Source organism: Pseudomonas sp. Soil_N_39, assembly GCF_057655955.1.
This window is the reverse complement of sequence record NZ_JBDGLI010000007.1, coordinates 55,982-149,730: the sequence shown is the minus strand read 5'-3', so window position 1 is coordinate 149,730 and position 93,749 is coordinate 55,982. Positions and strand designations below refer to the sequence as shown.

Below are 93,749 nucleotides of genomic sequence, written 5' to 3'. Positions count from 1 at the left end.
GCAAGACACAACCCTGTGGGAGCAAGGCTTGCCCGCGATGGCGTCCTACCAGTCAATATCGCTGTTGACCATCACACCGCCATCGCGGGCAAGCCTTGCTCCCACAGATTTCAGAGGTTGGCCTGCAATTGCGATCAGCGCTGCGCGGTCTTGCTCGCCGCGGCACTGTTGTCGTGGATCAGCCGCGTGATCATCGCGTCGGCATCGGCCAACTGCCGGTCATAGACCTGGGTGCTGAACGAGGCTTTCTGCGGCGGCTGCTGGGCCAGCACCGGACCGCTCTGGTCGTGCAGGTTGACGCTGACCTGGGTCGACAGGCCGACCCGCAACGGATGCTTGGCCAACTCCTGGGCATTGATGTGAATGCGCACCGGCACCCGCTGGACGATCTTGATCCAGTTCCCCGTGGCGTTCTGCGCCGGCAGCAAGGCAAACGCACTGCCGGTCCCGGCGCCCAGGCTGTCGATGGTGCCGCTGTACTTCACATCGCTGCCGTACAGGTCGGCTTCGATGTCCACCGGCTGGCCAATGCGCATGTCACGCAGTTGGGTTTCCTTGAAGTTGGCGTCGATCCACAGCTGATCCAGCGGGATCACCGCCATCAAGGCCGTGCCCGGCTGCACCCGTTGGCCCAATTGCACGGTGCGCTTGGCGACATAACCGGTGACCGGCGCGATCAAGGTGCTGCGGGCGTTGGTCAGGAAGGCCTGGCGCAATTGCGCGGCGGCGGCTTGCACGTCGGGATGGGACGACACCACGGTATCGTCCACCAAGGCGCTGCTGGTCTTGAGCTGTTGCCGGGTATTGGCCAAGGCGTTCTGCGCCGAGGTCAGGTCATCCCGGGCGTGGGACAGCTCTTCCTGGGAAATCGCCCCGCCGGCCGCCAGGTTCTTGCGTCGGCTGTAGTTTTCCTGGGCTTTTTGCACCTCGGCCTCTTGGGCATTGACCTGCGCCCGCATGCCGTCGACGTTGCTGTACAAGCCCCGCACTTGGCGCACCGTGCGGGCCAGATTGGCCTGGGCACTTTGCAGCCCGACTTCGGCGTCGTTCGGGTCGAACTGCACCAGCACCTGGCCTTCACGCACCAAATCACCATCGTCGGCACCGATGCTCACTACGGTCCCGGTGACCTGCGGGGTGATCTCCACCACGTTGCCGTTCACATAGGCATCGTCGGTGCTTTCGCTCCAGCGGCCATACAGTTCATGCCAGCCCCATACACCCAGGCCCGCGAGAATGACGATCAGCGCCAGTGCCAATAGCATGACCTTGCGCTTGCGTGGGTTGCCGCTGTCTTGCGTTTGTTCGGATTGAGTCGTTTCGGCAGTCGCCATGACAAGTCCCTCGAATCAGTGGGTCGGCGTGGCAGCGGTCGGCGTGGCCGCCGCCAGGCTCTGGGCTTCGAAACCACCGCCCAGGGCCTGCATCAGTTGGATCGACAAATCGATCTGTTCGGCATTCAGGTTCGCCAGTTGGCGCTGGGCCTGGAGCAGTTGCTGCTCGATGCTCAACACGTCCAGGTAATTACCGATGCCCGAGCCGTAGCGCTGGACCACGGTGTCGTAGGAGTTCTGTGCGATGTCGGTGGCATGTTGCTGGGCACCGATCTGACGAGCGATGTCGCGCAACTGGTTGATGGTGTCGCTGACATCGCCAAGGGCCGTGACCAGGCTCTTGTTGTACTGCGCCACCGCCAGGTCGTAATCGGCGTCCCGGGCATCCAGGTCCGCCCGCAAACGGCCGCCATCGAAGATCGGCAGCGACACGGTCGGCGCCACGTTGAAGAAGCGGCTGGCCGAACCGAACATCGCATCGCCGAGCAATGACTGCACCCCCGCCGCCGCACTCAGATTGAGGTTGGGGTAGAAATTGGTCTTGCCGGCTTCGATGTTCTTGCTGGCCGCCTCGACCCGCCAGCGCGCCGCGACCAAGTCCGGACGGCGACCCAGCAACTCGGCCGGCAGGTTCGACGGCAAGGCGACCGCGCTGGCTTGCAGCACATTGGGCCGGGCGATTTCATTGCCGCGATCCGGGCCCTTGCCCAGCAATACCGCCAGGGCGATCTTGGCGCTTTGCAGGCGTTTCTCGGCGTCGATCAGAGTCGCATCGGCGCTGGCTTCCAGGCTTTCGGTCTGCTGGAACTGGTACTCGCTGTCGATCCCGGCGCTGAGGCGGCGCTTGCCCAGGTCGAGCATCTGCCGGGTGCGCTTGAGGTCTTCGGCGGCCAGATCATGAATGATGTGGGCCTGGCCCAGGTCGCTGTAGGCCCGGGCCACGTCGGCGGCCAGGGTCAGTTGCGCGGCCTGGCGATCGATCTCGGCGGCGCGGGCCTGGCCCAGGGCGGCTTCCCAGGCGGCACGCTGGCCACCCCAGAGGTCGAAGTTGTAGTTGAAGTCCACACTCAGCGAACGCAGGGTGCTGTACGCCCCGCCCTGCCCTTGCGGATCCTGGTCACGGGCCAGGCGCGAACGGCTGACGCTGCCACTGGCATCCAGGGTCGGCAGGCGCGCCGCGTTGGCGGCATAGGCCGCGGCACTGGCCTGGTGGACCCGGGCGCTGGCGACCTGCATGTCCGGGCTGTCGCGCAGGGCTTCACGGATCAGGCCGTCGAGTTGCGGGTCACCGAGGCTTTTCCACCAGTCGTTTTTCGGCCACGCGGCCGGCGACAGCGTGACCCCGGTCAGGGACTGTCCAGCCTGGAGGCTCTTGGCCTCGAGGCTGACGCCTTCGGTCTTCAGGCCGCTGTAGCTGGCACAACCGGCGAGGCTCATGGCCAACAGCACCAGGCTCAAGCGGGCACGCAAGGTTTGACGTTTCATTTCTCCCCCAATCGCAACACAGTGATGGGATCACCGGCGGCGAGCAGTATTTTCTTGAGGATGTCTTCGAGGGTTTGCAGCTCCTCGCGGCTGATGGCGCCGGCCAGCTGGTTCATGGCGTCGGCACCAATGAACGGCAGGCGATCGGCGAGGGCCTGGCCGGCTTCGGTCAGTACCAATTGCACCTGGCGCCGGTCCTCTGCCGAGCGTTGGCGGACCAGGAAACCTTTCTGCTCCAGGCGATCGAGCATCCGCGTCATCGAGCCGCTGTCCAGGGACAGGTAGCGACACAGCTCGACCGACGTGTCGATGCCGTGCTGGGCCATGATGATCAACACCTTGAACTGCGCGGCGGTGATGCCGACGGGCTCCATGTGGGTGTCGATGATCCGGTCCTTGAGCAGCGCGGCGCGGCCGAGCAGCATGCCGAGGTGGCAATTGTGAAAGTCGTCTGGGGTGAAATGCTTCATCTGAGCACCGTTTGCTGCCTAGGCAGTGAATGTATGTCGAAATATTACTGCTTAGGCAGCAAATGTCAAACAAATAGTTAGCTTGCTACTAACCAGCAGACGAAATGCCGACAAACCTGTGGGAAAAACCAATGTGGGAGCGAGCTTGCTCGCGATAGCGGTGGATCAGCCAACATGACTGTCAACTGACATACCGCTATCGCGAGCAAGCTCGCTCCCACAGGGGGATTGGGGAAGGGTTTAGAAATCGCGCTTGTAGAAGATATCCAGCGAACTGGCGACGCCGCTGGCGGCTTCGAGGTAGACCTTCTTGCTGAGCTTGTAGCGCAGGGCGATGGTGTTGGCCGGTTCGAACACGCCGACGCCGTAGCGCAGGCTGAGTTTTTCCGAGAGGTTGCCGCTGGCGACCACGCTGGTGGTGTTGCCGCTGCCTTGGGTGTCGAGTTGGAAATCATCGATACCCAGGTTACTGGCCAGGCTGCTGGTCACGCCCGAACTGCCCATCAGCCCCAGGCCCAGCGCAGCCTGGGCAAGCATGTTGTTGTCCTCGCCCGTGGTGCTCAGCGGCCGGCCCAGTACCAGGTAGGACAACGCCTGCTCCTGGCTCATGGCCGGCTCGGAGAAGATCTGCGTGGTCGGTTGCTCGGCGCTGCCGCTCAAGCGGATGCCGGCGATCACGTCGTCGGTCTGGCGAATCGCTTCGATGTCCAGGTAGGGCTGGTCGATGGGGCCGGCGAACAGCAGCCGTGCCCGGCGCACCGTCAGCCGTTGCCCGTAGGCCCGATAGCGGCCGTCGTTGAGCCACAGTTCACCGCGGGTGTCCATGTTGTCGCCGATGTGCACCTGGCCTTGCACGTTGGCCGTCAGGCCGAAACCCGAGAACGCGAGCTTGTCCTGGCCGACGATCACGTCGATGTCCATCGCCATGGCTATCGGCGCCTTGCCCTCCTCGGTCTGGTGGCCGACGATCACCGTATCATCCGACACCTTGACGGTGGACGGCGGCAGTTCGCGGACGGTGATCTCGCCTTTGGGCACCAGGACCTTGCCGGCAATGGAAAGCTGCTCGCCCTGCATCGTGATGTTCAGGTCCGGGGCGACATCGAGCACCGCGTACGGTTCGACGGTGACCGGCAACTGCGAGCCCTTGAGGGCCAGGTTCAGGGTCAGGGCCTCGCCCCAGCCGATGTTTCCCGTCAGGCTGCCCCGCCCACTCTTGCCGCTTTTCCAGTTGCCGTCGAGCCGTACCGTTTCGCCGGCAATCATCGCCCGCACCTGCAGGGCTTCGAGGCTGACCGGCAGTTCCGGCCCGGAGACTTCGCCGTCGCTGAGCACCAGGTTGCCGTTGACCTGGGGCGCGAGCAAGCCACCGGACAACGTCCCGCTGCCGTTCAGGTGCCCCGTGAGGGTTTCCACCATCGGCATGAACGGCCGGGCCACGGACAGGTCCACACCGGTCAGGCGGAACGAGCCGCTCAAGGGCTTGCTCGCCGGCAGCGGGTTGATCTGCGCCTGGAGCATCAGTTCGCCGAGCTTGGCGCCGACGAAATTCAGGTCGGTATCGATGCGCTTGGGGGTCAGACGACTGTTGAGCGTCAGGGTCTGATAAGGGAAGTCCAGCCATTGCGGCTTATCGCTCTCCTTATCCCGAATCCGCAAAGTACCGCCGCTGGCGTCCACCTGGATCCGGCCATTCGGGCCGCTGGCCGGCAAGTCCAGTTGCAGGTCCGCGTTGAGCCGGCCCTGCCAGGCAAAATCCTTGGGCATCCACTGGGCCAGGCTTTCGATGGGGAATTGTTTGAGGTGGTAGCGCAGCTTCGGCTCCGGCATCAGCCGTTGGTCTTCACCGCACAGGCTGGCATCAAAGGAACGCCAGCAATGGGCGCCGACGTTGAGCGTGCCATCGGCCAGGCGCTCCAGTTTCGCCGGGGCTTGCAGGCGCCAGGCTTGACCGCCGGCCTGCACCGCGCCGCTGGCCAGGCGTCCGCGCCAATTGCCCTGGTCGAGGGCGCCGTCGAGCGCCAGGGTCGTGTCGAGCTGCGGCCCCTGCAAGTCCAGGTTGAGTGTTTGCCGTTTGATGTCGCCCTGCCCGCTGACGGTCAGCACGCCCAACGAAGTTTCACCGGCGCGGATACCGCTGGCCTTGAGGTCGAGCTTGCCGCGCTGGGCACTGTCGAGGGTCGCGTCCAGGTTCAGGCTTTGCAGGCGATTGTCCTGAAATGCCAGTTGCGTGCCTTGCAGGCCGAGCTTGCCTTGGGGCGCCTTGAGTGTGCCGGCGACATCGACCCGGCCGACCACTTGGCCGCGCAGTTGCGGCCAGAGCTGGGCCAGGCGGGCGAGCTTGATGTCGATCTGGCCGGTGAGCTTCTGTTGCAGGCTGCCGCTGCCGTTGATGCGGTTGTCCCCCAGGCGGATGTCCAGCGCGCTGAGGTTCCACTGCTCGCCGGCGCCGCTGGCCTTGGCCTGGAACAGCGCCGGTTGGCCACGCAGCTGGCCCTTGAGATCCAGCTCTGCGTCGAGGTCGAGGCGCTCGTTCTTCATTGCCCCTTTGCTGCGCAACGGCCCGGCCAGGGTCCCGGGCAGTTCACCGAGCCAGTACGCCGGGTTGATGGCCGACAGTTGCAGCGCCGTGTCCCAGGCGATGCCGTCGGCAAATTGCAGGCTCAGATGCCCTTCGGCCTTACCCTGCCCCGCGGCGAGCTTGAGCTGCGGCAGGTGGATTTGCGTCAGGTCGCCGCTGAACGGGCTGTCCAGGCTAAAGGCCCCGGCGGGTCCGTCCAGCGCAGCCTGGAAATTGCCCAGGTAGTTGCCATCGGTGTACGAGACTTCGCCATTGAAGCTGCGCAACGTCACCTGCGGCTCGTCGATCAGCGGATACAGGCGATGCCAGGGGAAATCCAACCAGGCGACTTTCGCCTCGGCACTCAGGCCTTCGCGCCAGTCCACTTGACCGCTGAGTTTCAGGCTTTGCTGATTGCCGGCATCCAGATCCAGGCCGGCGATCCGGGCGCCATTGGCGTCCACAGTGCCTTGCAGCAGCAACGCGACCGGCCCTTGTTCGGCGGGCAATGTCGCCTTGCCGAGCAATTGATAACCCTTCTTCAGATCGCCTTCGCCGGTCAATTCCAGCTGATTGAGCAACAAGGTGTCCGGCAGATCGGCGCTGGCCTTGAAGCCATCGCCGGTGATGCGCACCTTGGCGGGCAGGTTGTCCGCCAGCGGTTGCAGCTCACCGGTCAACTGGCCTTGCAGGTAACCGCTGCTGTCGGCCTTGAGGTGGAGGGTCTTGAGCAGGTTGCCGTCGACTTTCAGGTCCAGGGTCCAGGGCGTGGCCCCCGGCGCCGGCAAGGTCAACCGGCCTTCGGCATTCAATGGCCAGTCGCCGCCGGGCTTGAGCAAGCCGGACAGCGTCAGGCCCAGTTCGTCGCGCTGCAATTGCACCGAGTCGATCTGCAGACCCTCGGCAGTCCAGTGGGCAACCAATTGCAGGCCCTTGAGCTGCTCGCTGCCGTTGAACGACAGACTGCCGACCTGCACATCGCCCAGTTCGATGGCGAGCGGCAAGTCCAGGTCCGGCAAGCTGATCGGACCGCTGCTCGGCTCATCGGCCGAGGCTGGCAACTGCAAGGCGACCTGGTCGGCCTTGAGCTGTTCGATGCACAGGGTCATGCGCGCCAGGCACAGCGGTGACCAGGCGAATATCAGCCGATCCACCTCCACCCGACTGTCGCCTTGCTGCCACAGCAGGTGATCGGCGCTCCACTGCCCGCCCAGCCGCCCCTGGAAATTCTCCACGTTCAGCCCCGGCACCAGGCCAAGGGCCCAGCGGCTGCCAAAGGCCGTGCCCAGCACCACGCTCAAGGCCAGCACGACTGCCACCAGCACCCCGGCGAGCGCTAACAGCGTCCTCTTCACACCACGCGTCACAACTCAGGCCCCATGGAAAAGTGCAATCGAATGCCGCCTTCATCGTCCATCGCATGGGCCAGGTCGAGGCGGATCGGCCCCACCGGCGACACCCAGCGCACGCCGACACCTACGCCGGTCTTCAAGCTCGGCAGCTCAAGGCTGTTAAAGGAGTTGCCCTGGTCGACGAACGTCGCCACCCGCCATTTTTCCGCGACGGAATATTGGTACTCAAGGCTGCCGGCGACCATGTAACGTCCGCCGATACGGTCGCCCTCGGCGTTTTCCGGCGACAGGCTCTGGTAGTCGTAACCCCGCACACTCTGGTCGCCACCGGCGAAAAAACGCAGGGACGGCGGGATGGATTTGTAGCCATTGGTGGCGCTGCCGCCGATCTGCGCCCGAGCCAGCAGGCGATGTTTGTCGAACACCGTGGTCAGGCCCTTGACCATGGCGGTGCCGTATACCAGGTTGTTGTCCGAGCCCAGCCCTTCCTTGGCGACCTTGGTGTCGAACTGCAAACGGTAGCCGTTGTGCGGGTCGATGCGGTTGTCGCTGCGCAGGTAGGAATAGCTCACGCCCGGCATCAACAGCGTGCTCAGCCCCGCATCGTCGCCGAGGCGATACTCCTCGCGCTGCCACTTGAGCGACACCACCCGCTGCCAGCCACTGGGCAACTTGCTGTGCCATTCCGGGCCCACGGTGAGCAGTTTGCTGAGGCTGTCGGTGCCGGCCAGTTCTTCATATTGATAGCCGCCGGCGTAGCGCATCTTGTCGGTCAGCGGCGGGTCCAGCGGCACGTCGTACCACAGGCCGACGTTCTGCCGGGGCGCCGACACTTCCGCTTCCCAGCCATAGCTGTGGCCCTGGGGGTTGACCCAGTGGCGCGTCCAGTTGGCTTTGGCCCGGGGGCCGACGTCGGTGGAAAAACCCAGGCCCAGGCCCATGGTGCGCGGCTTGCGCGTATCGAGCTTGACCGCCACCGGAATGACATTGTTGGTGGCTGCGGTGGGGGCCGCATCCACCCGAACACCTTCAAAATAGCCGCTCGATTGCAAGGCCTGGTTGAGTTCGGCAATCAGCTCGGAGTCGTAGGGCGCACCCGCCTTGAACGGCACCATGCGTCGCAGCAGGTCTTCGTCGAACGGCGTGTCGCCCTCGAAGCTCACCGGGCCCAAGGCATAGCGCGGGCCACTGTCGTAGACCAGTTCGATGTCGGCGATGCCCGCCTGGGGGTCCACCAGGAGTTTCTGCTGGGTGAAGCGCCCGCTGAAAAAACCATAGCGCGAGGCTTGGTTCTGGATCACCCGCTTGGCGTCTTCATAGCGACCATGGTTGAGCACTGCGCCGGGTTTCAGGGCGGCGTTGCTGGGTACGCGAAAGGCCTTGAGCGCCGCCGCCGGGCCATCGATGCGCACGGTGACGTTGCGCAGGTGCACCGGCTCGCCGGGGTCGATGGTGAGCACCAGGCGTGGGTCCTTGCCGCCCTTGACCTCACTGTCGATCTGCGGCTGGTAGTAGCCCAGCGCCTGGGCGGCCTTGCGCGCCTGCTCCTCGGCGCCGCGACTGAAGCGCAGCAAGGCCTCCTCATCACGATCACCCAAGCCACCGATGTAACCTTCTACGTTGGCCTTGAGTTCGTCGTTGGACGGCTGGACGCGTACTTCCAATTCACTGTTTGCCAGCGCCGCGCAGCTGAGGGACAGCAAAAGCGCGCCACGGGTCATTCTTCCTGAGAGGTTCATGGCGCGGATGCTATCACGAGCGTAGGTGCCTGATAGAGCCGGACATTTCGCAAAAGTTCGACCGATTAACCCGTTGCGCTTTGCAGAACCTGTGGGTTGGCGTGGAAGAACACATGCTCGCGGATCGGTCCTACCGCAACCTCACCGATTTCCTCGTAACCCTGGCGTTTATAAAACTCAAGATAACGCGGGTTGCCAGTGTCCAGCACCACCCCTCGGGAATGCTCGTCCACCGCACACCAGTTATGGACCGCCTCGAGCAACTGCTCGCCGAAATGCTTGCCCTGGAACTGCGGATGAATCCCCAGCAGCGGCAATACATGGACCGCATCCGACGGCAGGCAGGCCAGCACCGCCGCGTGGTACTCCAGATAGCGCCGGGTGCAACGGAAACCAGTGCTCAAGACCATGCGCAGGCGCCAGGCCCAACTTTCGGTGATGCCCAAGCGCCGCTGTGGCGGGGCGATCAGGGCGATGCCGATCAGGCGGTCGTTGACCAGAAGGCCAATGGCCGGCAGGTCCTGGAGAAAATGCTGCTTGACCAGCTCACGCACCGTAGCCCGCACCCGCTGTTCATAACCGGGACGCTCGGATTCGAACAGGTAGCTGAAGGTCGGCTCATGGCGATAGGCCTGGTACAGCAACGAACGGGCTTCACGGGAATAACCACTGTCGAGCATATGGACGTCGGCGATGGCGGTTGCAGTTTCAGGCATGGTGTTGGATCTCCTGGGGCGAGGCTCGGTGAGGCCCTGCTCTTATTGAGTACGAACCCGAGAGGGTCGTGATCGTTCCTACATGCAAAGGACATTAGCAGCGCATTTGTCCTACTGCCACGCTGGCTCCCTTCCCACATGTCAGCTAGCATCGCAGTTTTGCCAGGACAGCCGACCATGAAGATCGTCTCCTTCAACATCAATGGGCTGCGCGCCCGCCCCCATCAGCTGGCGGCGCTGATCGAGAAGCACCAGCCGGATGTGATCGGGCTGCAGGAAACCAAGGTTCACGACGAGCAATTCCCCCTGGCCGAGGTGCAGGCCCTGGGTTATCACGTGCATTACCACGGGCAAAAAGGCCACTACGGCGTCGCCCTGCTCTCCCGCCAGGCGCCGCTGAGCCTGTACAAAGGCTTCGACAGTGACGACGAGGACGCCCAGCGGCGCTTCATCTGGGGCACCTTCGCCGATGCCAACGGCGTGCCGGTGACCATCATGAACGGTTACTTCCCCCAGGGTGAAAGCCGCGACCACCCGACCAAATTCCCGGCCAAGGAGCGTTTCTATAGCGATTTGCAGCAACTGCTGGAAAGCCGCTTCAGCAACGACCAGCCAGTGGTGGTGATGGGCGACGTGAACATTTCCCCGGAAGACTGCGACATCGGCATTGGCCCGGACAACATGAAGCGCTGGCTGAAGACCGGCAAGTGCAGCTTCCTGCCGGAAGAGCGCGAATGGATGGTCCGCCTGAAGAACTGGGGCCTGGTGGACAGCTTCCGCCACCTGAACCCGGACGTCACCGACCGTTTCAGCTGGTTCGACTACCGCAGCCGCGGTTTCGAGGACGAGCCCAAACGCGGCCTGCGCATCGACCTGATCCTCACTTCCCACGGCCTGCTGCCACGGGTCAAGGACGCTGGCGTGGACTATGAGCTGCGGGGCATGGAAAAACCATCGGACCATGCGCCGATCTGGTTGCAACTGAGCTGATCGCGTCACATCAAACCCTGTGGGAGCGAGCCTGTGGGAGCAAAGCTTGCTCGCGATGAACGATGACACGGTCCCGCCGTTAAATCGGGTCGCCTGTATCGCGAGCAAGCTTTGCTCCCACAACACACCGCTCCCGCACCACTCTGCTACACCTGACAAGTCGCACCCCTGTCACCTTTCAGTAACCTGACTGACTTAATCTTCCGGCACTTCCTCGGGTTCAGAAGGTGCCGGCATGCGGCTGTGTGTTGTGGTTTTCATGGGCCTCTGGCTGCCGTTCGTGGCATGGGCCGGCAAGTTGCCCATTCCCGAACAGGGCCCAGCCTTGCGCCTCCAGGGCTCCAATACCATCGGCGCGGCGCTGGGGCCGGCCCTGGTCAGAGGCTTGATGGAGGATCAGGGCCTGCGCAGGGTCAGCAGTGAAATCACCGGGCGTGACAACGAGCAACGCATCGTCGGCCAGACTGCCGATGGCCGGCGGGTGGAAGTCGACATCGCGGCCCACGGCTCCAGCACCGGTTTCGCCGCCCTCAAGCAGGCCAGCGCCGACCTGGCCGCCTCTTCCCGGCCGATCAAGGACAGTGAACTGAAGGAATTGTCGTCCCTGGGCGACCTGAAAAGTCCTGCCGCCGAGCAGGTCATCGCCATCGATGGCTTGGCGATCATCCTTCATCCCCACAACCCGCTGCAGCAACTCGATACCGTGCAACTGGCGCGGATATTCAGCGGCGAGGCGAAAACCTGGGAGGCCGTCGGCGGGACGGGCGGGCCGATTCATTTGTATGCCCGGGATGAACAGTCCGGCACCTACGACACCTTCAAGGAGCTGGTGCTCAGCCGACAGGGCAAACGCCTGGATCCTAGCGCCCGGCGCTTCGAGTCCAGCGAACAGTTGTCCGACGCTGTCAGCCAGGACCCACAAGGCATCGGTTTCATCGGTTTGCCCTACGTGCGCCAGGCCAAGGCGCTGGCCATTGTCGACGGCGCTTCCCAACCCATGCTGCCGCTCAACCACCTGATCGCCACCGAGGACTACCCACTCTCCCGGCGCCTGTTCTTCTATTTGCCCCCCTGGGGCACCAACCCGTGGGCCGAGGCCTTGGTGGCGTTCGCCCAAAGCGACAAGGGCCAGGCCATCGTCGCGGCCAACGGGTTCATCGCCCAGACCGTCCAGGCCATGGCCGTCACGCCGAATGCACTGATGCCCGAGGGCTACCAGGCCCTGAGCCGCCACGCCCAACGCTTGAACGTGAATTTCCGCTTCGAAGAAGGCAGCGCCAGCCTGGACAACAAGGCCCACCAGGACCTGGGCCGTGTGCTCGACTATATAAAGCAGCACGGCAAAACCGATCGACGCGTAACGCTGGTGGGTTTTGGCGACGCCAAGGACGACCCGGCGCGGGCCGACCTGTTGTCCAAGCTGCGGGCCATGGCGGTGCGGCGGGAGCTGGTCAAATACGGTGTGGCGCTACGGGAAGTGCGAGGGTTCGGCGCCTTGATGCCGGTGGCGGCCAACAGCGAGGATGAGGGTCGGGTTCGGAATCGGCGGGTGGAGGTTTGGGTTTACTGAACCCGCCAAGCGGCGCAACAAAAATCCCGGTGGGAGCAAAGCTTGCTCGCGATGCAGGCACCTCGGTTCGCCAGGAGACCGCGTCATCTTCATCGCGGGCAAGCCTTGCTCCCACAGCGGGGCGGTGCGACGTTTCGCTAAATTCCCTCACCACAAACGCCTGGATGTTTACCTCATTACTCTTGATGTAAGACCGAACGACCTCACCTTGCGCCATTGCCTACAACTGCGCCAGAATCCGCCGGCTTGTGCGCCTTGGGGCCAGGGCTTTATCGTTTTCGGGTCGCTGACGAATCAGCGATCGGGTTTGGTAGCCCGGGTAAAACTAAGGCGCACAGCTCCGGCATATTCATTATGGCGGCTGTGCGCGGGGCGCCCTTGTGGCGCGCTGGGTTTGCCTTGGTACCCGGTCTACCAACCTGCGTATAGCCGCCACCTAATGTTTGGTAGCAAAAGGTTGCGGCTCCAATTACCAAGGAGTTTCGTCCATTTTCAAGCCAACACCGAACCCACCGGATACCGATCCATCATCAAAAGCGTTCGACAAAGCCGCCGACCGCATCCTCGACCACTACCTCAAGCCCAAACCCAGCAAACCCGAGGCTGATCCCGGCCAACTCTTCACGGTCATCAACGGTGTCGACACCGAATCCCTGCTCGCCAACCTCAGCGAAACCCTCGCCTCGGCCACCGCCATGCTCAGCGACCTGGCCTTCGACCTGGAAGGCTCAAGGCGCCACATTGCCCTGGGCATCCACCAATTGATCGAGTTGAGTGGACAGCTGGCAAACCGAGCACTGGACAACGTCGAAGCGCGCCCTTCGACATAGCGCATCCCCCTGTGGCGAGGGAGCTTGCTCCCGCTGGGTCGCGAAGCGGCCCCAAGCATTTTGTGCTGAATCAAAAAACTTGGGCCTGCTGCGCAGTCCAGCGGGAGCAAGCTCCCTCGCCACAAAAGCCTTGTGTTTATCGTATTAGCATCGGTATAGGAGCGAACCACCGAGTCTTGCAGCACATCTCCCCTGTGGGAGCGAGCTTGCTCGCGAAGGCGGTGAATCAGTCGACATCATCATTAACTGACACGCCGCTATCGCGAGCAAGCTCGCTCCCACAGGGTTTAACCGTTCACCCTATACCCTGCCAGCGCTACGAACGGCATAGCGCGTTACCGCCCCGCCAACTCCATGATCATCCGCGACAACAGATAAATCCGTGGCACCACGCTCTCGACTTCGGCATATTCCTGCGGCGTATGAATGTTGCCGCCGACAATGCCAAACCCATCCAGCGTAGGCGTGCCGACGCCGGCCGAGAGGCTGGCGTCCGCCGCGCCGCCGCTGCCCTCTTCAGTGAGCTTGCGCCCCAGCTCGCCATAGATGCCTTGGGCCATGGCCATCAACCGGTCCGATTCCGCCGTCTGTGGCATCGGCGGCAAACCGCGCTTGAGGCTGGTGGTGACCTCGGTGTCGGCGATTAGCTTGTCCTGGGACACCCGGGCCAGGTCTTTTTCGATGCGGTCGAACTCTTCCGGCACCACCGCCCGCACATCGGCCTTGGCGCTCGCCTGATCGGGAATGACGTTGGTCCGGTCGCCAGCCTTGAGCACCGTGAAGTTGATGGTGGTTTTCTTATCCGCATCGCCGAGCTTGCCCAATTGCAGAATCTGGTGCGCGGCTTCCATCGCCGCATTGCGCCCCAGTTCCGGCGCGACACCGGCGTGGGATGCCTTGCCCTTGACCTCCACCAGCGCCGTGGCACTGCCCTTGCGCCACACCACCAGACCGTCGGCCGGGCGACCCGGCTCGAGGTTGAGGGTCACGTCATGGGCCTTGGCGGTTTTCTTGATCAGGTCGGTGGCCACATCCGAACCGGTTTCTTCACTGGCGTCGAGCAGGAAGGTGATTTGCGCGTAGTTCTTGAAATCGAGGTTCTTGAGAACTTTCAAGGCGTAGATCCCGGCGACGATGCCACCCTTGTCGTCCATCACCCCCGGCCCGTAGGCGCGGCCATCCTTGATGTGGAACGGACGCTCGGCGGCCGAACCTTCCTTGAACACCGTGTCCATATGGGCCATCAGCAGAATTTTCGCTTTACCGGTGCCCTTGAGAGTCGCCAGGATGTGCTGGCTACCATCCGAGTTCGGCACCTGCTCGATGGTCGCGCCCAACCTTTTCAGTTCGTCGATGGCAATGTCGCCGACCTGGGTCAACCCCGGCACATACCCGGAGCCGGAGTCGATATTCACCAGCCGCTCCAGTAGCTTCAGGGCTTCGTCCTTGTACTGCTGCGCATCGGTCAGGATTTGTTGATGGGGTTGCGCCAAAGCTATGGGGGTGAAGGCGCACAGGGCCAGGCTCAGGCCGAGACTGACGGCCAGACGGGAGCGAACAGCGGTCATCGTCATGATTTCATCCTTGTTCCGTATCGAGGGAGTGCCCTGGGCACCCTACCCGACAATCGAACAAGGCTCTAGACAGCAGGTGGCCATCTCAAAGGGAAACGACCGATTCCTCCAACACCTGCCGATTCCGGTAACAGGTGACCCGGTTGCGCCCGCCGGTCTTGGCGTCGTAAAGCGCCTGGTCGGCATCATTGAGCCAATGGGTCGCATCGCCATAGGCCGGGTTGAAGGCCGCCAGGCCAATACTCAGGCTCGCCTTCAACGTCGGGTTCTGTTCGTAGCCGAGCATCGCGAAGCGCTCACGCAAACCATCCATGGCCCGTACGGCATTGGCCAGCGTCAGGTCCGGCAGAATCACACAGAACTCATCGCCGCCATAACGCCCGACCACGTCGGCAGCCCGCAGGTTCTGATTGAGGATCTTGCCAAGCTGGCGCAGCACGATGTCGCCAGCCACATGGCCATAGGTGTCATTGATGGCTTTGAAATGATCGATGTCGATCAGCGCAAGTACGCCGCGCCCTGGCCCGTCATTTGGGTGACGCAGGCAGCGCTGGAACTCCTCGTTGAGGCGATCTTTCCAGGCGCCATGGTTAAGCAACCCGGTCAAGCTGTCGGTACGGCTCAGGGCCAGTAACTCGCGCTTTTGCCGGCCCAGGATGTAGGCCTGGCGATAGCAGAACCAACCCAGCGCCATCGGATACAGGCACAGCAGCGGCAGACAGGCGTAGATCTGCGCCGGGCTGGTCATGGGCACGCTGGTCAGCGGGAAGATCAGCACACCCACGACAATACCGGCCACTTGGGCCAGCGCCCCGATCAGCAGGAAACGCAGGCCGCCGATGGCAACGTTATTCATCGCCATCATCGCCAGCGTAACGGCCGTGGGCAATGGGTTGAACTGCATCGCCGCGACCCAGAAGCCGCCGAGCGCCGCATCGATCAATAAATTGAGGTGTTCTGTGCGGTACGGCCTCGAGCAATGTCGGCCCCACCAGTAGGCCACGTGTGGCCAGAGCAGGCCGTTGAACAGCATGAAACCCCAGACCCACGGTGCCGGTTCAAGGGGAAAGACGGCAGCACTCACCAACAGCAACCCCAGCGTCAGGCCCAGAAAGCGCGATATATAGAGCCTCCTGGCCAACGTCCGTCCCTTTTTTCCCGTTTTTTGCATAGAAGCCTCTGCACCGCGGGTTTTCCAAGTCACTGGAACGGGGGGTTACCTGGAGTCTATCAGGGCAGAATCAAATAGCCACTACTGAATGCAGGGGTATTTATTCTCCTTCAAATGCAGCGCCCTGCCGCAGATTTTGGCTATACATGACTCATCCGGCGGCTGTCATAGTTGGTATCAAAGCAAAAACGGCCATGTCATCGCGATGTGCTCGGGTTTCAGCTTCACTTAACACTGTCTGACCCGTCGGCTCAGACTGGCCGATCACATTCTGTCCTGACCCATGGAGGGCAAAACATGCTGGTGTTGTGGGTAGTCCTTGCTGTGTTTATCGCCTGGAGCTGGTTGACGTATCCCGGCATCGGCCATGTGCTGTACGACATGGGCATGGCGCTGGAGGCACGTCTCTACAGGTTGCACAAGATCACCGTCCCCATCAGCGAGATGACCGTGTCAACCTGGCAAGGCGGGCCCTATGAAGCGTCCGGCAGCATCCTGATGCTGCATGGCTACAGCGCTGACAAGAATCTCTGGCTACGCTTTGCCCGGCACTTTGTCAGCGACTACCGGGTGGTGGTGCCCGACCTGGCCGGCCATGGCGAAACCGGCTTCAAGGCTGGCGGCGGCTATGACATCCCGACCCAGGCCCGGCGGGTGATCGAGCTGCTCGACGCCTGTGGCCTGGACAAGGTCCATGTGATCGGCAACTCCATGGGCGGTTACCTCGCTGCGTGGCTGGCGGCCACGTCGCCCGAGCGCGTACTGACCCTGGCGCTGATCGACCCGGCCGGTGTCACCGCCCCCCAGGCCAGCGATATGGAACGCCACCTGGCTGCCGGGCATAACCCGTTCCTCGTCGACTCGCGGGCTGATTTCGCGCCGTTCTACGCAATGACCATGGCCTCCCCGCCCTGGGTGCCCAGCGTGGTGCTGGCGGCAATGGCCGAACGTTACGAACGGCGCCGCGATGAACTGGCGGAGATCTTCGTCGACTTTCGCGCCAGCCCGCCGATGGAGCCGCGCCTGGCCGACATCCGCGCGCCGTCGCTGCTACTCTGGGGCCGCAAGGACAGGCTGATCGACGTCAGCAGCGTGCCGGTGTGGAGCAAGGGCATCGCCGACTTGCGGGTGGAAATCTGGGACGGTATCGGCCACATGCCCATGGTTGAACGACCGGGGAAAACCGCGGCGCTGTACCGGGAGTTTCTCAAGGGGTTGGGGCAGTGAGCGCGATGTATAAAACAACATGAACCCAGTGTAGGAGCGAGCTTGCTCGCGATAGCGGCGACACATTCAACACTGATGCAAGCTGACCCGCCGCCATCGCGAGCAAGCTCGCTCCCACAAGAATTCGTGGCGACTGAGGGGTATCGACTCCATGAACATCCTCTACGACGAACACCTCGACGGCCCCTTGCCGAAGGTGGAGAAACAGGCTCTGCTGCAAGCCCTGCAGGCACAGGTGCCAGACCTGGACATCCTGCACCGCGAGGAAGACCTCAAGCCCTACGAATGCGATGGCTTGTCGGCCTATCGCACCACGCCCCTGCTGGTGGTCTTGCCCAAACGGGTCGAGCAGGTGCAAGCGCTGCTCAAACTCTGCCATGAACAGCACGTCCCGGTGGTCGCCAGGGGCGCCGGGACCGGTCTGTCCGGCGGCGCCCTGCCCCTGGCCAGCGGCGTGTTGCTGGTGATGGCGCGGTTCAACCAGATCCTGCACATCGACCCCGACGCCCGCACCGCAAGGCTTCAGCCGGGCGTGCGCAACCTGGCGATCTCCCAGGCAGCGGCGCCGTTCGGGCTGTATTACGCGCCGGACCCGTCGTCGCAGATCGCTTGTTCCATTGGTGGTAATGTCGCGGAGAATGCCGGCGGCGTGCACTGCCTCAAGTACGGCCTGACGGTGCACAACCTGTTGAAGCTGGAAATCCTCACCGTCGAAGGCGAACGCCTGACCCTGGGCAGCGAAGCCCTGGATTCGCCGGGCCTGGACCTGCTGGCGCTGTTCACCGGTTCCGAAGGCCTGCTCGGGGTCATCACCGAAGTGACGGTCAAGCTGTTGCCCCGGCCCCAGGTCGCCAAGGTGCTGCTGGCCAGTTTCGACTCGGTGGACAAGGCCGGGCGGGCGGTGGCCGACATCATTGCCGCCGGCATCATTCCCGGTGGCCTGGAAATGATGGACAACCTGGCGATCCGCGCCGCCGAGGACTTCATCCACGCCGGCTATCCGGTGGACGCCGAAGCGATCCTGCTGTGCGAGTTGGACGGGGTCGAGGCCGATGTCCATGACGACTGCGACCGGGTCCGCCAGGTGTTGGAGCAGGCCGGAGCCACCGAGGTGCGCCAGGCGCGGGACGAGGCCGAGCGGCTGCGGTTCTGGGCCGGGCGCAAGAACGCCTTCCCGGCGGTTGGCCGCCTGGCGCCGGATTATTACTGCATGGACGGCACCATCCCCCGTCGCGCCCTGCCCGAGGTGCTGCAGCGCATTGCCAGCCTTGGCGCCGAACATGGCCTGCGGGTCGCCAATGTGTTTCACGCCGGCGACGGCAACATGCACCCACTGATCCTGTTCGATGCCAACCAGCCTGGCGAACTGGAGCGCGCCGAAACCCTGGGCGGGAAAATCCTCGAATTGTGTGTCCAGGTGGGCGGCAGCATCACCGGCGAGCACGGGGTTGGCCGGGAAAAAATCAATCAGATGTGCACACAGTTCAACAGCGACGAACTGAACCTGTTCCACGCGGTAAAAGCGGCGTTCGATCCCCAAGGCCTGCTCAACCCCGGCAAGAATATTCCTACCCTGCACCGCTGCGCCGAGTTCGGTGCCATGCACATCCATGGCGGGCAGTTGCCGTTTCCCGAACTGGAGCGTTTCTGATGAGTGGCGAAGCCGACCAGGACGCCAGCGACCTGTTGCTCGATCAGGTCAATCGCGCACGGGCCAACACCACGCCGCTGCGCATCCAGGGTTCGAACAGCAAAGCCTTCCTGGGGCGGGAAGTGGCCGGCGAAGTGCTGGACACCCGCGTGCACCGTGGCATCGTCCATTACGACCCCACCGAGCTGGTCATCACGGCCCGGGCCGGCACCCCGCTGCGGGAACTGCTCGCCGCCCTGGAGGCCGCCGGGCAAAGGCTGCCCTGCGAACCACCGGCGTTCGGCGACGACGCCACGGTCGGCGGCATGGTCGCCTCCGGGCTGTCGGGACCGCGTCGCCCGTGGGCCGGTTCGGTGCGCGACTTTGTCCTGGGCACGCGCCTGATCAGTGGCCACGGCACCTTGCTACGCTTCGGCGGCGAGGTGATGAAAAATGTCGCCGGCTATGATCTCTCGCGCCTGCTGGCCGGCAGTTTCGGTTGCCTGGGGGTGATCACCGAAGTGTCGTTGAAGGTCCTGCCCAAGCCCCGTCACAGCCTGAGCATCCGCCTGGAACTGGACAGCAGCGAAGCCTTGGAAAAACTCGCCGAATGGGGCCGCCAGCCCCTGCCCATCAGCGCCGCCAGCCATGACGGCGACTGCCTGCACCTGCGCCTGGAAGGGGGCGAAGGCTCGGTCAGCGCCGCTCATCAGCGTTTTGGTGGCGAGGTGATCGACGATCAATACTGGACCGCACTGAATGAACATCGGCTGGCCTTCTTCGACGAAGGCTTGCCGCTGTGGCGCCTGTCGTTGCCCAACCATACCGGACCACTCGCCCTGCCCGGCGCGCAGTTGATCGACTGGGGCGGCGCGCAACGCTGGCTGAAAACCGATGCCGACACAGTGCAAGCCCTGGCCCATGAAGTGGGCGGTCATGCCACCTGCTATCGTCAGGGGGCCAGCGATACACCGTTCCAGCCGCTGGTACCGGCGCTGCTGCGCTATCACCGGCAGTTGAAGGCCCAGCTCGACCCGCTCGGGCTGTTCAACCCTGGCCGGATGTACCCGGAGATCTAGCATGCAGACTCGGTTCAGTGAGGAAAGCAAAAATCTGCCCCGCGCCGAAGAAGCCGAACGGATCCTGCGCAGTTGCGTGCATTGCGGTTTCTGCAATGCCACCTGCCCCACCTACCAATTGCTCGGCGATGAACTGGACGGCCCGCGAGGCCGCATCTACCTGATCAAGCAGGTGCTTGAAGGCCAACCGGCGACAGCCAGCACCCAACTGCACCTGGATCGCTGCCTGTCGTGTCGCAACTGCGAGACCACCTGCCCGTCCGGCGTGGATTACCACAACCTGCTGGACATCGGCCGGGCGGTGGTCGATCGCGCCGTGCCGCGCCCCGCCGGCCAACGTGCATTACGCCTGGGGTTGCGCAGCCTGGCCGCCAGCCCTGAACGGTTCAAGGCCTTGCTGCGCCTTGGCGCGGTCTTCCATCCGTTGCTGCCGCCGAACCTGAGTGCCAAGTTGCCCCACCTCGCCCCGTCCCACACCGAGCGCCCACCGCTGCGGCATGGGCGTAGGGTGTTGATGCTCGAAGGCTGCGTGCAACCAGGCCTGTCGCCCAACACCAATGCCTCGGCCGCGCGGGTGCTGGATCGACTCGGCATCAGCGTGATCCCCTGTGGGCAGGCCGGCTGCTGCGGTGCACTGGATTATCACCTCGACGCCCAGGCCACCGGGCTGGACCGCGCCCGACAGAACATCGACGCCTGGTGGCCGCACCTGGAAAACGGCGCCGAAGCCATCGTCCAGACGGCCAGCGGTTGCGGCGCCTTCATCAAGGACTACGGGCACCTCCTGGAACATGACCCCGCCTATGCCGCCAAGGCCAGACAGGTCAGCGAACGGGCGCTGGACCTGGTGCAAGTGCTCGGCAAGGAACCGCTGGAACAGATTTGCGCGGCCAGGAACCAGCGCATCGCCGTCCATTGCCCGTGCACCTTGCAGCACGCGCAGAAACTCGGCGGCAGCATCGAAGCGCTGCTGACGCGGTTGGGTTTCAACCTCACTGCGGTGCCCGACGACCATTTGTGTTGCGGTTCGGCCGGCACCTATTCGCTGACCCAGCCGGCCTTGGCGCGGCAGTTGCGCGACAACCGCCTCAATGCCCTGGAAAGTGGCCAGCCGGAGATGATCGTCACGGCCAACGTCGGCTGCCAGAACCACCTCGACGGCGCCGGTCGCACGCCCGTGCGGCACTGGATCGAGCTGGTGGATCAGTCCTTGGCAGAATGAAGTCCTGAAGATTCTTCGTTTGCCGGGACCGGCGAAGGCTGCGATCTTTCGTTCAACTTTCCCACAGCCCCCGCCAGGAATTCTCACGATGAACTTCGTCAGCCCCGACCTGATCCGCCAACGCTTCTCCAGAGCGATGTCCGACATGTACCGCGACGAGGTGCCGCTGTATGGCGCGCTGATGAAGTTGGTGGAACACACCAACGCCCAGGTGCTGGCCGAACAGCCGCCACTGGCCGCCCACCTGCGCAGCACCGGCGAACTCGAGCGCCTGGACCTGGAACGCCACGGCGCGATCCGCGTCGGCACCGCCGCCGAGCTGGCGACCCTGGGGCGGCTGTTCGCGGTCATGGGCATGCAGCCGGTGGGCTATTACGACCTCACGCCGGCTGGGGTGCCGGTGCATTCCACAGCGTTTCGCGCCGTGCATGAAAGCGCGTTGCAGGTCAGCCCGTTCCGGGTGTTTACCTCGCTGCTGCGCCTGGAACTGATCGAGCATGCCGAGCTGCGGGCCTTTGCCGAGTCGGTGTTGGCCAAACGGCAGATCTTCACCCCCGGCGCCCTGGAGCTCATTGACCTGGCCGAGCGCCAGGGTGGCCTGACGCAAGCCCAGGCCGAGGACTTCGTCCTACAGGCCCTGGAAACCTTTCGCTGGCACCACAGCGCCACCGTCACCGCCGAACAGTACCGGCAACTGAGCGCCCAGCATCGCCTGATCGCCGACGTGGTGGCGTTCAAGGGCCCGCACATCAATCACCTGACGCCGCGCACTCTGGACATCGACATCGTCCAGGCGCGGATGCCCGAGCATGGCATCACCCCCAAGGCCGTGATTGAAGGTCCACCCCGTCGCCGGTGCCCGATCCTGCTGCGCCAGACCAGTTTCAAGGCACTGGACGAGCCCGTCGCCTTCACCGACCAGCCCCAAGGCAGCCACAGCGCCCGCTTCGGCGAAATCGAACAACGCGGCGCCGCGCTCACGCCCAAGGGCCGCGCGCTCTACGACCAATTGTTGAACGCCGCACGCGATGCGCTCGGGGCGTTTCCCAACGAAGCCAACGCTGAACGCTACAACGCGCTGATGGCCGAACACTTTGTCGCATTCCCGGATAACCACGATGAGCTGCGCCAACAGGCATTGGCGTATTTCCGTTATTTCCCGACGCCCAAGGGCCTCGCCGCCAAGGGCACCCTCGGGCAAGCAGCGTCCCTGGAACACTTGCTCGAACAGCAATACCTACGTGCCGAGCCCTTGGTGTACGAGGACTTCCTGCCGGTCAGCGCCGCCGGCATCTTCCAATCGAACCTCGGCGATGCCGCCCAGAGCCATTACGCCGGTCAATCCAACCGCCAGGCCTTCGAAACGGCGCTGGGGCGAGCGACCATTGATGAGCTGGGACTGTATGCCCAGACGCAACAGCGTTCCATCGATGAGTGCAAGACTGCGTTGGGCGTGTAGGAACGAGCTGAAAGATAAGACGGCAAGAAGTTGCCTGACAGGCGCGCAGCGCGGCGCGCCTTTCTCGGTGATTCTGCTCGGGTAACGCGGTGTCCGGGTAGGTCGCGAATATCTGCAATGGGCTAGGCAAGGATTTGTGCGTTTTGTTGTCCTTCTTGAGGAAATAGCCGCCCACTTTTAAATCAACTTATTGATATATAAAGTTTTTTTGAAAATGGCATAACACTTGATAACCACCAGGCCACCTCGGGGCGATTCCCGTCCCAGGCCCTTAGTTATCCAGGAAGGAGAGCACCCCTTGGCTACCCCCGCATACATGTCCATCGTCGGCACCAAACAAGGTCTGATTACCGCTGGCGCGTTTACCGCAGACTCGGTGGGCAATACCTATCAGGAAGGTCACGAAGACCAAATCCTGGTACAGGGCTTCCAGCACCAGATAATCATCCCGCGCGACCCCCAATCCGGCCAGCCAACCGGCCAGCGCCTACACAAACCCTTGGTTATCACTAAGGTGTTCGACAAAGCCTCACCCTTGTTGCTGGCGGCCCTGACCAGCGGTGAGCTCATGGAAGAGGTTTCAATCCAATGGTTCCGCACTTCGAAGCTAGGCGCTCAGGAACACTACTTCACGACCACGTTGTTCGACGCGATCATCGTGGAAATCCAGGATTACATGTTCAATTGCCAAGACCCCGCGAACGCTCACTTCACCCATCTGGAAGACGTGCATTTCACGTATCGCAAAATCACTTGGACCCACGAAGTCAGCGGCACCTCGGGCTCCGATGACTGGCGTTCACCCGTCGTCGACTGACACTGGAGAGCAGCCGCTCACGCATCGGCCAACGCTGTTGGTCGATGTGCCTTCAAATAATTGACAGTTATTGATTCAGGACGGTGTTCGCCCAGTGCGACGGCCTCGGCAATCCATGCACTGGTAAAGAGCCTGACACTGGGCGAACGGGGACAATAATAATGGAACTTTCAGAATATGTCCGCGAGACCGTTTAAATAATTGTTTATGTTTATTGTAACTGCCCACGACTGATCATGACTCACGCGTTCGTACAGTCACATTTGAGGACTGGCCCTGACCCGTGGCGAGGGAGCCTGCTCCCGCTCGGGCGCGCAGCGGCCGCTTTTGGGGGCTGCTTCGCATCCCAGCGGGAGCAAGCTCCCTCGCCACAGTATTTGGATGACAACTCATACGCTCGCTGTACAAACACTTATACAGAACATGGACAAATACAAAAAAGTTATCCATGTAGGAAAATTAAACAGTCATTAAAAACTCTTTTTAATACCAGCCGACGTGACGTACTTCAGCCACGCCGCCCGTTTTTTTGCGCATCGGTGTCCCCCGCTTCAGGGTCACCCTGTTGCTGTTTGCGCTTGGCCGGATCATTGGGCCGCAAGGCATCGTTATCGCGCTCCACTTCACCAGGCAACGCCGGCTCGTCCGGGTTCTGCGACGGTTGATCGGGGCTGTGTTTCATGGCGAACTCCTTGGGTCTTTCGGGATTCAGGCATCGGGGTCGGCGACTTCTTCAGCGACATTGGCATCCGGAGAGCGCTGGTGCAGTTGCTCGGCCTGGTTCTTCAAATCCTGCCAACGCGCCAGATCGATGGCGCCCCGGCCGAACAGGTCATTGGCCACTTGCATCAGCTCGGTGAAGTGGGCATCGGGGGACTGCTGCCAATAGGCCTTGTCGTCGAACAACTGCTGCCAGTCGGCCAACGATGCAAGTTTGAGGTCATCGCTCATGGCGGGCTCCTGCGAGGCATTCATCAGTTATGAGGGTCGACATTCGCCGGGAGTTCCGGCGATTCTCAGTAGCCGGTCATTTCCAGGTAACCCGTGCCGCCCTGGTTGCCACTGAGGCGTACCGGGCCCTCCCAATAGGGAATGCGCAGGTCCATCCAGGCCTTGGGATTGAGTGCCTGGGTGGTGATGTCGAGTTGCTTGCCGGGGATCTTGATGGCCCAACGCACCGGCATCGAGCGCCCGGCGACCTTGGCGGAGTCCAACGGCACGAGGCTGATCTCCCCGGCCTGCAGGGTTTGCGCCTGGCCCTGGGCGTCGATCCAGGTGCCCGTCAGGTAAGGCGCGCCGTCCTTGTGGCGCATGCGATAGAGCATCACGTGCTCGCCGTTGTCCAGGTGCAGGGAGAACCAGTCCCAGCCGGTCTGGTTGGCGGTCAGGGGCTGGCTGCTCCATTCGCGGTCGAGCCAGGCCGGGCCGCTGACCATGTAACGCTGGCCGTCGATTTCCAATTCACCGCTGGCCTGGAAAAACGGCTGGCTGTAGTAGTACGACGCCTGCCCCTGTTCGGACTTCTGGCTGAAACCTTGATCGCCCTGCAACACCAACGGGCGGCTCGACGTCAGCCGCAAGGCATAGCTGAAGCGTCGGTCGCGAGCCTTCAATTGCATGTCCGCCAACGGCTCGGCCGCAGCAGCCTGACTGGTAAACTGCCAGTCGTCGATCCAGGCATCGAAGGGCTCCGCCCGCACCCCAGCCTGCCCCACCCCGCCCCGGGCATAACGCTCGGCGGCATGGTGCGCGGTGGCGGAAGTGACCGCCGCGTGGCCGAGCCAGATTGTCTGGTTGCGCCACCCGCTGGCTTGGGGCGCGGCGTTCAAAGCGCTGCGAAACAGCGTCCATTGCACGCCGAATTCCCGGCCCTGGGCGTCCTTGAGATTGGCGGTGACGTACCACCACTCGATGCGGAAACCGTCATGAAGGCCATGGTCGGCCGGGAAACTGAACACCCGCCCAGGCACCACCGGCGTGAACGCGACAGCCTGGTCGCCGAGACCAGCAAAGCCCTTTTGCGTCGGCGCCGAGTCATCACAACCGCTGAGCAAGGCCAGCAGCAACACGCCGATTTTAATCTTCATGGGCAAAGGTCCTCAGCAAATCCGCCGGCTGCGTGCGGTACAACGCATACAGCGGCCAGGCCGATGCCAGCAGCGTGGCGAGCATCGCCAGGGCCAGCAACTGCACCAATTGCAACGGGAACACCCGCAACGGCAGCCGCCAGCCGAAGGCCTGCACATTGATCACCGCGTCCAGACACCAGGCCAGGGCAATGCCCAGCGGCAAGGCCAGGACCAAGGTCAGCAGCGCCAGCAACCAGGTTTGGCCGAGGTTGAGCAACATCAATTGTCGGCGCGTCACCCCCAGCGCCCACAGCGGCGCCAACTGGCCGAGGCGACTCTGGCTCTGGGTCAGCAGGCTGATGAACAACGCCACCCCGGCCACCGCCAGGGTCAAGCTGTTAAGGGCCGCGGTGGCGGCGAAGGTGCGTTCGAACACCTGGGTCGACCAGCCCTTGAGCCGGGCCTGGTCGACGATGCGGCTGTCATCCAGGTTGAACCGGCCTTGCAACGCAGTCAGCAGCGCCGGGATCGCGGGCGGTTCGATGCGCAGGTTGAAACGGTTCGGCGTCAGCTGCGGCCAGTGCGCCAGCAAGTGATCGGCGTTGACCAGCACATGGCCCTTGGGATTGCCGTAGTCAGCGTAGATACCGATGATGCGCAATGCCCACGGGCCCTGTGGTGTCGGCAGGGTCAACTGATCGCCGATCCTCACCTTGAGGCGCCGGGCCAGTTGTTCGCTGAGCATAAGGGTGTCGGCGCCGGCCAGTTGCTCCCACGGCTTGTCGCCGGACGATTCCAGCAGCGGCCAATGCTGGCGATAGTGAGGGTGATCGATGATGCCATGGATGTCCGTCGGCCAGCCCTGCAACGGGATCGAGACTTGCCAGAGGGGCACGACGGCCGTGATCGCCGGTTGCTGCTTGAGCCAGGTGTGCAGTTGTTCCGCCTGCGCCGGGGTTTGCGGGTTGATGTACAACTCGGCGCTCAGCCGTTGTTCGAGCCAGTTGCTGAACGTCTGGCGGAAACCGGCGGTCATGCTGCCGGCGCCGATGTTCGCCGCCAAGGCCAACAGCAAAGCCATCAGCGCCAGGCTCAACGTCGGCAATTGCTGGCGACAATCGGCGAGAAACCATTGCCCGAGCACCGAGCGGTTGCGGCGCAGCAGCTGCTTCAGTGCACTGTTGAGCAATACCGGCAAGGCCAGCGCCGCACCTAGCAACAAAGCGGTCATCAGGACAAAACCGCTGGCCAGGCTGTCACCCCAGATCAACGCCGAGGTGGCAATCAATGCCGCCCCTGTCGCCACCCAACCCTGGCGACGCAGCCAGCGCCCATGGGCCTGATGCCAGGCCTGGGGATTGGCCAGCGCCAGCAAGGGCAGGCGCGCCGCCCGCAACAGGCTGTCGGCGCCGGCCAGCAGCGCGCCGAGCAGGCTCAGGCCGACACCGCTGAGCCACCACCCCGGGCTGAGGTTCAAGTGCCCGGCCACTTCGGCACCGTACAAACCCCGCAGGCTCGCCGCGACATCGGGCAACAACAGGCCCGCCAGCCAATAGCCGCTGAGCACCCCGGCGATCCCCCCCAGCAAGGCCAGCGCGCCCAATTCGATGGCCAGACTGGTGACCAGCACCCGCGCACTGACGCCACAGGCCCGTAGGGTTCGCAGCAGGCTGCGGCGCTGTTCGAGGGCCAGGCCGATGGCCGCGTGAACGATGAACAACCCCACCACGAACGATAAAAACCCCAGGGCGTCGAGGTTCAGGTGAAAACTTTCGGTCAGGCGCGACAGGTTGTTTTCTTCATCGGCACGCTTGAATTGCAGCCGATCGCTGAAGGCCTCCGGCAACGCGGCGTTGAAGGTGGCGGGCAATAACAGCCGCGACAGCTGTTCCGGCAAGCCGAGTACCGCTTGGGCAAAACCGATGTCCATCAACAGCACGCCGGGCGCCATGTCCACCTGGACGTGCAACGGCGGCAGGGCTCGCCCATCGACTGTACGAGGCCGGTCGCCCTCCCCCAGCCCCAAGGCCTGCAAGGTCTGCGGGGCGATCCAGGTGCGACCGGGGTCGGTAAAGAATTCCACCACCTCGCTCATCTCCCGCGCCTGCCCCGCCAGTGCCGCACCGGGCGGCAACGATATCGGGTCGATGCCCATCAGTTGCAGGCGCTGATCCTCGTGCCCCTTGAGCTGCACCCGAGCTTGCAACACTGGCGACACCGGCCAGCCCTGGCGCCGCAAATCGACAAACCATTGCTGAGCAAAGGTGCCGCCACCGGGTGCATTGAGGCTGGCCTGGGGTTCGCCACCGATCAGTTGGCTGGCCCGAGCGTAGCTGTCCCGGGCCTGACTGTTCAGCGCTTGCACGCCAGTGAGCAGGCTGGTGGCGAGCCAGAGGCCGGTCAGCACACTGAAGAATTGCACCGGGTGTTGGCGCCAATGGCTGAACAGGGCCTTGAGGGTCTGGCGAAAGATCATCACCCCTGGGCCACCTGCGCCAACCGTCCGCTGTGCAACACCACGCGCTGGGCCAGGCGCGCCGCCACCCGTGGACTGTGGGTCACCATCAGCAGGCTGGTGTGGCTGCCCTCCAGCAGTTCCAGCAACAGTTGCAGCACTTCGTCGCTGGTGGCTTCGTCAAGGCTGCCGGTGGGTTCGTCGGCCAGCAACAAGGGCGGTCGCGAGGCCAGCGCCCGCCCCAGCGCCACCCGTTGCTGCTGGCCGCCGGAAAGCTGCTCGGGATAACGCCGCAACAGCGCTGCAAGCCCGAGCCGCTGTACCAGATGGGCTTGCCAGGCCGCGTCATAGCGGCCGCACAGGCGCGCCTGAAACGCCAGGTTGTCCTCCACCGACAAGCTGCTGATGAGGTTGAACTGCTGGAACACCAGGCCGATTTCCGTGCGTCGCCAGTTCGCCAACTGACTTTCGCTCATGCCGTCGAGCCAATAGTCGCCACTGCGGATGCTGCCGCGATCGACTCTGTCCAGCCCGGCGACCAAGTGTAGCAAGGTGCTTTTGCCACTGCCCGACTCCCCCATCAGCGCCAGGCTGCTGCCGGGCATCAGGGTCAGGTCGACACCCTGCAACACCGGCAACGGGCCTTGGGGCGTGGGGTAGCTTTTAAAGACATCGCGGACTTCAAGCATGAAAAGGCTCGATGGATGAACGTGAGGCTCAGGATAGCGGAGTTGAGGGGCGGTCCCACTCACGGGTTTTCTCATCGCTCGTCGGGTTGGGGGTGTATATCCGTTTCTGCGGTAACGGCTGCTGGCGGTTCCGCTCTTACAGCGGGTCACTTTTGAAGAGCCCGGAAGCCGGCCCAGTCAAAAGTAACCAAAACGCTTTTGCCCCACCACTCGGTGCCTCGCCTAGGCTCGGCATGCCAGAACGAAGGCATTGTCCACCGCGAGGCGGCCTGATAGCCGACCTGGCTCTGGGTGATCGCGTTTCTCCTGTGGGAGCGGGCTTGCTCGCGAAGGCGGTGTATCAGGTTGCAGTGATGTTGGATGTGCCGGCGTCATCGCGAGCGAGCTCGCTCCCACAGGGGGCTGGGTGCACATGGATTTTGTGTCTGCTGAAGATCCAATGTGGGAGCGGGCTTGCTCGCGAAGGCGGTCTATCAGGTTGCAGTGATGTTGGATGTGCCGGCGTCATCGCGAGCGAGCTCGCTCCCACAGGGGGGCTGGGTGTACATAAAATTTGTGGCCGCTGAAGATCCAATGTGGGAGCGAGCTTGCTCGCGAGGCGGTGTCACAGTCGATGAAGATGTTGGATGTGCGGGCGTCATCGCGAGCAAGCTCGCTCCCACAAAGAGCCCAGTGCATAGGGGGTCTCCAGTCAATGCCCCACCGCCATTTCAACCTGGCCAACAGACGGCGTCACAATATGGTCCAGATCAATATGTTTCCAAGCCGGTTTCGCCCCCAACCGCGCATTGAAGCGATAGTTGAAGGTGAAATCATCATCGGTCGCTTGGCTCAGGGATTTCCCATAGACCGATTCAACCCCAACCGGGTCATACCCCATCAACTGCAACAGGGTCGGGAAGATGTTGTAGTGGCTGGAGCGATCCTTGTTCCGGGCCCAGGCGTCGCGCCAATCGAGGCTGTGCAATGAGCTGCCCTGGATCACCACCAACGGAACCAACCCTTCCTCGGCCACCGGTTCACCGCCGCAATGGGTGTTGAGCCCAGGGTTGCCACGCTCGTGCAGGTCCTGTCCATGGTCGGAGGTGTAGATCAACACAGCATGGCTCAAATCGGCCTGCTGAAAGATTCGCTTGAAGAACTCGCCGACATTCCACAGCAAGGTGTTCTGGTAGGCGTTGCGGTACAACAGCCAATCATCTTTCTGCCCATTGAAGCCGTCGCGGCTGCCGGTATCGGACACTTCCTGGAACTGCCCCCGAGGCAAGGCCGGCCGGTAGTTCATGAAGTCGTCGGGGTATTTGTCGTGTACCGGAAAATGCGCCCCCACCTTGTTGATCACCACCAGTTCGGCCTGATTGTCGCCCAGCAGTTCGATCAACTTCGCCGCCGCCGCCATGTCGCGGTCGCGCACGCTGGTTTGGTCGAATTGGACGAACTCATCGATGTCCTGTTTTTCCAGTTTGGTCATCAGGTTCTGCAGGTTGCCGCCGGTGCGTTGAGCGTCGATGTAGACGGTGCGCAAGCCGGCCTGCTTGGCGTACTGCCAGATCGACGGCCGGGTGCTGTTGATGCGCACGTAGTCGGCGCGTGTACCACCGTAACGCAAGGTGACATTGGTGTCGGCGCTGCAATTGGCGATGGATGCCGCGTAGCCGAAATTGAAAATATCCACGCCCTCGGGCGGGGTCTTCAAGCCGCTGTGCACGCCAAACGGCGTGTTGATATCCAGGTAGTTGCCACCAACGCTTTCATCGATGATCAGCACGATGTCCTGCTCGATCAAAGACGATCGCCGCGTCAGGGTGACCGGCTCCCGGGGGCCAATGGTGTTGTGCAAGGACTCATAGGCAAAGAGATTCAAATAGGCCAGCGGCGTGTACATCACCGGCAGGCCGCGCGCGCCCTCGCCCGCCCGCACGAACAGCACGCCACTGAGCAACACCACGCCCAGCACGGGTGCTAGCACCGGCAGATAACCGGGCACTCGCAGCGCCCGCCGAGGCTTGAGGGCGATGCCGAACAACAGCAACAAGCCGCCAATCACCGCATTGATGATCACCTCACGATACTGGTAGGCCGCCTCCTGGATGAACCCACCCGAGTACACCAGCGAGACGAACTGGCTGTAGGTCAGGTAACTGTCCGTGACCTGGGTGTACACCTCGAAAAACACCGCTGAAACAAACAGCGCCAAGGCAAACACATGCCTCACCAACGTCTGGCGTATGTAGGCGCTCATCCACAGCGCCACCACCAACAGCACGAACATGGCGCCGAACAACAAGGTTGCCAAGCCCAGGCCCAACGCGTCGAGACGGTCGAGGTAATAGGCGTACCCCTTGAACAGGTACGAAAACAGCAGCAACTCCTTGAGGTAGCGGGCCATGTTTTCCTCGACCGGATCGCAATATCGAAAGTGCTTCGTTCCTGCACGTTAGCAGCCGATTTTCAAAGCGCAAGAAATGCCTCCACCAGCTTAGCGTCAAAAAAAAGTTACCCCAAAAACGACACGAAAACCCGTCACAAAATGTAAAAACCTATGGATAACGACCGTTTATCGCTTTGTTAAATGCCAACTATCCCCAGTAAAACAGCCACTTTGCTAGACCAGTCAATGACTTGATATCAAAAGGCCCGATTTCACATGAATTGCCAACACTGACAACTGTCATTTTGCTGACACGCTTTTCTGAAGCTGCGCTATACCCCTCTAAACAGTTTCATCCGAGTTACATCATTCGGTCTGCGAGGCGCGCCAAAAATGGACGTGAGCGTATTTGGTACGGGGTATGTCGGGTTGATCCAGGCGGCCGCAATGGCCGATGTCGGACACCGCGTTTTGTGCATCGACATCGACCCGAACAAGATCCGGCAACTGCAACAGGCCGTACCGACCATCAGCGAGCCGGGGCTGTCCAGTCTGCTCGAAGACAACATCAAGGCCGGCCGCCTGTCGTTCAGTTCCCAGGCCAGCGACGCGGTCAATCACGGCGAGCTGATTTTCATCGCCGTCGGCACCCCCGCCGATGAAGACGGCTCGGCCGACCTGAGCCATGTGCTGGCCGTCACCCGGCAGATCGCCGATTTCATGGACAGCGACCGCACCCTGATCATCAAGTCCACGGTGCCGGTGGGCACCGCCGACAAGGTGACCGAATGCGCTCGTCAGGCGCTGGCCCGGCGGGGTCTGAAACAGCTGAACGTACGCGTGGTGTCCAATCCCGAATTTCTCAAGGAAGGCAGCGCCCTGGCCGATTGCATGCGTCCGGACCGGATCATCGTCGGCACCGCCGACCCGGTGGCCCGCGACCAGATGACGGAGCTCTACGCGCCCTTCTGCCGTAACCACGAAAAACTGATGTTCATGGACAACCGCAGCGCCGAACTGACCAAGTACGCCGCCAACGCCATGCTCGCCACCCGCATCAGCTTCATGAACGAACTGGCCAACCTCACCGAACGGCTGGGCGCCGACATCGAGGCGGTGCGCAAGGGCATCGGCTCGGACCCGCGCATCGGTTATCACTTCATCTACCCCGGCTGCGGTTTCGGCGGTTCGTGCTTTCCCAAGGACCTGCGGGCCCTGCTGCACACCGCCGAACAAAGCGGCATGCCGCTGCGCCTGCTGCGCAGCGTCACCGACGTCAACGACAGCCAGCGGCACATCCTCTTCGAGAAACTGGCGAAGCAATTCCCGGATGGCCTGGCTGGCAAATCGATTGCCATCTGGGGCCTGGCGTTCAAGCCCAATACCGATGACATGCGCGAAGCCCCCAGCCGCTACCTGATGGAAGCGCTGTGGCGCGAAGGCGCCCGGGTCCAGGCCTATGACCCGGAAGCCATGTCCGAATGCCGTCGTCTCTACGGCTATCGCAAGGACCTGAACCTCTGCGCGACCCGCGATGACACCCTCGAAGACGCCGACGCCCTGGTGATCTGCACCGAGTGGAAGAACTTTCGCGTGGTGGATTTCGACCTGTTGGCCAGCAAGTTGCGCGCCCGGGTGATCATCGATGGCCGCAACCTGTACAACCCAGAACACCTGGCCGCCGCCGGGTTGTTGTATCGCGGTATCGGGCTGCGCCACACCGTGCCTGGCACTCCTGCACCAGGGCTGCAAGCGTGAACATCCTGGTCACCGGCGCAGCCGGTTTCATCGGCGCCCATGTCGTGCTGCGGCTGCTGCGCGACGGTCATCGGGTGTGCGGACTGGACAATTTCAATGGCTACTACGACCCGCAACTCAAGCACGACCGCGTGACCTGGGTGCACGAACAGGCCGGCGAATTCCCCTTGGCGCGGATCGACCTGGCCGACGCGCCGGCCGTCGACGAACTGTTCCAGGCCAGGCGCCCGGACGTAGTGATTCACCTCGCGGCCCAGGCCGGCGTGCGTTACTCCCTGGAAAACCCGCAGGCCTATGTCGACAGCAACATCACTGGGTTCCTGAACATCCTGGAAAACTGCCGCCGGTATCCGGTCAAGCACCTGATCTACGCCTCATCGAGCTCGGTATACGGTGCCAACTCGCGCACCCCTTATTCGGTGCAGGACAACGTCGACCACCCACTGTCGTTGTACGCGGCCAGCAAAAAAGCCAACGAATTGATGGCCCACAGCTACAGCCACCTGTTCGGTATTCCCTGCACTGGCCTGCGGTTCTTTACGGTGTACGGCCCTTGGGGCCGGCCGGACATGTCGCCGATCCAGTTTGCCCGCGCCATCGTCGAAGACCGTGTGCTGCAGCTGTTCAACCACGGTGAGCACCAACGGGATTTCACCTACATCGACGACATCGTCGAAAGCATCGCCCGCCTGATCGAACGTGCGCCCCAGGTCACGCCCCTGCTGGATCACGAACAACCGGATCCGGCCACCAGCCGCGCGCCCTGGCGGATCTACAACATCGGCGGACAGCACCCGGTGGCGCTGCGCACCTATGTCGCGCTGCTGGAAAAACACCTGGGACGCACCGCCCGCGTCGAGCTGCGGCCCCTGCAAGCGGGCGATGTGCTCAACACCTGCGCCGATGCCAGCGACCTGGCACGGGCCACTGGCTTCCAGCCGGGCATAGAACTGGACGACGGTCTGGGCCGCTTCATCCAGTGGTTCCTCGAGTATTACCCACTGCCTGCCCACGCGCCGCTTGCGGCCCAACCTCAGCGGAGGAGTCTATGACCCGACATGAGCAAATCATTGCGATCAACGCCCCCGGACGCGACAAGCGTGTCGATCCCGACCACCGCAGGCGCCTGGACGCGGCCATCCACCGTCAGGGCCGTGGTTGGTTGACCGGTCGCGACGGCGGCCGACCCTGGACGGTCTCGCGCACCAACCGCGTAGTGGCTTGCCTCGGCGCACTGGCGATCCTGCTGGTGTTCTGTCCGCTGCTGCTGGGCCTGGCGCTGCTGGTCAAGTTCTCCAGCCCCGGTCCCGTGCTGTTCATACAGAAACGCACCGGTTATCGCGGCAGGGTCTTCGGCATGTACAAGTTCCGCACCATGGTCGCCGACGCCGAAGCCCTCAAGGAGTCGCTGCGCCACCTCAACAAACACGGCGCCGATGCCATCGATTTCAAGATCGATAACGACCCGCGCATCACGCCCATCGGCCGGTTCCTGCGTCGCAGCAGCCTCGACGAACTGCCGAACCTGATCAACGTAGTGACCGGCGACATGCGCCTGGTGGGCCCGCGGCCGACCTCGTTCAACGCCTATCGCTACAAGGACAATCATCTTGTGCGCCTGAGCATCTACCCCGGCATGACCGGCCTGTGGCAGATCTCCGGGCGTAGCAATATCGACTTCGACCAGCGCGTGGAATTGGACCTCAGCTACATCGCTGAACAAAGCCTGTGGCTGGACTTGAAGATCCTGATGCTTACCCCCTTCAAAGTTTTCAGCGGCCACGGAGCGAGTTAAATGGACGGTTCGACGAATATCCTCACCATAGCCAGCCCGAGCGAGACCAACCTGACCTCGACCGTGCTCGACCCGGATCTGCGGATCCTTCTCATGACAGCCGCCAACATTGGCACCGGCACGAGCACCAGCGCCATGGCGCTCGCCGCTCAACTGGCGCAGATGAGCACCGGACGGGTGTTGCTGGTGGATGCGAGCCAGTCGCCGCGCAACCTCAGCCAGCAACTGTCGCTGCACAAAGAGCGCGGCTTCAGCGACCTGTTGTTCAACACCCTCGCCCCACCGCTGTTGCAGGACTGCGTGGTGCAGGTTTCCAGCCTGCCCTTCGACGTGCTGCCCCATGGTCGCCTGGGACATAACGCCGAACGCCTGAGCCCCGAGCGACTGCGCCCATTGTTCAGGCAACTGGGGGCGCAGTACCGCTTCGTGGTGATCGACGCCGACGCGGTGTATTCGGCCACCGACACACTGGTCATCAGCACCCAGGTGGACGGCGTGGTGCTGGTGGTTCGCGGAGAGGACACCCGCTGGGAAGTGGCCCAAGCCGCCCGGCAACGCTTGGTCCAGGCGGGCGCGAAGGTGGTCGGCAGCGTGTTCAATCGCCGCAAGTACTACATGCCCAAATGGCTCTACAACAACCTGTAAGCCCGCAAAAGGATGACGAGATGAACGCCAGAATGCTTGTCCTGCTGTTGCTGCCGCTTGCCGGTTGCTCCAGCACCACCGATACCCGTTCGATGCCGGTGCAGATCCTCACGGCCGCGCCGGCCAACGCCCAAGCCACCGACATGCCCAGGGTCGAACAGACCCTGAGGCCCCAGGATGTACTGGATGTGATTTTTCACATCGACACCACTTCTTCCCAGGCTTACCGCGTGCAGCCGGGCGACCAGGTTGCCCTGAGCTTCACCGCCGCCAGCCAACTCAACGGCACGCAACAGGTGATGCCCGACGGCAGTATCGAACTGCCGGGCGCCAACACCTCGGTGAAAGTCTCCGGCCTGACCACCGACGAGGCGCGCCTGGCAGTGCAACGTGCCTACAACCAGAAGATGCTGTTCCAGCCCAATCGCAACCAATTGACCGTAATGGTGACCAGCCCGCTGTCCGGCGAGACGAACCTGCGCAACACCTTGACCCACCCAGCCACCGGCATGAGCCGGGAAATCATCGTGGGCCGGGATGGCTACGCCAGCTTCCCGGAAATCGGCTCGGTGCCGTTGCAAGGCATGACCGTCACCCAGTTGGAGACTTTCCTCAACGAGCGCTACGCCCAACTGCCCGGCCACATGACGGTGGATGTGCTGCTCAAGTCCACCGCCGGTAACGAGATCTATGTCCTCGGTGAAGTGGCCCAGCCTGGCTCCTACCCGATCCGCCGGCCGATCTCCGTTCTCGAGGCGCTGACCCTGGCCCGGGGCACGAACGTCAAGGCAAGGCTCGACTCGGTGGTGATCATGCGTCGCAACGGCAATCAGGTTGAAGCCCGCCACTACGACGTCGAGAAGGCTCTGAGCGGCGACGCCTCGCAGATCGCCTACCTGCAACCGGAAGACATGTTGTACGTGCCCAAGACCGGCCTGGCCAAAGCCGGTGAAATGGCTCGGCAACTGGCCGACGTGGTGCTCTTCCAAGGCGTTGGCGTCAGCTTCGGCTACGACCTCGACAAAAGCAGCGACAGCAACTGACTCAGGTGATCGATCATGAACCCCAAGGAAAACTATCTGCACGAGTTCTTCAGGATCTTCTTCGCCAACAAGCAGTGGGTGAAGCGCGTCTTCCTGATTTTCGCCGTGATCGCCCTGGTGCTGCCGTTGATGCTCAAGCAGAGCTTCGATATCACCGCCCAAGTGATCGTCCAGTCGAAAAAGCTCTCCCAAGGCGACGCCACGACTTCGCTGAACCAGGAAAACGCGACGTTCGTTCCACCGTCCCTGGCGGACATGGAAACCGAGAGCAACATCCTGCGCTCGCCGGCGTTGATTCGCGAAACCATCAAGACCCTGCGCGACCAGGGCGAGTACACCCCAAGCCCAGGCGTCCTCAACAAGTGGGTGAGCGAACCACTCAAGCGCTACGTCACCCAGCCATTGCGTGAGTACGTCATCAATCCGCTGCGCGACGGCTTGGGGCTCGAGGTCGATCCGGTACGCGACACCGTGCTCGATACGCTGACCGACGAGGCCATTGAGAACCTGAAGATCGAGACATTGCCCGGCTCCAACGTCATCTCCATCGTCTACAGCTTCGGCGACCCGGCCCAGGGCACCCGGTTCGTGGCGCAACTGCTGGAAAACTACCTCACCGGTCGCCAGGACCTGCAATCGATAGAGTTGCCCCAGACGTTCTACGAGCAGAAAAAAGTCCAGTACCAGGCTCGGCTTGACGGCTTGGAGGGCAACCGCCTGACGCTGCTTGAAGGCGTCGGTTCTTCCGATCCCAAGGAAGAAATCACTTTTCGCTTGAATGCGATCAACACCGAGGAGCAGGCCCTGAACCTGTACCAGGACCGTCTGCTGCAAGGCCAACGCTGGCTGGATTACCTCAAGACCAGCCTGGCGGCGGCGAACAGCTCGCGATTCAACGACTACACCTTCCCGTTCACCTTCACCACCACCGTGGACAACGTCGCCTTCGACGATCGGGAAATCAGGCAAATGGGCGAGCAATTGACCAGCCAGGTCAGCCGCTACATGAACGACCTGGCGATCTTCCAACCCAGCAGCGAACCGATGTTGCTGGCTCGCGAGCAGATCATGCGCACCCGCCAGCAATTCCTCAAAGTGGTGAACAACCGCATCCAGGAACGCACCACCGACCTGGCGGTGGTCAACTCGGTGATCAATCAGAAAGTCGAACGTATCGCCGCCTTCAAGGAACGTATCCACCAACTTCAGGAAACCCAGAGCAAGCTGCGGCAGATGGACACCGAGATCAACGCCCTGCATGCGGCGTTCTCCACCTATGCCCAGCGGTTCGCCGAAGCCAGCTCTACTCGTTCGCTGGATAACGACCTGTCCAACGCCCGAGTCTTGAGCCCACCATTCGAACCCACCGCTGCGGCGTTTCCCAAGCCGGTGCTGATCATCGCGTTCGGCTTGTTCAGCGGCCTGCTATTGGCGATCGCCCTGGTCTATGTACGGGAGTTCTTCGACCATCGCTTCAAGCATCCGGCGCAAATTGGCCACCAATTGGATCTACCGGTGCTGCTGGTGATCAACGAGCAGTCGCCCGAGCAGGTCAACCCGCACCGCAACTGGAGCGTGCCCAGCCTTGTCCATTGGGTGAAAAATTGAACGCGCCATTCAGCCAGTCCCACCGCAGCCTCCCCCTGTCGATCATTCATCTGCTCGGCAGCGGTGGCTTCTATGGGGCCGAGCGGATGCTGCTCGATCATTGCGTGGCGACACCCGGCCAGCATCAGGTGCTGTTCCTGGGGGCGCCGCCGACTTTGATCACGCGGTTCCGCCAGGCCGGGATCGACTGCCACCACTGCGCCAGTTGGCCCGAACTGTTGCAGCATTTGAGGCAACGGCGCGCCGAGCGCCCGCTGATCAATACGCACAACTTCAAGGGCCTGGTGTTCGGCTGGGCCGCGGCGACCCTGTTGCGCCTGCCGCTGGTGATCACCCAGCACGGCTTCACGCCACGCAGCCCCAAACAACGCTTCTATACGTGGTTGAGCCTGCAACTGTGCCGCACCGCGCCGGTCAAGCGAGTGGTGTGCGTGGCTGAAAGCATCGCGGCACTGCACCGCCAGGCCAGCGTGAACGCGGAAAAACTCGACGTGATCCCCAACGGCCTGCCGGCCGTCACGACGCCGCTGCCTCATCGTGACGACAGGCAACGCTGGCGGGTCGGCTACGTCGGCCGCTTGAGCAGCGAGAAAGGCCCGGACCTGTTCCTCGACGCGATGATCCCTTTGTGCCAGCGCCATGCGTCGCTGCACGCGGTCATGCTCGGCGACGGCCCGGAACGCCAGCCCTTGCTCAAGCGCATCGTTGACGCGGAGCTGCCCACGCGCATCGAATTGCCCGGTTATCAGACGGACATGAACGACTGGTGGAGCCGCCTCGATGCACTGGTGATCAGTTCACGCACCGAAGGCACGCCGATGATCCTGCTCGAAGCCATGCAGGCCGGCGTGCCGGTGGTGGCGTTCGGCGTCGGTGGCATTCCCGATGTATTGCAGGACCGCCACAACGGCCTGCTTGCCACGCCGGCCGACAGCGAGGAGCTGGCACGCCAGATCGAAACGCTGTTCAGCGAACCGCCCCTGGCGCGGATCCTCGCCGACAACGCGCGCCGCACCCAACGCGACCGTTACGACCTGCGCACGCTGGCCGAACGCTGGTCGCAACTCTATATCCGCACGGCGCGGGAGGCTCAGCCATGATTGTCCCGCTCTCGATCGTCAGTCTGCTGGGGCTGGTGTGCCTGGCATTGCTGGCCAGTCCTTATCCGTTTCTCGCACCGGGTGCTGTGCTTGGGCTGGTGGGCGTCGCCATGCTGTACCGCAAGCCCGGCTGGGGTTTGCTGGGCATTGCCGCGCTGCTGCCGCTCGAAGGCCTGTTCAAGGACAACGCGTTTTCCGGCAGCAAATTCCTCGGCGTGGCGCTGATCCTGATCCTGATGCTGCAGTTGGCCTTGCATCAGATCCCTGCGACGCGCTTGCGTAGCAACATCTGGAAGCCGTTGCTCGGCTTCATGGTGTTGTATGGCCTGAGCCTGTTGATCTCGGAAAACATGGACCTTTCCCTGATGCATCTGCGTGAACTCGCAGTAGGGCTGATTCTGTTCGTGATCACGTTGTTGATCGGTCGCGAGCTGAACCTGGAGATGTTCGCCCGGCTGATGACAGTGAGCGTCGCCACGACCTGCGTGCTCGCAATGTTTTCAGCCAAATACCAGGATCAGGGTCGCGCCTCCGGTTTGCTGGAGGACCCGAACGCCTTTGCGCTGTTGATTGCGTTTACCGTACCGCTGGCATTGTTGTTGACCATACGCAGCCAGAACCTGCTGCAACGGTTGTTCTGGGCTGGCGGTTGCATTCTGTTGTTGGGTGGAATGACCAAGACCGAATCGCGTTCAGGACTGGTCGTGCTGCTGCTCACTCTGATGATCGGGTTGTATCACTATCGGGCGCAGCTACCACGCGTGCGTCCCCGGCACCTGGGGTTCGCGATGCTCGGCCTGGCACTCATGGTCCCGGCGACAATCGCCTTGATGCCTGCCGGCTACGTGGCACGCATCCAGACATTGAGCATTCTCAGCTCCGGCACCAACGACCACAAGGACGGGTCCTTGGGTCGCCGCGCCTCGTACATTGTGGTGGGCAGCCAGATGATCCGCGAGAAGCCGATACTCGGTTCGGGGCCTGGGACGTTTCCGGAGCACTACGCCCCCACCGGCTACGCCAAGGCATTCTCGGCCAATCGCAAACGAGGGGATCTGTACCGCCAGGCCCATAACACCTACCTGGAAATCTTCAGCGAAATCGGCGTGCCAGCCGGCTTGATGTTTGTCGGCACGATTGGGCTGGGCCTCTACAACCTGATGCGCACGCGCCAACTCTGGCTCCAGCGTCGGGACTGGGCCCAGGCGGACCTGTTGACGCACCTGGGCATGAGTTTCCTGTCGCTGGCGTTGTTCCTGATGTTCCTCAGCGCGCCGAACCACAAGTTACTGTGGATCATGCTCGCCTTGACCAGCATATTGCGCTACGACGCCGAACAGTCCACGCCGCGGGAGGCCCGTTCATGAGCCGCATCAGTATCGTCATACCGATGTACAACGAGGCCCGGCATATCGCCCGCACGCTGCTCGCCGCACAACGCGCCGCCAATGCCGCCAGTCTTGCATGCGAGTTGATCGTGGTCGACAACGGCTCGCAGGATCAGGGCCCGGAGATTGCCCGGCAGTTCGGTGCGCAGGTCCTGGTGATTCCAGACGTGCTGATCGGTGCCCTGCGCAATCGCGGAGCGCAGGTTGCCACTGGTGAATGGCTGGCCTTCATCGACGCCGACATCGAAATGCCCGAGGACTGGCTGACGCATCTACTGGCGCTGGAGAACGCAGACATCGCCGACGTCTTCGGCCTGGACCTGTACACCCCCGCGCAGGCACCCTGGTACGCCACGGCCTGGCATCGGCGGACCTCGCTCCCCTCGCGACATACCGTGCAACGCGTGGATTGGCTGCCCACCGCCAACCTGCTGATGCGCCGCCAATGGTTCGACAGGGCCGGCGGGTTCAACGAGACGCTGCGCACCGGCGAAGACAAGGACTTGACCCTGCGCCAGACGGCCAAGGGCGCACGGTTACTGTCGGTCAATGAATACACCGCCCTGCATTGGGGCTACGAAATGAACTGGCGCGAGTGGATGGGCAAGGAATTGTGGCGCCAGGGCAGTCTGGTGCAGTTGCTGCGTACCAATGGCTTGAGCCTGCGTCTGTTGCGCTTCCCGATGTTGGCCGTGCTCGTCTGGCTGCTGGACTTCCTGGCGCTCTGCGCGCTGGTCACTGGCGCTCCTCAACATGCACTCATGATGGGGCTGTTGACGACCGTGCCGGGGTTGGCGCTGAGCTTGCACCAGAGCCACAAGCACCGTAACCCATGCCTGACCCTGCAGCTTTGGGGCCTGCACTGGGTGCGCCTGCACCTGGCCGGCGTCGCGCTCATCCTCAGCCTTTGTCATTGGAAAGCAAGGAGGCCTGCCCGTGGCTGAGTTCATTTTCTGGTTGTGCCTGTTACTGCCGGTATACGCCTACCTGGGTTACCCATTGCTGCTGACGCTCGCCGGGCCATTTTTTCCCAGACTCAGGCCTGAGCCTCTGCCTGCGCAACGGGTCAGTGTGATCGTTGCCGCGCACAACGAACAACGCAATATCGAGAGCAAACTGCGCAATCTGCTGGCCCAGGACTATCAGGCCGCCAGCCTGCAGATCGTTGTCGCCAGCGATGGCTCCACCGATCAGACCGTGGCCCTGGCGCGCAGCTTCGAAGATCCGCGCATCGAGGTGCTCGACCTGCCGCGCCAAGGCAAGAACAGCGTGCTCAACGCTGCGGTCAGTCATTGCACGGGCGATATCCTGGTGTTTACCGATGCTGATGTTCACTGGCTCGACGGCACGTTTGAGCGTCTGCTGGCGCCATTTTCCGATCCTCGGGTCGGCGGTACTGTCGGCAATATGAACATCCCCGTCCCAGGTTCAGGCCTGAGCGTGGGCGAAAGCCTGTACCGTCACTACGAAGCCTGGCTGCGCCGAGTGGAAAGTCGCGTCGGTTGCACGGTCTCGGCCGATGGTGCGCTGCAGGCGTTGCGTCGCGAGCTGTACCAACCGATTCCAGCCATGGTCAACGACGATTTTTTTATCAACACCTGCGCACCGATCACTGGCAAACGCGTCGTCTACGTCGACGACGCCAAGGTGCTCGATCAAGGCGTGGACGAAGCCGGCCGACAATTCAGCCGCCGCCAGCGCGTCACCGTCGGCGGCCTGATCAGTCTGGCGGCCCGGCGTGAGCTACTCAACCCGCTGTGCCATGGCCTATACGCCATCGCATTGATTAGCCACAAGCTGATCCGCCGGCTGGCGCCAGTGCTGTTGCTGCCCCTGCTGGTGGCTAACCTCTGGCTGCTAAATGAGCATGGCTTCTACCGCCTGGCCTTGTCTGCCCAACTGCTCGGCTACGCCTTCGCCGTGGCCGGCCTGCTGGATGTGCGTCATCGCTTGCCTAGACCGTTTCGCCTCGCCGCGTTCGTGCTGGTGACCCTGGCCGGCATGGTCGCCGGCCTGTGGCAGTTCGTGCGCGGACACAGCTACAACCAATGGAACCCCGATCAGACTCGATGAGTGCCTGACATGCCGATCAATACTCACATCAAGACCACCATCAAGCGCACCGGCGGCTGGTTGTACCTGAACACGTCCCTGGGTCGCCATGCATTACGCGGCGCCGGCGTCATTCTGATGTTGCACCGGGTACTGAACAACGACCGCGCCGCCGAATTGCCTCATCGCAACGAGCTGTGCGTGGGGCCCGAAGCGTTCGAACACTTGTTGATCTGGCTGCAGCAACATTTTGAATGCGTGCCGTTGATGACCTTGTTGCTGGCCGACCCTGAAAGCGTCCCGAACCGTCCCCGGGTGGCCCTGACCTTCGACGACGGCTGGCGCGACAACGCCATGAACGCCTTTCCTCTGCTGCGCCAGTACCAAATGCCGGCGAGCATTTTCCTCTCCACCGACTTCGTCGGCAGTCGCCAGCATTTCTGGTGGGAGAGCATCGGCGAAACCTTGTGGGGCAGCCATGGGCAGCTGGCGCGGCGCTCGTTGATCGAGCATTTGCAGCACGCCGGCCGGCCGTTGCCGGTGCTGCTCGACGATATCGACGACGAGCGCCGCAGCCTGGCGCTGACGCATTACCTGCAAAGCCTCAAGAGCCTCGATCCACGCACCTTGAGCGACCTCACCGAAGCCTGCCCCCAGGGTTCCCAACCCCAAGCCCTGGACTGGTCCCAGGTGCGCATGCTCGAAGATTCCGGACTGGTGCGCTTCGGTCCCCACGGCGCCAGCCACGCGATCCTGACCGGGCTGGACGACCAGCGCCTGCATGAAGAACTGTCCCGCAGTTGGACCGCGTTGGAAAATGGCTGTGCCCAACCCTTGCCAGTGTATTGCTACCCCAACGGTGACAATGACGCCCGTGTGCGCGAGCAGGTGGCGGCCCACGGTTTTTCGTTCGCACTGGGCACCGAGGCCGGACTGTATCGCCATGACGGCGACCCTCTGAACCTGCCACGTTTCGGCGTCAGCCAACGCAACGCCTGTCACCCTGAGTTATTGGCCTGGCGTATTCGCCGAGGAGTCCGTTCATGAACCGTGCACGTTACCTCAGGCTCTTGGTAATGAGCATGGGCACTAGCCTGGCGATGATCGGCCTGCGCCTGCTGCGCAACGTGTTGCTGGCACGGATCCTGGGGCCCAGCGAACGCGGGCTGTTGGCGCTGCTCAGCACCCTACCGGACCTGATCAGCGCCACCACCAGTGGGGGCCTGAATTCCGCCGTCGGTTATCAGGCGGCGCAGCATCGCTCAATGAGCCTGTTGCTCAGCCACGTGCTGGTCTTCGGTTGTCTGCTGGCGGGGTTGCTGACGCTGCTGGTGGTGGCGCTGGTGCGTGAGTTCGGCGCCGAACTGGACATCACCACGCAACTGGGACTGCTGGCCTGGCTGCTGTTGCTGGCCGTGCCGCTGGCGGCGCTCAAGACCGGCCTGCTGACCCTGCACAATGCCTCCGGCGGCGTCGGCGTGTTCAACGCCTTGCGGCTGATGGAATCTTTGGTCCCGCTGTTGCTGTTCGTGGCGCTGTTCTGGATGTGGAAAGACACGGCGCTGGAAGCGGCGCTGATCAGTTGGCTGGCGGGCCTGAGTCTGGTGGTGCTGGCGGGTTGGATGTGGTTGCGTCGCGATCACGCGGTCACCCTGCGCTGGGATCGCGCCGGCCAGACCGAACTGTTGCGTTACGGTGCCCGCAGTCATCCGGACCTTTTGTTCCAGCAACTGATGACGCGCTCGGATTACCTGTTCATCGGCGCGCTGTTGGGCAGCACGGCGCTAGGGCACTACGCCATGGCCAGCGCGGCGGCCGAACTGCTGCATATCGTGCCGGAAGCAGTCACCACGCCGCTGATGAAACGCCTGCTGCAGCAGGACAGCGACATGAAGCGCCTGACCCCGCTGGCCTTGCGCTTGACCGCCACGGCCATGCTGGGCGCCTGCCTGGGCATGGTACTGGTGGGCGAATGGCTGATCGTTACCCTGTTCGGCATCGCCTATCAACCGGCGTACCCGGCCCTGCTGGCGCTGCTGCCAGGGGTGTTCGGGTTGTGCTATGCGAGCATCCTGCGCCTGGACCTGCTGGGCAAGAACCGCCCCGGCACCGTTTCGCTGCTGATGGGCGGGGGGGCGCTGTTGAACCTGGCGCTGAACCTGATTTTAATCCCGCGCTACGGCATCGTCGGTGCTGCCGCCGCGTCCTCGATCGCCTACTTGGGTGTCACCTTGGCCATGCTTGTCATGTATTGCCGCCTCAGCGGCGTGGCGTTGTGGCGGACACTGATCATCCTGCCCAGCGATTTGCTGCCGATGCGTCAGATGCTGTTGGGGAAATCCGCGTGAACACCGTCGTCAGCAAAACCGCCATCGCGAGCAAGCTCGCTCCCACAGGGTCCGGTGTAGGACGTGGCATCTGCACCCACCGCAGATCCACTGTGGGAGCGAGCTTGCTCGTGATGGCGGTGGGTCAGTTGGCGATGATGCTGCGGATGAAGACCTCTTCGCGAGCAGGCTCGCTCCCACAGTGGAAGATCGGCGCGTGCCTATGTTTTCTCGCGCTGGCAACCTCGGTCCATGGCGCGTCCATGCAATGGACCGGCATCCGTGACGGCAGCCTGTACCTGCAAACTGACCGTCAGGACGCTGTCACCGTGCGCTGGGTGCCCGCCTGGCAAGCCGAGGCCAATGCCGAACATCTGTATCTGCTCGATGGCCAGGGACGATTGGCGGGTGAGCGCCTGGTCAAGGCGGATCAGCCCCGCGGCGAACAGCAGTGGCCGCTGCCGCCGGGGGCCGCCAGTTATCGCCTGGAAATCCCCGGCTACAGCTTCCGTCGCTACACCGTTGAGCACGACGCGCGCACCCGCGCCCTATTTGCCCCGGCAAAGGTGCATTTCAATGCCGAAACCCACGACGGCGACGAGCTGTATTTCAAGGTAGCGGCTGGCGAACAGGCGGTGCTGGCAGGCAAGTTTCACGGCGGCGTACGTGCGCTGCAAGCCCGACGCGTCGGCGACGGCAAGCAGTTGCAACTGAACCTCAAGCCATACCGGGCTTATTGGCAGTTCGATCAGGTCGCCCTGCCGATAGCTGACGTCGAACAAATCTGGCGCTTGCGTCTGCTGGGCAACGGCAAGGCCGCGTTCTGGCTGGACGGCACCGCCAACCTGTTCGCCCAGGACCCGGCACACCTGCTGCCACTGCGCGAAGATCCAGGTCAGACTCACCTGAAACTGTATGACGAGGCGCTCGGCACCACCCCCAAGCTGGGCACAGCGCTGCCCTACGAGTTATTGCCGCCGTCCACCTACGCCGTGCTCGATGCGCTCAAACCCCAGGCGGCGACCCTTTACAGCTTCGTCGATATCACGGCGGCCAGGGGCACTTATGAAGATGCCTTCCGACGCTTGTACCAGGACCGCTTCGCCATCAGCCAAAACATCACCCTGTTGGCCCGCAGCCAGCGCCAGGTAGAGCTAAAGGACGACCGGACCAGTCACAGCGGCTTGCAAGCCTGGCTCACGGCGACCCGTGCTTTGGGCGGCAATGGCCTCCATTACCTCAGTTTTGCCGATGAGCCGAACCTCAATTACCCCGACTTCGCCAGTTTCCAGCAACTGTTCCAGAGCATGGCTGCCCAAGTCCGCGCCGATCCCGCCAACGCACGTGCCGGTGTCCGCATCGCCATGCCGGCCAGCTCCCAGTTCACCAACGGCCCCTTCATTGAAAATGCCGCTGACAAGCGCGGGATCGACTGGGCACGGCGCCTGCTGGCGACGTCCGACGACCAGATCGACGCCCTGGCCTGGCATGAATGGATGATCCGCGACCTGCTGGCGACCCGGGTCTACCGCGACAGTGTCCGTCAGGCCGCCAACCTGGTGGGACTGGACAGCCAAGGTCGGCCGCGCAAAGCCTTGCTGTTGGACCAGACCAACATGTCCGCCGGTTCGAGCCTGAGCCCTTACGACCAGGAAACCCACTACGCCGCCCTCTGGTGGACGTCGGTGGTCATTAACGCCTCGGCCGACGGCTGGCTGGACATGCTCAACTGGTTCATGGCCGCCGACGAACCGGAGTATCCCAAAGGCATGGTGCGGGTGCTGGACGATCAGCGCTTCGAGCTCAAGCCCGTGGGCCTGGCCCAGCAGTTCATTCAACAGCACTGGCTCGACCAGGTGCTGCGCCTGGACAACGACGCGTTTGAAGTCGATGTGCTGGCCATGGCCACCGGCAAGCAACGCAATCTGCTGGGCGTGAACAAAAGCACACGAGCCCATCAAGTCAGCCTCGACGGCACAGCCTGCCCTCAGCCAGCCATGACCCTGCTGTATTTCGGCCCGGACAACCGCAGCCACAACGTTGCGTTTGACTGCAAGGGCGGCCAGGTCAGGTTTCTCCTGCCAGGGGAAACCGTGTTCGCCCTCAGTTGGACAGCTCCCCTTTCCCCCCAACCTGCCACCCGTCAGGAGGCACCATGAACGCTCTGCAAACATTGCGTGATCGCATTCAGAAAAAAGGTCTGCGCGCTGTCCTAAAACAGCTATGCAGACGCTACGTATTTTCCCACACCCGACTGGTGTGGCTGGAGCATGATATACGGACCCCGCTCCCCCCCCATAACCTCAAGCCCTACCCACCGATGCGCCTGGAGTCCATCACGGTCAGCAACGCCGATGCTTTTGCCCGGCACTTCGGCAACCGCGTCGAAACCATGCGCGAGTTGGCGGCCGAAGGCTACACAGGCTTGATGTACCTGGATGATCAGGGTGACACCGTGGGCTTCGCCTGGGCCAGTACACGGGACTATTTCGACCGCCATTTCTATCGCTGCAACTTCCCGATCAAGCCTGGCGAGTACTTTCAGTTCGGCGGCGAGGCGATTCGTGAATACTGGGGTACCCGTATCTCGGCGGACATGCAGTTGGAAGTGTGGAAAGTCATGGCGGACCACGGTTGCAACACAATGGTCGATGTCTGCGATTTGCAAAACATCCAGGCGATCAAGATGCATATCCGCATGGGCTTCCAAGAGCGCGGGCAGATCACACACATATACCGTTTGCTCGGTCATTGGCGTTTTTTGCGCAATACGTCTTACACCGGCACGGCACTGGACGCCTTTCGTAAACCGGCGCAGCCGGCTGCCTCGACTTCGGCGGCCTGATCCCCATGGCGATCCGGTTCCAATGGTGTCGCTCCCTGGGCGCGGCGGACTTTCCTGCACCAGCTTATGAACAGCTGCGAACCCAGGTGGCCGACGCAACACCGTTCAACACCCTGGCCTGGCTGCAAGCGGCGGAATTCGCCCTGTTGCCCGAGCAGCAATTGCATGTGCTGCTGGGCTGGCAGGACCAGACCTTGTGCCTTTGCCTGCCCCTGGTATCAGGACTTGAACGTATCGGCGGGCTGCGGTTCCGGGTGTTGCATCACTTGGGTTTTCCAATGACCGACCGCATCGCCCTGCTGGCGCGCCTGGACACCGAAGACATGGGCCAGGCGCTGATGCAGATCCGTCAGCACTTGCCTCACACGTTGCTGCAATTGAATGAAGTGATCGAGCCGGTCGGTGAGCAAAGCGTCCTCAGCGCCTGGATGGCGCTGAGTTCAACCGGGGAACGGCGGCTCAGTTGCCGGGTTCCGGTGCACTTGATCGATGACAGTGACCGTCAAGAGATATCCGGTGATCCACGCTACAAATTGCGCCGGGCGCGCAAGCGAATTGCCGCTTGCGGTGCCGAAATCCACCGAGTGACGCCAGACGCCATCAGCATGGGACAGCTGTTGCGGGCACTTGCCAGTGTCGAGGCTGCTAGCTGGAAAGGTGATGAAGGTGTCGGCATCTTCGCCGACCCCAGACGCCAGCAATGGATGAACCACGCCTTCACCGCCCTCGCCGCCCAAGGCCTGGTGCGGGTGGTGCTGTTGGAACTGAACGGCGAATGCATCAGCTATCGCCTCGGCCTGCTGGACCAGGGGCGGCTGTATGACTACAACCTGGCGTTCCTGCCGCAGCATGCCGACCTGGGCAGCGGCCGGGTACTGCTCGAAGAGTGGATTCACTGGGGACTGGACGAGAACTGGCGCTGGATCGATGCATCACGGGTCAGCCTGGAGAACTCCAGCCATCAGTTACACGAACGCATGACGGGCCAACTGGAACACTGGCGCTGGAGTTTTTATTCATGGCAGCCCGGTGGCTTGTTCCTGGGATTTGCCTTGAGGCTCTGGAAAAGCTTGAAGCCATGGCTTGGCAAACGCCGGACCAAACCGACCGCGACGACGGCATCGTCCTCCCCAAAGAACCAGGAGAATACGAATGCCTCGTCAAGTGACCGTCAACGCTGACGACTTCGGACTCAGCCTCAGCGATAACGCACTGATCCTGCGGGCCTTCGAGACCGGCGTGATCAGTTCCGCCACGGCCATGGCCAACATGCCGGGTTTCGAGCCAGCCTGTGAACTGGCCCGGCAACCGCTGCTCAATGGCCACGTTGGTTGCACTTCAGTCTCAGCTATAGCCCGCCGCTGGGCCAGGTGATCGCATCGCGCCCGGTTTTTTGCGATGCCAATGGCCAGTTCGACCTGAACCTGTCGCGCTATTGCCTGCGCCTGGGCTCAAAGGACTTGGCGGCGGTGAAGGATGAACTGCAGGCGCAATGGCAACACTGACTGGACCGCGGCCTGCGTCCCAGCCACCTCGACGCCCATCAACATGTGCATAACATCTGGCCCATCGGCGAACTGGTGGACCGCTTCGCCGCCCGGCAAGGTGTGCCCATGCGCCTGGCGGGCGTGCCCAAGGTCGCGCATGACCGAACCATGGGGATGCGCATTGACGGGGACGCAGGAGGTTGTTTGTGGCGAGGGAGCTTGCGCCCGCTCGGCTGCGCAACAGTCGCAAAACGGTGGAGGAATCTGCTACAAGGCATCTTCGGTTTCGAGTAGCGAATGGCATCGATGGCTTCACTCTTGTTTTCTGGCCTGAAACGCCGCTGGTTGGCCTGGCTGTGCATGAGCGCATTGGTCGTCGGCCTGCCAGTGGGCTGCGCCGTGTTGCAGCATAAAGAGCGGGAACTGGTCTTTCGCATCGAGCCGGGGACAGCGAGCTGGTTCAGTGGGCTGCCCAGCAGTGTGCAGGAGTTCGACCTCAAGCCAAACAGCTTCAAGGCCGGGGAAAATATCCACGGCTGGTGGTGGCCGGCCGAACGCAAGAACGCGCCGGCCATCCTGTATTTGCACGGTGTGCGCTGGAATTTGACCGGCCAATTGTTTCGTATCCAGCAACTGCGGGCGCTGGGCTATTCGGTACTGGCCATCGATTACCGGGGCTTTGGCAAAAGTCATGGGGATCTGCCCTCGGAAGCCAGCGTCTATGAAGATGCGCGCATCGCCTGGGAGCGTCTCGAAGTGCTGCAACCGGACCCAAGCCTGCGGCTGATCTATGGTCATTCCCTGGGCGGCGCCGTCGCGGTGGACCTCGCTGCGCAGCTCGGTCAGCAGGCGGCGAAGGATGGCAAAGCCCAGGTCCGAGGCCTGGTGATCGAATCCACGTTCACCTCCCTGGGCGATGTCGCCACCGCGATGGCGAATACATCCCTGCCAGTGCGCTGGTTGCTGTCGCAGAAGTTCGACTCCATCGACAAGATCGGCGAGATCAACATGCCGCTGCTGATTGTCCATGGCGCCGCCGACCGCTACGTGCCGCCACGCTTCAGCGAGCAACTGTTCAACGCCGCCCGGGAACCCAAGCGCCTGCTGCTGGTGCCCGGGGCGACGCATAACAACAGCATGAGCCTGGCAGGCAAGCACTACCGGCAGGCCTTGGATACCCTGATGAAAAGCGCCCCCACCCCCGTGGCCGGAAACGCCCCCGCCGGCCCGGCCAAAGCGGGCTGATCCACAGAACTATCCACGCCCCTCCTGTGGGAAGCGGTGGGTCAGTTATGGAGATGTTGGCTGTGCTGCCGCCATCGCGAGCAAGCTCGCTCCCACAGGGGTTCCGAGGTGTTCTCAGGTATCGCATGCACCACAGTTTTTTTCGAGGTGTTCTCAGGTAGCAAATGCACCACAGATCCCTTGTGGGAGCGAGCTTGCTCGCGATGGCGGTGGGTCAGGCGACGATGAACCGTCAGGCCCCCGCGCCAAACCGGTCACGGCTGTTGGTCAGGTGCAGCCACATGGCGGCGCGGGCGGCGTCCGGGTCCTGGCGTTTGATGGCGTTGAAGATCGCCTCGTGCTCAAGGTTGGCCCATTGTGCCAGCTTGCTCAGATCGGCCTGGCCACGCTCGACCACGTTCACTCGGGTCCTGGGGATCATCGCACTGCCCAGGTGCTGCATGATTTCGACAAAACAGGCATTGTTCGTAGCTTCGGCGATGAGCAGATGGAAACGCCGGTCGGCTTCGACACAGCTGTCGTTGTTGTTGGACAACCGCTGATAGTCGTCCAGCGCCTGGCGCATCTGCTGCAGCTGGTGTTCGCTGCGGCGCTGGGCCGCCAAGGCGACGGCCTGGGTTTCCAGGCCCAGGCGCAGTTCCAGGATCGCCCGCACCCCTGCCGCAGTGTCGACATTAAGGCGCAACCCTGGCTCGCCGGTTTGCGCCAGCACGAAGGTGCCGATGCCGTGCCGGGTCTCTACCAGCCCCGAAGCCTGCAATTTGGAAATCGCCTCGCGCACCACCGTCCGGCTGACGCCATGGGCCTGCACAATGGCCCCCTCCGATGGCAGCTTCTCGCCCGGCTTCAACTGCCCCAGCAAGATGCTCTGGCTCAGCTTCGTCACCAGGTCATGGGCCAGGTTGTGGGTACGCTTGCGCAGGGGCGCGTCGGTGTCTTGCGGCATCGCCGGGGTTCCTTGAAAACAGGCTGTCTGATCGTATCACCAGCGAGCGCGGTAAATCTCACCGCCGATCCATCAACTTGTATGACAACACTCAAGATCAGCTCATTTCAGCCTGAGATCATCTTTTAAAAAACGGCTTCGCACGGGCGATGAAAACGCTGAATAAAATCATAATCGCCGGAAAAACCCAGCAAACACGGCATAAAACCCCGATTCACCCAATCCAATGATGCTGAAAAACAGCTTGTTATTCGAAAAAATCAAGTTGTATGATGTCCATCAACATCAGCACCTGTGCGATGCCCCGCATAAAAATAACGAGTGGGAGAAAAACCAGTGAACACATCCAGCTTCAACGCGAATACCGAAGCAGGTCCGGTGGCGAGCCTTTCAGAAACCAGCAAAGCCCCGATCATCACCAGCATGCAGGTCGTGCCGGTGGCCGGCCATGACGGCATGCTGCTGAACCTCAGCGGCGCCCATGGCCCGTTCTTCACCCGCAACATTGTCATTCTCAAGGACAACGCCGGCCACACCGGCGTGGGCGAGGTGCCCGGCGGCGAGCGCATTCGCCAGACCCTCGAAGACGCCCGCTCGCTGGTGGTCGGCAGCCCCATCGGCACGTACCAGAAGATCCTCAACACGGTGCGCCAGGCCTTCGCCGACCGCGATGCCGGCGGCCGTGGCTTGCAGACCTTCGACCTGCGCATCACCATCCACGCGGTCACCGGCCTGGAAGCGGCGCTGCTGGATCTACTCGGCCAACATCTGGACGTACCGGTCGCCGCCCTGCTCGGCGAAGGCCAGCAACGCGACGAAGTGAAAATGCTCGGCTACCTGTTTTACGTCGGCGATCGCCAGCAGACCGACCTGGCCTATCGCAGCGAACCGGACGCCGACAACGACTGGTTCCGCGTCCGTCACGAGAAGGCCCTGGACGCCGCCGCCGTGGTCCGCCTGGCCGAAGCGGCCCAGGCTCGCTATGGCTTCCAGGACTTCAAGCTCAAGGGCGGCGTGCTCCAAGGCGACGCAGAAATCGAAGCGGTCACGGCACTGGCCGAGCGCTTTCCCCAGGCACGCATCACCCTGGACCCGAACGGCGCCTGGTCACTCAAGGAAGCGATCCGTTTGTGCCGCGACCAACATAAGGTGCTGGCCTATGCCGAGGACCCTTGTGGTGCCGAGAACGGCTATTCGGGGCGCGAGGTCATGGCCGAGTTCCGCCGCGCCACGGGCCTCAAGACCGCGACCAACATGATCGCCACCGACTGGCGCGAGATGGGCCACGCCATCACCTTGCAGTCCGTGGACATTCCCCTGGCCGATCCGCATTTCTGGACCATGCAGGGTTCCGTGCGAGTGGCGCAGATGTGCAACGAATGGGGCCTGACCTGGGGCTCGCACTCCAACAACCACTTCGACATTTCCCTGGCGATGTTCACCCACGTGGCCGCCGCCGCACCGGGCGACATCACCGCCATCGACACTCACTGGATCTGGCAGGACGGCCAGCGGCTGACCAAGGCGCCCTTGCAGATCCAGGGCGGCTGCGTGCAGGTGCCGAAAAAACCGGGGCTAGGGATCGAGCTGGACACCGACCAACTGGCCAAGGCCCATGAGCTGTACAAAGGCATGGGCCTGGGGGCGCGGGACGATGCGGTAGCGATGCAGTTCCTGATTCCGGGCTGGACGTTCAACAACAAGCAACCGTGCCTGGTTCGTTAAAGCGACCAATACCCCTTGCTTGAAGTCACCCACGACTTCTTGTGGGAGCGAGCTTGCTCGCGATGACGGTGGGTCAGCCACATTGATGTCGACTGACACTTCGCTATCGCGAGCAAGCTCGCTCCCACATTGGGTCTATGGAGCCCATGAGCTGGAAGTCACCCACGACTTCTTGTGGGAACGAGCTTGCTCGCGATGACAGTGGGTCAGCCACATTGATGTCGACTGACACTCCGCTATCGCGAGCAAGCTCGCTCCCACATTGGGTCTATGGAGCCCATGAGCTGGAAGTCACCCATGACTCCCTGTGGGAGCGAGCTTGCTCGCGATGACGGCGGCACATCCAACATCGCCTTCTCAGGCAGACCGCATCGCGAGCAGGCTCGCTCCCACAGGGGACTGTGTAATCAGATCTAGCCCTCCGGCCGCAGGATCAACACCGCCAACGGCGGCAGGTTGAGTTCCAGGGACAAGGCCTGGCCGTGGCTGGGCACTTCTTCGGTGGAGGCACCACCGCCGTTGCCGTAGTTGGAACCGGCGTAGGTGTCGGCATCGCTGTTGAGCAATTCGACCCAGCGCCCGGCGAACGGCACGCCGACCCGGTAGGCCTCGCGCGGCACCGGGGTGAAGTTGGCGACCACCAGCACCGGCCGGCCCTCCTTGCTCCAGCGCAGCCAGGCGTAAACGCTGTTGAGCGCATCGTCGCCAATCAACCATTGAAACCCCTGCGGCGCGTCATCCTGGTCATGCAGCGCCGGCTCTTCCCGATAGAGCCGGTTCAGATCGCTCACCAGCTTCTGCACGCCCCGGTGCTCAGGATATTGCAGCAGGTACCAGTCCAACTGCTGATCGTGGTTCCACTCGCGCCATTGGCCGAACTCACAGCCCATGAACAACAGTTTCTTGCCGGGATGGCCCCACATGAAACTGAGGTAGGCCCTGAGGTTGGCGAATTTCTGCCAGCGGTCACCGGGCATCTTGTCGATCAGCGAGCGTTTGCCATGGACCACTTCGTCGTGGGAAATCGGCAGCACGAAACGCTCGGACCAGGCATATACCAGACCGAAGCTCAGTTCGTTGTGGTGATGGGCGCGGTACACCGGGTCTTGCTGGATGTAATGCAGCGAATCGTGCATCCAGCCCATGTTCCACTTGTAGGCGAAACCCAGGCCACCTTGCTGGGTGCTCTGGCTGACCCCCGGCCACGCCGTGGACTCTTCGGCGATGACCAGCGCGCCAGGAGTTTCCAGCGCCACCACATCGTTGAGGTGCCGCAAAAAATCGATGGCTTCAAGGTTTTCCCGGCCGCCGTGGCGGTTGGGTACCCACTCGCCAGCCTTGCGCGAATAGTCGCGGTACAACATCGAGGCCACGGCATCCACCCGCAGGCCATCGACGTGGAAATGCTTGAGCCAGTGCAGCGCCGACGCCAGCATGAAACCGTGCACTTCGGTGCGGCCCAGGTTGTAGATCAGCGTATCCCAATCCTGGTGGAAACCCTCCAGCGGGTTGCCGTATTCGTACAGTGCGGTGCCGTCGAACTGGGCCAGGCCGTGGGTATCGGTGGGAAAATGCGCCGGCACCCAGTCGAGGATGACCCCGATATTGGCCTGGTGGCAGGCGTTGATGAACGCGGCGAAATCGTCGGGCGAACCGAAGCGTGCCGTTGGCGCGAATTGCGACAGCGGCTGATAGCCCCAGGAGCCACCAAATGGGTGTTCCATGATCGGCATCAGCTCAATGTGAGTGAAGCCCAGATCCTTGACGTACGGAATCAGCCGCTCGGCCATTTCATGCCAGTTGTATTGCCGGGCCACCTCCCCCGCTTCGTCGATTTCGCACTGCCAGGAGCCGGCGTGCAATTCATAGATCGACAATGGCGCGCCCGGTAGCTGGCGTTCGCGACGGTTTTGCATCCACTCGTCGTCCTGCCACTCGATCTTCAAAGGTGCAGCGACTTTCGACGCCGTATCCGGCGGCATTTGCGTGGCCAACGCCACCGGGTCGGCCTTGAGGGGCAGAATGCCGTGGGCCCCAAGGATTTCATACTTGTAGCCTTCGCCGGAGCCAAGCCTCGGGATGAAGATCTCCCACACGCCGGATGGATAGCGGATACGCATCGGATGCCGGCGCCCATCCCAGACGTTGAAATCCCCGACCACCGAGACACGCCGGGCATTCGGCGCCCAGACCGCGAAACGCACGCCGTCGATACCGTCGACGGTGGTCAGTTGCGCGCCGAGGCAGGAGCTGAGGTCGCGGTGATTACCCTCGGCAAACAGGTAAAGGTCCATCTCCCCCAGCAGCGGCCCGAAGCTGTACGGGTCCTCCGCCACTTGCTCGCCGCCGGCCCAGCGAGTGCGCAGCAAGTACGCCTGGGCGCGATCGAAATGGCCGACGAACAACCCCGGGGTTTCGGTCTGTTGCAGGTCACCGAGCTCTTCACCGCCGTCGCGAGCGAGCACCTGCACGCTCAACGCGCCGGGCAGGTAAGCCCGGATGAATTGCCCGCCCGCACCGTCGCCATGGGGGCCAAGGATGGAAAACGGGTCATGGTGTTCGGCGCGCACCAGCGCGTCGATGTCATGGGGGGCCGGCAGCAATGACTCTTTGGCCTGCCCCTGGGGTTCTTTGTTCGAGACACTCATGATTCTCTCCACTAAATCGGTCCGGCTAAGTCGGAAAAGGGTTTCAGCCCACTCAATAACCCGTACAGACCGTGCAAAGGCACGGGCAGCCAGGCGGGGCGATTCTCGGCTTCATAGGCCACTTCATAGGCCGCCTTCTCCAGGCCGAACAACGCCAGCGCAGCGTCTTCGCCTTCAGCATCCTTCCATTCATGAGCAAGACTAGCTGCCGCCAGTCGATATGCTTGGACAAATGCCTCGCGGGCCTCTTTTAAATAACGATCTGCCACCCGTTGCCGCGCCGCATCGGCATCGGCGGTGCTGTCGACAGTGTTCAAATGGATCGCCATGGCGGCGGCGTAATCGAAGGAACGCAATACGCCACTGACGTCCTTGTACGGGCTGTGCTTGCCCCGACGTTCATGCAGCGGCCGTGCGGGCTCGCCTTCGAAGTCGATCAGGTAGGCGTCGCCCTTGATCACCAGCACCTGCCCCAAGTGCAGGTCGCCGTGGACGCGGATACGCAAGCCACCGACAGCCTTGCCGGCCAACGCCTGGATATGGGCCAGGACGGTTTTCTTGTGCTCCATCAAACGTGCGACCATGGCCTGGTCCGCCGGGTTCAATTGGCCCTGGTTCTGCTTGAGCAGACGCAAGGCGTTTTCCACTTGCGCGGTCACGTCCTTGCCGATGGCCTGGGCTTCCTTGGCATTGGTGGCCTGGGGAGCGAAGTCCGGATCGTCGGTGGCTTGGGCCAGCACCTGGTGCATTTCCCCCAGGCGTTGACCGAGCATGCCGGCAAAATCCTTCAGCTCGCCCAAGGCATTGTAGTGTTGCTCCTGTTCGGACACGGCATCGGCCAACTCATCACGCAACGCACGTTCGAGGTTGTTCTGGGTCCATTCCCACGCATCGCCCTGGTTGCTCAAATAGCCCTGGGCAATCATCAACAGCGCATCCTCGCCCTGGGCATCGCGGCGGATCACCGACCCCAGCAGCGGTGAGATATTGCTGAAGCCCGCAGCCGTCAGATAGGCACTCATCTCCAGTTCCGGATGCACGCCCGAGGCGACTTTGCGGATCAGCTTGAGCACCAGGCTGCCGCCGACCACCACCGAACTGTTGGACTGCTCGGCGGACAGGTAACGCACTTCCGGCTCAGCCCCCAGGTTCAACGCGCTCAGGCCTTCGGTGGGCTCGAACCGCAATTCACCTTCGGTGCAGGGCAGCACCGTACCGGCCTGCATGCCTTGCAGCACGGCCCGTATGAAATGTTCCAAGCTGAACGCATCGGTGATCAAACCGACTTGGCGAACCCTGCGCACGCGGGACAATGCCAATTGCTGTGGCAACGCCGCGCCCACCTGATCTTCAGGTAGCAGGCCGAACGGCAGTTGATAGCGCAAGGTCTGGCCAGCACTGGTGACGTCGATTTCGCTGAGCAGCACCGGATGCTGCGGATCGCCGAAGCGCACGCCATAGACAATATTGACCTTCTCGATCGCACTGTCCTTGCCAGCGAACCAGCGGCGGTTCTGCAACCAGCTCGGCAGGATGGTCTGCTCCAGGGTGGTGCGCGACGGCGCTTCGAGCAACTCTTCCAGGCGTTTTTTCAACACAAGGGTGGTGAAGTCCGGCAGGCTTTGGGCCGGTTCCACATGCCAGCTCGGCATCTGGTTTTCGGCGGCCAGGGCGAACCAGTAGAAGCCGTACGGTGGCAGGGTCAGCAGGAAATTCAGCTGGCCGATGGGTGGGAAGGCATTGCCGCCCAACATTTCCACCGGAACCATGCCGGCGTAGGCCGACAGGTCCAGCTCGGCAGCCTGCGCACTGCGGGACACGTTGGCCACGCACAGGATGATTTCGTGCTTGCCATCGGGCCCGGTGTATTCGCGGGTATACGCCAGGATCCGACGATTGCTCGGCGAGAGCATCTTCAACGTGCCCCGGCCAAAGGCCTTGGATTGCTTGCGTACCGCCAGCATTCGCCGGGTCCAGTTGAGCAGCGAGTGCGGGTCGCCGGCCTGGGTTTCGACGTTGACCGACTGGTAGCCGTATTGCGGATCCATGATCGGCGGCAGCACCAGGCTGGCCGGGTCGGCCCGGGAGAAACCGCCGTTGCGGTCAATGGACCACTGCATCGGTGTGCGCACGCCATCGCGGTCGCCCAGGTAGATGTTGTCGCCCATGCCGATTTCATCGCCGTAATACAACGTCGGCGTGCCGGGCATCGACAGCAGCAGGCTGTTGAGCAATTCCACGCGGCGACGATCACGCTCCATCAACGGTGCCAGGCGTCGGCGAATCCCCAGGTTGATCCGCGCCCGACGATCGGCCGCGTAGTAGTTCCACAGGTAATCGCGCTCCTTGTCGGTGACCATCTCCAGGGTCAGCTCATCGTGGTTGCGCAGGAAAATCGCCCACTGGCAGTTGGCGGGGATCTCCGGAGTCTGGCGCAGGATGTCGGTGATGGGGAAACGGTCTTCCTGGGCCAGCGCCATGTACATGCGCGGCATCAACGGGAAGTGGAACGCCATGTGGCACTCGTCACCATTCATTCCCTCGGCATCCACATCGCCGAAGTACAGTTGGGTATCTTCCGGCCACTGGTTGGCTTCGGCCAGCAGCATGCGGTCGGGGTAGTTGGCGTCGATCTCGGCACGGATCTGCTTGAGGACGTCGTGGGTCTCAGGCAGGTTTTCGTTGTTGGTGCCGTCGCGCTCGATCAGGTATGGAATGGCGTCCAGGCGCAGGCCGTCGATGCCCATGTCCAGCCAGTAGCGCATCACCGACAACACGGCCTTGATCACCTGTGGATTATCGAAGTTGAGGTCGGGCTGGTGGGAGTAGAAACGGTGCCAGAAGTACTGGCCGGCCACCGGGTCCCAGGTCCAGTTGGATTTCTCGGTGTCGAGGAAAATGATCCGCGTACCGTCGTACTTGTGATCGTCGTCGGACCAGACGTAGAAATCCCGCGCTGCCGAACCCGGCTTGGCCTTGCGCGCGCGCTGGAACCACGGATGCTGATCCGAGGTGTGGTTGATGACCAGCTCGGTAATGACCCGCAGGTTGCGCTTGTGGGCTTCGGCAATGAACCGCCGCGCATCGGCCATGGTGCCGTAGTCGGGGCTGACGCCACGGTATTCGGCAATGTCATAACCGTCGTCGCGCCGCGGCGAAGGATAGAAAGGCAACAGCCAGATGGTGTTGACGCCCAGGTCGGCGATGTAGTCGAGCTTCTCGATCAGGCCGGGAAAGTCGCCGATCCCGTCGTTGTTGGAGTCGAAATAGGATTTTACGTGGACCTGGTAAATCACCGCGTCCTTGTACCAGAGCGGGTCTTTGATAAAGGTGGCAGACCGGGGTTTCTTCGCCATTTGCAACTCCTGATAATTCATTAAAGCCGCGGGATACAGGCTTGTGAGATCTTTTTGTGGCGAGGGGATTCAGCGAAACCGTACCGCTTTGTGGGAGCAAAGCTTGCTCGCGATACAGGGCGCCTCCGTTCCTCAGGAGACCGCGTCATCTTCATCGCGGGCAAGCCTTGCTCCCACAGCGTCACGCCACACTGATCCGCCAGATCCCGAACGGCTGGTTCGCCGGGTCAATGCGCATGAACTGATACTTGCCATACCAGGTCCAGCGGTGCCCGCTCATCAAATCCTCGCCCTGGGTCTGGGCATCGTCCGGCAAGCCCATCTCCCACAGCGGCAATTCGAAATTGGCTTCCTGCGGGTTGTGCGGATCAAGGCTCACCGCCACCAGGATGAAATTGCTGCCATCGGCTGTGCGCTTGCCGAAATAGAGAATGTTGTCGTTCCAGGCGTTATAGATTTTCAGGCCCAGGTGGCTATGCAGCGCTGGGTTCTGTCGGCGGATGCGGTTGAGCTGGGCGATCTCGGCAACGATGTTGCCCGGCGCGGTGAAGTCGCGAGGACGAATCTCGTACTTCTCCGAATCGAGGTATTCCTCCTTGCCCGGTACCGGGGCCGATTCGCACAGTTCGAAGCCCGAATACATGCCCCACAGGCCTGAGCCCATCGTTGCCAAGGCCGCACGGATCAAGAAGCCCGGGCGCCCCGACTCATGGAGAAAGGCCGGGTTGATGTCTGGCGTGTTGACGAAAAAATTCGGTCGGTAGCATTCGCGCCAAGGCGATTCATTGAGTTCGCTGAAGTAAGTCGCCAGTTCGGCCTTGCTGTTGCGCCAGGTGAAATAGGTGTAGCTCTGGGAATAACCGACCTTGCCCAGGCGCGCCATCATCGCCGGGGTGGTGAACGCTTCAGCCAGGAAGATCACTTCGGGGTATTGAGCCCGGACATCGGCGATCAGCCATTGCCAGAACGGCAGCGGCTTGGTGTGCGGGTTGTCGACGCGGAATATCTTCACGCCTTCATTGACCCAACCCACCACGATGTCCCGCAGCTCCAGCCATAGGCTAGGAATCGCATCCGCCGCATAGAAGTCGACGTTGACGATGTCCTGGTATTTCTTCGGCGGGTTTTCCGCGTATTTGATCGTGCCGTCCGGCCGCCAGCTGAACCAGCCCGGGTGTTGCTTGAGCCACGGGTGATCCTGGGAACACTGGATCGCAAAGTCGAGGGCGATTTCCAGGCCGTGGTCCGCAGCTGCCGCCACCAGACGCCGGAAGTCCTCGCGGCTGCCCAATTGCGGGTGAATGGCCTCGTGCCCGCCCTCCTCGCTGCCGATGGCATAAGGGCTGCCCGGGTCGTCGGGGCCGGCGGTGAGGGAGTTGTTCGGACCTTTGCGGAAACTGCGACCGATGGGGTGGATCGGCGGGAAGTACAGCACGTCGAAGCCCATATCCTGGATCACCGCCAGGCGCGAATGCACGTCGTTGAAGGTGCCGTGGCGAGCGGGACTATCAGTGATCGAGCGCGGAAACAACTCGTACCAACTGGCAAATTCGGCCAGTTTGCGCTCCACGTCCAACGGGTACTGAGGGCTGATGCTCAGGTAAGGCCGGTGGTCGGCCTGTGACATGAGATCGGCGCTGCGCGGCGCCAGGAACAGTGCCACCTGTTCGGCCGGCAACAGGCCGGAGAGTTCGTGGTGCAATGCGGCCAGCTGTTCGCTCAGCTCGCCTTCGCTGCGCTCGGAGGCCATCTGCACTTGATTGCGCCCTTCCTGCAGCTCCAGGCTGATAGGCACCCCGGCGCCGAACTTCTTCTCCAGTTCGTAGCGAAAGCTGGCGAACTGATCGATCCAGGCTTCGATACAGAACACATAACGGCCCTGCTCCGGCACAGTGAACTGACCGTGCCAGCCGTTATTGCCCAGGTCACTCATGACCTCGCTGTTCCATACCTCGTCCTGCTGCGAACGCCAGCGAATGCGCACCGCCAGCTTGTCGTGACCGTCGGCGAACACTTTACTGGTCACCGTCACGTCCTGTCCGGCCACGGCCTTGGCGGCAAATTGCCCGCCGTCGATCACCGGCATGGTGTTTTCAATCGCGATACGCGGTAACAACAAGGCTTGAGACAACGGCAAATGCGGGTTGCAGGCCAGGTCAGACGGGTGTTCAGCAGTCATCGAGCATCGCTCCTTTTACGCCCCATGGACGCGCTTGTGGCGGTAAAGGCCCAACGGGTCCCTGAAAAAAACTCACTTAAACTCCGAACCGGGACGACGGCTAAAAGTTCAGCGGGATTTGCCCTCGATGCATCCGGGATCAAAGCCGGCGCAGGATGGTCAACAACAATAAGCACGACTCAAGCCATGTGCGTTACGGAGACCCGTCCCGATGAACATTCCCATCCCGGCCGAAACACCCGATCCGAACATCGACGACCCGACCTTGCCCCCGCCCGGCCCTGATCCGGAACCGATTCCAGAGAAAGACCCACCGCTGGACCCACAACCGCCCAAGGGTGACCCGCCCAACGAGAATGTGCCAGAACAGGCTTGAATCAATGGCCTGATGGCAATTCCCTGTGGGCGCGAGCTTGCTCGCGATAGCGGAGTGTCATTCAGCATAGTGGCTAGCTGATCCTCCACCATCGCGAGCAAGCTCGCTCCCACAGGTTTTATGTATTCAGGCTGATGGTTTGTCGTCCTTCTCCAGCGCCCGGACAATCACCGGCATCACACTGAAGATCGCCAGCGCCAGCACCGTGCTGAGCACCGCGGTGGCTTCCCGGCCCAGCCCGGCCGCAACGCCGATTGCGGCGGTCATCCAGAGGCCGGCCGCCGTGGTCAGGCCTTTGACGTGACTTTCGTCGCCATCGTTGTTTTTTAGGATGGTGCCGGCGCCAAGAAAACCGATGCCAGCGACCACGCCTTGGATCACCCGGCTCATGGCGTCGGCCTGGGACCCGGACATCTGTGGCACCAATACAAACAGCGCCGCCCCCAAGGCCACGAGCATGTGGGTTCGCACGCCGGCGGCCTTGCCCTTGTGTTCGCGCTCGAAACCCAGGATGCCGCCCAGCAACGCGGCCATGACCAGGCGCACCGTGACCCGGGTCATCTGCTGGGCATCGGTGATATCGGCGAACTCCGCCTGCAGGGTTATCCAGACTTCATGCCACCAGGCTTCCATGGACCGTCCTCTTTTTCCATTCGATAAACGATGGACCGCAAGCGAAGCCAGAGGTGCGCCTGACCGCTGATCAGGCGTAACGAACCCTGGCTACCGGGCCGCGCCTAATGTTCAGGACATAACGAAGGAAGTGCTGCCATGCCTATAAGTATCAAAAACCAGACCTGCCATTTCGACAGCCTCCCCGGCTCGCCACAGCGCCCCGCCAGCGAGCTGACCATCATCACCGACCCGGACAAGGCCATGTCCGCCGTGGAGATCAATGGCGACCGCGTCTACATCACCGAGGCCGAAGCCGAAGCCCTGACCGTGGCCGGCGCGACCGACGGGCGCAAGCACCTGAAGGCCACGGACAGCGGCTCGGCGATCTGAGCCTGTTGACGCCTCTGCGAGGTATTCAATCTGTGGGAGCAAAGCTTGCTCGCGATAAGAACAACACGATACCTCTTGAACCGAGGTGCCTGTATCGCGAGCAAGCTTTGCTCCCACAGATCCTTGGCACAGATGTTGTTCGCTCCCCCTCGGGTGCATCAAAGTGTCGCAGCGCCTGGGCTTCGCGGCATCTGATCCGGTTTTTATCGAAACACCTGAGTCTGTTATGCAAACAGTTCCATGGTCATAGTGCGCCGGCCAGATAGAGGCTGATGAGCGACCGACCATGAGCGATAGAATCCCCGTCCAGTTGATACAGACGTTCGAACCTGCGCCAACGAAGATCAAGGCCAGGACCACCGACAACCTGATCCACACCCGCAGCTTCACCGGCTTGTTCCGCACCTTGCGCATCAGCGGTGCGGGGGTTCTGTTCTTGCTGTTCTTTGGCACGGTGTGGTTGAACTGGGGCGGCCGCCAGGCGGTGCTCTGGGACCTTTCCGAAAGCAAGTTCCACATCTTTGGCGCGACCTTCTGGCCCCAGGATTTCATCCTGCTGTCGGCCCTGTTGATCATCGCCGCCTTCGGCCTGTTTGCGATCACCGTGTTTGCCGGTCGCGTGTGGTGCGGCTACACCTGCCCACAGAGCTCCTGGACCTGGCTGTTCATGTGGTGCGAGAAAATCACCGAAGGCGAGCGCAACCAGCGGATCAAGCTGCAAGCAGCCCCCTGGGGCCTGAACAAACTGTTGCGCCGCAGCGCCAAGCACACTTTGTGGCTGGCCATCAGCCTGCTCACCGGCCTGACGTTCGTGGGCTACTTCACACCGATCCGCCCCTTGGCCGAAGAACTGCTGACCTTGCAAATGGCGGGCGTGAGCCTGTTCTGGGTGCTGTTCTTTACCGCCGCCACCTACCTCAACGCCGGCTGGCTGCGGGAAGCGGTGTGCATGCATATGTGCCCCTATGCACGCTTTCAGAGCGTGATGTTCGACAAGGACACCTTGACCATCTCCTACGACACGGCCCGCGGCGAAATCCGCGGCCCGCGCAAACGCGAGGTGAAGCCGGCCAATATCGGCCTGGGCGACTGCATCGACTGCCAGATGTGCGTGCAGGTCTGCCCCACCGGCATCGACATCCGCGACGGCTTGCAGATGGAATGCATTGGCTGCGCGGCCTGCATCGATGCCTGCGACTCGATCATGGACAAGATGGGCTACGCCCGTGGCTTGATCAAATACACCTCCGAACATCAATTGCAGGGGGGCAAGACTCACCTGCTCAGGCCTCGGCTGATCGGCTATACCGCCGTGCTGCTGGTGATGATCGGCGCACTGGCCGTGGCCCTGGTGCAACGGCCCATGGTGTCGCTGGATGTCAGCAAGGACCGTGGCCTGTTCCGCGAAAACAGCGCCGGCCAGATCGAGAACATCTACAGCCTGAAAATCATCAACAAGACCCAGCAGCGCCAGGACTATCACCTGTCCCTGGTGGACGGCGACGGCTTCGTCCTGCAGGGCAAGACCCAACTGAGCCTGGCCCCGGGGGAAATCGTCGATGTGCCGGTGTCGGTGGCGATGCTCAGCGAACGGCCCGACAAAGGTTCCCAGGCAATGACATTCAAGGTCGTCGACAGTGACGAGCCGGGCATCTACAGCGTGGCCCAGAGCCGTTTTGTCGCACCGATGAATCGTTGAAGCTTTAAGATGCGAGCACCCTGTGGGAGCGAGCCTGTGGGAGCAAAGCTTGCTCGCGATACAGGCGACACAAAATCAACAGTAAGGTCGCATCATCGTTCTTCGCGAGCAAGCTTTGCTCCCACAAGCTCGCTCCCACAGTTTAAAAGCGCAAATCACGCGTCACTCGAGACTGAGCCTGCCATGAAACGCTACGAGAAATTTGCCGACGACATCGCTGAACTGATCCGCTCGGGCATGCTGGGGCCGGGCCAGCGCGTGCCGTCGGTGCGCTACGCCAGCCAGACCTACGGCGTCAGCCCATCTACCGTGTTCCAGGCCTACTACCTGCTTGAGCGACGCGGCATGATCCGGGCCCGGCCGCGCTCCGGCTACTTCGTCAACACCCATGCACCGAGCCCGTTTTCCGAGCCGGCAATCAGCAGCCAGGTGCACGAGTCCACCGAAGTCGACGTCAGCGAACTGGTGTTTTCGGTCCTGGACTCGATCAAAGACCCGGCCACCGTACCGTTCGGCTCGGCATTCCCCAGCCCGACGCTGTTCCCGCTGCAACGGCTGTCCCGCTCGCTGTCCAGCGCAACACGGGACATGGACCCAAGGGTCGTGGTCACGGACATGTCGCCAGGCAATCCACAATTGCGTCGCCAGATCGCCCTGCGCTACATGGTCGGCGGGCTGATGCTGCCCATGGAGGAACTGCTGGTCACCAACGGTGCCCTGGAGGCCTTGAACCTGTGCCTGCAAGCCGTGACCGAGCCCGGCGACCTGGTGGCGATCGAGGCACCGGCGTTCTATGCCAGCCTGCAGGTGCTGGAACGGCTCAAGCTCAAAGCCGTGGAGATTCCCGTCCACCCACGCGACGGCATCGACCTGGACGTGCTGGAGCAGACGCTGGAGCGTCACCCGATCAAGGCGTGTTGGTGCATGACCAGTTTCCAGAACCCCATGGGCGCGACTATGCCCGAGGAACGGAAACAGGCATTGGTGGAACTGCTGCGCCGCCATCAAGTGCCGCTGATCGAGGACGACGTCTACGCCGAACTCTATTACGGACAACAGGCCCCCAAGCCCGCCAAGGCGTTCGACACTGAAGGATTGGTGATGCATTGCGGTTCGTTCGCCAAGAGCCTGGCACCGGGTTATCGCATCGGCTGGGTCGCCGCCGGGCGCTACGCGCAGAAGATTGAACGGCTCAAGCTCATGACCTCGCTGTGCGCCTCGATGCCAGCCCAGGCCGCCATCGCCGACTACCTGCAACACGGCGGCTACGACCGTCACCTGCGCAAACTGCGCTACGCCCTGGAAGAACAGCAAAACGCAATGCTCGCCGCCATCGCCCGCTATTTCCCGGCCCAGACTCGGGTCAGCCAGCCGGCGGGCGGTTACTTCCTGTGGCTGGAGCTGCCGGAGCGGATGGACTCGCTGAAGCTGTTCCAGATGGCCCTGGCCCAGGGCATCAGCATCGCCCCGGGGCCGATCTTTTCACCGACCCGGCGTTTCAGGAATTGCATCCGCCTGAACTATGGCAGCCCGTGGACCGAAGTCTCGGAAAAGGCCATGGAGACGTTGGGGCGGATTATTCGGTCGTTTTGATATTGGGTTGTCTGTCAGAGCGCCATCGCGAGCAAGCTCGCTCCCACAGGGATTTGCGGTGAAATGAATAACTCAGCAGCCCTCATGTGGGAGCGAGCTTGCTCGCGATGAGGCCAGAACAGACACCCCAAGACCTCAGCGCCCCCCACCCAGATCCACAAACGTCCCGGTCGCATACGAAGCCTTGTCCGACAGCAGCCAGATAATCGCCTCGGCCACTTCATCCGGACGACCGCCCCGAGCCATGGGAATCGCCGACTCCAGCTTGCTGACCCGGTCCGGGTCGCCGCTCAGGGCGTGGAAATCGGTGTAGATATAACCGGGACGCACCGCGTTGACGCGGATGCCTTCGCCGGCCACTTCCTTGGACAGGCCAATGGTGAAGGTGTCCAACGCGCCCTTGGAGGCCGCGTAGTCGACGTACTCCCCCGGCGCCCCCAGGCGGGCAGCCACCGACGAGACGTTGACGATGCTGCCGCCCTGGCCGCCATGCTTGGGCGACATGCGCAGCACCGCATGCTTGGCGCACAAGATCGGCCCCAACACGTTGGTCTTCAGGATCTTGAGAATGCGGAATTCGGACATCTCATCGAGTCGGGACTTGTGGGCAACCGTGCCGGCGTTGTTCACCAGGGCGGTGACGCGGCCCAGTTCGGCGTCCACCCGGTCGAACAGGCCGATCACTTCGTCTTCGATGCTCACATCGGCTCGCACGGCAATCGCCTGCGCGCCCTTGGCCCGGACCTGTTCAAGCACCTCTTGCGCGGCACTTTCATCGGACTGGTAGTTGATGCAGATCCGATAGCCCAACTCGGCAGCCAACAGCGCCGTAGCGGCCCCGATTCCGCGGCCGCCACCGGTGATGACGATGACTTTATCCACGCTTGCTTCTCCCATTCCACGGATAGAGGTCCGGCCCAAGAATAGCGTTCACGTCACGCTTTGCACAAACCGCTGCGCTTACCGGGCCAGGGCACGCAGATCCAGGCGTCCGTCCAACAACGGCGGGCACCAGTAATAACCGCCGGTGATCGGTCGGCTCATGCGATACAGACCGTCGGTGATGCCGTCCTCCAGGCCACTCATGCGCCGCAATTGGGCCTCGAAGGCGTCGAGGGAAAAACCGAATGCCAGGAACATCAGCCCTGCACGGTCGCCCTCGATCCAAGGCATGGAACGACGCACCACGAACGCTTCCGGAGCGAAACTTTCCTGGGCGGTGCGCTTGACGTGGGCCGACTCCGGCGCGTCGTCGATTTCCTCGTTGTCGCTCAGGCGCCGGCCCATGATGTTGTCGCGCTCATGGGGCTGCATCGCCGCGAAACCGTCCAGATCGTGCTGCCATTGCTGGATCGCGGCGAAACTGCCACCGCGTACCCCGGCGGCGCCCTGGGTCAGGGCGGCGGCGATGGCCGCTTCGTCGTGCGGATTTTCGGTGCCATCTTCATAGCCGGTCAGGTCGTGGCCGGTCATGTGGCGGAAGGTTTCGTTCATCTGCACCAGGCGCAGCGCCGGGGCCAATGCGGCTTCGATGGCGCGGCTACGGAGCATCAACTCGCCGCGGTCTTCACCGTGCAACCAGCACCACAGGGCGTGTTGGGTCGAGGGGTTGTCCACGCCTACGCCAGCCAACGCAGGAAAAGCCCGCAGGCCATCGACCTGGGCGCCCAGCGCCTGGATCAGCGACTCGCCAAAGCCGACCACGGCCCGGCCATCGAGCAGCAACAGGAGTTTGTCTAGCGCAGCCGGCAGTGCCTCGACCGATTCCAAGGCAAAAAACAAATGACGGGCCTGAGGCGGAACAGGGGTGGCGAGAATGCCGGGCTGGTAGTAACTCATGGGAACTCCTTTAGAAAGAGCGCAAGTTTACCCGGCAGCCGCCGCTTTGTGTGGTTTGGCTTGAGGTCTGACCGCCTCGGATAACCGGGCCGTTTTGTAGGAAGGTTCTCGCGCCGCTATCAGACGACTCAGAAACACGTCTCGGCCCGATAGCCTCGGATTGCCGGGCAGCCAAAAACGCCCTAGATTGACCACCCCCTCAAGGAAGGCCAACGAGAGCGCTGCACTATGCAAATTGCCAGATCGATACTCGCCGGGACTTTTTTCCTGGTCTGCGGGACGCCTGTGGGCTTTGCCCAGGAGCGCATTGAAGACACGGTCAATGCCGTCATCCAGCCCTTGATGAAACAACAGGACATCGCGGGCATGGCGGTCGCGATCACGCACAACGGCCAACGCCAGTTCTTTAATTATGGCGTCGCCGCCAAGGACACGAAAAAACCGGTCACCGACCAGACCCTGTTCGAAATCGGCTCGGTCAGCAAGACCTTCACCGCCACCCTCGGCGCCTATGCCCAGGCCCAGGGCAAACTGTCCCTGGCGGATCCGGCCAGTCGCTTTGCACCCGAGTTGCGCGGCAGCGCCTTGGAGGGCACCCGCCTGCTCGATCTCGCCACCTACACCGCTGGCGGCCTGCCGCTGCAGTTTCCCGAGGAGGCGGATCACCCAGACCGGATGTTCAATTACTACAAGACCTGGAAGCCGCTCTATCCGGCCAGCACCCAGCGGCTTTATTCAAACCCGAGCATCGGTCTATTCGGCTATCTGGCGGCCCGCAGCCTGGGGCAGCCCTTTGACGCGGTGATGGAGCGCACGCTGATGCCAGGGTTGGGCCTCAAGCACAGCTATGTGCGGGTGCCGCAGGATCAGATGGGCCGATACGCCCAAGGTTATACAAAGGACGGCAAGCCCGTGCGAGTCGGCAGCGGCGCATTGGATTCCGAAGCCTACGGGGTCAAGACCAGCTCAACGGACCTGATTCGCTTCGTCGAGGCCAACCTGCGACCTGAAAAACTGGACGCGGAACTGAAGCAAGCCATCGCCACGACGCATACGGGTTTCTACAAGGTTGGCGGGATGAATCAAGGGCTGGGCTGGGAGTTCTACCCCGCCCCATTCACCTTGGGCGACCTGCTCGCGGGCAACACACCGCAGATGGCCCTGACTCCGCAAAAAGTCGAACCGCTCGACCCGCCTCGCCCGGCACCGGACGGCGCCTGGATCAACAAGACAGGATCCACCAACGGTTTCGGCGCATATGCGGCATTCGTGCCTGGAAAGGACATGGGAATCGTGATGCTTGCCAACAAGAACTACCCGATCGAGGAACGGGTGAAGGCGGCGCATCGGATCCTGATGGCGTTGGACGCTCAATAAAGGACGACGAGTCCCCCTGTGGCGAGGGGATTTATCCCCGCTGGGCTGCGCAGCAGCCCTCCTAAGCGCCCCCAATCTGCCTGACACACCGGTTCGAGGGGGCCGCTTCGCGCCCCAGCGGGGATGAATCCCCTCGCCACAAAAGCGGCCTCGGTGCTATCGGAAATCAATCATCCAACGGTTTCGGCGGCTCCGTCGGTTTGACTGCCTTGCCAGGCTTGGTGCCTTTCGCATCCTTGGCCGGTGCAGGCTCCGGCGCGGGAGGTGGCGCCGGGGGCGTCGCTTCTTTTTCCGCAGTGGGGAGCTTATCGACGGTGTCGAAGAGGTCTTTCAATTCGATCGCCCCGGAATGTTCAAGCTTCTTTTCCCCGTCCTTGCCCACCAGGATGATCTTGGTCTGGGCACCGGCGCCCAGCTTGAGGGAGCGGATCAGCGCCATGGTGCTTTGCGGGTCCAGATCCTTGCCATCGCGCTGCCCAATGGTATTGAGCACGGTGTAGAGCACCATGTTGCGCTCGGAAAAACCCTGCTTGCCCGCCGGTTCATCCAAGGCTTTTTTCAGGCTGACCCAGGCCGGGTCGACTGTGCTGGGCGCGATGACGATCAGGGGACGTGCCCTGCCTGCATCCGCCACCAAGGGTGAGTCGCCATCGGCAGCGAACAGGGGGCCGGCGATGGCCAGCAAGGTAGCGAAGGTCAACGACCGAATGAGCATGCGCCTCTCCTTTTGATATTTACGCTGTACTGATTGCACAGGGCGGCGATTGTTCCGCGAGAGTCGCTCGATACTGCGCCTGCCTGCCTTGAAGCTTAGGCCAGGGGGATCATTGCGCAACCACAGGAAAGGAAAAGCAATTTTGGTACGAGAGTTTGGCGAGGGACTGTTGTGGGAGCGAGCTTGCTCGCGATGACGATTTGCAAGTCGATATCAATTTGGCTGACACACCGCTATCGCGAGCCACCTCGCTCCCACATTGGATCGGTGAGAACCCATAGATTTATTTTCGAACTGGGTACTCAGAACGCCAACTTGAACCCGATCATCGCCAGCATCACCGCCAGGCAGGGGCGTAGCAGCTCGTCGGAGATACGTCCCGACAAATGACTGCCCAGGTAGATCCCCGGCAACGAACCGATCAGCAGGAAACCCAGGATGTGCCAATCCATGTTGCCCATGCTCGCATGGCCCAGGCCAGCGACCAGGGTCAGCGGCACGGCATGGGCGATCTCGGTGCCCACCAGGCGCTTGGTGACCAGGAACGGGTAGAGGATGAACAACGCGACAGTGCCCAGGGCGCCGGCGCCGATGGACGTCAACGCAACCATCGTCCCCAACACCAGACCGGTGATGACCGTGAGCACATTGAGACGCGTACCGGAGGGGTTGTAGTGACCGCCGGCACGGTCGTGGGCGAATTGCAGCAAGCGTTTCTTGAACAGGATGGCCAGGGCGGTGGCGAACAACACAAAGCCCAAGGCTTGCTTGATCACCGCATTCATGGCGTCGGGCGAACTGTGCAGGCTGCTGAGGAACCATAGGGTCAAGCCGACCGCCGGCACGCTGCCCAACGTCAGCCAACCGGTGATGGCCCAGTCGATGTTGCGGTTCTTGGCATGAACCAGTACACCGCCAGACTTGGTAATGGCCGCGTACAGCAGATCCGTACCCACCGCTGTCGCCGGGTTGATACCAAACCACAACAGGATCGGGGTCATCAGCGAACCACCGCCGACGCCGGTCATACCAACGATGAAACCGACCACCAGACCCGCAACGACTAAACCGACATTACCGAAATCCATTAAACCCGTCTCAGCACGACCGCATGAAAAATCTGGCCGCGAGCATAGCGATTTTTCTTATAACTCCCTATATCGATGTGATCTATCTTTATTCCTTTTCTCTCTTTTCACTGGACCGGCAGGAAGTTGAGGAATAACAGGCTCTGGGCATAATTCAAGCCGATACGCCGGTAGCGCTCGTCGAGCATCTGGGTCAGCAGGTCCAATCGGGCGACGATTTTGCCGAACTCCACGGCGAAACTCAGGTTGCTGCCCTCCTCCGAAATCTCATTGGAAAACAGCAACGGCGTGCCGTCCTTATTCTGCCGCTGGCTGAGCAGCCAGGTGGCCTTCTCGATGTTGCGCGCCGCATTGCTGACAAAACGCGGATCGATGGTGTCGGTCATGTAGAACTCGAGGCGATTGCCATGGGCGGTGACCAGCATGCTGCCGATGGCATAGATGAACGCCCCGACCCGGTCACCGAGAAACTCCGGGCTCATGGCATAGCTCAGGGCGGCCAGGTCCTTCTTGCCACCCAAGGTCGGCAAGGGTTGTTGCTGCTCAATGGCCATGCGCACCTGTTTTTCCGCGGTGCGGGCGTCGAGAAAGCCGGATTTGCGCAGTTCCTCGGGGTTGCGCAGGTAAAGCTTGCTCATCAGCAGGTAGAGGCTTTGCAGGTTGTCGTGCATGGCCAACGTAGCCATGCGGTCAACACTGGTCTGCAAGAACTCCTGGGGCTTGGCATTGCTGAACTGCGTGACCATGTCCTGCCCCTGTTGATGGCTGCAGCCGCCGCCAAACAGCAGCGACACACCGACCAACCCTGCCATGCAGGCACGGCGCAACCTCGTCACAGAAGAAAAAACACCGGCCATCGAGTCTCAATCTGGGCAGGGGGAAGCGATGGGGGTCACCGCTTCCAGGCCATGGATAGAGCGGCAAAAGTCGTAAAAGTGCAGTGCCCGGAGAAAATCCTCGACCTTCAGCAAGGTCTTTCTTGGCTAATTAGTCTTACTTTTTAATTGATAAATCTTCATTTTTGGCTATAAATCCCTTCTCACCCTTTAAATAGAAAGACTACTAGACACGAAAGCCTTCATCGCTGTCCGACCAGTAACGGACTCGACCCGCGTTAAAACAACAACAAAACAACAGGAAGGAAGGTCATACCATGCTTGAATCCAGACAACTGCTCACGGCCCTCGGAGTGTCTCTGATGATCGCCACCTCGGCTTCCCAGGCTGCCGGCCTGACCAATGAACGCGGTGCGTTCGGCAAGACCGACGACGGCACAGCGGTGGAAAAATTCGTACTGCGCAACAGCCATGGCATGGAGGCTACGGTCATCACCTACGGCGGCATCCTCCAGTCATTGAGCGTGCCGGACAAAAACGGCAAGGCCGCCGACATCGTGCTCGGCTTCGACGATGTGCAGGGCTATCAGAAGAACGGCAGCGTGTATTTCGGCGCGACCATCGGCCGCTTCGGCAATCGCCTGGCCGATGGCGCCTTCGAGCTGGACGGCAAGCGTTACCAAGTGCCGCAGAACGACCATGGCAACTCCTTGCACGGCGGGCCGCAAGGGTTCGACAAGCGTGTCTGGAAGGCCCAGCCCCATAATGCCAAGGACTCGGTGGGCGTCACCCTGACCTACCTGTCACCCGATGGCGAGATGGGCTTTCCCGGCGCGCTGAAAACCGACGTCACCTACAGCCTCAACGAACAGAACGAGTTGCGCATCGAGTACAAGGCCACCACCGACAAGCCCACGGTGCTGAACCTGACCAACCACAGCTATTTCAACCTGGCCGGCGCAGGCAACGGCGACATACTCGAGCAGGTCGCGACCCTGAACGCGGCCCACTACACGCCGGTCACCGGCAAACTCATTCCCACCGGCGAACTGGCCCCCGTGGCCGGCACACCGATGGATTTCACCCAGCCCACCGCCATCGGCACCCATATCAAAGCTGATCACCCACAACTCAAATTCGCCGAACCGAAACAGGGCGGCTTCGATTTCAACTGGGCGCTGGACGCCAAGGGCGACGTGACCAAACTGGCCGCCGAGGTGTATGACACCGAGTCCGGACGCCGCCTGCAGCTCTACACCACCGAGCCTGGCGTGCAGTTCTACACCAGCAACTTCCTCGACGGCACCGTCAAGGGCAAGCAAGGCAAGGTCTATCCGCATTGGGGCGCGTTCACCCTGGAAACCCAGCACTACCCCGATTCGCCAAACCAGCCGAACTTCCCTTCGACGCGGCTTGATCCAGGCCAGACCTACACCCAGACCATGGTGTTGAAGTTCTCCGCCAAATAACCCCCTCGCCGAATCGTTCCCACGCTGCGCGTGGGAACACCTTCTGTGACGCTCTGCGTTACGCTTTGAGGATGCAGAGCCTCCCGGTTGAATTCCCACGCAAAGCATGGGAACGATCAATGCGTGAACACTTGGTCTATCCTGCTGCCACACGTCAAAGCTCAAAAAACAGGAGATAGACATGAGGACGCTGGAATTGGCGGGTGTGTCCGTACCGGTAATTGGCCAGGGCACCTGGCGCATGGGTGAAGAACCGTCCCATCACAAGAAAGAAGTAGCGGCCTTGCGGTTGGGGATCGAACTGGGCATGACCCTGATCGACACGGCGGAGATGTATGCCGAAGGCGGCGCCGAGACCGTCGTCGGCGAAGCGATCACTGGCCTGCGCGACCAGGTTTTCCTGGTGAGCAAGGTCTACCCCCACAACGCCAGTCGCAAAGGCATCCCCCTGGCCTGCGAACGCAGCTTGCGCCGGCTCGACACCGATTACATCGACCTTTATTTGTTGCACTGGCGCGGGCAGTACCCCTTGGAAGAAACCGTCGAAGCGTTTGAGCGCCTGCGCGAAGAAGGCAAGATCGGCCGTTGGGGTGTGTCGAACTTTGACGTCGATGACCTTGAGGAGCTGGCCTCGCCGGCCTGCGCCACCAATCAAGTGCTGTACAACTTGCAGGAACGTGGCATCGAATTCGACCTGTTGCCCTGGTGCCAGCAACAGCGCATGCCGATCATGGCTTACTGCCCGGTCGGCCAGGGCGGGCACCTGCTCAAGGATCACACCCTGGGACAAATCGCCGAACGCCATCGCGCAACGCCGGCGCAGATCGCACTGGCGTGGTTGCTGCGTCAGGACAATGTGATTGCCATTCCCAAGGCGGTGAAACCCGAGCATGTACGTTTGAATGCCGAGGCGGCCAACTTCCGGCTCGAGCCTCAGGACCTGGCCGCCCTCGACCTGATATTTCCCCAGCCCCAGGGCAAGCAGCGGCTGGCGATGGTTTGACATCCAATCCTGGGATTCACACCGACCTGTGGTGATGGAGTTTTTCTGTGGGAGCAAGGCTTGCCCGCGAGCGGACACCTCGTTCCCCCCAGGACACCGCGTCGTCTTCATCGCGGGCAAGCCTTGCTCCCACAGGGGATAGGCCTTGATCACAGCTCGGCCTGAATACCTGGGAACTTCAGAACAACCCCATCTGCCCCCCCACCAACGTCGAAAAATCATCGTCCACAAACGGCAGGATCGCGTCCGCCACCGGCTGTAGCTGCTTGGTCACGTAGTGGTCGTAATCGATTGGCGCACTGCGAATTTCCAGCGGCTCGGGGCCGGCGACGGTGATGACGTAGCTGATCCAGCCGCCATTCTGGTATTGCCGCGGACGGCCCTGGCGCTGGTTGAACTCATCGGCCAGCCGCGCGGCCCGCACGTGGGGTGGGACGTTGCGTTCGTAGTCGTCCAGCGGCCGCCGCAGGCGCTTGCGGTAGACCAGCCGCTCATCGAACGCACCGGCCAGGGTCTGTTGCACATAATCGCGCACATAATCCTGGTAGGGCTTGCGGTGGAAGATCCGCCCGTACAACTCCTGCTGGAACTGCCGGGCCAGCGGCGACCAGTCGGTACGCACGGTCTCCAGGCCCTTGTAGACGATTTCGTCGCTGCCGTCGGCGCGGGTCACCAGCCCGGCGTAGCGTTTCTTGCTGCCCTCCTCGGCCCCCCGGATGGTCGGCATCAGAAAGCGCTTGAAATGCGTTTCGAACTGCAGCTCCAACGCACTTTCCAATCCGAACTCGGCACGCACCTGCTCACGCCACCATTGGTTGACGTGTGCCACCAACTCGCGACCAATCCTCGCCGCTTCCTCCTGACCATGGGCACGACGCAACCAGACGAAGGTGGAGTCGGTATCGCCGTAGATCACCACATGGCCCTGGGCTTCAATCAACTGGCGGGTGCGCTGCATGATCTGCTGGCCGCGCAGGGTGATGGACGAGGCCAGGCGCGGATCGAAGAAGCGGCAACCACTGGAGCCGAGCACGCCATAAAAGGCGTTCATGATGATTTTCAACGCTTGGGACAGCGGTGCATTGTGCTCGCGCTTGGCGGTCTCCCGGCCTTCGGAGACCCGCGCGACGATGGCCGGCAGGCAGTGCCGGCTTCGGGAGAAGCGCGCCCCACGAAAGCCCGGCACCGATTCAGGGTCATCCGGGTGACGCAGCCCCTCGATCAAGCCCACCGGGTCGATCAGGAAGGTGCGGATGATCGACGGATACAGGCTCTTGTAGTCCAGCACCAGCACCGACTCGTAGAGCCCCGGCTGGGAATCCATGACAAACCCACCCGGGCTGGCCTCGGGCGGACGCTGGCCGAGATTGGGGGCAACAAAACCCTGGCGGTGCATCAACGGCATGTACAGGTGCGTGAAGGCCGCCACCGAACCGCCGCTGCGGTCCGCCGGCAGGCCGGTGACGCTGGCCCGTTCCAGCAGGAACTTGAGCAGCTCGGTCTTGGCGAAGATCCGCGTCACCAGCTCGCAGTCCTTGAGGTTGTAGCGGGCCAGGGCCGGCTTGTCCTCGGCGAACATGCGATTGATCTCGTCCATCCGCTGATACGGGTTGTCGATGGACTTGCCCTCCCCCAGCAGCGTCTGGGCGACATTTTCCAGGCTGAACGACGAGAAGCTCCAGGTCGCCGAACGCAGGGACTCGATGCCATCGATAATCAACCGACCGGCCGCCGAGGCGAAAAAGTGGTTGTTGCGCGCGCCGTGCTCGCGCCATTGCATTTCTTCGCCGCCGCGCCCCAGGCGCAACGGCACGGCCAGGCGCCGGGCGTGTTCATGCAGCACCCGCAGGTCGAACTGCACCAGGTTCCAGCCGATGATCGCGTCCGGGTCGAAACGGGCGAACCAGTCGTTGAGTTTCTTCAACAGCAGCGTGCGCGATTCGCAGTATTCCAGCTGGAAATCCACACCAGTATCGTCGCCATTAGGCGGTCCGAGCATGTAGACCTGGCGCTCGTCGCAGCCTTCCAGGGCAATGGAATACAATTCGCCCTGGGCGGTGGTTTCGATGTCCAGGGACACCAGGCGCAACGGTGGACGGTAGTCGGGCGCTGGTTTCATCTGGGCATCGACCAGCAGGCCATCGGCGGCCGGTGTACCGCCGAACCACACCGGGGCGGTGATGAAACGCTCCATCAGGTAGCGCTCCGGTGGCCGGATGTCCGCTTCGAACACCTCCACACCGGCGCGGCGCAAGGTGCCGTCCAGGCGCATCAACTGGGCATGTTGCTGGCAATACAGGCCCAACACCGGACGATGCTCGAAATCCAGCAAGTCCAGGGGGCGCAGCTCTATGTCCTTTTCCCCTTGCAGCAAGGCTTCAAGCTGGCCGCGCTGGACCTGCGGCACAAAGGCCACCGACGTCTGCACCGGCAGGCGTACGCGCCGGGGACCGGCGTCGGTCGCCAGCCAGAACTCGACTTCGGTGCCGGCCGGGGTATCGCGCCAATGCCGGGTCAGGACGAAGCCCTGCTGTAAATCCACCGCTGCAACCTCGAATTTTGCGTGTGCCGCGATTCTACCTGTGACGAGGGGATTTATCCTTCTGTGGGAGCAAGGCTTGCCCGCGATGCAGGCGCCCCGTTTCCTCTGGGAGACCGCGCCGGCGCCATCGCGGGCAAGCCTTGCTCCCACAGAGGGACTCCCCTCGCCACAGGGGTGCATGGCGTCACTTCGGTGGTGAATTCACCGGCAATGACGCTTTTGGACGATTGGCCGCCGCTTTACCGCTTGCTCTGCGCCGTTGGGTCTACGATGCTTTAACAACCAGCAAAAACAACACCCCGAGGCTTCCCCATGAAAACCGTCGCGCAGTTGCTCCGGATGAAAGATGACAAGAACCAGCAAGTGCACACCATCTCACCGGACGACATGGTATTGCAGGCTCTGATGCGCATGGCCGAGAAGAACGTCGGCGCCTTGCTGGTGGTGAAAGACGACAAAGTGCTGGGGATCATCAGCGAGCGCGACTACGCCCGCAAAATGGTCCTGCACGGTCGCTCGTCGGTGGGCACGAAAGTGAGCGACATCATGGTATCCCCGGTGATCACCATCGACCCGCACCAGAATGTCGAGACCTGCCTGAGCATCATGACCGAAAAGCACTTGCGCCATTTGCCGGTGGTAGAAGACGGCAAGCTCGTCGGACTGCTGTCCATCGGCGACCTGGTCAAGGAAGCGATCGCCGAACAGGCCGATCTGATCCGACAACTGGAGCAATACATTCGCGGCGAATGATCCCGGCCAGCGGGTTGCTCATTCTCAACACACTTCTATATTGAAGGGGTTGTTCCTGCGAGCATCCCAATGGCCGCCACCGACCGACTGATCATTTGTGAACATTGCGATGCGGTGTACGAGCCGGTTGTGCTCGCCCCGCACCAGAAAGCCGCGTGCGTGCGCTGCCACGCGGTTATCCAGCGCTACAACGGCCTGACCATCGAACAACGCTTGGCCCTGAGCGTGACCGCCGCGGTGCTGTGGGCTTTCGCCAACATCTACCCGGTGATGAGCATCCGCCTCCAGGGCCTGAGCAACAGTGCGACGTTATGGGACTCCATCGTGGCGCTGAGCCAGGGCCCCATCACCTTCATCGCCCTGGTGACAGCGGTGGCGATCATCATTGCACCGGCCTTCCAACTGGCGCTGCTGCTTTGGGTGCTGGGGCATGCCTACCTCCAGCGACGGGCACCAGGGTTCAACCTGTGCATGCGCAGCCTGGAAACCCTGCGACCCTGGAGCATGCTGGAAGTGTGCCTGCTGGGCGCGCTGGTGGCGGTGATCAAGCTCGCCGGCCTGCTGGACGTACTTCCGGGCATCGGCCTGTTCGCCCTGGCGGCCCTGAGCCTGCTGATGATCCGCATTGCCGGACGCGATGTCCGTGACTTGTGGGACAGCCTATGAACGGCCAGCCGCTGGACGCCCCGCCAGACGCCCGCGACTTGAACCTGTGCCTGTGCCACAGTTGCGGCCTGGCCTGCGACATGAACGACGAACCCCGAACCTGCCCGCGTTGCGATGCCGCCCTGCACCGACGCAAACCCGACGCCATCACCCGCACCTGGGCCTACATGCTCGCGGCGCTGGTGTTCTACATCCCGGCCAACCTGCTTCCGGTCATGAATACCCAGATGCTCGGCGAAGGCGCCGACAGCACCATCATCAGCGGTGTCATCGAGTTCTGGCAAAGCGGCGCCTGGGACATCGCCCTGATCATCTTCATCGCCAGCATCGCGGTGCCCGGCATCAAGTTCGTGGTGCTGACCCTGCTGCTGGTGACCGCACAGCGGCGCAGCACCTGGGCCCAGGTCCAGCGGGCGAAGCTGTACCGGCTGGTGGAAGTCATTGGCTACTGGTCGATGCTCGATGTGCTGGTGGTGGCCCTGGTGGCCGCCCTGGTCAAGTTCCAGGCACTGAGCGATATCGAACCGCGACCGGGCATCCTGTTCTTCGGCCTCGTGGTGCTGTTCACCATGCTGTCGGCCATGAGTTTCGACCCCCGGCTGATCTGGGACACCCAACCATCCGAGGAGGTCATGGATGAAGTCGCAAGCCACTGACGGGCAACAACCCGTACCCGGCCAGGCCCACGTCACCACCCGCCGCTGGACGGTGTCGCTGGTGTGGATCGTGCCGATCATTGCGGTGCTGGTGGGTGTTTCCCTGGTGGTCCACAACTGGCTGCAGGAAGGTCCGACCATCACCATCACCTTCAAGACCGGCCAGGGCCTGACCGCCAACAAGACCCAGGTGAAATACCGCAACGTGGTCATCGGCCAAGTCACCGACGTGCAACTGAGCGAGGACCAGAAGAACGTCACTGCCACGGTCAAGCTCGCCAAGACCGCCGACACCTTCACTCACGAAGACTCGGTGTTCTGGGTCGTACGGCCGCGCATCGGGGCCGGCGGGATCTCGGGGATCGACACGCTGCTGTCCGGTGACTTCATCGGCGCCGACGCCGGCCAGTCGAAAGTGCGCGCCAAATCCTTCACCGGCCTGGAAGCCCCGCCGCCAATCACCTACGGCGAACCGGGCAAGCGCTTCACCCTGCACTCCCAGGACCTCGGCTCGCTGGACATCGGCTCTCCCGTGTACCTGCGCAAGATCCCGGTGGGCCAGGTGGTGTCCTACGCCTTGGACGCCGACGGCAAAGGCGTCAACATCGACGTGTTCGTCAACGCACCCAACGATGTGTATGTCACCGAAAACACTCGGTTCTGGAACGTCAGCGGCGTGGACGTGAACGTCGGTGCCAACGGTTTCGCCGTCAAGACCGAATCGCTCTCGGCCTTGCTGCTGGGCGGCATTGCGTTCCGGGCGCCGGAATACAACCCCAACGACACCGCCGCCAGCGAAGATAAGACCTTCGAACTGTTTGCCGATCAGCAAAGCGCCCTCGCCCCGCCCGATGGCAAGGGCCAATACCTGGCCCTTCGATTCGACCAGGCACTGCGCGGGTTGCGCGTCGGTGCGCCGGTAGAGTTCCTCGGCGTGGAGGTCGGCAGGGTGGTGGCCATCAACCTCGACTTCGATGAAAAGCAACGCAGCTTTCCGGTCAACGTCGGCGTGGTGATCTACCCTCAGCGCCTGGGCAAGGCCCATGAAAAACTGCTCAAGACGCTCAATCACGACCCGGAGGACGAAGCCGCCTCTGCCCGCCTGATGGGCAGTTTCGTCGATCGTGGCCTGCGCGCCCAGGCCCGCAGCGGCAACCTGCTGACCGGGCAGTTGTACATCTCGCTGGACTTCTACCCCAAGGCCGAAAAAGTGGCCTTCGACCCCAGCGCCCGCCCTGTGCGTATCCCGACTCTCCCGGGCAGCCTCCAGCAATTGCAGGAACAACTGCAGACGATGGTCGAGCGAATCAACAAACTGCCGCTGGAGAGTATCGCCGGCAACCTGGATGGCAACCTGGTGGAGCTGCGCAAAGGCCTGGCCCAGTTCAACCGCAAGACCCTGCCAGGCGTGCAAAGCACCTTGCAGGACGTCAGCAAGACCCTGCAATCGGCCAACTCGACCCTGGCCGAAGATTCACCGCAACGCGAACAACTGACCCAGACCCTGGATGACCTGGGGCGCATGTCGCGCTCGCTGCGCGAACTGTCGGACTACCTGAGTCGCCATCCCGAATCGCTGCTTCGCGGTCGTCCCAAGGACGCACCGGCACAGAACCTCACATTGCCGGTGAAAGAATGATCACAGGAGCCCGTCCCATGCCACTGACGCTGAAATTCACCCTGGTTGCCGTGGCGCTGCTGCTCGGTGCCTGTCGCAGCGATCCGATTCACTACCACACCCTGAGTCCGGCTCAGCCGACAGGCCAGTCACGCGCCGGCGTGGACATCCAGATCGAACAGGTGAGCGTCCCGCCCCAGGTGGATCGCACCCAAATGGTCATTCGCCAGGGCAACAGCGGGTTGGCGATTCTGGAAACCGAATGGTGGGGCGCCAGCCTTTCAGATGAACTGCACAGCAGCCTGGACGAACAACTGAGCAACCCTGGCGCGCCGAAATCATCGCTGCGGGTGGACGTGCAGCGCTTTGACTCGATCCCCGGACGCTATGCCCGCATGGACGCGCAATGGCGCCTGCGCAACCTGGGTAGCGACGCCCGCCCCCTCACCTGTCGCAGCAGCCTGCAGACACCGGCGGGGGCCAGCATCGACGAACTGGTGGCGGCGCATCAGCAGAACGTCCGGCAATTTGTCGACCTGGTTGAGCAGGCGGCTGTACGCAAGGCGTGTCCTTGATTCAATCAGGCCAATGCAGCGACAGCATCGGTGCTACACGCGGATGGTGGTCGATGCGCGCCAACAATCCGTAGAACTCCGGACGGGCTTTCAGCATGGCCTCCCGCGTGTCTCTCCACTTCGTGATCACCGCCGCCAGGATATCGAGCGCCCCCGGCTCGGCACCGCCGAGAAACGGCTGGGCCGGGAACTGGTCGGCAAATAGCGCCCAGTTGCGGTACAGCCGTTGCTGGGTGCCCGATACCAAACGCTGCCGAGTCGCTTCGTCCGCATCGTCCAGCCAGCGTTCCGGAAAATCGATGATGCCGATGGGCGTGTAGCAATTGGCCGCGATATAGACCAGCCCTCGTATGGCTTGCGCACGTTGGGCTGCATCGCCAGGGAGCAGCTTCGAGGCGGGATAGGTCAGCCCGAGGTGAATCAGGATCGCCGCCGCCTCGGTCAGCACCGAGCCGTCCGGCAACTGCAGGGTCGGGACCTGTTTCTGCGGGTTGAGCGCCTCGAGCGCTTTCGCGGCGTCGCTGTCCTGCGTCGAATAGGCATCGACCCGCCGATAGGCCACATCGCAAAGATCCAGGGCAATCTCCACCGCCGCGGAGCCGGATTGCCTGTAACCGAATAACTGATACATGAACTTGCCTCCTGCCTGTGGGTTACCCGGTAGAGCCCACAAACCTGGCAGTGTTCCACCCGCAGGACGATGCGCACGGCGTGGCGTCGCCTCGCTGGATCAACCGGCATCGATGCACTGACGAGCTATCACTGCCGTCGATGTTCACCATCATGCCAATGAAGTTCTCTTGATGATCGCCCGGGACAACAATGGCCCCACACAAACAACTGCACCCCCGGAGCACACCATCATGAAACGCCAAGTCATCCTCAGCCTCGCTTTCTCCGTACTGGCCGCCAACGTATTTGCCGCCTCCTCGCAACCCGTCGTCGCCGAAGGCGGTTCTGATCGCCTGATCGAAAACCGTGTCGCCGAAGGTGGCTCTGATCGCCTGCTGGAACGCCGCGTCGCCGAAGGTGGCTCCGATCGTCTGATCGAAAACCGCGTCGCTGAAGGCGGCTCTGATCGCCTGATCGAAAACCGTGTCGCCGAAGGCGGCTCTGATCGCCTGCTGGAACGCCGCGTCGCCGAAGGTGGCTCCGATCGTCTGATCGAAAATCGCGTCGCTGAAGGCGGCTCTGATCGCCTGATCGAAAACCGTGTCGCCGAAGGCGGCTCTGATCGCCTGCTGGAACGTCGCGTCGCTGAAGGTGGCTCCGATCGTCTGATCGAAAACCGTGTCGCTGAAGGCGGTGCCGATCGCCTGCTGGAACGTCGCGTCGCTGAAGGTGGCTCCGATCGTCTGATCGAAAACCGTGTCGCTGAAGGTGGCTCCGATCGCCTGCTGGAACGTCGCGTCGCTGAAGGTGGCTCCGATCGTCTGATCGAAAACCGTGTCGCTGAAGGCGGCTCCGATCGTCTGATCGAAAACCACGCATGAGTAGCTTGACCGTAACAATTGATCGACAACAAACCAAGTGGCAAGGGAGCTTGCTCCAGTGCGCAGCGGCCGCAACCTTCACGGAACCGCTGCGCAGTTCACCCGACACACCGTTCCAGAACACTCCCGAACCAAACCCATCACAATAAAAGCCCGGCCTCATCCGCCGGGCTTTTTCATGCCCCAACGCCTGGCTAGCGCCCAGACGCCCGCGCCATGCAGCGCTGATAACGCTCATCCACCCGCTTGGCAAACCACGCCGTGGTCAGCTTGCGCGTGATCTTCGGGCTCTTGAGCACGATCCCCGGCAATACCGCCCGTGGCAGCGGCTTGCCCTCGGCCCGCTCAGCCAGTTCGAACACACGCTTGTAGAGCTTGCTGTCCTCGAACGCCAGGCTGTCGCCCTGCTCCAATTGATCACGAATGGTCGGGTTGCGCAGGCCCAACGACTTGCCCAGCGTGCGCACCGCCAGCTCCGTACTGCCCGGCATGATTGAATCGTGCGCGATCAGATCGCCATCCAGCGCCAGGGAAATGCCCGACGCCACACTCACCGCATGCTGGAAAGCCGCGTTGCGACTGGCGTACCACCCGGCATTGAAATCGGCGAAACGATACAACGGCTCGGTATAGCTCACCGGATAGCCCAGCAAATGCGCGATACCGAAGTACATCCCGCCACGGCGGCTGAACACTTCGCGACGAATCGAGCCATCCACCGTGTAGGGATAATCCCGCGCATTGGCCTGGGCAAACGCGATGCTGACCTGCATCGGCCCACCGGTGTGCACCGGATTGAAACCGCCAAACAGGGTCTTGCCCAGCGGCACCATGCCGATGAAATCATCGAAAATTCCGCTCAGCTCTTTCTCGCTACGGGCCGCGTTGAGCCGATCGCTGTAGCTTTTGCCATTGGGCGAACGCACCTGGAGCGCGCCACTGACCAACAGCTCCGGAATGTGCACCTTCGCCGCACGGCGGTTGATTTCCTGACGGGCGATTTTGCCCAGCCCCGGCACCGGCGGGTCGGCCTGGAATGTCGACTCCTGCTCGGTCACCGCCAGGACTGCGCAGATATTCTGCGTCGTGGAGGGAATCTGCTGGGCCGCAAAGGCCACGTAGATGTCCGTCGCCCAACCTTCGCGATCCACCGTCTTGGCCGGCAACAGCTGCACAATCTGCTTCTTGACCTCAGCGGGCTGGCGCTCGGGTTCCTGGGCCTGACGGCTGCCGCAACCGACCAGGGCCAGCAACGCCGCGAGGCTGATCATCATTCGGTTGAATTGCATGGTGCTCCATCGCTTCATTATTCCGGAGCAACCATACGATCAAAAGTGGATGCGGGCTATGCCCAATGTGGGAGCGAGCCTGCTCGCGATGGCGGCGGCACAGGCGACATTGATTCAAGCTGACCCACCGCTATCGCGAGCAAGCTCGCTCCCACAAGAGAATGGCGGTGTACCTAAATCGCCCATACACCCCAAAACCAATGTGGGAGCGAGCTTGCTCGCGAAGGCGGCGGCACAGGCAACATTATTGATGCAGGCAGAAGCAGCGCGGGATCAGATCCCGCTCAGCGCCAGGTCCATGGCGAAGTAGGTGAAGATCAGGTCCGCCCCCGCCCGCTTGATTGCGCCCAGGCTCTCGCGCACCACGCGGGCTTCGTCGATGGCGCCGGCCTGGGCGGCGAATTTGATCATCGCGTATTCGCCACTGACCTGGTAGGCCGACAGCGGCAGGTTCGAAGCCTGGCGAATGTCACGGATGATGTCGAGGTAGGCACCGGCCGGCTTGACCATCAGCGCATCGGCACCTTCCTGCTCGTCGAGCAGGGATTCGCGCAAGGCTTCGCGGCGGTTCATCGGGTTCATCTGGTAGCTCTTGCGGTCGCCTTTCAGCGCGCTGCCGCCGGCCTCGCGGAACGGCCCATACAACGCCGAGGCGAATTTGGTGGAATAGGCCATGATCGCCGTCTGGCTGAAACCGGCGTCATCCAAAGCCTTGCGAATCGCCTGGACCTGACCGTCCATGGCCGCCGATGGCGCGATTACATCGGCACCGGCGCGGGCCGCCGCCACGGCTTGCTTGCCCAGGTTGACCAAGGTCCGGTCGTTGTCCACTTCATCGCCGTGGAGCACGCCGCAGTGACCATGGTCGGTGTATTCACAGAAACAGGTGTCGGACATCACGATCATTTCCGGCACCGCGTCCTTGCAGATCCCGGCCATGCGTGACACCAGGCCGCGGTCGCTCCAGGTGTCGCTGCCATCATTGTCCAGGTGATGGGACACCCCAAAGGTCATCACCGACTTGATGCCGGCACGGGCATAGCGCTCGATCTCACCAGCCAGCTTCGACTCAGGAATGCGCAACACGCCGGGCATGCTCTTGATCGGCACAAAATCATCGATTTCTTCTTCGACGAAAATCGGCAGCACCAGATCGCTCAACGTGAACTCGGTTTCTTGGAACAGGCTGCGCAGGCTTGCATTGCGACGCAGGCGGCGTGGACGGGCTTCAGGGAACTGGCTGGACATGAGACTCCTGGGCAAAAAATGCTGCTCGATCACAGGGGGCAAAGCTTATGCCCTGGCCAGCCAGGGCACAAACGCCCGCTGGAAAACAGAGTGTTACCCGCCGGGTAATAATCGCCTCACAAGGCCAACGAGCCATTGATGCACGTCACGACGGCGCCACCAATCCAGACCTCTTGCCCCAACTGCTCGACATGAATTCGCCCGGCCCGGCCCATCGTCAATCCCTGGCTGACCACGTAGGACGCAGGCGCCAGCCCTTTGCCCAGCATCCATTGGGCAAGCCCGGCATTCAGGCTGCCGGTGGCCGGATCCTCGGGCATGCCATCACCGGCAATGAAGCCGCGCACTTCGAAGTGGGCCTCATCGCCATCCACGGCCCGATCCCAGGGTGCGATCACGCCCACGGCCAGATCCAGCAACTGAGAGTAATCGGGCTCAAGCGTCAGGACTTGCTGGCGATCCTTGAGCATCAACGCCAGCCAGCCGGCACCGTTGTCGACCCATTGCGCCTCGACAATCGCCTCGGCTGCGAGCCCCAGCCCCTTGCGCACCCGCTCCAGCAGCTCGGCGTCCAGCGGACCGGACTTAAGCAAGGGCGGCGCGAGGAACGCCAACCCATGATCGCTGCGGCGAATCCTGACCAAGCCGACGCCACATTCCTGCACGATCTCCTGCCCTTTCGGCACACCTCCGGCTTCCAGCCAGGCGTGACAACTGCCCAGGGTCGGATGCCCGGCAAATGGCAACTCGGTGGAAGTGGTAAAAATACGCACCCGGTAATCGGCTTCCGGGTGCTGCGGCGCCAACAGGAACGTGGTTTCGCTGAGGTTGGTCCAGTTGGCGAAAGCGGCCATGCGCGAGTCACTGAGCCCATCCGCCCCCAGCACCACCGCCAGCGGATTGCCCTTGAGCGGCACATCGCTGAACACATCCAGTTGCTTGTAATCGAATCGGCTGGTCGTCGGCTTGCTCATTCCGGAATTTTCAACCCGCGGGCCACGGCCGGCCGCGCCAGGAAGCGCTCCAATACTCGCGTCACATTGGGGAAGTTCTGGATACCCACCAAATCACCGGCTTCATAAAAACCGATCAAGTTGCGCACCCAGGGAAACGTGGCGATATCGGCAATGGTGTAGCGCTCGCCCATGATCCAGTCCCGCCCTTGCAGACGGCCATCAAGCACCTTGAGCAGGCGCTTGCTTTCCTCGACATAACGATCGCGTGGCCGCTTGTCCTCGTAGTCCTTGCCGGCGAACTTGTTGAAGAACCCCAACTGCCCGAACATCGGCCCGATCCCACCCATCTGGAACATCAGCCACTGGATCGTCTCGTAGCGCGCCGCCGATTCCTGAGCCAGCAACTGTCCGCTCTTGTCCGCCAGATAAATCAGGATCGCCCCCGACTCGAACAACGCCAACGGCTGGTCCCCCGGCCCATGGGGATCGAGAATCGCCGGGATCTTGTTGTTGGGGTTCAGGGAAAGGAATTCGGGCGACAGTTGGTCGTTGCTGGCGAAGTCCACTTTGTGGGGCTCGTAGGGCAGGCCGATCTCTTCCAGCATGATCGAGACCTTCACCCCGTTGGGAGTTGGCAGGGAGTAGAGCTGGAGCCACTCCGGGTATTGGGCGGGCCATTTTTGGGTGATGGGGTATGGGGTTAGGTTAGGCATGGTGTCGGCTCGAAAATGAAGTAAACCCCGAGGATAATCCAAGATGTAGGGGACCACATCACTGCCGGTCACAGAATTCACGTCGTCCTTTCTTAATTTCGCAACATCCTGTCGTTAACGTTCGTCCCATCTCCCGACGGAGATCGCTACAGTGCACCGGAATCGAACCAAAGCGCTCGAAGGGACTCTGAGCAATGCCTCCGAAGAATCAACGAGGCGTAACGACAGGGAAAACACCCGAAGCCAGCCGCTTCGCGGTGCCAGGGTTTGTCAGCCTGACTCAAGCGTGCTGAAGACTATTATTCGATGATGAACCCACTGAATTTCGCCCGACGCTTCAAACACCGTTCGTGGCTGATGCTGCCGACGCTGCTTGTGGTCTGTGGCCTGGTGTTGTCGCTGGAATCCAGCGTCAGCCGCGCCCAGCCAGCCGACGGTGTACAGACCCTGGTGTTCCTGCGCCACGCCGAGAAACCCGCCGGCGGCCTGGGCCAGCTCAACTGCCAAGGCCTCAATCGCGCCATCGACCTGGCCACCCTGCTGCCGGAAAAATTCGGCAAGGCCGACTATGTGTTCGCGGCCAACCCTACCCGCAATGTCGAAGAGGGTGAGCTGGACAACTCCTACAGCTATATTCGCCCGCTGATGACCATCAGCCCCAGCGCCATCAAGCTCGGGTTGCCGGTGAACATCAATTTTTCAGCCAACGACACCAGCGACCTGGCTGACGAACTGCTGCACGACAAGTACCACAACTCCACCATCTATACCGCCTGGTCCCATGGCTACCTGCCGGAGCTGATCAACAAGGTCGCCGGTGAGGCGGTGGGCAAGGAGCAGACCATTACCGAAGACTGGGCCTCGGGAGACTTCGATTCGCTGTATGTGCTGACCCTGACCTGGCACAACGGCAAGGCCAGCCTCACCAGCCAGAGCTACAAGCAAGGTTTGGACAATGGCCAGGAAACCTGTCCGACCTGATCAAAAAGTCGCCACATCTCTTTGTGGGAGCGAGCTTGCTCGCGATGGCGTCAACCCCATTGGCATTGATGTAGCTGACACACCGCTATCGCGAGCAAGCTCGCTCCCACAGGGGTAGCAGTTTAAGGCTGGCCTGAACTTGCGAGTTCACCTGCCCCGGGCCGCCCGCTCGCGCAAATACGCCAGCACCGCCGCCTGCTCCCCCGAGAACTCGATCCGCAAGCCCTTCTTTTCCCGCTGGAACACGTACATCGGGTCGTAATACTCACGCAGCAAACCCTCGATCCAACCGCGATGCACGTCGACGGCGCCGCTGTGGGCCTGCTCGGCCAGGGCGGTTTCCAGGATGTCCTTCAAGCGCCGGTGACGGTCGCCACCCAGGCGTTTGTGGATGTTGTCCAGGCTTGCCAGCAATCGCTCGGAAAACAGCGAGAAACCTTCGTCGCCATGCACCGCGACAAATTCCGCGCACAGGTCAATGACGTAATCCTGCAGGATCCGTTCGACCCGGCGCTCCAGGCTGTCTTCCAGCCAGACCATCGGAACCTGCTGCATGCGCTGGTACAAAGACAGCGGCAAGGCGCAACTGCCGACCGCGCGGCTCTCATCTTCCAGCACAAACTGTTCGATGCCAGCGGCACGTTTTTTCAGCACGTCCACGGCCAGACGGTTTTCGAAATCGATGTTGGAAGGCTGGCCGGTAGCGCGTTTACCGAAGCTCGAACCGCGATGGTTGGCATATCCTTCCAGGTCCAGGCTGTTGCTCAACTGGCCCAGCGCTTCAGTCTTGCCGGTACCAGTCATGCCGCCCAACAGCACCAGGTCACACTGGGCGACCGCATGCTCGACAGTGTCCAGCAAAAACGTGCGCATGGCCTTGTAGCCACCGCCGACCCGGGGGTAGTCAATGCCCGCTTCGTCCTTGAGCCATTGCTGGACGATCTGCGAACGCAAGCCGCCGCGAAAGCAATACAGCAGACCGTCGGGATGGGCCTTGGCGAACGCCGCCCAGGCCTGGATGCGCTGGGCCTTGGTCTGGCCGGACACCAGTTGATGCCCCAGGACGATGGCGGCCTGTTGCCCCTGCTGCTTGTAGCAGGTCCCGACCCGTTGCCGTTCGTTGTCGGTCATCAACGGCAAATTGACCACGCCGGGGAACGCGCCCTTGATGAATTCGACCGGGGCGCGTGTGTCCATCATCGGTCGGTCATGGAGGAAGATATCGCGGTAATCGGTGATGTCATGGCTCATCAAGACACCTCGACCGCGTGACTCTGTCGCTCGACCAACTCGCCAATGGGCTCCAGCGCCAGGCCGAGTTCAGCGGCCACCCGCAGGAACTCACCCTCGCCTTCGGGAGTGACGGCAATCAGCAGGCCGCCACTGGTCTGCGGGTCGCAGAGCACGCGTTTGTGCAGTTCCTGGACCCGACCGACCTTGCTGGCGTAGCTGTCGTAGTTGCGCAGCGTACCGCCCGGCACGCAGCCCAGGTCGAGGTAGTACTCGACGCCCGGCAGACGCGGCACCGCGTCATATCGAATACGTGCGGTCAACTGGCTGCCGTCGGCCATTTCCACCAGGTGCCCGAGCAGTCCGAAACCGGTGACATCGGTCATCGCGGTCACGCCGTCGAGCTTGCCGAAGCGGCTGCCGGGTTTGTTGAGGGTACACATCCAGTCACGGGCCAGGCCCACATCGGCGGCGCGCAACTTGCCTTTCTTTTCCGCCGTGGTGAGGATGCCAATGCCCAGGGGCTTGGTCAGATACAGGCGGCAACCGGCGGTGGCCGTATCGTTGCGTTTCATATGGCGCTTTTGCACCAGGCCCGTGACCGCCAGACCGAAGATCGGCTCAGGCGCGTCGATCGAATGCCCGCCAGCCAGGGGAATACCGGCCTCGTCACACACGGAACGACCGCCGCGAATCACTTCCCGGGCGATTTCCGGGGCCAATACGTTGACTGGCCAGCCGAGGATCGCAATGGCCATCAGCGGGTCACCGCCCATGGCGTAGATGTCGCTGATGGCATTGGTGGCGGCGATGCGACCGAAATCGAAGGGATCGTCGACAATCGGCATGAAAAAATCGGTGGTCGAGACCACCCCACGCTCCTCGTCGATGGCGTACACCGCCGCATCGTCGCGAGAAGCATTGCCGACCCACAGCTTGGGATCGAGGTTCTGCGCACCACTGCCGGCCAGGATCACTTCCAGTACCTGGGGCGAAATCTTGCAGCCGCAACCGGCGCCGTGGCTGTACTGGGTCAGGCGAATCGGCTCGCTCATGGACATACCTCTGGTCAGTCAAGGGGTCGATTCTAACAGCAACGCCACCGACTCAGTGCCGTGCCGAGCATTCGCCCGTGCAACACGTTGGTGCCACTTGAGGCGATTGTGAAGCATCCAGCGCACCCAGCCTGACCAATAGGACAGGAAAACCGCTTCAATTCCAGGCTTTTCAAGCCACTGCGAAAAATTGGTACGAGATGTGCAAACGTTTGCGCGATCGATCGCCGCTAGCGGATCGACGGTTTTTTTCAATCACGGAACACGGGCTTCGGCCCGCACGAACAAGGACTTTCCATGCTCTTCACTTCCCGGTATCGCGCCACGCCCGGCCTATTGGCAGCCACCCTGCTACTGACCGCCGTTACCGGACTACTCAGCGCCACGACCCAAGCCCAACCCACCGAGGTGTCCGCCCAAGGCGAAGCCCTCAGTCCTGAGGCCGCCCCTTCGAAAAAAGGCGCCTACCTGTCGGACTGGTACAACCAGGACCTCACGCTCATCGGCAGTAAGGACATCAGCTTCGGCCCGCAACCGGTCGACGATATCTACCTGGAATATGAATACTTCGGACGCAAGGGGCACTTCGAGCTCTATGGCTACGTCGACATTCCGAAGATTTTCAACATTGGCAACAGCCACGACAAGGGCGTGTGGGACCACGGCTCCCCCGTGTTCATGGAACACGAACCGCGTATTTCCATTGACTACCTGGCCGGCCGCAGCCTGGCCATCGGGCCGTTCAAGGAATGGTATGTGGCGTTCGACTGGATCTACGACCACGGCAGCAACAGTGCCAATCGCGCGAACACCTTGTACAGCGGCCTGGGCACCGACATCGACACTCACTCGAAGGTTAATCTGTCGGCTAACTTCTATGGCCGTTATCAATGGGAAAACTATGGCGCCAGCAATGAATATTCCTGGGACGGCTACCGCGCCCAACTCAAGTACATCGTGCCAATCAGCCAGTTCAGCAATGGTGCTTCGCTGACGTACATTGGCTTCACCAACTTCGACTTCGGCTCGGACCTGCACAACGACAACCCCGCCCGCACCGCCAACGCCACGGTCTCCACCAACGTCTTGCTGTACGCGTTCACCCACGTGCGTTTCACCCTGGTGGGCCGCTACTTCCACAACGGCGGCAACTGGCAGGATGGCAGCGAACTCAACTTTGGCGATGGCAACTTCCGCGCCCGCTCCGATGGGTGGGGATACTACGCTGGCGTTGGCTATCAGTTTTGAGCAAACCGTAGCAGCACCCTTTCGAATCCATGGAGGTCACGAACACATGATCAATCGCCTGTTTGCTTCAATCGGCCTGGCAAGTACTGCACTCTTCGCGGCAACCGCCGGGGCCGCGCCGCCGCTTCAACCCAAAGTGGTGTTGATCACGATGTTCGCCCCCGAGGCGCAGAACTGGATCGAACGCTTGCAGCTCAAGGAGGAAATCCGTGTACCGGGGTTGTCCGCCGAGTACCCGACGATCCGCTGCAATGCCGAACGGGTCTGCCTGCTGATTACCGGCATGGGCCAGACCAACGCGGCGGCTTCGACCCTGGCCCTGGCGCTCTCCCCGAGCGTCGATCTGCGCAAGAGCTATTTCCTGGTGGCCGGGATCGCCGGCATCAACCCGCACCACGGCACGCTCGGCACAACCGCCTGGGCCCATTACCTGGTGGAGTTCGGCACCCAATGGGAGCTGGATTCGCGGGATGTGCCCAAGGATTGGCCCACCGGCTACCTGGGCATCAACACCAAAGGGCCAAACGAAAAACCGCCGCTGGACTACAAGACGGAAGTTTTCGAACTCAACCCGGCCCTGCAGGCCAAGGCCTTCGCCCTCAGCCAGCAGGTGACCTTGGCCGAAAGCAAGGAATCGGCGGCCTGGCGCTTGAAGTACCCGTATGCCCCGGCCAACCAACCGCCGGTGGTGACCCGCTGTGACACCCTGGCGGGCAATACCTGGTTCTCCGGCACGCGCCTGAGCGAACGCGCCGAAGTCTGGACCCGCCTGCTCACCGACAACAAAGGCGTCTACTGCACCACCCAACAGGAAGACAACTCGACTTACGAAGCCTTGCTACGGGCCAGTCGTGAAGGTCGGGTGGACATCAATCGACTGGCCGTGCTGCGGGCCGGGTCCGACTTCGACCGTCCCGAGCCCGGAGGCAACGAAGTGGACAACCTGCTCAAGTACGCCGACCAGGGCGCGTTCGTCCCGGCCCTGGAAAACCTGTTCCGCACCGGCAACCCGCTGGTGCAGGACATTGTGAAAAACTGGTCGGTGTGGAAAAACGGGGTGCCGGGCCTTTGATCCGTCGGGGCTCGGATGGCGGGGGCGCTAATCTCCAGTGTTCACCCGATGGAATTTTCCATTCCTGGCAGGATCACTTGAACATCCACCAAGCGCCCCAGGAGACCGCCTATGCACATGCCCCTTGCTGCCGACAGCACTCACTTCTATTACGGCCTGGACTCGCTGCTTGGGCACCAGACCCAAAGTGCCACTTGCCAGTTCGACGTCAAACGCTTCGACGACGCCGAACCGGCGTGGTATGTGCTGCACGTACGCCCACCGCTGCCGGACGACCTGGACAAAGCCCAGATCGTGGTGTTCAGCGCCGAAGGTCGGCAAATCAGTGGCATCGTCCGGAGCACCGAGCGCCTGGACGATGGCAGCCTGCGACTGAACGTCGAACCCAGCTGAGACCTTCAGGCCTGCCGTGCATTGCTGCGATACATGAACACCAGCGCCAAGGCCAGGCAGGCCATGGCCAGGATCCGGCTACCGGACAACTCGATGGCCGGGTTGCCCAGCCAGCCGAAGTTGTCGATCAACATGCCCATGCCCAATTGCCCGACGATCACCGCCACCGTCGCCACGCCAGCCCCCACCCGCGGCACCGCACCGACCATCACCATCATGTAGACAACGCCGAACAACGCACCGCTGAGCTGCCATTTCGGCACATCCAACAAGGTGACCGCGTGGGCCGGTTCGAAAAACACAATCAGCAGCCCGGTGGTCACCGTGCCCACCGTAAACGTCAGCAGGCTGCTGCGTAGCACACCGACCGTCTGGCCCAGGCGGCCGTTGATAGCCGCCTGCACACTCAGCACCGCACCCGCAGCGACAACCACCAGCAGTAAAATAAACAGACTCATATTCAACCTCGGGCAATCAGGACAAGGGCCACGACTATCAGTGCCAACGCCAGCCAACGTTCGCCGTTGACCCGCTTGCGGCTCGCACCGAACCAGCCGAAATGGTCGATCAACACACTTTTGCCCACCTGACCGGAAAGGATCGCGACCATGGTCATGGCGATCCCGATGTGGGGCGTGGCGAGTGTCAGCACCACTACGTAGACGGGCCCCAGGAAACCGCCAATCAGTTGCCAGCGTGGCAGTTCATTCAAGGCCGGGCCCTGTTGCCGACCGCTAAGCAGTAACAGCAGGAAGAGAATCGCCGAGCCAACGCCAAAGATGCTCAGGGTGGCCCACAAATGCCCGACTTGCACCCCGAGCGGCCCCAGCAGGCCGGCCTCTACGGACAAGCCCATACCGGCCAGGATCACCACGGGCAGCAATAGCCAGCGCAAGAACGACCGCGGTTGGGCGGCAGCCGTCACCGGAGCGGCCTCGTTCAATGAGGAAACCTGCATAGTCATGACCCACTTGGAAAAGGATGGCCGGCATTATCGGCTGGTGCGTCTGTGCGATAAATGGGAGTATCCAGACAACACTTTTGCGTAGTACGCACAGGACAGCCACCCATGCATGGCCTCAATGAACTTGGCTTCAAGGCGCTTCGCCTGTTTGTCGCGGTGCTCGATCACGGCAGTTTCTCGGAAGTGGCCCGGCGCGAAGGCCTGGCCCCGTCATCGATTTCCCGACAGATCCAGCTGATGGAGCAGGCCCTGAACCAGCAGTTGCTTTATCGCCACACCCGCGCCGTCTCCCCCACTGAAGCCGGCCGCCTGCTGGGGCATCATGCGCGGCTGTTACTGGT

At 62.2% G+C, this 93,749-nt stretch carries 77 protein-coding genes and 2 pseudogenes (1 of these 79 cut by a window edge); 45 read left to right on the top strand and 34 right to left on the bottom strand.

What is annotated here, in order from left to right; all coding sequences use genetic code 11:
- Positions 1-134: 134 nt before the first annotated feature.
- From AC3A5O_RS12860 to AC3A5O_RS12835, 6 genes are all read right to left on the bottom strand, one after another.
- Positions 135-1,334, bottom strand: a complete 1,200-nt coding sequence (locus AC3A5O_RS12860; RefSeq protein ID WP_122568154.1) for an HlyD/EmrA/EmrK family protein — start codon at positions 1,332-1,334, stop codon at positions 135-137.
- A gap of 15 nt (positions 1,335-1,349) precedes the next feature.
- A complete protein-coding gene (locus tag AC3A5O_RS12855; protein ID WP_305470475.1) occupies positions 1,350-2,819 on the bottom strand; it encodes an efflux transporter outer membrane subunit in 1,470 nt (489 codons plus the stop codon).
- Positions 2,816-3,289, bottom strand: a complete 474-nt coding sequence (locus tag AC3A5O_RS12850; protein ID WP_487753252.1) for a MarR family winged helix-turn-helix transcriptional regulator — start codon at positions 3,287-3,289, stop codon at positions 2,816-2,818. Before AC3A5O_RS12850 ends, AC3A5O_RS12855 begins: the two co-directional genes overlap by 4 nt.
- Before the next feature lie 240 nt (positions 3,290-3,529).
- Entirely contained in the window at positions 3,530-7,216 is a 3,687-nt protein-coding gene (locus tag AC3A5O_RS12845; protein WP_487753251.1) for a translocation/assembly module TamB domain-containing protein, read from the bottom strand.
- Positions 7,213-8,940 carry an autotransporter assembly complex protein TamA gene (locus AC3A5O_RS12840; RefSeq protein WP_305470473.1) on the bottom strand — a complete coding sequence of 576 codons (1,728 nt, stop codon included), beginning with the start codon at positions 8,938-8,940 and terminating at the stop codon, positions 7,213-7,215. The genes AC3A5O_RS12845 and AC3A5O_RS12840 overlap by 4 nt, the downstream gene beginning before the upstream one ends.
- Positions 8,941-9,005: 65 nt before the next feature.
- Positions 9,006-9,656 carry a GNAT family N-acetyltransferase gene (locus AC3A5O_RS12835; protein WP_122568149.1) on the bottom strand — a complete coding sequence of 217 codons (651 nt, stop codon included), beginning with the start codon at positions 9,654-9,656 and terminating at the stop codon, positions 9,006-9,008.
- Between the two features lie 177 nt (positions 9,657-9,833).
- Between AC3A5O_RS12835 and xthA the strand changes: the two genes are divergently transcribed.
- From xthA to AC3A5O_RS12820, 3 genes are all read left to right on the top strand, one after another.
- Positions 9,834-10,646 (top strand): exodeoxyribonuclease III, encoded by an 813-nt coding sequence (gene xthA, locus AC3A5O_RS12830; RefSeq protein ID WP_487753250.1) that lies wholly within the window; start codon positions 9,834-9,836, stop codon positions 10,644-10,646.
- Positions 10,647-10,881: 235 nt separating this feature from the next.
- Positions 10,882-12,216, top strand: a complete 1,335-nt coding sequence (locus AC3A5O_RS12825) for a substrate-binding domain-containing protein (RefSeq protein WP_460079118.1) — start codon at positions 10,882-10,884, stop codon at positions 12,214-12,216.
- Between the two features lie 488 nt (positions 12,217-12,704).
- The gene (locus AC3A5O_RS12820; RefSeq protein WP_487753277.1) at positions 12,705-13,046 is read left to right on the top strand and encodes a DUF6124 family protein; all 342 of its coding nucleotides are present in this window, start codon (positions 12,705-12,707) and stop codon (positions 13,044-13,046) included.
- 335 nt (positions 13,047-13,381) lie between these two features.
- Here the strand turns inward: AC3A5O_RS12820 and AC3A5O_RS12815 are convergent, their stop codons facing one another.
- The gene (locus AC3A5O_RS12815; protein ID WP_487753249.1) at positions 13,382-14,620 is read right to left on the bottom strand and encodes a M20/M25/M40 family metallo-hydrolase; all 1,239 of its coding nucleotides are present in this window, start codon (positions 14,618-14,620) and stop codon (positions 13,382-13,384) included.
- A gap of 85 nt (positions 14,621-14,705) precedes the next feature.
- Positions 14,706-15,791, bottom strand: coding sequence for a diguanylate cyclase (locus tag AC3A5O_RS12810; protein WP_122568144.1), 1,086 nt, complete (start codon positions 15,789-15,791; stop codon positions 14,706-14,708).
- Positions 15,792-16,088: 297 nt separating this feature from the next.
- Here AC3A5O_RS12810 and AC3A5O_RS12805 point away from each other — a divergent pair, with 297 nt between their 5' ends.
- From AC3A5O_RS12805 to AC3A5O_RS12780, 6 genes are all read left to right on the top strand, one after another.
- A complete protein-coding gene (locus tag AC3A5O_RS12805; RefSeq protein ID WP_122568143.1) occupies positions 16,089-17,018 on the top strand; it encodes an alpha/beta fold hydrolase in 930 nt (309 codons plus the stop codon).
- Positions 17,019-17,169: 151 nt separating this feature from the next.
- Complete coding sequence (gene glcD / locus AC3A5O_RS12800) at positions 17,170-18,669, top strand: glycolate oxidase subunit GlcD (protein WP_354336856.1); 1,500 nt, start codon at positions 17,170-17,172, stop codon at positions 18,667-18,669.
- Entirely contained in the window at positions 18,669-19,727 is a 1,059-nt protein-coding gene (gene glcE / locus AC3A5O_RS12795; protein WP_305492053.1) for a glycolate oxidase subunit GlcE, read from the top strand. Before glcD ends, glcE begins: the two co-directional genes overlap by 1 nt.
- Before the next feature lies 1 nt (position 19,728).
- On the top strand, positions 19,729-20,949 hold the full coding sequence (glcF, locus tag AC3A5O_RS12790; protein ID WP_487753248.1) for a glycolate oxidase subunit GlcF: 1,221 nt from the start codon (positions 19,729-19,731) through the stop codon (positions 20,947-20,949).
- Between the two features lie 88 nt (positions 20,950-21,037).
- Positions 21,038-22,408: a 2-oxoadipate dioxygenase/decarboxylase HglS gene (gene hglS / locus AC3A5O_RS12785; protein ID WP_487753247.1), complete on the top strand. Its 1,371-nt coding sequence runs from the start codon at positions 21,038-21,040 to the stop codon at positions 22,406-22,408.
- Positions 22,409-22,706: 298 nt separating this feature from the next.
- Complete coding sequence (locus AC3A5O_RS12780; protein WP_487753246.1) at positions 22,707-23,225, top strand: Hcp family type VI secretion system effector; 519 nt, start codon at positions 22,707-22,709, stop codon at positions 23,223-23,225.
- Positions 23,226-23,733: 508 nt separating this feature from the next.
- On the opposite strand, the gene AC3A5O_RS12775 is transcribed toward AC3A5O_RS12780, so the two are convergent.
- The 6 genes from AC3A5O_RS12775 to AC3A5O_RS12750 all read right to left on the bottom strand — a co-directional run bounded on the left by AC3A5O_RS12775 (position 23,734) and on the right by AC3A5O_RS12750 (position 30,827).
- The gene (locus tag AC3A5O_RS12775; protein WP_487753245.1) at positions 23,734-23,907 is read right to left on the bottom strand and encodes a hypothetical protein; all 174 of its coding nucleotides are present in this window, start codon (positions 23,905-23,907) and stop codon (positions 23,734-23,736) included.
- Positions 23,908-23,933: 26 nt separating this feature from the next.
- Positions 23,934-24,176, bottom strand: a complete 243-nt coding sequence (locus AC3A5O_RS12770) for a hypothetical protein (protein WP_122568137.1) — start codon at positions 24,174-24,176, stop codon at positions 23,934-23,936.
- Positions 24,177-24,241: 65 nt separating this feature from the next.
- On the bottom strand, positions 24,242-25,312 hold the full coding sequence (locus AC3A5O_RS12765) for a lipocalin-like domain-containing protein (RefSeq protein ID WP_122568136.1): 1,071 nt from the start codon (positions 25,310-25,312) through the stop codon (positions 24,242-24,244).
- Positions 25,302-27,773, bottom strand: a complete 2,472-nt coding sequence (locus AC3A5O_RS12760) for an ABC transporter permease (RefSeq protein WP_487753244.1) — start codon at positions 27,771-27,773, stop codon at positions 25,302-25,304. Before AC3A5O_RS12760 ends, AC3A5O_RS12765 begins: the two co-directional genes overlap by 11 nt.
- On the bottom strand, positions 27,770-28,438 hold the full coding sequence (locus AC3A5O_RS12755; protein WP_487753243.1) for an ABC transporter ATP-binding protein: 669 nt from the start codon (positions 28,436-28,438) through the stop codon (positions 27,770-27,772). The genes AC3A5O_RS12760 and AC3A5O_RS12755 overlap by 4 nt, the downstream gene beginning before the upstream one ends.
- Before the next feature lie 691 nt (positions 28,439-29,129).
- On the bottom strand, positions 29,130-30,827 hold the full coding sequence (locus AC3A5O_RS12750) for a sulfatase-like hydrolase/transferase (protein ID WP_122568133.1): 1,698 nt from the start codon (positions 30,825-30,827) through the stop codon (positions 29,130-29,132).
- Positions 30,828-31,202: 375 nt separating this feature from the next.
- Between AC3A5O_RS12750 and AC3A5O_RS12745 the strand changes: the two genes are divergently transcribed.
- The 17 genes and pseudogenes from AC3A5O_RS12745 (at position 31,203) to AC3A5O_RS12665 (ending at position 50,102) form a co-directional block, all read left to right on the top strand.
- Positions 31,203-32,567, top strand: coding sequence for a UDP-glucose dehydrogenase family protein (locus AC3A5O_RS12745; RefSeq protein ID WP_487753242.1), 1,365 nt, complete (start codon positions 31,203-31,205; stop codon positions 32,565-32,567).
- A complete protein-coding gene (locus AC3A5O_RS12740; protein ID WP_305470460.1) occupies positions 32,564-33,619 on the top strand; it encodes an NAD-dependent epimerase in 1,056 nt (351 codons plus the stop codon). The genes AC3A5O_RS12745 and AC3A5O_RS12740 overlap by 4 nt, the downstream gene beginning before the upstream one ends.
- Positions 33,616-34,362 (top strand): sugar transferase, encoded by a 747-nt coding sequence (locus AC3A5O_RS12735; RefSeq protein ID WP_122568130.1) that lies wholly within the window; start codon positions 33,616-33,618, stop codon positions 34,360-34,362. The genes AC3A5O_RS12740 and AC3A5O_RS12735 overlap by 4 nt, the downstream gene beginning before the upstream one ends.
- On the top strand, positions 34,363-35,007 hold the full coding sequence (locus tag AC3A5O_RS12730; protein ID WP_122568129.1) for a CpsD/CapB family tyrosine-protein kinase: 645 nt from the start codon (positions 34,363-34,365) through the stop codon (positions 35,005-35,007).
- Positions 35,008-35,027: 20 nt separating this feature from the next.
- Positions 35,028-36,050 (top strand): polysaccharide biosynthesis/export family protein, encoded by a 1,023-nt coding sequence (locus AC3A5O_RS12725; RefSeq protein WP_122568128.1) that lies wholly within the window; start codon positions 35,028-35,030, stop codon positions 36,048-36,050.
- A gap of 15 nt (positions 36,051-36,065) precedes the next feature.
- Positions 36,066-37,658 (top strand): GumC family protein, encoded by a 1,593-nt coding sequence (locus tag AC3A5O_RS12720; RefSeq protein ID WP_122568127.1) that lies wholly within the window; start codon positions 36,066-36,068, stop codon positions 37,656-37,658.
- Positions 37,643-38,758, top strand: coding sequence for a glycosyltransferase family 4 protein (locus AC3A5O_RS12715; protein ID WP_436278752.1), 1,116 nt, complete (start codon positions 37,643-37,645; stop codon positions 38,756-38,758). The genes AC3A5O_RS12720 and AC3A5O_RS12715 overlap by 16 nt, the downstream gene beginning before the upstream one ends.
- Positions 38,755-40,125 (top strand): O-antigen ligase family protein, encoded by a 1,371-nt coding sequence (locus AC3A5O_RS12710; protein ID WP_122568125.1) that lies wholly within the window; start codon positions 38,755-38,757, stop codon positions 40,123-40,125. The genes AC3A5O_RS12715 and AC3A5O_RS12710 overlap by 4 nt, the downstream gene beginning before the upstream one ends.
- The gene (locus AC3A5O_RS12705; RefSeq protein WP_122568124.1) at positions 40,122-41,090 is read left to right on the top strand and encodes a glycosyltransferase; all 969 of its coding nucleotides are present in this window, start codon (positions 40,122-40,124) and stop codon (positions 41,088-41,090) included. Before AC3A5O_RS12710 ends, AC3A5O_RS12705 begins: the two co-directional genes overlap by 4 nt.
- Positions 41,083-42,219, top strand: a complete 1,137-nt coding sequence (locus AC3A5O_RS12700; RefSeq protein WP_122568123.1) for a glycosyltransferase family 2 protein — start codon at positions 41,083-41,085, stop codon at positions 42,217-42,219. The genes AC3A5O_RS12705 and AC3A5O_RS12700 overlap by 8 nt, the downstream gene beginning before the upstream one ends.
- 9 nt (positions 42,220-42,228) lie before the next feature.
- Positions 42,229-43,245 carry a polysaccharide deacetylase family protein gene (locus AC3A5O_RS12695; RefSeq protein WP_487753241.1) on the top strand — a complete coding sequence of 339 codons (1,017 nt, stop codon included), beginning with the start codon at positions 42,229-42,231 and terminating at the stop codon, positions 43,243-43,245.
- Positions 43,242-44,546, top strand: a complete 1,305-nt coding sequence (locus AC3A5O_RS12690) for an oligosaccharide flippase family protein (RefSeq protein ID WP_122568121.1) — start codon at positions 43,242-43,244, stop codon at positions 44,544-44,546. The genes AC3A5O_RS12695 and AC3A5O_RS12690 overlap by 4 nt, the downstream gene beginning before the upstream one ends.
- A 242-nt stretch (positions 44,547-44,788) precedes the next feature.
- Positions 44,789-46,684 carry a hypothetical protein gene (locus tag AC3A5O_RS12685; protein ID WP_305470458.1) on the top strand — a complete coding sequence of 632 codons (1,896 nt, stop codon included), beginning with the start codon at positions 44,789-44,791 and terminating at the stop codon, positions 46,682-46,684.
- The gene (locus AC3A5O_RS12680; RefSeq protein ID WP_122568119.1) at positions 46,681-47,370 is read left to right on the top strand and encodes a GNAT family N-acetyltransferase; all 690 of its coding nucleotides are present in this window, start codon (positions 46,681-46,683) and stop codon (positions 47,368-47,370) included. Before AC3A5O_RS12685 ends, AC3A5O_RS12680 begins: the two co-directional genes overlap by 4 nt.
- Positions 47,371-47,375: 5 nt before the next feature.
- Positions 47,376-48,551: a GNAT family N-acetyltransferase gene (locus tag AC3A5O_RS12675; RefSeq protein WP_122568118.1), complete on the top strand. Its 1,176-nt coding sequence runs from the start codon at positions 47,376-47,378 to the stop codon at positions 48,549-48,551.
- Positions 48,523-48,995: pseudogene (locus tag AC3A5O_RS12670) on the top strand (ChbG/HpnK family deacetylase); the annotation flags it as partial. The gene AC3A5O_RS12675 and the pseudogene AC3A5O_RS12670, both read left to right, overlap by 29 nt.
- Positions 48,996-49,163: 168 nt before the next feature.
- Positions 49,164-50,102, top strand: a complete 939-nt coding sequence (locus AC3A5O_RS12665) for an alpha/beta hydrolase (protein WP_305470457.1) — start codon at positions 49,164-49,166, stop codon at positions 50,100-50,102.
- Between the two features lie 232 nt (positions 50,103-50,334).
- Here the strand turns inward: AC3A5O_RS12665 and AC3A5O_RS12660 are convergent, their stop codons facing one another.
- A complete protein-coding gene (locus tag AC3A5O_RS12660; RefSeq protein ID WP_487753240.1) occupies positions 50,335-51,048 on the bottom strand; it encodes a FadR/GntR family transcriptional regulator in 714 nt (237 codons plus the stop codon).
- A gap of 378 nt (positions 51,049-51,426) precedes the next feature.
- Here AC3A5O_RS12660 and gudD point away from each other — a divergent pair, with 378 nt between their 5' ends.
- Positions 51,427-52,773 (top strand): glucarate dehydratase, encoded by a 1,347-nt coding sequence (gudD, locus tag AC3A5O_RS12655; RefSeq protein WP_354336932.1) that lies wholly within the window; start codon positions 51,427-51,429, stop codon positions 52,771-52,773.
- A 413-nt stretch (positions 52,774-53,186) separates the two neighbouring features.
- Here gudD and glgB read toward each other — a convergent pair whose 3' ends face one another.
- The 3 genes from glgB to AC3A5O_RS12640 all read right to left on the bottom strand — a co-directional run bounded on the left by glgB (position 53,187) and on the right by AC3A5O_RS12640 (position 60,956).
- Positions 53,187-55,421, bottom strand: coding sequence for a 1,4-alpha-glucan branching protein GlgB (glgB, locus tag AC3A5O_RS12650; RefSeq protein WP_305492042.1), 2,235 nt, complete (start codon positions 55,419-55,421; stop codon positions 53,187-53,189).
- 11 nt (positions 55,422-55,432) lie between these two features.
- Positions 55,433-58,777, bottom strand: a complete 3,345-nt coding sequence (gene treS / locus AC3A5O_RS12645) for a maltose alpha-D-glucosyltransferase (protein ID WP_487753239.1) — start codon at positions 58,775-58,777, stop codon at positions 55,433-55,435.
- Positions 58,778-58,958: 181 nt separating this feature from the next.
- The gene (locus AC3A5O_RS12640; RefSeq protein ID WP_487753238.1) at positions 58,959-60,956 is read right to left on the bottom strand and encodes an alpha-1,4-glucan--maltose-1-phosphate maltosyltransferase; all 1,998 of its coding nucleotides are present in this window, start codon (positions 60,954-60,956) and stop codon (positions 58,959-58,961) included.
- Between the two features lie 211 nt (positions 60,957-61,167).
- On the opposite strand from AC3A5O_RS12640, the gene AC3A5O_RS12635 reads away from it, so the two are divergent.
- Complete coding sequence (locus AC3A5O_RS12635) at positions 61,168-61,332, top strand: hypothetical protein (RefSeq protein ID WP_163006832.1); 165 nt, start codon at positions 61,168-61,170, stop codon at positions 61,330-61,332.
- A 126-nt stretch (positions 61,333-61,458) separates the two neighbouring features.
- On the opposite strand, the gene AC3A5O_RS12630 is transcribed toward AC3A5O_RS12635, so the two are convergent.
- On the bottom strand, positions 61,459-61,965 hold the full coding sequence (locus AC3A5O_RS12630; protein WP_122568113.1) for an MgtC/SapB family protein: 507 nt from the start codon (positions 61,963-61,965) through the stop codon (positions 61,459-61,461).
- A gap of 138 nt (positions 61,966-62,103) precedes the next feature.
- Here AC3A5O_RS12630 and AC3A5O_RS12625 point away from each other — a divergent pair, with 138 nt between their 5' ends.
- From AC3A5O_RS12625 to mapR, 3 genes are all read left to right on the top strand, one after another.
- Positions 62,104-62,337 carry a DUF3203 family protein gene (locus AC3A5O_RS12625; protein ID WP_122568112.1) on the top strand — a complete coding sequence of 78 codons (234 nt, stop codon included), beginning with the start codon at positions 62,104-62,106 and terminating at the stop codon, positions 62,335-62,337.
- A gap of 286 nt (positions 62,338-62,623) precedes the next feature.
- A complete protein-coding gene (gene ccoG / locus AC3A5O_RS12620) occupies positions 62,624-64,036 on the top strand; it encodes a cytochrome c oxidase accessory protein CcoG (RefSeq protein WP_305481309.1) in 1,413 nt (470 codons plus the stop codon).
- A 183-nt stretch (positions 64,037-64,219) separates the two neighbouring features.
- Entirely contained in the window at positions 64,220-65,629 is a 1,410-nt protein-coding gene (gene mapR / locus AC3A5O_RS12615) for a GntR family transcriptional regulator MpaR (protein ID WP_305481308.1), read from the top strand.
- 135 nt (positions 65,630-65,764) lie between these two features.
- Here the strand turns inward: mapR and AC3A5O_RS12610 are convergent, their stop codons facing one another.
- Both AC3A5O_RS12610 and AC3A5O_RS12605 read right to left on the bottom strand, forming a co-directional pair.
- A complete protein-coding gene (locus AC3A5O_RS12610; RefSeq protein WP_122568108.1) occupies positions 65,765-66,511 on the bottom strand; it encodes an SDR family oxidoreductase in 747 nt (248 codons plus the stop codon).
- A gap of 78 nt (positions 66,512-66,589) precedes the next feature.
- Positions 66,590-67,468, bottom strand: coding sequence for a Dyp-type peroxidase (locus AC3A5O_RS12605; protein ID WP_487753237.1), 879 nt, complete (start codon positions 67,466-67,468; stop codon positions 66,590-66,592).
- A gap of 228 nt (positions 67,469-67,696) precedes the next feature.
- Between AC3A5O_RS12605 and ampC the strand changes: the two genes are divergently transcribed.
- Positions 67,697-68,845, top strand: coding sequence for a class C beta-lactamase (gene ampC, locus AC3A5O_RS12600; RefSeq protein WP_487753236.1), 1,149 nt, complete (start codon positions 67,697-67,699; stop codon positions 68,843-68,845).
- Between the two features lie 166 nt (positions 68,846-69,011).
- On the opposite strand, the gene AC3A5O_RS12595 is transcribed toward ampC, so the two are convergent.
- From AC3A5O_RS12595 to AC3A5O_RS12585, 3 genes are all read right to left on the bottom strand, one after another.
- Entirely contained in the window at positions 69,012-69,560 is a 549-nt protein-coding gene (locus tag AC3A5O_RS12595) for a DUF4174 domain-containing protein (protein ID WP_122568105.1), read from the bottom strand.
- A 302-nt stretch (positions 69,561-69,862) separates the two neighbouring features.
- Positions 69,863-70,648 (bottom strand): sulfite exporter TauE/SafE family protein, encoded by a 786-nt coding sequence (locus AC3A5O_RS12590; protein WP_122568104.1) that lies wholly within the window; start codon positions 70,646-70,648, stop codon positions 69,863-69,865.
- Positions 70,649-70,755: 107 nt separating this feature from the next.
- Positions 70,756-71,460: a hypothetical protein gene (locus AC3A5O_RS12585; RefSeq protein ID WP_240998508.1), complete on the bottom strand. Its 705-nt coding sequence runs from the start codon at positions 71,458-71,460 to the stop codon at positions 70,756-70,758.
- Positions 71,461-71,801: 341 nt separating this feature from the next.
- On the opposite strand from AC3A5O_RS12585, the gene AC3A5O_RS12580 reads away from it, so the two are divergent.
- Both AC3A5O_RS12580 and AC3A5O_RS12575 read left to right on the top strand, forming a co-directional pair.
- A complete protein-coding gene (locus tag AC3A5O_RS12580) occupies positions 71,802-72,953 on the top strand; it encodes an aldose epimerase family protein (protein ID WP_122568102.1) in 1,152 nt (383 codons plus the stop codon).
- Between the two features lie 181 nt (positions 72,954-73,134).
- Positions 73,135-73,956 carry an aldo/keto reductase gene (locus AC3A5O_RS12575; protein ID WP_122568100.1) on the top strand — a complete coding sequence of 274 codons (822 nt, stop codon included), beginning with the start codon at positions 73,135-73,137 and terminating at the stop codon, positions 73,954-73,956.
- A 178-nt stretch (positions 73,957-74,134) separates the two neighbouring features.
- Here AC3A5O_RS12575 and AC3A5O_RS12570 read toward each other — a convergent pair whose 3' ends face one another.
- Positions 74,135-76,498 carry a DNA polymerase II gene (locus AC3A5O_RS12570; protein WP_487753235.1) on the bottom strand — a complete coding sequence of 788 codons (2,364 nt, stop codon included), beginning with the start codon at positions 76,496-76,498 and terminating at the stop codon, positions 74,135-74,137.
- A 312-nt stretch (positions 76,499-76,810) separates the two neighbouring features.
- Here AC3A5O_RS12570 and AC3A5O_RS12565 point away from each other — a divergent pair, with 312 nt between their 5' ends.
- The 5 genes from AC3A5O_RS12565 to AC3A5O_RS12545 all read left to right on the top strand — a co-directional run bounded on the left by AC3A5O_RS12565 (position 76,811) and on the right by AC3A5O_RS12545 (position 80,766).
- Positions 76,811-77,251: a CBS domain-containing protein gene (locus AC3A5O_RS12565; RefSeq protein WP_122568098.1), complete on the top strand. Its 441-nt coding sequence runs from the start codon at positions 76,811-76,813 to the stop codon at positions 77,249-77,251.
- Positions 77,252-77,320: 69 nt separating this feature from the next.
- Positions 77,321-77,917, top strand: coding sequence for a paraquat-inducible protein A (locus tag AC3A5O_RS12560; protein WP_305481305.1), 597 nt, complete (start codon positions 77,321-77,323; stop codon positions 77,915-77,917).
- Positions 77,914-78,573 carry a paraquat-inducible protein A gene (locus AC3A5O_RS12555; protein WP_305492037.1) on the top strand — a complete coding sequence of 220 codons (660 nt, stop codon included), beginning with the start codon at positions 77,914-77,916 and terminating at the stop codon, positions 78,571-78,573. Before AC3A5O_RS12560 ends, AC3A5O_RS12555 begins: the two co-directional genes overlap by 4 nt.
- Positions 78,554-80,212, top strand: a complete 1,659-nt coding sequence (locus tag AC3A5O_RS12550; protein WP_122568095.1) for a PqiB family protein — start codon at positions 78,554-78,556, stop codon at positions 80,210-80,212. Before AC3A5O_RS12555 ends, AC3A5O_RS12550 begins: the two co-directional genes overlap by 20 nt.
- A 17-nt stretch (positions 80,213-80,229) precedes the next feature.
- Entirely contained in the window at positions 80,230-80,766 is a 537-nt protein-coding gene (locus AC3A5O_RS12545) for a PqiC family protein (RefSeq protein WP_122568094.1), read from the top strand.
- 1 nt (position 80,767) lies between these two features.
- Here the strand turns inward: AC3A5O_RS12545 and AC3A5O_RS12540 are convergent, their stop codons facing one another.
- A complete protein-coding gene (locus AC3A5O_RS12540) occupies positions 80,768-81,397 on the bottom strand; it encodes a glutathione S-transferase family protein (RefSeq protein WP_487753234.1) in 630 nt (209 codons plus the stop codon).
- A 232-nt stretch (positions 81,398-81,629) separates the two neighbouring features.
- On the opposite strand from AC3A5O_RS12540, the pseudogene AC3A5O_RS12535 reads away from it, so the two are divergent.
- Positions 81,630-82,064 (top strand): annotated as a pseudogene (locus AC3A5O_RS12535) (phage infection protein); the annotation flags it as partial.
- A 389-nt stretch (positions 82,065-82,453) separates the two neighbouring features.
- Here AC3A5O_RS12535 and AC3A5O_RS12530 read toward each other — a convergent pair.
- The 4 genes from AC3A5O_RS12530 to AC3A5O_RS12515 form a co-directional block, all read right to left on the bottom strand.
- Entirely contained in the window at positions 82,454-83,548 is a 1,095-nt protein-coding gene (locus tag AC3A5O_RS12530; protein ID WP_487753233.1) for a DUF1615 domain-containing protein, read from the bottom strand.
- A gap of 273 nt (positions 83,549-83,821) precedes the next feature.
- A complete protein-coding gene (gene hemB, locus AC3A5O_RS12525) occupies positions 83,822-84,796 on the bottom strand; it encodes a porphobilinogen synthase (RefSeq protein ID WP_305470447.1) in 975 nt (324 codons plus the stop codon).
- Positions 84,797-84,912: 116 nt separating this feature from the next.
- Positions 84,913-85,770 (bottom strand): PhzF family phenazine biosynthesis protein, encoded by an 858-nt coding sequence (locus AC3A5O_RS12520; RefSeq protein WP_305470446.1) that lies wholly within the window; start codon positions 85,768-85,770, stop codon positions 84,913-84,915.
- Complete coding sequence (locus tag AC3A5O_RS12515; RefSeq protein ID WP_305470445.1) at positions 85,767-86,465, bottom strand: glutathione binding-like protein; 699 nt, start codon at positions 86,463-86,465, stop codon at positions 85,767-85,769. Before AC3A5O_RS12515 ends, AC3A5O_RS12520 begins: the two co-directional genes overlap by 4 nt.
- Before the next feature lie 306 nt (positions 86,466-86,771).
- On the opposite strand from AC3A5O_RS12515, the gene AC3A5O_RS12510 reads away from it, so the two are divergent.
- Complete coding sequence (locus tag AC3A5O_RS12510; RefSeq protein WP_122568087.1) at positions 86,772-87,446, top strand: histidine phosphatase family protein; 675 nt, start codon at positions 86,772-86,774, stop codon at positions 87,444-87,446.
- Positions 87,447-87,593: 147 nt separating this feature from the next.
- Here AC3A5O_RS12510 and mnmH read toward each other — a convergent pair whose 3' ends face one another.
- Together mnmH and selD are read right to left on the bottom strand one after the other, a co-directional pair.
- On the bottom strand, positions 87,594-88,697 hold the full coding sequence (gene mnmH, locus AC3A5O_RS12505) for a tRNA 2-selenouridine(34) synthase MnmH (protein WP_305481300.1): 1,104 nt from the start codon (positions 88,695-88,697) through the stop codon (positions 87,594-87,596).
- Positions 88,697-89,731 (bottom strand): selenide, water dikinase SelD, encoded by a 1,035-nt coding sequence (gene selD, locus AC3A5O_RS12500; protein WP_305470442.1) that lies wholly within the window; start codon positions 89,729-89,731, stop codon positions 88,697-88,699. The genes mnmH and selD overlap by 1 nt, the downstream gene beginning before the upstream one ends.
- A gap of 297 nt (positions 89,732-90,028) precedes the next feature.
- On the opposite strand from selD, the gene AC3A5O_RS12495 reads away from it, so the two are divergent.
- The 3 genes from AC3A5O_RS12495 to AC3A5O_RS12485 all read left to right on the top strand — a co-directional run bounded on the left by AC3A5O_RS12495 (position 90,029) and on the right by AC3A5O_RS12485 (position 92,444).
- A complete protein-coding gene (locus AC3A5O_RS12495) occupies positions 90,029-90,979 on the top strand; it encodes a nucleoside-specific channel-forming protein Tsx (protein WP_487753232.1) in 951 nt (316 codons plus the stop codon).
- A gap of 46 nt (positions 90,980-91,025) precedes the next feature.
- Positions 91,026-92,051: a purine-nucleoside phosphorylase gene (locus AC3A5O_RS12490; RefSeq protein ID WP_305481298.1), complete on the top strand. Its 1,026-nt coding sequence runs from the start codon at positions 91,026-91,028 to the stop codon at positions 92,049-92,051.
- Between the two features lie 111 nt (positions 92,052-92,162).
- Positions 92,163-92,444: a hypothetical protein gene (locus AC3A5O_RS12485; protein WP_305470439.1), complete on the top strand. Its 282-nt coding sequence runs from the start codon at positions 92,163-92,165 to the stop codon at positions 92,442-92,444.
- Between the two features lie 5 nt (positions 92,445-92,449).
- Here the strand turns inward: AC3A5O_RS12485 and AC3A5O_RS12480 are convergent, their stop codons facing one another.
- On the bottom strand, positions 92,450-92,902 hold the full coding sequence (locus AC3A5O_RS12480) for a DMT family transporter (RefSeq protein WP_305470438.1): 453 nt from the start codon (positions 92,900-92,902) through the stop codon (positions 92,450-92,452).
- A 2-nt stretch (positions 92,903-92,904) separates the two neighbouring features.
- Positions 92,905-93,402, bottom strand: coding sequence for a DMT family transporter (locus tag AC3A5O_RS12475; RefSeq protein WP_305471171.1), 498 nt, complete (start codon positions 93,400-93,402; stop codon positions 92,905-92,907).
- A gap of 111 nt (positions 93,403-93,513) precedes the next feature.
- Here AC3A5O_RS12475 and AC3A5O_RS12470 point away from each other — a divergent pair, with 111 nt between their 5' ends.
- Positions 93,514-93,749, top strand: partial view of a LysR family transcriptional regulator gene (locus AC3A5O_RS12470; protein WP_305481297.1) — the 5' portion only. It continues 697 nt past the right edge of the window; the window shows 236 of its 933 coding nt (coding positions 1-236); its start codon is at positions 93,514-93,516; the stop codon falls past the right edge of the window.

What these genes read in the sequence shown, in the direction of transcription:
- AC3A5O_RS12725 (WP_122568128.1), top strand. Translation starts at nt 35,028, where the DNA reads ATGAACGCCAGAATGCTTGTCCTGCTGTTGCTGCCGCTTGCCGGTTGC.
- AC3A5O_RS12565 (WP_122568098.1), top strand. Translation starts at nt 76,811, where the DNA reads ATGAAAACCGTCGCGCAGTTGCTCCGGATGAAAGATGACAAGAACCAG.
- glgB (WP_305492042.1), bottom strand. Translation starts at nt 55,421, where the DNA reads ATGAGTGTCTCGAACAAAGAACCCCAGGGGCAGGCCAAAGAGTCATTG.
- AC3A5O_RS12595 (WP_122568105.1), bottom strand. Translation starts at nt 69,560, where the DNA reads ATGCTCATTCGGTCGTTGACCTTCGCTACCTTGCTGGCCATCGCCGGC.
- xthA (WP_487753250.1), top strand. Translation starts at nt 9,834, where the DNA reads ATGAAGATCGTCTCCTTCAACATCAATGGGCTGCGCGCCCGCCCCCAT.
- AC3A5O_RS12680 (WP_122568119.1), top strand. Translation starts at nt 46,681, where the DNA reads ATGAACGCTCTGCAAACATTGCGTGATCGCATTCAGAAAAAAGGTCTG.
- AC3A5O_RS12550 (WP_122568095.1), top strand. Translation starts at nt 78,554, where the DNA reads ATGAAGTCGCAAGCCACTGACGGGCAACAACCCGTACCCGGCCAGGCC.
- AC3A5O_RS12860 (WP_122568154.1), bottom strand. Translation starts at nt 1,334, where the DNA reads ATGGCGACTGCCGAAACGACTCAATCCGAACAAACGCAAGACAGCGGC.
- selD (WP_305470442.1), bottom strand. Translation starts at nt 89,731, where the DNA reads ATGAGCGAGCCGATTCGCCTGACCCAGTACAGCCACGGCGCCGGTTGC.
- AC3A5O_RS12805 (WP_122568143.1), top strand. Translation starts at nt 16,089, where the DNA reads ATGCTGGTGTTGTGGGTAGTCCTTGCTGTGTTTATCGCCTGGAGCTGG.
- glcD (WP_354336856.1), top strand. Translation starts at nt 17,170, where the DNA reads ATGAACATCCTCTACGACGAACACCTCGACGGCCCCTTGCCGAAGGTG.
- AC3A5O_RS12590 (WP_122568104.1), bottom strand. Translation starts at nt 70,648, where the DNA reads ATGGATTTCGGTAATGTCGGTTTAGTCGTTGCGGGTCTGGTGGTCGGT.
- AC3A5O_RS12690 (WP_122568121.1), top strand. Translation starts at nt 43,242, where the DNA reads ATGAACCGTGCACGTTACCTCAGGCTCTTGGTAATGAGCATGGGCACT.
- AC3A5O_RS12545 (WP_122568094.1), top strand. Translation starts at nt 80,230, where the DNA reads ATGCCACTGACGCTGAAATTCACCCTGGTTGCCGTGGCGCTGCTGCTC.
- AC3A5O_RS12630 (WP_122568113.1), bottom strand. Translation starts at nt 61,965, where the DNA reads ATGGAAGCCTGGTGGCATGAAGTCTGGATAACCCTGCAGGCGGAGTTC.
- AC3A5O_RS12475 (WP_305471171.1), bottom strand. Translation starts at nt 93,402, where the DNA reads ATGCAGGTTTCCTCATTGAACGAGGCCGCTCCGGTGACGGCTGCCGCC.
- AC3A5O_RS12585 (WP_240998508.1), bottom strand. Translation starts at nt 71,460, where the DNA reads ATGGCAGGGTTGGTCGGTGTGTCGCTGCTGTTTGGCGGCGGCTGCAGC.
- glcE (WP_305492053.1), top strand. Translation starts at nt 18,669, where the DNA reads ATGAGTGGCGAAGCCGACCAGGACGCCAGCGACCTGTTGCTCGATCAG.
- AC3A5O_RS12605 (WP_487753237.1), bottom strand. Translation starts at nt 67,468, where the DNA reads ATGAGTTACTACCAGCCCGGCATTCTCGCCACCCCTGTTCCGCCTCAG.
- AC3A5O_RS12555 (WP_305492037.1), top strand. Translation starts at nt 77,914, where the DNA reads ATGAACGGCCAGCCGCTGGACGCCCCGCCAGACGCCCGCGACTTGAAC.
- AC3A5O_RS12490 (WP_305481298.1), top strand. Translation starts at nt 91,026, where the DNA reads ATGATCAATCGCCTGTTTGCTTCAATCGGCCTGGCAAGTACTGCACTC.
- AC3A5O_RS12530 (WP_487753233.1), bottom strand. Translation starts at nt 83,548, where the DNA reads ATGCAATTCAACCGAATGATGATCAGCCTCGCGGCGTTGCTGGCCCTG.
- AC3A5O_RS12675 (WP_122568118.1), top strand. Translation starts at nt 47,376, where the DNA reads ATGGCGATCCGGTTCCAATGGTGTCGCTCCCTGGGCGCGGCGGACTTT.
- AC3A5O_RS12835 (WP_122568149.1), bottom strand. Translation starts at nt 9,656, where the DNA reads ATGCCTGAAACTGCAACCGCCATCGCCGACGTCCATATGCTCGACAGT.
- AC3A5O_RS12485 (WP_305470439.1), top strand. Translation starts at nt 92,163, where the DNA reads ATGCACATGCCCCTTGCTGCCGACAGCACTCACTTCTATTACGGCCTG.
- AC3A5O_RS12850 (WP_487753252.1), bottom strand. Translation starts at nt 3,289, where the DNA reads ATGAAGCATTTCACCCCAGACGACTTTCACAATTGCCACCTCGGCATG.
- AC3A5O_RS12720 (WP_122568127.1), top strand. Translation starts at nt 36,066, where the DNA reads ATGAACCCCAAGGAAAACTATCTGCACGAGTTCTTCAGGATCTTCTTC.
- hemB (WP_305470447.1), bottom strand. Translation starts at nt 84,796, where the DNA reads ATGTCCAGCCAGTTCCCTGAAGCCCGTCCACGCCGCCTGCGTCGCAAT.
- AC3A5O_RS12540 (WP_487753234.1), bottom strand. Translation starts at nt 81,397, where the DNA reads ATGTATCAGTTATTCGGTTACAGGCAATCCGGCTCCGCGGCGGTGGAG.
- AC3A5O_RS12825 (WP_460079118.1), top strand. Translation starts at nt 10,882, where the DNA reads ATGCGGCTGTGTGTTGTGGTTTTCATGGGCCTCTGGCTGCCGTTCGTG.
- AC3A5O_RS12815 (WP_487753249.1), bottom strand. Translation starts at nt 14,620, where the DNA reads ATGACGATGACCGCTGTTCGCTCCCGTCTGGCCGTCAGTCTCGGCCTG.
- AC3A5O_RS12810 (WP_122568144.1), bottom strand. Translation starts at nt 15,791, where the DNA reads ATGCAAAAAACGGGAAAAAAGGGACGGACGTTGGCCAGGAGGCTCTAT.
- AC3A5O_RS12660 (WP_487753240.1), bottom strand. Translation starts at nt 51,048, where the DNA reads ATGCCGCAAGACACCGACGCGCCCCTGCGCAAGCGTACCCACAACCTG.
- AC3A5O_RS12495 (WP_487753232.1), top strand. Translation starts at nt 90,029, where the DNA reads ATGCTCTTCACTTCCCGGTATCGCGCCACGCCCGGCCTATTGGCAGCC.
- hglS (WP_487753247.1), top strand. Translation starts at nt 21,038, where the DNA reads ATGAACTTCGTCAGCCCCGACCTGATCCGCCAACGCTTCTCCAGAGCG.
- AC3A5O_RS12765 (WP_122568136.1), bottom strand. Translation starts at nt 25,312, where the DNA reads ATGAAGATTAAAATCGGCGTGTTGCTGCTGGCCTTGCTCAGCGGTTGT.
- AC3A5O_RS12705 (WP_122568124.1), top strand. Translation starts at nt 40,122, where the DNA reads ATGAGCCGCATCAGTATCGTCATACCGATGTACAACGAGGCCCGGCAT.
- AC3A5O_RS12635 (WP_163006832.1), top strand. Translation starts at nt 61,168, where the DNA reads ATGAACATTCCCATCCCGGCCGAAACACCCGATCCGAACATCGACGAC.
- AC3A5O_RS12520 (WP_305470446.1), bottom strand. Translation starts at nt 85,770, where the DNA reads ATGAGCAAGCCGACGACCAGCCGATTCGATTACAAGCAACTGGATGTG.
- AC3A5O_RS12685 (WP_305470458.1), top strand. Translation starts at nt 44,789, where the DNA reads ATGCAATGGACCGGCATCCGTGACGGCAGCCTGTACCTGCAAACTGAC.
- AC3A5O_RS12770 (WP_122568137.1), bottom strand. Translation starts at nt 24,176, where the DNA reads ATGAGCGATGACCTCAAACTTGCATCGTTGGCCGACTGGCAGCAGTTG.
- AC3A5O_RS12745 (WP_487753242.1), top strand. Translation starts at nt 31,203, where the DNA reads ATGGACGTGAGCGTATTTGGTACGGGGTATGTCGGGTTGATCCAGGCG.
- AC3A5O_RS12575 (WP_122568100.1), top strand. Translation starts at nt 73,135, where the DNA reads ATGAGGACGCTGGAATTGGCGGGTGTGTCCGTACCGGTAATTGGCCAG.
- AC3A5O_RS12560 (WP_305481305.1), top strand. Translation starts at nt 77,321, where the DNA reads ATGGCCGCCACCGACCGACTGATCATTTGTGAACATTGCGATGCGGTG.
- AC3A5O_RS12625 (WP_122568112.1), top strand. Translation starts at nt 62,104, where the DNA reads ATGCCTATAAGTATCAAAAACCAGACCTGCCATTTCGACAGCCTCCCC.
- AC3A5O_RS12695 (WP_487753241.1), top strand. Translation starts at nt 42,229, where the DNA reads ATGCCGATCAATACTCACATCAAGACCACCATCAAGCGCACCGGCGGC.
- AC3A5O_RS12735 (WP_122568130.1), top strand. Translation starts at nt 33,616, where the DNA reads ATGACCCGACATGAGCAAATCATTGCGATCAACGCCCCCGGACGCGAC.
- glcF (WP_487753248.1), top strand. Translation starts at nt 19,729, where the DNA reads ATGCAGACTCGGTTCAGTGAGGAAAGCAAAAATCTGCCCCGCGCCGAA.
- AC3A5O_RS12665 (WP_305470457.1), top strand. Translation starts at nt 49,164, where the DNA reads ATGGCTTCACTCTTGTTTTCTGGCCTGAAACGCCGCTGGTTGGCCTGG.
- ccoG (WP_305481309.1), top strand. Translation starts at nt 62,624, where the DNA reads ATGAGCGATAGAATCCCCGTCCAGTTGATACAGACGTTCGAACCTGCG.
- AC3A5O_RS12515 (WP_305470445.1), bottom strand. Translation starts at nt 86,465, where the DNA reads ATGCCTAACCTAACCCCATACCCCATCACCCAAAAATGGCCCGCCCAA.
- AC3A5O_RS12580 (WP_122568102.1), top strand. Translation starts at nt 71,802, where the DNA reads ATGCTTGAATCCAGACAACTGCTCACGGCCCTCGGAGTGTCTCTGATG.
- AC3A5O_RS12840 (WP_305470473.1), bottom strand. Translation starts at nt 8,940, where the DNA reads ATGAACCTCTCAGGAAGAATGACCCGTGGCGCGCTTTTGCTGTCCCTC.
- AC3A5O_RS12640 (WP_487753238.1), bottom strand. Translation starts at nt 60,956, where the DNA reads ATGACTGCTGAACACCCGTCTGACCTGGCCTGCAACCCGCATTTGCCG.
- AC3A5O_RS12730 (WP_122568129.1), top strand. Translation starts at nt 34,363, where the DNA reads ATGGACGGTTCGACGAATATCCTCACCATAGCCAGCCCGAGCGAGACC.
- AC3A5O_RS12710 (WP_122568125.1), top strand. Translation starts at nt 38,755, where the DNA reads ATGATTGTCCCGCTCTCGATCGTCAGTCTGCTGGGGCTGGTGTGCCTG.
- AC3A5O_RS12855 (WP_305470475.1), bottom strand. Translation starts at nt 2,819, where the DNA reads ATGAAACGTCAAACCTTGCGTGCCCGCTTGAGCCTGGTGCTGTTGGCC.
- AC3A5O_RS12750 (WP_122568133.1), bottom strand. Translation starts at nt 30,827, where the DNA reads ATGGCCCGCTACCTCAAGGAGTTGCTGCTGTTTTCGTACCTGTTCAAG.
- AC3A5O_RS12510 (WP_122568087.1), top strand. Translation starts at nt 86,772, where the DNA reads ATGATGAACCCACTGAATTTCGCCCGACGCTTCAAACACCGTTCGTGG.
- treS (WP_487753239.1), bottom strand. Translation starts at nt 58,777, where the DNA reads ATGGCGAAGAAACCCCGGTCTGCCACCTTTATCAAAGACCCGCTCTGG.
- ampC (WP_487753236.1), top strand. Translation starts at nt 67,697, where the DNA reads ATGCAAATTGCCAGATCGATACTCGCCGGGACTTTTTTCCTGGTCTGC.
- AC3A5O_RS12480 (WP_305470438.1), bottom strand. Translation starts at nt 92,902, where the DNA reads ATGAGTCTGTTTATTTTACTGCTGGTGGTTGTCGCTGCGGGTGCGGTG.
- mapR (WP_305481308.1), top strand. Translation starts at nt 64,220, where the DNA reads ATGAAACGCTACGAGAAATTTGCCGACGACATCGCTGAACTGATCCGC.
- AC3A5O_RS12775 (WP_487753245.1), bottom strand. Translation starts at nt 23,907, where the DNA reads ATGAAACACAGCCCCGATCAACCGTCGCAGAACCCGGACGAGCCGGCG.
- mnmH (WP_305481300.1), bottom strand. Translation starts at nt 88,697, where the DNA reads ATGAGCCATGACATCACCGATTACCGCGATATCTTCCTCCATGACCGA.
- AC3A5O_RS12755 (WP_487753243.1), bottom strand. Translation starts at nt 28,438, where the DNA reads ATGCTTGAAGTCCGCGATGTCTTTAAAAGCTACCCCACGCCCCAAGGC.